Annotated in this window: 95 protein-coding genes and 18 pseudogenes (2 of these 113 cut by a window edge); 59 read left to right on the top strand and 54 right to left on the bottom strand. The window is 59.9% G+C overall.

Annotation, left to right across the window (positions count from 1 at the left end):
- From NKG95_RS13145 to NKG95_RS13060, 18 genes and pseudogenes are all read left to right on the top strand, one after another.
- Positions 1 to 1,035, top strand: partial view of an SLC13 family permease gene (locus NKG95_RS13145; RefSeq protein ID WP_353040993.1) — the 3' portion only. The gene continues 495 nt to the left of window position 1, outside the view; 1,035 of the gene's 1,530 nt are visible here — the last part of the coding sequence; its start codon lies beyond the left edge, outside the window; its stop codon occupies positions 1,033 to 1,035.
- A 43-nt stretch (positions 1,036 to 1,078) separates the two neighbouring features.
- Positions 1,079 to 2,323, top strand: coding sequence for a glycerate kinase family protein (locus tag NKG95_RS13140; protein ID WP_353040991.1), 1,245 nt, complete (start codon positions 1,079 to 1,081; stop codon positions 2,321 to 2,323).
- A 596-nt stretch (positions 2,324 to 2,919) separates the two neighbouring features.
- Entirely contained in the window at positions 2,920 to 3,486 is a 567-nt protein-coding gene (locus NKG95_RS13135; RefSeq protein ID WP_353040989.1) for a TetR/AcrR family transcriptional regulator, read from the top strand.
- Positions 3,487 to 3,513: 27 nt separating this feature from the next.
- Positions 3,514 to 4,451, top strand: a pseudogene (locus tag NKG95_RS13130) (quinone oxidoreductase family protein).
- Between the two features lie 142 nt (positions 4,452 to 4,593).
- Positions 4,594 to 5,868, top strand: a pseudogene (locus NKG95_RS13125) (epoxide hydrolase family protein).
- Positions 5,869 to 5,898: 30 nt separating this feature from the next.
- A complete protein-coding gene (locus NKG95_RS13120; protein ID WP_353040988.1) occupies positions 5,899 to 6,315 on the top strand; it encodes an organic hydroperoxide resistance protein in 417 nt (138 codons plus the stop codon).
- 43 nt (positions 6,316 to 6,358) lie between these two features.
- Positions 6,359 to 7,390 carry an alpha/beta fold hydrolase gene (locus NKG95_RS13115; protein WP_353040986.1) on the top strand — a complete coding sequence of 344 codons (1,032 nt, stop codon included), beginning with the start codon at positions 6,359 to 6,361 and terminating at the stop codon, positions 7,388 to 7,390.
- A gap of 21 nt (positions 7,391 to 7,411) precedes the next feature.
- The gene (locus NKG95_RS13110) at positions 7,412 to 7,873 is read left to right on the top strand and encodes a cytochrome P460 family protein (RefSeq protein WP_502913947.1); all 462 of its coding nucleotides are present in this window, start codon (positions 7,412 to 7,414) and stop codon (positions 7,871 to 7,873) included.
- A gap of 55 nt (positions 7,874 to 7,928) precedes the next feature.
- A pseudogene (locus NKG95_RS13105) lies at positions 7,929 to 8,827 on the top strand (oxidoreductase).
- 28 nt (positions 8,828 to 8,855) lie between these two features.
- Positions 8,856 to 9,632, top strand: a complete 777-nt coding sequence (locus NKG95_RS13100) for an alpha/beta fold hydrolase (protein WP_353040982.1) — start codon at positions 8,856 to 8,858, stop codon at positions 9,630 to 9,632.
- Between the two features lie 458 nt (positions 9,633 to 10,090).
- The gene (locus NKG95_RS13095) at positions 10,091 to 10,657 is read left to right on the top strand and encodes a sensor histidine kinase (protein WP_353040980.1); all 567 of its coding nucleotides are present in this window, start codon (positions 10,091 to 10,093) and stop codon (positions 10,655 to 10,657) included.
- 98 nt (positions 10,658 to 10,755) lie between these two features.
- Positions 10,756 to 12,633 carry a PAS domain-containing sensor histidine kinase gene (locus NKG95_RS13090; RefSeq protein WP_353040979.1) on the top strand — a complete coding sequence of 626 codons (1,878 nt, stop codon included), beginning with the start codon at positions 10,756 to 10,758 and terminating at the stop codon, positions 12,631 to 12,633.
- Positions 12,634 to 12,647: 14 nt separating this feature from the next.
- Positions 12,648 to 13,287: pseudogene (locus NKG95_RS13085) on the top strand (response regulator transcription factor).
- A gap of 115 nt (positions 13,288 to 13,402) precedes the next feature.
- Complete coding sequence (locus NKG95_RS13080) at positions 13,403 to 13,786, top strand: response regulator transcription factor (protein WP_353040977.1); 384 nt, start codon at positions 13,403 to 13,405, stop codon at positions 13,784 to 13,786.
- A gap of 441 nt (positions 13,787 to 14,227) precedes the next feature.
- Complete coding sequence (locus tag NKG95_RS13075; RefSeq protein WP_353040975.1) at positions 14,228 to 15,049, top strand: alpha/beta fold hydrolase; 822 nt, start codon at positions 14,228 to 14,230, stop codon at positions 15,047 to 15,049.
- 82 nt (positions 15,050 to 15,131) lie between these two features.
- Positions 15,132 to 16,865: a ubiquinone-dependent pyruvate dehydrogenase gene (gene poxB / locus NKG95_RS13070; protein WP_353040973.1), complete on the top strand. Its 1,734-nt coding sequence runs from the start codon at positions 15,132 to 15,134 to the stop codon at positions 16,863 to 16,865.
- A 371-nt stretch (positions 16,866 to 17,236) separates the two neighbouring features.
- A pseudogene (locus tag NKG95_RS13065) lies at positions 17,237 to 17,734 on the top strand (Dps family protein).
- Between the two features lie 407 nt (positions 17,735 to 18,141).
- Positions 18,142 to 18,411, top strand: a complete 270-nt coding sequence (locus NKG95_RS13060; protein WP_353040972.1) for an NAD(P)/FAD-dependent oxidoreductase — start codon at positions 18,142 to 18,144, stop codon at positions 18,409 to 18,411.
- Between the two features lie 334 nt (positions 18,412 to 18,745).
- On the opposite strand, the gene NKG95_RS13055 is transcribed toward NKG95_RS13060, so the two are convergent.
- The 5 genes from NKG95_RS13055 to NKG95_RS13035 all read right to left on the bottom strand — a co-directional run bounded on the left by NKG95_RS13055 (position 18,746) and on the right by NKG95_RS13035 (position 25,640).
- Positions 18,746 to 19,510, bottom strand: coding sequence for an SDR family oxidoreductase (locus tag NKG95_RS13055; protein WP_353040970.1), 765 nt, complete (start codon positions 19,508 to 19,510; stop codon positions 18,746 to 18,748).
- Positions 19,511 to 19,529: 19 nt separating this feature from the next.
- Positions 19,530 to 20,438, bottom strand: coding sequence for an aminotransferase class IV (locus NKG95_RS13050; RefSeq protein WP_353040969.1), 909 nt, complete (start codon positions 20,436 to 20,438; stop codon positions 19,530 to 19,532).
- A gap of 71 nt (positions 20,439 to 20,509) precedes the next feature.
- Entirely contained in the window at positions 20,510 to 22,324 is a 1,815-nt protein-coding gene (locus NKG95_RS13045) for a hydantoinase B/oxoprolinase family protein (protein ID WP_353040967.1), read from the bottom strand.
- 14 nt (positions 22,325 to 22,338) lie between these two features.
- Positions 22,339 to 24,441 (bottom strand): hydantoinase/oxoprolinase family protein, encoded by a 2,103-nt coding sequence (locus NKG95_RS13040; protein WP_353040966.1) that lies wholly within the window; start codon positions 24,439 to 24,441, stop codon positions 22,339 to 22,341.
- An 83-nt stretch (positions 24,442 to 24,524) separates the two neighbouring features.
- On the bottom strand, positions 24,525 to 25,640 hold the full coding sequence (locus NKG95_RS13035; protein ID WP_353041040.1) for a LacI family DNA-binding transcriptional regulator: 1,116 nt from the start codon (positions 25,638 to 25,640) through the stop codon (positions 24,525 to 24,527).
- A 466-nt stretch (positions 25,641 to 26,106) separates the two neighbouring features.
- Between NKG95_RS13035 and NKG95_RS13030 the strand changes: the two genes are divergently transcribed.
- From NKG95_RS13030 to NKG95_RS13020, 3 genes are all read left to right on the top strand, one after another.
- Positions 26,107 to 27,036, top strand: coding sequence for a sugar ABC transporter substrate-binding protein (locus tag NKG95_RS13030; RefSeq protein ID WP_353040964.1), 930 nt, complete (start codon positions 26,107 to 26,109; stop codon positions 27,034 to 27,036).
- A 74-nt stretch (positions 27,037 to 27,110) separates the two neighbouring features.
- Positions 27,111 to 28,649: a sugar ABC transporter ATP-binding protein gene (locus NKG95_RS13025; RefSeq protein ID WP_353040962.1), complete on the top strand. Its 1,539-nt coding sequence runs from the start codon at positions 27,111 to 27,113 to the stop codon at positions 28,647 to 28,649.
- A 23-nt stretch (positions 28,650 to 28,672) separates the two neighbouring features.
- On the top strand, positions 28,673 to 29,698 hold the full coding sequence (locus NKG95_RS13020) for an ABC transporter permease (protein WP_353040961.1): 1,026 nt from the start codon (positions 28,673 to 28,675) through the stop codon (positions 29,696 to 29,698).
- 460 nt (positions 29,699 to 30,158) lie between these two features.
- Here NKG95_RS13020 and NKG95_RS13015 read toward each other — a convergent pair whose 3' ends face one another.
- Complete coding sequence (locus tag NKG95_RS13015; RefSeq protein ID WP_353040960.1) at positions 30,159 to 30,296, bottom strand: hypothetical protein; 138 nt, start codon at positions 30,294 to 30,296, stop codon at positions 30,159 to 30,161.
- A gap of 105 nt (positions 30,297 to 30,401) precedes the next feature.
- Between NKG95_RS13015 and NKG95_RS13010 the strand changes: the two genes are divergently transcribed.
- The gene (locus tag NKG95_RS13010; RefSeq protein ID WP_353004359.1) at positions 30,402 to 30,536 is read left to right on the top strand and encodes a hypothetical protein; all 135 of its coding nucleotides are present in this window, start codon (positions 30,402 to 30,404) and stop codon (positions 30,534 to 30,536) included.
- Between the two features lie 2 nt (positions 30,537 to 30,538).
- On the opposite strand, the gene NKG95_RS34285 is transcribed toward NKG95_RS13010, so the two are convergent.
- A complete protein-coding gene (locus tag NKG95_RS34285; protein WP_502913944.1) occupies positions 30,539 to 30,706 on the bottom strand; it encodes a hypothetical protein in 168 nt (55 codons plus the stop codon).
- Between the two features lie 67 nt (positions 30,707 to 30,773).
- On the opposite strand from NKG95_RS34285, the pseudogene NKG95_RS13000 reads away from it, so the two are divergent.
- Positions 30,774 to 31,659 (top strand): annotated as a pseudogene (locus NKG95_RS13000) (AraC family transcriptional regulator); the annotation flags it as partial.
- A 61-nt stretch (positions 31,660 to 31,720) separates the two neighbouring features.
- On the opposite strand, the gene NKG95_RS12995 reads toward NKG95_RS13000, so the two are convergent.
- Entirely contained in the window at positions 31,721 to 32,611 is an 891-nt protein-coding gene (locus tag NKG95_RS12995) for a LysR family transcriptional regulator (RefSeq protein ID WP_353040959.1), read from the bottom strand.
- Positions 32,612 to 32,717: 106 nt separating this feature from the next.
- Here NKG95_RS12995 and NKG95_RS12990 point away from each other — a divergent pair, with 106 nt between their 5' ends.
- The 9 genes and pseudogenes from NKG95_RS12990 (at position 32,718) to NKG95_RS12950 (ending at position 37,479) form a co-directional block, all read left to right on the top strand.
- Positions 32,718 to 33,587 carry an SDR family oxidoreductase gene (locus NKG95_RS12990; RefSeq protein WP_353040957.1) on the top strand — a complete coding sequence of 290 codons (870 nt, stop codon included), beginning with the start codon at positions 32,718 to 32,720 and terminating at the stop codon, positions 33,585 to 33,587.
- Positions 33,588 to 33,623: 36 nt separating this feature from the next.
- Complete coding sequence (locus tag NKG95_RS12985) at positions 33,624 to 34,097, top strand: SRPBCC family protein (protein WP_353040955.1); 474 nt, start codon at positions 33,624 to 33,626, stop codon at positions 34,095 to 34,097.
- A 69-nt stretch (positions 34,098 to 34,166) separates the two neighbouring features.
- Entirely contained in the window at positions 34,167 to 34,835 is a 669-nt protein-coding gene (locus NKG95_RS12980; RefSeq protein ID WP_353040953.1) for an NAD(P)-dependent oxidoreductase, read from the top strand.
- A gap of 345 nt (positions 34,836 to 35,180) precedes the next feature.
- On the top strand, positions 35,181 to 35,519 hold the full coding sequence (locus NKG95_RS12975) for a DUF982 domain-containing protein (RefSeq protein WP_353040951.1): 339 nt from the start codon (positions 35,181 to 35,183) through the stop codon (positions 35,517 to 35,519).
- A complete protein-coding gene (locus NKG95_RS12970; protein ID WP_353040949.1) occupies positions 35,516 to 35,722 on the top strand; it encodes a hypothetical protein in 207 nt (68 codons plus the stop codon). The genes NKG95_RS12975 and NKG95_RS12970 overlap by 4 nt, the downstream gene beginning before the upstream one ends.
- 146 nt (positions 35,723 to 35,868) lie before the next feature.
- Positions 35,869 to 36,096 carry a hypothetical protein gene (locus NKG95_RS12965; protein WP_353040948.1) on the top strand — a complete coding sequence of 76 codons (228 nt, stop codon included), beginning with the start codon at positions 35,869 to 35,871 and terminating at the stop codon, positions 36,094 to 36,096.
- Between the two features lie 170 nt (positions 36,097 to 36,266).
- On the top strand, positions 36,267 to 36,698 hold the full coding sequence (locus NKG95_RS12960) for a hypothetical protein (RefSeq protein ID WP_353040946.1): 432 nt from the start codon (positions 36,267 to 36,269) through the stop codon (positions 36,696 to 36,698).
- Positions 36,699 to 36,794: 96 nt separating this feature from the next.
- Positions 36,795 to 37,034: pseudogene (locus NKG95_RS12955) on the top strand (DUF982 domain-containing protein); the annotation flags it as partial.
- 148 nt (positions 37,035 to 37,182) lie between these two features.
- Complete coding sequence (locus NKG95_RS12950; protein WP_353040944.1) at positions 37,183 to 37,479, top strand: DUF982 domain-containing protein; 297 nt, start codon at positions 37,183 to 37,185, stop codon at positions 37,477 to 37,479.
- 306 nt (positions 37,480 to 37,785) lie between these two features.
- On the opposite strand, the gene NKG95_RS12945 is transcribed toward NKG95_RS12950, so the two are convergent.
- Complete coding sequence (locus NKG95_RS12945; protein WP_353040942.1) at positions 37,786 to 38,172, bottom strand: Lrp/AsnC ligand binding domain-containing protein; 387 nt, start codon at positions 38,170 to 38,172, stop codon at positions 37,786 to 37,788.
- Positions 38,173 to 38,908: 736 nt separating this feature from the next.
- Between NKG95_RS12945 and NKG95_RS12940 the strand changes: the two genes are divergently transcribed.
- Positions 38,909 to 39,208, top strand: a complete 300-nt coding sequence (locus tag NKG95_RS12940; RefSeq protein ID WP_353040940.1) for a DUF1236 domain-containing protein — start codon at positions 38,909 to 38,911, stop codon at positions 39,206 to 39,208.
- A gap of 103 nt (positions 39,209 to 39,311) precedes the next feature.
- On the opposite strand, the gene NKG95_RS12935 is transcribed toward NKG95_RS12940, so the two are convergent.
- The 4 genes and pseudogenes from NKG95_RS12935 to NKG95_RS12920 form a co-directional block, all read right to left on the bottom strand.
- Positions 39,312 to 39,476 carry a hypothetical protein gene (locus NKG95_RS12935; protein ID WP_353040938.1) on the bottom strand — a complete coding sequence of 55 codons (165 nt, stop codon included), beginning with the start codon at positions 39,474 to 39,476 and terminating at the stop codon, positions 39,312 to 39,314.
- 896 nt (positions 39,477 to 40,372) lie between these two features.
- On the bottom strand, positions 40,373 to 40,513 hold the full coding sequence (locus tag NKG95_RS12930) for a hypothetical protein (RefSeq protein WP_353040937.1): 141 nt from the start codon (positions 40,511 to 40,513) through the stop codon (positions 40,373 to 40,375).
- A gap of 146 nt (positions 40,514 to 40,659) precedes the next feature.
- Positions 40,660 to 40,782 (bottom strand): annotated as a pseudogene (locus NKG95_RS12925) (winged helix-turn-helix transcriptional regulator); the annotation flags it as partial.
- A 295-nt stretch (positions 40,783 to 41,077) separates the two neighbouring features.
- Positions 41,078 to 42,157 (bottom strand): serine hydrolase domain-containing protein, encoded by a 1,080-nt coding sequence (locus NKG95_RS12920; protein ID WP_353040935.1) that lies wholly within the window; start codon positions 42,155 to 42,157, stop codon positions 41,078 to 41,080.
- 176 nt (positions 42,158 to 42,333) lie between these two features.
- Between NKG95_RS12920 and NKG95_RS12915 the strand changes: the two genes are divergently transcribed.
- Positions 42,334 to 43,308, top strand: coding sequence for a UDP-glucuronic acid decarboxylase family protein (locus tag NKG95_RS12915; RefSeq protein WP_353040933.1), 975 nt, complete (start codon positions 42,334 to 42,336; stop codon positions 43,306 to 43,308).
- The gene (gene galE / locus NKG95_RS12910; protein ID WP_353040932.1) at positions 43,305 to 44,282 is read left to right on the top strand and encodes a UDP-glucose 4-epimerase GalE; all 978 of its coding nucleotides are present in this window, start codon (positions 43,305 to 43,307) and stop codon (positions 44,280 to 44,282) included. The genes NKG95_RS12915 and galE overlap by 4 nt, the downstream gene beginning before the upstream one ends.
- 113 nt (positions 44,283 to 44,395) lie before the next feature.
- Here galE and NKG95_RS12905 read toward each other — a convergent pair whose 3' ends face one another.
- From NKG95_RS12905 to NKG95_RS12845, 13 genes and pseudogenes are all read right to left on the bottom strand, one after another.
- Positions 44,396 to 46,216 carry an ABC transporter ATP-binding protein gene (locus NKG95_RS12905; RefSeq protein ID WP_353040930.1) on the bottom strand — a complete coding sequence of 607 codons (1,821 nt, stop codon included), beginning with the start codon at positions 46,214 to 46,216 and terminating at the stop codon, positions 44,396 to 44,398.
- A complete protein-coding gene (locus NKG95_RS12900) occupies positions 46,213 to 47,205 on the bottom strand; it encodes a glycosyltransferase family 2 protein (protein ID WP_353040928.1) in 993 nt (330 codons plus the stop codon). The genes NKG95_RS12905 and NKG95_RS12900 overlap by 4 nt, the downstream gene beginning before the upstream one ends.
- On the bottom strand, positions 47,202 to 50,219 hold the full coding sequence (locus NKG95_RS12895; protein WP_353040926.1) for a trifunctional glycosyltransferase/class I SAM-dependent methyltransferase/polysaccharide deacetylase: 3,018 nt from the start codon (positions 50,217 to 50,219) through the stop codon (positions 47,202 to 47,204). Before NKG95_RS12895 ends, NKG95_RS12900 begins: the two co-directional genes overlap by 4 nt.
- Positions 50,209 to 51,390: a glycosyltransferase family 2 protein gene (locus NKG95_RS12890; RefSeq protein WP_353041038.1), complete on the bottom strand. Its 1,182-nt coding sequence runs from the start codon at positions 51,388 to 51,390 to the stop codon at positions 50,209 to 50,211. Before NKG95_RS12890 ends, NKG95_RS12895 begins: the two co-directional genes overlap by 11 nt.
- A gap of 2 nt (positions 51,391 to 51,392) precedes the next feature.
- Positions 51,393 to 52,388, bottom strand: coding sequence for a glycosyltransferase family 2 protein (locus NKG95_RS12885; RefSeq protein ID WP_353040925.1), 996 nt, complete (start codon positions 52,386 to 52,388; stop codon positions 51,393 to 51,395).
- Positions 52,389 to 52,525: 137 nt separating this feature from the next.
- A complete protein-coding gene (locus NKG95_RS12880; RefSeq protein ID WP_353041036.1) occupies positions 52,526 to 53,374 on the bottom strand; it encodes an IS3 family transposase in 849 nt (282 codons plus the stop codon).
- Positions 53,323 to 53,673, bottom strand: a complete 351-nt coding sequence (locus NKG95_RS12875; RefSeq protein WP_353040923.1) for a transposase — start codon at positions 53,671 to 53,673, stop codon at positions 53,323 to 53,325. Before NKG95_RS12875 ends, NKG95_RS12880 begins: the two co-directional genes overlap by 52 nt.
- Positions 53,559 to 53,987: an IS66 family insertion sequence element accessory protein TnpB gene (gene tnpB / locus NKG95_RS12870; RefSeq protein WP_353040921.1), complete on the bottom strand. Its 429-nt coding sequence runs from the start codon at positions 53,985 to 53,987 to the stop codon at positions 53,559 to 53,561. Before tnpB ends, NKG95_RS12875 begins: the two co-directional genes overlap by 115 nt.
- Positions 53,968 to 54,420 carry an IS66-like element accessory protein TnpA gene (gene tnpA / locus NKG95_RS12865; RefSeq protein WP_353041034.1) on the bottom strand — a complete coding sequence of 151 codons (453 nt, stop codon included), beginning with the start codon at positions 54,418 to 54,420 and terminating at the stop codon, positions 53,968 to 53,970. The genes tnpB and tnpA overlap by 20 nt, the downstream gene beginning before the upstream one ends.
- Positions 54,421 to 54,804: 384 nt before the next feature.
- Positions 54,805 to 55,221 (bottom strand): annotated as a pseudogene (locus NKG95_RS12860) (glycogen debranching N-terminal domain-containing protein).
- 386 nt (positions 55,222 to 55,607) lie between these two features.
- A pseudogene (locus tag NKG95_RS12855) lies at positions 55,608 to 56,724 on the bottom strand (glycosyltransferase family 4 protein).
- Positions 56,725 to 57,365: 641 nt separating this feature from the next.
- Entirely contained in the window at positions 57,366 to 57,458 is a 93-nt protein-coding gene (locus NKG95_RS12850) for a hypothetical protein (RefSeq protein WP_353041032.1), read from the bottom strand.
- A 240-nt stretch (positions 57,459 to 57,698) separates the two neighbouring features.
- Positions 57,699 to 58,849 (bottom strand): annotated as a pseudogene (locus NKG95_RS12845) (sensor histidine kinase).
- A 333-nt stretch (positions 58,850 to 59,182) separates the two neighbouring features.
- Here NKG95_RS12845 and eglC point away from each other — a divergent pair.
- From eglC to NKG95_RS12830, 3 genes are all read left to right on the top strand, one after another.
- Positions 59,183 to 60,574, top strand: coding sequence for an endo-1,3-1,4-beta-glycanase EglC (gene eglC, locus NKG95_RS12840; protein ID WP_353040919.1), 1,392 nt, complete (start codon positions 59,183 to 59,185; stop codon positions 60,572 to 60,574).
- Positions 60,575 to 60,671: 97 nt separating this feature from the next.
- Positions 60,672 to 62,417: a type I secretion system permease/ATPase gene (locus NKG95_RS12835; protein WP_353040918.1), complete on the top strand. Its 1,746-nt coding sequence runs from the start codon at positions 60,672 to 60,674 to the stop codon at positions 62,415 to 62,417.
- A complete protein-coding gene (locus NKG95_RS12830) occupies positions 62,417 to 63,727 on the top strand; it encodes an HlyD family type I secretion periplasmic adaptor subunit (protein WP_353040916.1) in 1,311 nt (436 codons plus the stop codon). Before NKG95_RS12835 ends, NKG95_RS12830 begins: the two co-directional genes overlap by 1 nt.
- Positions 63,728 to 64,078: 351 nt before the next feature.
- On the opposite strand, the gene NKG95_RS12825 is transcribed toward NKG95_RS12830, so the two are convergent.
- Complete coding sequence (locus tag NKG95_RS12825; protein WP_084643038.1) at positions 64,079 to 64,288, bottom strand: hypothetical protein; 210 nt, start codon at positions 64,286 to 64,288, stop codon at positions 64,079 to 64,081.
- Between the two features lie 355 nt (positions 64,289 to 64,643).
- Between NKG95_RS12825 and NKG95_RS12820 the strand changes: the two genes are divergently transcribed.
- Positions 64,644 to 65,852 (top strand): SGNH/GDSL hydrolase family protein, encoded by a 1,209-nt coding sequence (locus NKG95_RS12820; protein WP_353040914.1) that lies wholly within the window; start codon positions 64,644 to 64,646, stop codon positions 65,850 to 65,852.
- A gap of 177 nt (positions 65,853 to 66,029) precedes the next feature.
- On the opposite strand, the gene NKG95_RS34280 is transcribed toward NKG95_RS12820, so the two are convergent.
- From NKG95_RS34280 to NKG95_RS12790, 5 genes and pseudogenes are all read right to left on the bottom strand, one after another.
- Positions 66,030 to 66,563 carry an ankyrin repeat domain-containing protein gene (locus tag NKG95_RS34280; protein WP_502913943.1) on the bottom strand — a complete coding sequence of 178 codons (534 nt, stop codon included), beginning with the start codon at positions 66,561 to 66,563 and terminating at the stop codon, positions 66,030 to 66,032.
- Between the two features lie 162 nt (positions 66,564 to 66,725).
- Positions 66,726 to 67,322, bottom strand: coding sequence for a DUF309 domain-containing protein (locus NKG95_RS12805; RefSeq protein WP_353040910.1), 597 nt, complete (start codon positions 67,320 to 67,322; stop codon positions 66,726 to 66,728).
- A gap of 248 nt (positions 67,323 to 67,570) precedes the next feature.
- Complete coding sequence (locus NKG95_RS12800) at positions 67,571 to 67,825, bottom strand: DUF982 domain-containing protein (RefSeq protein ID WP_353041030.1); 255 nt, start codon at positions 67,823 to 67,825, stop codon at positions 67,571 to 67,573.
- 435 nt (positions 67,826 to 68,260) lie between these two features.
- Positions 68,261 to 68,850: pseudogene (locus NKG95_RS12795) on the bottom strand (SDR family NAD(P)-dependent oxidoreductase).
- A 191-nt stretch (positions 68,851 to 69,041) separates the two neighbouring features.
- On the bottom strand, positions 69,042 to 70,187 hold the full coding sequence (locus NKG95_RS12790; protein WP_353040908.1) for a PQQ-dependent sugar dehydrogenase: 1,146 nt from the start codon (positions 70,185 to 70,187) through the stop codon (positions 69,042 to 69,044).
- Here NKG95_RS12790 and NKG95_RS12785 point away from each other — a divergent pair.
- A complete protein-coding gene (locus NKG95_RS12785; protein WP_353040906.1) occupies positions 70,186 to 70,545 on the top strand; it encodes an MFS transporter in 360 nt (119 codons plus the stop codon). The genes NKG95_RS12790 and NKG95_RS12785 overlap by 2 nt on opposite strands.
- Before the next feature lie 522 nt (positions 70,546 to 71,067).
- Here the strand turns inward: NKG95_RS12785 and NKG95_RS12780 are convergent.
- The 4 genes from NKG95_RS12780 to NKG95_RS12765 all read right to left on the bottom strand — a co-directional run bounded on the left by NKG95_RS12780 (position 71,068) and on the right by NKG95_RS12765 (position 75,848).
- The gene (locus NKG95_RS12780; protein ID WP_353040905.1) at positions 71,068 to 71,364 is read right to left on the bottom strand and encodes a hypothetical protein; all 297 of its coding nucleotides are present in this window, start codon (positions 71,362 to 71,364) and stop codon (positions 71,068 to 71,070) included.
- Positions 71,365 to 71,581: 217 nt separating this feature from the next.
- Positions 71,582 to 71,881, bottom strand: a complete 300-nt coding sequence (locus tag NKG95_RS12775; RefSeq protein WP_353040903.1) for a DUF1236 domain-containing protein — start codon at positions 71,879 to 71,881, stop codon at positions 71,582 to 71,584.
- A gap of 143 nt (positions 71,882 to 72,024) precedes the next feature.
- A complete protein-coding gene (locus NKG95_RS12770; RefSeq protein ID WP_353040901.1) occupies positions 72,025 to 72,672 on the bottom strand; it encodes a BA14K family protein in 648 nt (215 codons plus the stop codon).
- 1,283 nt (positions 72,673 to 73,955) lie between these two features.
- Positions 73,956 to 75,848: an ABC transporter ATP-binding protein gene (locus tag NKG95_RS12765; RefSeq protein ID WP_353040899.1), complete on the bottom strand. Its 1,893-nt coding sequence runs from the start codon at positions 75,846 to 75,848 to the stop codon at positions 73,956 to 73,958.
- 210 nt (positions 75,849 to 76,058) lie between these two features.
- Between NKG95_RS12765 and NKG95_RS12760 the strand changes: the two are divergent.
- The 3 genes and pseudogenes from NKG95_RS12760 to NKG95_RS12750 form a co-directional block, all read left to right on the top strand.
- Positions 76,059 to 76,156: pseudogene (locus tag NKG95_RS12760) on the top strand (helix-turn-helix domain-containing protein); the annotation flags it as partial.
- A 962-nt stretch (positions 76,157 to 77,118) separates the two neighbouring features.
- A complete protein-coding gene (locus NKG95_RS12755) occupies positions 77,119 to 77,247 on the top strand; it encodes a DUF4142 domain-containing protein (protein WP_352642849.1) in 129 nt (42 codons plus the stop codon).
- A gap of 235 nt (positions 77,248 to 77,482) precedes the next feature.
- A complete protein-coding gene (locus tag NKG95_RS12750; RefSeq protein ID WP_353040897.1) occupies positions 77,483 to 77,725 on the top strand; it encodes a polymerase in 243 nt (80 codons plus the stop codon).
- 104 nt (positions 77,726 to 77,829) lie between these two features.
- Here NKG95_RS12750 and NKG95_RS12745 read toward each other — a convergent pair whose 3' ends face one another.
- The 4 genes from NKG95_RS12745 to NKG95_RS12730 all read right to left on the bottom strand — a co-directional run bounded on the left by NKG95_RS12745 (position 77,830) and on the right by NKG95_RS12730 (position 81,078).
- Positions 77,830 to 78,615 carry a DUF1236 domain-containing protein gene (locus NKG95_RS12745; RefSeq protein ID WP_353040895.1) on the bottom strand — a complete coding sequence of 262 codons (786 nt, stop codon included), beginning with the start codon at positions 78,613 to 78,615 and terminating at the stop codon, positions 77,830 to 77,832.
- A 28-nt stretch (positions 78,616 to 78,643) separates the two neighbouring features.
- Entirely contained in the window at positions 78,644 to 78,802 is a 159-nt protein-coding gene (locus NKG95_RS12740; protein ID WP_353040893.1) for a UvrD-helicase domain-containing protein, read from the bottom strand.
- A 250-nt stretch (positions 78,803 to 79,052) separates the two neighbouring features.
- Positions 79,053 to 80,129 carry an FAD-binding oxidoreductase gene (locus NKG95_RS12735; protein WP_353040891.1) on the bottom strand — a complete coding sequence of 359 codons (1,077 nt, stop codon included), beginning with the start codon at positions 80,127 to 80,129 and terminating at the stop codon, positions 79,053 to 79,055.
- Between the two features lie 91 nt (positions 80,130 to 80,220).
- A complete protein-coding gene (locus NKG95_RS12730; RefSeq protein WP_023721722.1) occupies positions 80,221 to 81,078 on the bottom strand; it encodes a LysR family transcriptional regulator in 858 nt (285 codons plus the stop codon).
- A gap of 134 nt (positions 81,079 to 81,212) precedes the next feature.
- Here NKG95_RS12730 and NKG95_RS12725 point away from each other — a divergent pair, with 134 nt between their 5' ends.
- The 6 genes from NKG95_RS12725 to NKG95_RS12700 all read left to right on the top strand — a co-directional run bounded on the left by NKG95_RS12725 (position 81,213) and on the right by NKG95_RS12700 (position 88,029).
- The gene (locus NKG95_RS12725) at positions 81,213 to 82,295 is read left to right on the top strand and encodes an amidohydrolase family protein (protein ID WP_353040889.1); all 1,083 of its coding nucleotides are present in this window, start codon (positions 81,213 to 81,215) and stop codon (positions 82,293 to 82,295) included.
- A gap of 11 nt (positions 82,296 to 82,306) precedes the next feature.
- Positions 82,307 to 82,660, top strand: coding sequence for a Rieske (2Fe-2S) protein (locus tag NKG95_RS12720; RefSeq protein WP_352531696.1), 354 nt, complete (start codon positions 82,307 to 82,309; stop codon positions 82,658 to 82,660).
- A 112-nt stretch (positions 82,661 to 82,772) separates the two neighbouring features.
- A complete protein-coding gene (locus NKG95_RS12715; RefSeq protein WP_353040888.1) occupies positions 82,773 to 84,380 on the top strand; it encodes an ABC transporter substrate-binding protein in 1,608 nt (535 codons plus the stop codon).
- Positions 84,381 to 84,480: 100 nt separating this feature from the next.
- The gene (locus NKG95_RS12710; protein ID WP_031194803.1) at positions 84,481 to 85,527 is read left to right on the top strand and encodes an ABC transporter permease; all 1,047 of its coding nucleotides are present in this window, start codon (positions 84,481 to 84,483) and stop codon (positions 85,525 to 85,527) included.
- 14 nt (positions 85,528 to 85,541) lie between these two features.
- Complete coding sequence (locus NKG95_RS12705; protein WP_502896978.1) at positions 85,542 to 86,408, top strand: ABC transporter permease; 867 nt, start codon at positions 85,542 to 85,544, stop codon at positions 86,406 to 86,408.
- Positions 86,398 to 88,029, top strand: coding sequence for an ABC transporter ATP-binding protein (locus tag NKG95_RS12700; protein WP_353040886.1), 1,632 nt, complete (start codon positions 86,398 to 86,400; stop codon positions 88,027 to 88,029). Before NKG95_RS12705 ends, NKG95_RS12700 begins: the two co-directional genes overlap by 11 nt.
- Positions 88,030 to 88,371: 342 nt before the next feature.
- On the opposite strand, the gene NKG95_RS12695 is transcribed toward NKG95_RS12700, so the two are convergent.
- On the bottom strand, positions 88,372 to 89,244 hold the full coding sequence (locus tag NKG95_RS12695; protein WP_353040884.1) for a ferritin-like domain-containing protein: 873 nt from the start codon (positions 89,242 to 89,244) through the stop codon (positions 88,372 to 88,374).
- A gap of 521 nt (positions 89,245 to 89,765) precedes the next feature.
- Here NKG95_RS12695 and NKG95_RS12690 point away from each other — a divergent pair.
- The 5 genes and pseudogenes from NKG95_RS12690 to NKG95_RS12670 form a co-directional block, all read left to right on the top strand.
- Complete coding sequence (locus NKG95_RS12690) at positions 89,766 to 89,978, top strand: cold-shock protein (RefSeq protein ID WP_031194806.1); 213 nt, start codon at positions 89,766 to 89,768, stop codon at positions 89,976 to 89,978.
- A gap of 435 nt (positions 89,979 to 90,413) precedes the next feature.
- The gene (locus NKG95_RS12685; protein WP_031194808.1) at positions 90,414 to 90,680 is read left to right on the top strand and encodes a BrnA antitoxin family protein; all 267 of its coding nucleotides are present in this window, start codon (positions 90,414 to 90,416) and stop codon (positions 90,678 to 90,680) included.
- A 153-nt stretch (positions 90,681 to 90,833) separates the two neighbouring features.
- Positions 90,834 to 91,631, top strand: a pseudogene (locus NKG95_RS12680) (metallophosphoesterase family protein); the annotation flags it as partial.
- 232 nt (positions 91,632 to 91,863) lie between these two features.
- Positions 91,864 to 92,385 (top strand): annotated as a pseudogene (locus tag NKG95_RS12675) (ATP-binding protein); the annotation flags it as partial.
- Positions 92,386 to 94,370: 1,985 nt separating this feature from the next.
- Positions 94,371 to 94,505 (top strand): annotated as a pseudogene (locus tag NKG95_RS12670) (DUF1236 domain-containing protein); the annotation flags it as partial.
- Between the two features lie 206 nt (positions 94,506 to 94,711).
- Here NKG95_RS12670 and NKG95_RS12665 read toward each other — a convergent pair.
- Both NKG95_RS12665 and ligD read right to left on the bottom strand, forming a co-directional pair.
- Positions 94,712 to 94,996, bottom strand: coding sequence for a DUF982 domain-containing protein (locus NKG95_RS12665; protein ID WP_353040882.1), 285 nt, complete (start codon positions 94,994 to 94,996; stop codon positions 94,712 to 94,714).
- A 542-nt stretch (positions 94,997 to 95,538) separates the two neighbouring features.
- Complete coding sequence (gene ligD, locus NKG95_RS12660; protein WP_353040881.1) at positions 95,539 to 97,308, bottom strand: DNA ligase D; 1,770 nt, start codon at positions 97,306 to 97,308, stop codon at positions 95,539 to 95,541.
- A gap of 789 nt (positions 97,309 to 98,097) precedes the next feature.
- Here ligD and NKG95_RS12655 point away from each other — a divergent pair.
- Positions 98,098 to 98,409: pseudogene (locus NKG95_RS12655) on the top strand (DUF736 domain-containing protein).
- Between the two features lie 88 nt (positions 98,410 to 98,497).
- Here the strand turns inward: NKG95_RS12655 and NKG95_RS12650 are convergent.
- The 6 genes from NKG95_RS12650 to NKG95_RS12625 form a co-directional block, all read right to left on the bottom strand.
- Positions 98,498 to 99,031 carry a Ros/MucR family transcriptional regulator gene (locus NKG95_RS12650; protein WP_353041028.1) on the bottom strand — a complete coding sequence of 178 codons (534 nt, stop codon included), beginning with the start codon at positions 99,029 to 99,031 and terminating at the stop codon, positions 98,498 to 98,500.
- A gap of 257 nt (positions 99,032 to 99,288) precedes the next feature.
- Entirely contained in the window at positions 99,289 to 100,227 is a 939-nt protein-coding gene (locus NKG95_RS12645) for an ABC transporter permease (protein ID WP_353040880.1), read from the bottom strand.
- Positions 100,220 to 101,302 carry an ABC transporter permease gene (locus NKG95_RS12640; protein ID WP_353040879.1) on the bottom strand — a complete coding sequence of 361 codons (1,083 nt, stop codon included), beginning with the start codon at positions 101,300 to 101,302 and terminating at the stop codon, positions 100,220 to 100,222. The genes NKG95_RS12645 and NKG95_RS12640 overlap by 8 nt, the downstream gene beginning before the upstream one ends.
- Positions 101,299 to 102,816, bottom strand: coding sequence for an ABC transporter ATP-binding protein (locus NKG95_RS12635; RefSeq protein ID WP_353040877.1), 1,518 nt, complete (start codon positions 102,814 to 102,816; stop codon positions 101,299 to 101,301). Before NKG95_RS12635 ends, NKG95_RS12640 begins: the two co-directional genes overlap by 4 nt.
- Positions 102,817 to 102,838: 22 nt before the next feature.
- Complete coding sequence (locus NKG95_RS12630; protein WP_353040875.1) at positions 102,839 to 103,852, bottom strand: BMP family ABC transporter substrate-binding protein; 1,014 nt, start codon at positions 103,850 to 103,852, stop codon at positions 102,839 to 102,841.
- 30 nt (positions 103,853 to 103,882) lie between these two features.
- Entirely contained in the window at positions 103,883 to 105,652 is a 1,770-nt protein-coding gene (locus NKG95_RS12625) for an adenine deaminase (RefSeq protein ID WP_353040874.1), read from the bottom strand.
- Positions 105,653 to 105,811: 159 nt separating this feature from the next.
- On the opposite strand from NKG95_RS12625, the gene NKG95_RS12620 reads away from it, so the two are divergent.
- From NKG95_RS12620 to NKG95_RS12610, 3 genes are all read left to right on the top strand, one after another.
- Positions 105,812 to 106,786, top strand: coding sequence for a LysR family transcriptional regulator (locus NKG95_RS12620; RefSeq protein ID WP_352483377.1), 975 nt, complete (start codon positions 105,812 to 105,814; stop codon positions 106,784 to 106,786).
- 423 nt (positions 106,787 to 107,209) lie between these two features.
- Positions 107,210 to 107,410, top strand: coding sequence for a hypothetical protein (locus tag NKG95_RS12615; protein WP_352483378.1), 201 nt, complete (start codon positions 107,210 to 107,212; stop codon positions 107,408 to 107,410).
- 618 nt (positions 107,411 to 108,028) lie between these two features.
- Positions 108,029 to 108,274 carry a DUF982 domain-containing protein gene (locus NKG95_RS12610; RefSeq protein WP_353040872.1) on the top strand — a complete coding sequence of 82 codons (246 nt, stop codon included), beginning with the start codon at positions 108,029 to 108,031 and terminating at the stop codon, positions 108,272 to 108,274.
- Positions 108,275 to 108,435: 161 nt separating this feature from the next.
- On the opposite strand, the pseudogene NKG95_RS12605 reads toward NKG95_RS12610, so the two are convergent.
- The 3 genes and pseudogenes from NKG95_RS12605 to NKG95_RS12595 form a co-directional block, all read right to left on the bottom strand.
- A pseudogene (locus NKG95_RS12605) lies at positions 108,436 to 109,119 on the bottom strand (ABC transporter ATP-binding protein); the annotation flags it as partial.
- Positions 109,119 to 111,404 carry an ABC transporter permease gene (locus NKG95_RS12600; RefSeq protein ID WP_353040870.1) on the bottom strand — a complete coding sequence of 762 codons (2,286 nt, stop codon included), beginning with the start codon at positions 111,402 to 111,404 and terminating at the stop codon, positions 109,119 to 109,121. The pseudogene NKG95_RS12605 and the gene NKG95_RS12600, both read right to left, overlap by 1 nt.
- A 3-nt stretch (positions 111,405 to 111,407) precedes the next feature.
- A complete protein-coding gene (locus NKG95_RS12595; protein WP_353040868.1) occupies positions 111,408 to 112,436 on the bottom strand; it encodes an ABC transporter substrate-binding protein in 1,029 nt (342 codons plus the stop codon).
- 1,332 nt (positions 112,437 to 113,768) lie between these two features.
- Here NKG95_RS12595 and NKG95_RS12590 point away from each other — a divergent pair.
- Complete coding sequence (locus NKG95_RS12590; protein WP_023720359.1) at positions 113,769 to 113,957, top strand: DUF3008 family protein; 189 nt, start codon at positions 113,769 to 113,771, stop codon at positions 113,955 to 113,957.
- Between the two features lie 249 nt (positions 113,958 to 114,206).
- Here the strand turns inward: NKG95_RS12590 and NKG95_RS12585 are convergent, their stop codons facing one another.
- Both NKG95_RS12585 and NKG95_RS12580 read right to left on the bottom strand, forming a co-directional pair.
- Positions 114,207 to 114,413: a sugar phosphorylase gene (locus NKG95_RS12585; RefSeq protein ID WP_352851886.1), complete on the bottom strand. Its 207-nt coding sequence runs from the start codon at positions 114,411 to 114,413 to the stop codon at positions 114,207 to 114,209.
- An 861-nt stretch (positions 114,414 to 115,274) separates the two neighbouring features.
- On the bottom strand, positions 115,275 to 115,343 hold the 3' portion of the coding sequence (locus tag NKG95_RS12580) for a hypothetical protein (RefSeq protein ID WP_353040866.1). Its footprint extends 390 nt past the window's final position; 69 of the gene's 459 nt are visible here — the last part of the coding sequence; its start codon lies off the right edge, out of view; it ends in the stop codon at positions 115,275 to 115,277.

Raw genomic sequence — 115,343 nt, 5'->3', positions numbered from 1 at the left:
GCCACAGCTTTCATTATTCCGTCGACGTCGGGACGGGCAGCCTTGATGATCCCGGCCTATCAGGCGGTCGCCGGGCGCTGTGGAACCGCCCGGCTGCGAAAGGCATTCGCGCTGCTGTTTCCCACCGTCATTCTCCTCTCGGCCTTTGCGTCGCCCGTGGGCGCCGGGGCCCATCTCCTGGCGATCGAAATGGTCAACCGCCTCTCGGGTGTGAAGGTCAGCTACCTGGAATGGATTGCCTTCGGCCTGCCGTTTGCGGCCGTGAGCACCTTTGTTTCAGTTGAGTGTCTTCTCCGACTTTTCCTGTCGCCCGTGGAGCGGCGAACAGCGCTTCCGCTGCCGGCTATGGTGACCAATGCCGATATGGGGCTGGCCCGGCAGCCGATACTCTGGGTCGCCGCCGGCGTTGTCATCGCGTGGCTGACAGAGCCCGTTCATGGGCTAAATGCGACTGTCATCGCACTTAGCGGCGCTCTCGTAGCGTCGCTTCCGGGGCTCGGCTCGGTAACCTTTGACGACGCGATCAGGAGTGCCGAGTGGAAGCTGCTCCTGTTCCTTGCCGCGACCATCTGCCTGGCAGACGGCTTGGTGGCTTCGGGTCTTCATCAATGGTTGATCGAGACGACGGTGAACCCACTGCTTGTCACCGGCCTGGGGCCGGTGATCCTTCTCTCGTTGCTCGCCTTGCTAGGCCTTTTCAGTCATCTCATTATTCACAGTCGCACGGCGCGCGTATCGGTGCTGCTGCCTCCGGTTCTGATGATCGCGTCGACAGCGCGGCTCGATCCGCTCCTTGCAATGCTCGTGCTCGTCTCGGCGACCGGCTTTTGCCAGACGCTCATGATCTGCGCGAAACCGGTCGCACTTTTCGGAGGACTCGACGGCGATGGTTACGGCCCGAAGGACCTGGCCCTTCTGAGTTCCATCCTGCTGCCGGTGCAATTCATTCTCATCGTCGTGTTCGCGGTGGCCGCGTGGCCAACCATCGGAGCCCTGCTCACCACGCTCGATCCGCAACTTCCGGGAAGGCCTTAGAATGTCGAAAAAGAAAGCGTCGAAGAAAAGAAGACGGCTTCGAGTGTTGGTCGCACCCTCCGGCTTTAAAGAGAGCCTCGGCGTTCGTGATGTTATCGACGCATTGGCGCGGGGCGTCCGCAATGCGGTTCCGACAGCAAAAGTGCTTAGCCTTCCGATGGTGGATGGAGGCGAGGATTTTACGCGGACGCTTGTTGAGCTGTCCCATGGTGAGTTGCATTCCGTCACCGTCACGGGACCGATCGGGCAACCCGTAGAGGCGACCGTCGGCTTTCTCGGGCGAGGAAAGAAGCGGACCGCCGTTCTGGAAATCGCGGCGGCCGCCGGGCTGCGGCTCGTTCCCACGGACATGCGCGACCCGACCCGCACTACAAGCTATGGGGTGGGGGAGTTGATCCACGCGGCGCTCGATCTTGGCGCCGAAAGAATTCTCATCGGCTGCGGTGACTCAGGCGTCAACGATGCGGGAATGGGGATGGCCCAGGCGCTAGGCGTGCGTTTGCTCGACGGCGGTGGCCACCCGATTTCGGGCAGCGGCTCGGGGCTTTCATCACTGGCTCGCGTCGATCTTTCCGATTGCGACCGCCGCCTCTCGAAGGTTCGTATCGACGTCGCCGTGAACCCTTACAACATGCTGCTCGGCGAGAGAGGCGTAGCCCGAGTGTTCGGCCCGCAAAAGGGTGCAGCGCCTGATCAGGTAGCGTTGCTCGATCGGGGCATGGAAAATCTCGCTCATGTCGTCAGTCGCGACCTCGGCATCGACGTGGCGCCGCTTGTCGGCGGAGGAGCGTCCGGTGGACTTGGCGCCGGTCTTCACGCCTTCCTTGGAGCGCGGCTGCTACCACGCTTTGATCTTATCCGGCGGTATATCGATCTTGATCGCCGACTGGCGGACGCCGACATCGTCATGACGGCCGAGGGCGGCTTGGACGGACAGACTGGCTTTGGCAAGGTGCCGGCGGAGATTGCACGGCGCGCAAAGCGTTATAATCTCCCCGTCATTGCCTTGGCGGGCACGGTCGGAGCGGGCGCCGAGGCGACCCACGAGATTGGCATCGACGCGTTCTTCAGCATTCTGCGCCGGCCGTGTTCCCTCGAAGACGCGATCCGCGACGCCGACATGCTGCTGGCGAATGCCGCCGAACAGGCGATGCGGCTGATGTGGGCGGGCGCGCGTCTAAGTTCGGGTAATGGATCTCGTCTCCATCAAAGACGCCGGCCGCGAGGCTATCGTGCGGCCTCGCCACGAAATTTCCTGAAGCAAGCGAAGACTGCGGTCAACAAATGATCGAACGACCCCAGAGTGATCGTCTCGCTTCCCCGCTGCCAGTGCTTGGTGTCGAGCGGCGGATAAGTGGTTCGCGGGAGTGTCAGAATGGCCTGAAGCGCTGCGCTACATTCTGACCAACTTCTGTGGGGACCGCGTAGGCATCGTCCAAATTGATAGAACAGCTTATTTCGGTTTTCCTTCTTTCCTTCGACAAATCGAATGGGAAATGGCTCTTGGTGAGGCAAGACGTCTCGCTTGGCAGTTAATCGTGAGAATGCGGTCGATTCGGTTGGGTTTGGCAGTTAATTGCGAGAATGGGGTAGCTCGGATTCTCAATTTAACTGCAATCGCATCAGCGTGAAGGTCATGAATCCTTTGAATTTCACAAACCGTCTTCGATAAATTCGATCCCGTTACGTTGCCGACGCTGCTTCTCACATTAAATGCCAATGGCCCGGTATGATTATCGAATTAAGTGCACGTTCTCAAATTAAGTGCACAGCTAACCAACTGAAATCATTGACAAGGGATTCTCACGATTAACTGCAAAGCGACACCCGCCATCGAGCATCGGAATTCTTGACAGAGCAGTCCAGAATGCCTAGTTACGTTCCATGGCAAGGCACAAGGAATTCGACAGGAACATGGCGATTGATGCCGCGGTAGTCATGTTTCGCGAGCACGGTTACGAGGGTACGTCCACCGGCATGCTGGTTGAGGGGATGGGTATCGGCCGTCAAAGTCTCTACGACACGTTTGGTGACAAGTGGCAACTTTACCAAGCGGCGCTGCAGCGCTATTCGGCGGCCGAGACGTTGGAACATGCGGCTGCTCTGAAGCGCGGACCGCGCGCCATCGATGGAATTCGTGCAATGCTTTCTCGCGTCGTGGAAAAGGCGAAGGAGCCGTGTCTCGGCGTCGCGGCGATCTGTGAGTTTGGTCGAAGCAAACCCGAGCTCGCGAAAATTCAGGACGCCTCCGCGCGCGGGCTGCGAGCCAATATTTCGAAGGCGATCCGGGAGGGGCAGGCGGAAGGGAGCGTTTCCGACGACGGCGACCCCGGTGAGCTCGCTGATTTCCTGGTCGCGTGCATCGCGGGAATCCGAGTCGCCGCGCGCGGCGGCGCCGATCGAAAAGCGCTGAACAGCCTCGCGCGACATGCGCTACGCGCCTTGCGCTGACCATCATCGTCTTTTTTGGAAACCGAAATGAAAGCCGTGGTGATGAACGGGGTCGGCGACACCGGCGTGATGAAGTTTGTCGATCGCCCTCAGCCTGCAGTGACGCCAGGAAGTGTCCTCGTCGAGGTCGCGGTCGCCGGAGTCAATTTCATGGACATAGGTGTGCGCCAGGGCATGGCGTGGACTGAAACGCCTAATCCGAAAGTTCTTGGCGTAGAAGGCGCCGGCCGCGTGCTTGAAGTCGGGGGAGGGGAACGCGATTTCCACGTTGGCGATCGTGTCGCCTGGGTCGATGCGCCGGGAAGCTACGCGGAGCGCGTTTCGATCCCGGCAGACTCGCTGGTGAAGCTACCCGATGCAGTCGACGATCGAACTGCTGCTTCCGTCATGATGCAGGGGCTGACCGCCAGCCACTTCGCCACCGATTTCTACCCGGTGCAGCCCGGAGATATCGCGCTTGTCCATGCTGCCGCGGGCGGACTCGGCCTGCTGCTGACGCAGGTCATCAAGCTCAGGGGTGGCAGCGTGATCGGGCGCGTCTCATCTGTGGATAAGGTGGCGGTCGCAAGGCAAGACGGCGCCGAGCATATCATAGTCGATACCGAAGGAAAATTTGCCGAAGAGGTGCTGCGCCTGACGGGCGGCGAAGGCGTGGATGTCGTCTATGACGGTTCCGGTCCCACGACATTCGAGGGTTCGCTCGACGCGCCACGCCGCTCCGGCGGTCCCGGAGCGCTCGACATCATGCAATTGCCGAAGAGCATCAAGATTGGTTATGCGGTTTTTTCCGACCATATCCATACACCGGAGCTGCTGCGATTGCATTCAGCGCAGCTTTCGACTGGATCATGGAGGGTAGGCTCAGCGTCCGGATCGGCAGCGAATATAAGTTCGCGGATGCGGCAAAGGCCCATGCCGACATGGAGAGCCGCCGGACGACGGGCAAGCTGCTGCTGACCCCATGACACACGACCCGGTCGATCCGCAGGTTGGGCCACGCCGTGGTGACCCACAAGTGCTACCGATCCATATCTGTGTATAGCAGCCACTCGGCCGGGTCGTGTCTACCTTGAGAGCGAAGAGCCTTCTGACACGAGAGAACGATCTATGTCCACGATGTCGCCTACGCTTACGAGACGCCACTTGCTCGCCATCTCGGCAGCTGCTGGAGCCATTGGAATGTTGCCGTCGAGCATGGCCGCTGCGGCTGCAAGCACAGCTGTCAGGCACTTCCGCATTGACGTTCCGGAAGCGGCGATCACCGATCTTCGTCAACGTCTGGCGGCGATGCGCTGGCCGGATAGCGAGACCGTCGGTGACCAGTCGCAGGGCGTCCAAGTTGCGCGGCTTCGCGAGTTGGTCGAATACTGGAGGGCCGACTACGACTGGCGGCCGATCGAGGCTCACCTCAACAGGCTGCCGATGTTCGTCACCGAGATCGACGGCCTCGACATTCACTTCATCCATATTCGTTCGCCCCATGCCGACGCGTTGCCCATGATCATGACGCATGGCTGGCCCGGCTCGATTCTGGAGTTCCTCAAGGTCCTGGGTCCCCTTACCGACCCGACAGCGTTTGGTGGTACCGCTGAAGACGCCTTCCACCTGGTCGTGCCGTCGATCCCCGGCTTTGGCTTCTCCGCAAAGCCGACTGGGACCGGGTGGGGCTCCGACCGCGTCGGCAGAGCGTGGGGGCTTCTGATGCAGCGGCTGGGCTATGATCGCTATGTCTCGCAGGGCGGCGATTGCGGCTCGGTGGTTTCGCATCGAATGGCACTTCAGAACGTAGCCGGGCTTATCGGAATCCATGTCAACATGCCGGGCACCGTCCCGAGCGAGATCGCTTCGATCCTTGCGGCCGGCGGGCCGGCGCCGAAAGACCTCCCCGACGATGAAAGGAAGGCGTTCGAGGCTCTCGATAAATTTTATAGGGACAGTTCCGGTTATGCGGCGATGATGGTCACGCGACCTCAGACCATTGGCTACTCGCTTGTCGATTCGCCGGTTGGGCTTGCAGCGTGGATCTACGAAAAGTTCGCCCAATGGACTTACAGCGACGGACGGCCGGAGCGCGTGCTGACCAGAAAAGAGATGCTCGACGACATCTCGCTCTACTGGCTGACTGCATCTGGCGCGTCCGCCGCGCGAATTTATTGGGAAGATCATTCCAACAACTTCAATGCGGTCGACATTCCGTCGCTGCCCGTCGCGGTGACCGTGTTCCCCGGTGAAATCTACTGCGCGCCGCGCAGCTGAGCCGAACGCTGCTACCGCAATCTCATTTACTTCAACAAAGCGGAGAATGGCGGCCATTTCGCCGCCTGGGAACAGCCGGAAATCTTCACACGCGAAGTACGAGCAGCCTTCAGATCGCTGCGTTGATTAAACGCTTCTCATGGAGGGGATGCAACGATGACCACACAAACCAGACGGCTCTACACCGGCAAGGTCCATACTATCGGCGGCCGCGATGGTTCCTCCCGCAGCTCCGACGGGAAACTTGACGTCAGGCTTTCGGCGCCTGGCGGCTTCGGTGAAGGCACTAATCCGGAACAGCTTTTTGCGGCTGGCTGGTCGGCTTGTTTTGAAGGCGCCATGGCGATCGCAGCACGCAAGATGCAGGTGACTCTGCCCGCTGAAACGGCAATCGACGCGGAGGTCGATCTCAACTCCGGCGAAGACGGCTTCTTCCTCAGTGCGCGTCTAAGTGTGAGCCTTCCCGGCCTGGACCCTAGCGTGGCGCGCGCGATCGTCGACGCCGCACACCAGACCTGTCCCTACTCGAAAGCAACACGCGGCAACATCGAGGTAGCGATTGACCTCGCGTAGCGCACCCTCTCGTCAAATTCCTTTATCCGAACTGGAGCCACCAATGCAGACTGGAACCATCCCCGAATTCATCGACCTTGATCGCCGTCGACTCCTGGCAGTCGGAGCCGCAGCCATGGCGATGGCGCAGCTGGCGACGGTGCGACCGGCAAGCTCGCAAGGCGCATCGTCCAAAACGTCGTTCGCAGCCCTGAAGCAGGTAGATGCCGGCCTGCTCAGTGTCGGCTACGCGGAACAAGGTCCCACGGATGGCCCCGCAGTCATTCTGCTACACGGCTGGCCTTACGACATACACAGCTACGTCGAGGTCGCGTCTCTGCTTGCGGACGCCGGCTACCGTGTCCTTGTTCCGCATCTCCGCGGATACGGGACGACCCGCTTCGTTTCGGACGCAACATTCCGCAATGGCCAGCAGGCTGCGCTCGGCGTCGATCTCATCGACTTCATGGACGCGCTCGGTATCGAAAAGGCGATCCTCGGCGGCTACGACTGGGGCGCGCGCACCGCAAATGTCGTTGCGGCTCTCTGGCCGGAGCGCTGCAAGGCCATGGTTTCGGTCAGCGGCTACCTGATCGGCAGCCAGGCAGCCAACAAGGCGCCGCTTCCGCCGCAGGCTGAACTGCAATGGTGGTACCAGTTCTACTTCGCCACGGATCGGGGCCGCGCGGGATATGCGAAAAACACCGACGATTTCGCCAAGCTGATCTGGCGGCTCGCCTCGCCGCGCTGGAATTTCGACGACGCGACCTTCGCCAGGAGCGCCGCGGCCTTTCGTAATCCTGATCATGTCGACATTGTCATTCACAATTACCGCTGGCGGCTCGGCCTTGCCGACGGCGAGCGTCGTTATGACGAGATGGAGGAAAAGCTCGCCAAGGGACCTATGATCGGCGTTCCAACCATCACGCTCGAGGGCGATGCTAATGGCGCCCCGCATCCCGATCCGGCGGTGTATGCGAAGAAGTTCTCCGGCAAGTACGAACACCGGCTTGTATCGGGCGGCATAGGCCACGACCTGCCGCAGGAAGCGCCGGAGGCATTCGCCAAAGCCATTGTCGACGTCGACAGCTTCTAAGCGCGGAGAAGAAGCATGATGATGATGAAACGATACGTGGCGATTGCAGCCGTCGCCGCCTTGTCTGCGGCAATTGCGATCACATGCGTGGCGATCGACCGAGCCGGCGCTCAGGAAACGTCGCAGGCGTCGCCGATCTACGGCGTGACCTTGCCGGACGGATACCGACACTGGGAACTCATCGCGCCGGCGCTGGAAGGCAGGAAACGCACGCTGCCCTTCCCCGATGGCAGCGTTCTCGTGAAGCTTGCCTGGAAGCGCGCCCAGTCAGCCGAGTTCGAATCCGCCTCCGTGCCGGGCGCACCAACGACTGTGCAGGTGATGGTCAAGGATTCGAAAAAGTACGCTTCGAGCGGCGGTTGGGGTTTTGGCCGGTTCATAGACGGTAAGCCCACGGATCTGGCGCAGCACGAAACCTGTTTCGCGTGCCATGAGGCTCGCGTTCAGAACCACGACTACGTCTTCACGCGGTACGCACCGTGACGAAATTCTCGGGCGGTCACACTAAGCACAACAGCCGAAACGAAAGGAAGATGCCATGTCCCAGAGATGGCTCATAACCGGAGCTTCGCGAGGCATCGGCCGAGCCCTGGCGAATATTGTCCTCGCTGCAGGACATCGCCTCGTTGCGACCGCCCGCGATCCTGGGCACCTGGCGGACCTTGCGGATCGCTACGGCGAAGCAGTCAGGATTGCTCCGCTCGATGTGACCGATCCGATCGCCGCGCAGGCAGCCGTCCAGTTGGCGGTCGACGCATTCGGCGGGCTCGACGTCGTCGTCAACAATGCCGGCTACGGCAACGTCAATACGGTCGAAGACACAGAGCTGGAGGATTTCCGCAGGCAGATCGAGACAAACCTGTTCGGCACCATCATCGTGACCAAGGCCGCCATCCCGATCATGCGCGAGCAGCGCAGCGGCCATATCATCCAGTTTTCATCCGTCGGCGGCCGCGTCGGAGCTCCGGCTCGTGCGCCTTATTCGGCGGCGAAATGGGCCATCGAGGGATTCTCCGAATCCCTGGCGCGCGAGATGAGCCTCGTCGGTGTGAAGGTTACCGTCATTGAACCCGGTGGGTTGCGTACGGATTTCGCGGGTTCGTCGAGCAAGCTGGAACAAGGGCGTTCCGAGTACGATCTAGTGGTTGGCGAAACGGCCCGTATGCAGCGCAGCTATCACGGACGGCAGCCCGGCGACCGCAACGGGCGGCGCAAGCGATTTTGGCGGTTGCTTCCATGGATGAACCTCCGCTCCGCCTGCCTCTCGGAAGCGATGCCTTGAAGATACTGGTCCAGACAGACCTTCGGCGGCTGGAAGAGCTCGAACGTTGGCGTGAGCTGAGTGCTTGCACCGACTTCCCTCGCGACGGAACGGACGACCGGCCGGCCTCGCAGTCTGCGTCGTCCCCGTTCCTTGCACTGAACTCCACCCACTAATTCCACCCAACAACGAAAGGACCACAAAATGAAACCCTTGCTCGCAGGCTTAGCCATCCTTGCCGCCACTTTGGGCAGCGCGCAGGCGCAATCCGGAAAGCCCACTGTCGTCCTGGTGCACGGCGCGTTTGCAGATGCGTCGAGCTGGAACGGTGTCGTCGCTATCCTCGAGAAAGACGGCTATCCAGTCGTGGCCGCCGCCAATCCACTACGAGGGGTCAAGGATGACGGCGGCTACATCGCCGCCCTCGTTTCCAGCATAGAGTCGCCTGTCGTCCTCGTCGGCCATTCTTACGGGGGCTCGGTGATTAGCGAAGCCGCCGCGGGGAAGGAAAACGTGAAGGCGTTGGTCTACGTTGCCGCGTTCGCGCCAGAGGTCGGCGAAACAGCCGCGGAATTGGCCGGCAAGTTTCCGGGCAGTTCGCTTGGCCCGACGCTCGCCAAGCCAGTCGCATTGTCCGCAGGCAGCTCGGATCTCTATATTCAGCAGGACAAGTTCCACGACCAGTTTGCTGCCGACGTTCCGGCCGGCGAAGCGAGGCTGATGGCCGCGACGCAGCGTCCAATCACCGAAGCCGCTCTCAACGAACGGCAGGCGAACGCGGCCTGGAAGGCCATACCCAGCTGGTTCATCTATGGTGACGCCGACAAGAACATTCCGCCACGGGTCTCCGAGTTCATGTCTGAGCGCGCCCATTCGCGCAAAGCCGTCACCGTCAAGGGCGCGTCCCATGTCGTGATGGTGTCGCACCCTACGGCTGTGGCGGCATTGATCGAGCAAGCCGCGGGCGAGACTGCGCCGTAAAGCTGGGCATCACGCAGCGAACTACCCCTTTTCGGTAGCATCGCGGCGATCTCGGTCGTCGCCTGTGTTCCGAGATAGGTCGGCGTCTGCAAGGTTGCGGTCTTGCGGGTATGAAGCGAAGGCTAGGGCATGACGGTGTCTCCTCGTTGGCAAGCTGCCATCCTTTGGGGTGGCCTGCTCAACGACCATAGGGGTCGGACACTGCCGCTGAAATTGCCCGCAGGAATTGCGGATTCATACCTGAGTGCGATACGCCACCGCTCGCCCTAACCCCAACGTATGATTTCCGCAGCGTTGGTCTCGACATAACGTGCATCGCCAACGCGAAGCAGCCTAGAGGACGACATGTCGGGGATCGATACAAACGATGCAGCCATGCCGGATGACGCCGCGCAGCTTTGGTGGCCAGGATATTGGCCGTTGCCGGTCACGATTTGAAGCAACCAGTGAGCGTGGCCATGCTGTCGATAGAGCGCGCAGTCGATGAGGGGGTCCCGGCTGCCGCCGCTTACCGGGTGAGTATCGCCTTAGATGCGTTGAAGCGCCTCGTAGGCGAGCTGACCGACATCGCGCGACTGTCGCAGATGAACGCCTCTCTCACACCAAAACGCCGTTTCTACGCAGAGGTATGTGGTATTGACCTCCAGGTTGGCACGTCGGAACTCTTCGTGCAAACCGATCCAGATATGCTGCACTCGATAATTCGAAACCTTGTCTGGAACGCGCTGAAGTACTGCGGTCCGGGAGGGTACGGCCGCGTGAGCTGTAGGCCCGATCGCAACAGGGTCCGCATCGAGGTCGAGGACGACGGCTGCGGCATACCGGCCGCACGGCTCGACGGTATCTTCAATGTCTTTGAACGGGACGAGCAGGCCGGCCGATCCGACGGGCTCGGCCTCGGACTGACGATCGTGCGCCAACCCGCGAACCTGCCGCGACACCCGATCTGCGTCCGGTCGGTCGAGAACGAGGGCTCGGTCTTTTCCGTCGAGTTGCCGCTTCACGTTTCCGAAATGGCCTGCTAGGCGGCAGTGATACCACTTTGGGGGACGTTCGGCATGCAGCGCATTCGTGACGGGATAGTCGTTCCGGCCGAACGTCGCAGACTCAATCGAGATATCGCATGAGCAACCGCGCCTATCGCCTCGCCGCCCTCCTATTGGCGCTCGGCATCTTCCTGTTCGACGTGCTGTCGCCGCTCGAGGGGGCAATCGCGGTCCTTTATGTGCTTGTCGTCCTCATTGCGGCCCGAACCTTGCGGCGGGCCGACTTCCTGGTCGCCGCTGCCGGCACGATCGTGCTGACGCTGCTGGCCTACGCCATTTCTCACGGCATAGAGGACTTCGGTTCGCCCGCCTTGCGCGCGACTGTCAGCCTGGCGGCGATCGCCATCGCAACTGCGCTGGCACTCCAGAGCCAAGCCGCCACGGCAACTCTAGCTGCACAGGCCCGACTGCTGAACCTTTCGCACGACATGATCTTTGTTCGCGATATCCGCGGCGTCATCAACTTTTGGAACGACGCTGCTGCGGAGGTCTATGGCTGGTCCACAGCAGAGGCCGTCGGTCGGGTGGCGGACGAGTTGCTCGGCACAAAGTATCCGGCGGATCGGGCGGCTGTCGAAGCTGCGCTGCTCAAAAACGGACGATGGGAAGGGGTGTTGGAGCAGAGGACGCGAACCGCCGCGCGACTTGTGCTGGACAGCCGTTGGGCGATGCAGCGGGATCGCTTCGGGAACAACGTCGGGGTCCTGGAAACGCACACCGACATAACGGAGCGGCAGGCAGCCCATGCCGCGCTGGTAAGGAGCGAACGGCGCTACCGGCGCATGTTCGATTCAAGCCGAATCGGGGTTATCGAAGAAGACTGGAGCGCGGTTAGGGCCGAGCTTGCGAACGTCGCAAAGGCAGGGACCTCGATTTCCGAGCATCTAGTCGCCAACCCGGACTTTTGCGCGCGTGCGAGAGGGCTCATCAGGATCTTGGATGTCAACGCAGCGCTCCTGTCCATGGTTTCAGCACATGATCGCACGCAACTCCTGACTACGCTGGATGACCTCCTCGGCGGAGCCGACACGACGTTTGGCGGCGCGCTCGTTGCGTTTGCTCGCGGCGACGCCTTCTACGAGGGAGAGACGGAGATGGTCTCAAGCGACGGGAAGTCCATCCCGGTGCTGTTCACCATCACGTTTCCTTCTTTGGCCGACGACGGCGACAAGGCTCTGGTTTATGTAGTGGACATCACGGAGCGCAAGCGCGCCCAGGACGCAATCCAGCAGGCACAGGCGGAACTCGCCCACGCCGCACGCGTGGCCACCCTCGGTGAATTGACGGCGTCGATTGCGCACGAGGTCAGTCAGCCGCTCATGGCTGTGGTCACGAACGGCGAGGCAGGGATGCGTTGGCTCCGACGCGAACCGCCCGACTTTAACGAGGTGGAGATAGCGCTGGGGCGTGTTGTCGCCGAAGGGCGAAGGGCAAGCGATATCGTGAAGCGCATCAGGGTTTTCTTGAAGAAGGCGTCGTCACATCGCGACGAACTGGCCTTGCCGGCATTGGTTGAAGACGCCGCGGCGCTCGTCCAGCGTGAGCTTGCGAAGGCCAATGTACAGCTCAAGATCGAACTCCAGCCTCACCTTCCGAACATACGCGGTGACCGCGTCCAGTTGCAGCAAGTCCTGGTCAACCTCATGATCAATGCGGCGCACGCCATGGCCGGGCAGCGCGGCGCGCGCATGCAGTTCATAACGGCGGCCAAAACCGAGGTGAACGACATCGAGATCATCGTGCGGGATACCGGGCCGGGAATACCACATGAGTATCTCCAACGGCTGTTCGAGTCGTTTTTCACGACCAAGCAGGATGGCATGGGAATGGGCCTTGCAATATGCAAGACAACGGTCGAAGCGCATGGCGGGCGAATGACAGTTGAAAGTCTGCCGGGGCACGGGGCGACATTCCGCGTGACGTTTCCGTCCGGCGGCGCAAGCGCGGCCGCATGAGCAGGGCGACTTCCATGAAAGCTGTTTCGTCTCCCACAGAGCCATCTCCCTTTGTTGTTGTAGTAGATGACGACCCGAGCGTACGCGACGCGCTTGACAGCCTGTTCCGCTCGATTGGGATGTCGACCTATCTGTTCGGCAGCCCGAACGAGATGATTCAAGCCGACCTTCCCCAATCGCCGGGCCTGTCTGGTCCTGGATGTGCGCCTGCCGGGCGTCAGCGGCCTGGACTTCCAGTCGCAGATGGCGAGACAGGGCATCGAACTGCCTGTGGTCTTCATGACCGGCCACGGCGATATTCCGATGACGGTTCGCGCCATGAAGGCCGGCGCCGTCGATTTTCTGTCAAAGCCGTTCCGCGACCAGGATATGCTGGACGCGATAACCAGCGCGATCGAGCGGGACCGGCTCAGGAGGGTCGAGCGCGCGGAGAGCGAGAGCCTGCGGGCGGAATATGAAACGCTGACGCCACGGGAGCGTGAGGTGATGGGTCATGTCGTCGCCGGCCTGATGAACAAGCAGGTGGCAGGCGTGATCGGCCTTTCGGAGATCACCGTGAAGATCCATCGCGGCAATGTTATGCGCAAGATGGGCGTCCGCACGCTTGCGGACCTTGTTCGCAAGGCTGAGGCGCTGGGTATTTCCCGCCGCTGACCGGTGGAGTGCAAACCTCCGTATGATTTTCTTTCGGTCAGATGTCCTTCATGTAGGTCGCTGCGCGGTGGAGACACGTTGCCGTGTGTAACCGATAAACAGGGCCTGCCTGATTATGTCGAAGATTCCCACGATCGCGATCGTCGATGATGACGATGGCGTTCGAACCTCGCTTGCCAGCTTGCTTAGATCACTTGGATTCGAGGTGCGCAGCTACTCCTCGGCGCTTGAGTTTCTCGACGACAAAATAGGCGAAGATCTGAGCTGCATGATAGCCGACATCCAGATGCCCGGTATGTCGGGTGACGAACTTCAGGAAGTGTTGATGGCTAGAGGTCGGATATTTCCAATGATCTTCATGACGGCTTATCCAAACGAGGCAACGCGGATCAGGGTGATGTCAGCGGGCGCTCACGCCTTTCTGGACAAACCGGTCGACGCCGATGCTATCGCGGACTGCGTGGAGTTCGTTCTCCGCGACCAATCAAAACATAGTTAGAGAAATGTTCGCCCCGTTCCGGCTATCGCATGCGGACGCATCGCAAGTATATGCGGCGCAAACCGGACGCTCGACGTCAAAGTCGCATAGAGATGCAGTGCGGAACTCATCAGCCGACAGCGGACGTGCGGCTCGCTCCTGATCCTTCGCAACCTGCCGACGAGGAAACATCTGGCCAGTGCAGGGCGTAGTCCGTCGTAGCTCCAAAGATGGCGTGGGGCAAAAAGATGTCCTTGATTATCGGCGACTGCGGAATTTGCTCCGTCATTCAGCATGGGCAGCCTTGTGATGTCTCCCCAGAGAGGCGGACCACACATCATACCTGCGTATGACGCCGGGAACCTCATGTAGAATGGTTGGCGGGCGTCAAACGTTCGATGCTTTGTCCGTCATCCAGCTGCCAGCCGGCTGGTTCCCCATCAGCCTCCGCGGAGAAAGCAAATGAGCACGTTCCGGGTCAAAGACGGCACCAAGATTGCGTACAAGGATTGGGGTAAAGGCCAGCCAATCCTGTTCTCCCACGGTTGGCCCCTGGCCGGCGACGCCTGGGCGCCTCAGATGCTGTTCTTCGCATCACAGGGCTATCGGGTGATCGCGCATGACCGCCGCGGTCACGGGCAGTCGGACCAGCCATGGGAGGGCAACACCATGGACCAGTATGCCGATGATCTGGCAGAGCTAGTCGAAGCGCTGGGTCTTCGTGACATGATCTTGGTTGGCCATTCGACCGGCGGCGGCGAGATCGCCCACTATGTCGGCCGCCATGGCACCGGCAGGGTGGCCAAGATGGTGCTAGTCGGCGCCGTGCCTCCGTTGATGCTCAAAACCGACGCCAATCCTCAAGGTACGCCGCTCGAGGTGTTCGATGGTATCCGCAAGAGCACCGCCGGGGACCGTTCGCGGTTCTTCAAGGAGCTGTCGATGCCGTTCTACGGCTTCAACAAGGAAGGCGCCGAGGTCAATGAGGGCCTTCGGGACACATTCTGGTTGCTCGGCATGATGGGCGGCATCAAGGCCGAGTATGATTGCATCCGTGAGTTCTCGGAGGTCGACTACACCGACGATCTCAAGAAGATCGACACGCCGACGCTGGTGATCCACGGTGATGCCGACCAGATCGTACCGATAGCGGCTGCCGGACTGAAGACCGCCAAGATCGTCAAAGGCGCTGAACTCAAGGTTTATGCCGGCGCGCCGCATGGACTTGCCGAAACACAGGCCGACAGGTTCAATGACGACGTGCTGGCCTTCATCCGTGCGTAGGTGAAAAGGTGTTTCCCCGGGGCTTGTCGCTGTCCGCCTGCGCTAAGCCCCGACGAACTGAAAGAACAGAAAGGTTACGCCGATGGACAAGACAGTCGCAGCACTTATGGTCGACACGCTGAGTCAGGCGGGTGTGAAACGCATCTATGGGGTGGTGGGCGACAGCCTCAACGGGCTGACCGAGGCCTTGAGACAGCATGAGGGGGTGGACTGGGTCCATGTCCGTCACGAAGAAGTCGCGGCCTTCGCGGCATCCGGCGAGTCGCAGATCACCGGCCGGTTGGCGGTGTGCGCCGGATCGTGCGGCCCGGGCAATCTGCATTTGATAAACGGCTTGTTCGACGCTCATCGCAGCCGAACCCCGGTTCTGGCGATTGCGGCGCAGATTCCAACCGCCGAGATCGGCGGCGGCTATTTCCAGGAAACCCACCCGCAGAACCTGTTTGCCGAATGCAGCCACTATTGCGAGCTCGTATCGGACCCGAACCAGCTTCCCTTCGTGCTGGAGAATGCCATCCGCGCGGCCGTCGGTCTGCGTGGCGTGGCGGTGGTCGTGATCCCCGGCGACGTGGCGCTGCGTCCCGCGCCTGCGCGCGCCATTTCCTCGAGACAAAGCCTGTTGCCCGCCGCCCCCGTCGTCTATCCGGCCGCGGCACAGATTGATGCTCTCGCGCAACTGCTCTCCGGCGCGTCCAAGGTCACGCTTTTCTGCGGGCGGGGCTGCGCGGGTGCCCATGGGCAACTAATGGCGTTGGCCGAGGTGCTCAAGGCGCCGATCGTGCATGCCTTGGGCGGCAAAGACCAAGTCGAATACGACAACCCCTATGATGTCGGGATGACCGGCTTCATCGGTTATTCGTCGGGCTACGCGGCAATGCACGCTTGCGATGTGCTGCTCATGCTCGGCACCGACTTTCCATACAAGCAATTCCTGCCGACCGACTGCAAGATCGTCCAGGTCGACATCCGCCCCGAGAATCTGGGTCGGCGGGCCCGCCTTGAGCTTGGGCTCGTCGGCGATGTCGGGCTTACGATCGAGGCCTTGTTGCCGAAGTTGGAAGATAAGCCGGACAGAGCGCATCTGGATACGGCGCTGGCCAATTACCAGAGGTCGCGCAGAGGGTTGGATGATCTGGCCACGGGCGCTCCAGGCCGTTTGCCCATTCACCCGCAATATCTCAACAAGGTCGTCAGCGACGTGGCTGATGAGGACGCGGTCTTCACCTTCGACGTGGGCACGCCGACCATCTGGGCGGCGCGCTATCTCAGGATGAACGGCAAGCGGCGCATGATCGGCTCACTGGTTCATGGCTCAATGGCCAACGCCATGCCGCAGGCGATCGGCATCCAGGCGTCTCAACCGGGCCGGCAGGTCATCTCGTTGTCCGGGGATGGCGGCTTCACCATGCTGATGGGCGATCTCATCACGCTCAGGCAGGAGAGCCTGCCGGTGAAGGTCGTCATCCTCAACAACGGCGTGCTCGGTTTCGTCGCCCTGGAGATGAAGGCGGGCGGGTTCCTCGATACCGGCGTGGCGCTCGACAATCCCGACTTTGCGGCCATGGCGCGCGCGATGGGCATTCACGCCATTCGCGTGGAGGATCCGGGCGATCTGCCCGGCGCCGTCGCCGACATACTCGCCCACGATGGTCCTGCCGTCCTCGACGTGGTCTCGGCTACGCAGGAATTGTCGATGCCTCCGACGATCGAGTTGGCCCAAGTCAAGGGGTTCGGCCTCTGGATGCTGCGCGCGGTGATGAGCGGCCGCGGAGACGAGGTCGTCGATCTGGCCAGGACGAATCTGCTGTCACGGTGATTGGAACGACGTCCACGACATTGGCAATTCAACAAAGGCGGGCGGACAACGCTGTCACCAGCGGGTCCGGTTCCGCCGGCTGACCAATGCCTCCCGCACTGGAGATCGACCATGCTGCAACATTGCGGACATGAAAAGACGATCCGGACCGTTACCCCGGGAGCCTGGGGTGCCAGGAATGCCTGGAGATCGTCCAGGAGTGGGTCCACCTGCGGCTTTGCCGGAATGCGGCGATTTCGGAATGGCCGAATCCGACCTTCCGATTTTCCCGTTCACCGAGATCGATCCGTTGCTGGTGCCGCGCACCATCCCGCTCGATCCCGTGCTCTGAGTGCAAACTGCTCTAACACCCAGCCAGAAGGAACTTTGCCATGACCATGCGCACCGCACCCCTCCGCACGCCGACCGATCTGGGCGAAAACGCCCGCAAGGATATTTCCGCAGCCCTCACCACCGCGCTCGCCGACACATTCGCCCTCTACCTAAAAACCTAGAATTTCCACTGGCACATGTCCGGGCCGCACTTCCGCGACTATCACTTGCTGCTGGACGAGCAGGGCGACCAGATTTTCGCCATGACCGACGCCATCGCCGAGCGGGCCCGCAAGGTGGGCGGGACGACACTTCGCTCCATCGGCCACATCGCCCGTCTCCAGCGCATGGCCGATAACGACGCGGATTTCGTCACGCCGGAAGACATGATCGCGGAACTGGCCAGCGACAACCAGCAACTGGTCGCCTACCTGCGTTCGACGCACGGCGTTGCCGAAGAATATAACGACGTGGCCACCACCAGCCTGATCGAGGTGTGGATCAACGAGACCGAACGCCGTGCATGGTTCTTGTTCGAAATAAGCCGGACCCCCTAGTCCCACCTCAGGTACGGCCAGGGTCCAACATGACTAAGTCGTGGCGGTTGCTAAGCCATGAGCCCGCCGCGCCGCCATCTGATGCGATCCCGGCTCACGGGCCGCTGCCGACCGACGCTGCGATCGACACACCTAGCCCGGATGTGACTTTGGGCGGCGATGAAGGTCAGCAAATGGTGCAACTGGTCGTTGGCCGAATCTCTGAAGCGGCTCGTTTCGGCCCAATCCGCCGGATGCATGTCTTTTCGCGATGTCGCCGCAGACTCTACGATGAGGTCTTTTCAGGCCTAGGCGCGGGCAAGGCGCTACGCTAGCTTACCGCTGACTTCGATCGGCTTCTCTGCTATTTGCCGGTCATGCCTGCAGAAGCGTATCGGATCGGAGCGTAGGGAGAAAATTGCACGTCGATGCGCAATATCGCGCCTTGGCGTAGAAAAAGCGGTGGCTCCCGGGGCAAGCCTTCTTCCGAATGGCTCGGCTTCCGGCCCTCACTGCCCGATTCGCGGCCGGTCATCGGCCGCTCGCGCGGCAGCGCAAGAGTGATTCATGCCTTCGGCCACGGCCATCTCGGCCTGACGCTGGCGCCGATCACGGCGTGCCTGATCGCCGACCTCATTGCCGGACGTGGCGATCTCGCGCGCATAGCTCCCTTTGCGGTGGACAGGTTCGGCGCCTGAAGTCCACGCGGTCTGCGAAAAGGCAACGTCGCTCGGGTTTGAAGGTGGGAGAGTGAATTTTCTGCCTTGGCAATGGCATGATAGGCAAGGGGATTGGTTGATCGCCAGTCGTCGTCGCTGGAGCCTGGAAAAGTGCTTGCTGTCGCTGCGACACGCCCGCTTTGAACGTCGCGGCTGTAGGTCGCCAGAGCAGCCTCATGTGATAACAATGACCCTCACGAAGGATAGCACACTGAGTTCCGTCGAGAGTGTTTCCTGCATGAGAATCCGCGTCCACATGGATGATGGAGAAGCGAAGGAAAAAACATGCTCGCGCTGGGGCAGCGCCAGGCGTTCACACCGTCACTGTGATGCCGCCGTCCACGTAGAGCGTGTGGCCGTTGACGAATGAAGAGGCGTCGCTGGCAAGAAACACTGCAGCCCCGATGAGTTCTTCAACATTGCCCCATCGACCGGCCGGCGTGCGCCGTTCCAGCCACGTGGAGAACTCGCGGTCCCGAACGAGTGCCTCGTTGAGCGGCGTCTTGAAATAGCCTGGCGCGATGGCATTGACCTGCAAACCATGCTTTGCCCAATCCGCACACATGCCTCGGGTCAGGTTTCTAACCGCCCCTTTTGTCGCCGTGTAGGGCGCGATGCCCGGACGAGCCAATTCGCTCTGGACTGAGCCGATGTTGATGATCTTCCCGCGGCCGCGGCTAATCATGCCTTTGGCGACGGCTTTGCTCACATAGAAAATGCTGGAGAGATTGGTTCGAACAAGATCGTCCCATTTCTCTTCCGGGAAATCCTCCAATGCTGATCGATGCTGGATGCCGGCATTGTTGATGAGAATGTCGATCGAACCAATCGAGGTCTCAATCCGCTCGACCCCCTGTCGCGCAGACCGGGCATCCGTGACGTCGAAGGCCGCCACCTCCACCGACAGACCATCCTTGAGCAGATCTGTGGCGGCGTCCTTCAACGGCTGTTCACGGCGACCGTTCAGGACAATCAGGGCACCAAACTCCGCCAGGCCACGGGCAATCGCCAGGCCAATGCCCTGGCTCGAGCCCGTAATCACGGCAATCTTACCGTCGAGGTCGAAAAGCGATCGCATCTGCGTTTTCGCCCTGCGATCACGAAGCGTAGGACACCGGCGTCGCGTGCCAGCCGTCCTTCCGCTTCTCCCAAAAGGCTGTTCTCAGCCGCGCGGAAATCGGACCAGGTCGGTCGTTCCCCATGATCCTTTTTCCAAGACGGCTTACCGGCATAATGCCGCCAGCCGTAGTCGAGAAGAAGATTTCGTCGGCGGCTTCGAATTCGTCGCGGGAGATATCCCGGACCTCACAGCGAATTCCAAACTCGTCGCAGAGTTCCAGGACTGTTCTTCGAGTGATACCTTCGAGCGCACCGCGTTTCGGCGTGATGACCTTGCCGTCGATGACGGCGAAGACATTGAAGCCTGGTCCTTCCGTCACGTTTCCATCGCGACCCAGCAAAATGCAGGTTTCGGCACCTTGATCGTGCGCCTCGAAATTCCCGCGCGTCAGGTCGCCCCAGTGGAAATTCTTGATTGTCGGGTCGAGTGACTCCGGCGCAATCCGTTGGGGGGACGCGATCATGGCGTGCACGCCGCGTTCCTGCTGCTCGGGGGTGAACACCCACACCCAAGGCATGACATGGCAAATCAAATAACTGCGGCCGTTTATGGGGTGAAGCGGCACGCCGCGCGGTGGACGGGAGCGGACACAGTCCATCGCCACATAGGCCTCGCGCAACCCGGTGCGCCGCACCAGTTCGGCGAGAATATTCTTGATCTCTTCGTCGCTTTCCTTCGGGTTCATCCGCAACTTCGTCATCGAGGTGCGAAAGCGTTTGACATGATCGTCAAGCCGGAAGAATGCGCCGTAGTAGACGCCCACCACATCGTAGGTAACATCGGACCGGCGGTAGCCCCATTCGGTGATACCGAGCTTGGCATCCTTGAGAGGCATGAATTCACCATCAATGTAGGCCGCGCCAACGGACCAATCGACGTCTGTCATCGTAGTTCTCCTTGATCTGAAAATCGTGCCCGCTGTCGGGCAGCCTGACAAAACGCGGGGTATCGGCCGGGCTATATGGCCACCGCCAGTTCGCTCCGGCCGGCGCGCAGGACGCGTGTTTGGACGATGTCCAATTCAAGATTGTCGTCTTCGGGAGACCCCTTGAAGGCTACTCCGTAGATGTCTCGTGCGCGCTGCCCGCTGATCCACCCTTCGGCAAGATCGTGCAGCACGCGCGCGGGATCGCGTTCCCGCGGAGAACCATATCCACCGCCGCCTGCGGAGTGAGAGACCATGTGCTCACCCGGCTGCAGAGTGACCCCGTAGCAAGGGGGAAGATCGACGACCGAACCATCTGCCTTGCGCATTGCCGCTCTGGACAGACCGCCGGGGCCACCTCCGCGGGCGCCTACGGCAGGCGTGATGGTACCATCAGCGGTATAGAGGACCGTCAAGGAGTTCCCGCCCCACGGGCCGTACTCACTGTAGACCGACGGCGCGCCGCGAAACGTGCCCGCTCCCTCGCTGTCGTCGAGAATATGGCGATCGTAGACGATGATTGGATGGTGGAGCTCATCGACTTCGACACTGTCGATATGGCACATGCCCGCGTTGCCGGCATGGATCATGGTCAAAAAGCCGTCGGTGACCGGCGTGCCGGCGCCACCGCTAATGCCGATATGGACTTGATTGATGAAGGGCTCATCATTGTTGTAGGGATCGCGCCCAGAGATGACACCCATTCCTGGCGGTTGGATTGGACCGGTCGCGGCTTGCCCAAAGCCAGCCGAAAGCTCGGCTATTGCGCGCTGCACCGGATTGGTGACGTGGTCGGCGAGATTGGTCGTCGCCACCGAGCACGAGGCCGGGTGCCTCGGAATGCCGACGCAGCAGTTTTCGCGAACCCGAATCTCAATGCGTCGAAAGCTGCCCGCATTGGCGGTGACATGATGATCGAGGATGCCGTTGAAAATCCCGATCATCGCCGCGCTCTTGGCGGTTGCCTCCGTAAGATTGAGACCACAGGGCTGGCAATCGGGATTGTCGCGCAGATCAACGATGATCCTGGCCTGGGCCGTGTCGACCTCAACGTCCACCTTGATGGGAATGCCGTCCGGGATGCCGGGGAAGGGGTCGTGAGCGGACTCCAGAACGACACGTCCCGAAGACAATCTCCTGATTGCCTCGATCATTTTTTGTTCGGAATAGTCGAACCAGCGGACGGCGTAGCCTTCAAGCATATGCCAGCCGATCTCGCGGCCGAGGTTGAGCAGTTCGCGCTCGCCGATGCGGACAGATCCCAGGCTCGCGAGAAAATCACCCCACCATTGGTCCGGAACCCGGATACGGGCCTGGCACATGCGCACGATGTCGTGGTTGGTCTCGTAGTCTTCCTGAATCTTCGTCGCCGAAAAGATCAGGGCACCCTCTTCGTACAGATCCTTCACATCGGCGAGATAGCTGGAGGGACGGGAATTGCCGCAGTCCGCCTGATGTGCCTTAGCCAGCACGAAGAAGCGCAGGATGCCCTCATCGTCGATGACCGGGACGATCATGCAGTGGTCAGCCGCGTGGGAGTTTCCCTCATAGGGGCTATTGTGGAGGAAGCAGTCGCCACGCTTGAGCCCCGGATGGTGCTTGAGGACCGCCTGGCACATCAAGTCAGGGCCGATGAGCGTGTGGTTCGGCAGACTTTCCGCGGCCGCCAGCAGCTTGCAGTCAGCAGTCAGAACAACACATGAAAAATCATGGGCCGTGTTGAGGATACCGGAGCGAGCGGTTCGGAAAAGAGTGTTCTGCATCTTGCGGGCGATGGTCTCCATACGGCTGGAAATCATCGCCATCTGAACGCCGTCCGGCGCCTTCTTCAAAATTTGCTCAGACATATGTAAGCGCCTCCTTAGAATGTCACACGCAGGCCACCACTGGCCGTGCGTTCTGCGACTGTGCCCGGATCGACCACGACGGTCGTGAACGACGATTCGATGATGGCGGGGCCGGCAACTGGTTCGCCCGGCTGCATAGCCTCGTAGCGATGAACCGAGACGTCGCTCCAGCCGAGTTCAGAGAAGTAGACCGGTCGCCTTGCGCGACCGCCGGCAAAATCGCCTTCAGGAGGGAGCGTGCCGGTGGCCCGATCGGTCAGTCTGCATCTGACCTTGGCGCGCCACGTCACGAATTCCACATTGGAATTGCGGTCGCTGATCTCGAAAATACGCTGGTGGGTGTCATGGAAGGCATCCGTGACCTGCTTCAAATCGCCTTCGCTCGTCACCTGATCAAGCGGGAGAGGAACGTCGATTTCCCAGATCTGATGCGGATACCGCGCCTCTACGGAATACTCGATGTGGCAGTCGAGAGCTCCGGCGCCGGGCCCTTCCGCGAACTCAAGGCATCGCTTCCTCAGCTCTGCCAGAACCTCGTTGATCTTGTCGCCCGCAAATCTGTCGCTGGTTGTAAACTGCAGTTGCGCATAGTCCGACGAAAGCTCCGACATTAGGGCCCCGGCCGCGCTCATCACGGCACCTGCTTCGGGGATCAGCACGCCAGCGCATTGAAGGCGCCTGGCAACTGCGACTGCATTAAGTCCGGCGGCGCCGCCGCCGCCGATCATCACGGCCGAGGTGGGATCAATGCCCTGGTTGACCGTGATCTCCTCGATCGCTCCGACCATCTTTTCGGTTGAAAGCCTCAACACAGCGGCAGCGGCTTCCTCAACTTTGATGCCGAGCGGTTCGGCGACTTTCAGACGCAATTGCCGGGTCGCGCCCTCCCGGTCGAGGACCATGGCGCCGCCCAAGAAGAAGTCCGGATCGATATAGCCCAGGATCAAGGCGCAGTCCGTGACAGTGGGCTCGATTCCTCCGCGGCCGTAAGCGACCGGCCCCGGCGACGAGCCCGCGCTCTGCGGACCGACCTGCAGAATTCCGCCATTGTCGACCCATGCGATCGAGCCGCCTCCGGCGCCGATGCTCTTGATATCGACAGATGGAAAGCCGGTCATATGGCCGCGCGTGCGCTGGCCAATCCATGTTTCGCGGCTCCAGGGGATGCGCCCGTCACGCACCAGGCTGACATCAAAGGTGGTTCCACCCGTGTCCGCGACAATCGCGATGGCGTTGCCAAAATCGCGCTCTGCGTAGTAGCGGCCGGCGACGGGCGCCATCGCCGGTCCCGAATTGATCGAGTGGATCGGAGCCCGTGCAACTGCCGACGCATCCATGATGCCGCCACTTGAAGTAACCATCAGTGTGCGGCCGTTGAAACCGGCGTCCTGCAGCCTATTGGTCAAGCCATCAAGATACTTAAACATCAGCGGTTTCAGCGAGGCGTCGATGACGGTCGCGGACGCTCGACGGTATTCGCGCAGCGTTGGATTGAGCTGGTGCGAGAGCGTGTATGGAACATTCGGCAGATGCTCGTTCAGAAGTTCTCCGATACGCCGCTCGTGAGCCGAGTTGACGACGGACCACAGAAGGCAAACGCCAACGGCTTCTATTTTTAGCGACTGCAGTTTTTTGATTGTCGCGATGAAGTCGGTTTCGTCCAGTTCCTCGACGATATTGCCGCGAGCATCGACGCGCTCATCCACTTCGAAAGTATACCGCCGAGGCACATAGGGTTCAGGGTAGGCGACCCTGAAGTTGAACGGCTCAATGCGCCCGCCCTCGCGCATGACCAGGATGTCACGATGACCTTTGGTCGTGATGAAGGCTGTTTTCGCCGTCTTGCCGGTGATGATCGCATTGATGGCCCGGGTAGTGCCGTGCACGAACATGGCGCCGCGGCTCAGGAAATCTCCGAGTTCTAGTCGATAGTGCCTGGCTGCGAGACCCAAGGCATCGAGCACGCCGCGCACCGGGTCATCAGGCGTCGTCGACGCTTTGAACAGCCTGATCTCGTTGCCATCTTGAACGACAAGGTCGGTGAAAGTACCACCGGTGTCGCACGCCATCCTGATATGATTTGCGCTTGGTTTGATCTGGGTGGCGTGGGTATTCATAAGGCAAGCCTCTTTCGTGCCAGCGCGGATGTATCCGGCCGGATATTCTCGGGTTGTCGGAAGAAGGGCGCTGTTTGGCGCTACTATTCTAGGTGTCGTTTCCGGACATGCGTGGCAGCATCTTCCTGTGGCTTCGCACATGTGTCTCGAATGACGAGTTCGGGCAGAAAAATCGTGTCGGAGCCGGCGTTGGCCGGCGCCGTATTCGGTTTGAGAACACGCTCGACGGCAGCGCTGGCCATCGTCTCGATAGGCTGACGTATGGTCGTCAGTGCAGGAAATGACAGCTGGCTGATCCAGGCATCGTCCACGCCAATAATCGACATGTCCTTTGGAACGGCAATGCCGGCGGAACGGAAAGTCGCCAGCAGGCCCAACGCGATCATGTCGTTGAACGCGATAATGGCCGTGGGCCTGGGCGACAGCGCCGCCACATCGGAAGCGGCATCACGACCGACCTCGACCATCTGGGCGTCTGCGATATCAAGTGCGCTCTGGTGACGCTCGAGCACGACAGCCTGACTGTCGTCGAGTTCGCGGTCCTTCATTGCTTTCTTGAAACCGGACAGCCGCATCACCCGGCTGTGGGTGATGAGGGGATCGGTGACATAGGCAATCCGCCGATGACCGAGAGCAAACAGATGCTCCACAGCCATCCCGATTGCAGCCTCGTGATCAAGATTGACCGTATCGAGCCGAGCAAGCTTCAAATCGAGTCTGTTGGCGTCCACGGCAACGATCGAAAGATCGCTCCACGCCGAGTAGTAACCCCGCCTGGTGTTCAGGGGTGCAATCGTGATGAGGTCGGCAACGCCTACGGCGGCCAGATTGTCCAGAAACTCCTTCTCGAGCTTCGGATCGCGCATGGTGTTGCACAGATGAACCCGGTAACCCGCCTTCACCGCAGCCTGTTCTATCGAGAACACCATCTGCCCGTTGAAGGGATTGACGATGCTGGGCACGACAAGGGCGATTACCCGCGCCTTGCCAGTCTTTAGTTGGCGCGCTGCCTGGTTCGGTCGGAAATCGAGCTCGGCAATTGCCGTCGCAATGCGCGTCCGGGTCTCCGTTCCGAGCCGGTGGAATCGATTGTTCATGTAATTCGAGACGCTGCTCACGGATACGCTCGCCGCTTTCGCGACGTCCTGAATGGTGGCGCGGTCCGCAGCATCTGTGGGCGATCCACTCTTCGGCGGCATGTCGTTCAAATCTCCCAAGGTCCCAGAGACCCTCATTCTACAACTCCCGCAGGAGAACAAAACCTTGATGGTCGCGAGTCCGGCTCCGCCGCTGTGCGGCCAATCAATCAGGTAAAACGGTACACTAAAATTCCTCCCTGTCAATCGATCGCCGATCTGACGATGTTCACCGATCATGCGACTGGTATTGCAAATTTCGCGTGACAGCTCGACTCCGACGAGAGACAAACGCGTCAAAGGGAGTTGACAGGTGAAAAAAATCAGGTGTATCGTTTTACCAACTGTAGCAAGCCAAAGAGCTTCGCAGCAGGCTTAAAGGCGCTGAACACGTCTCGCATGGGGGCAACGCCACGCCTGAAACTTCCACGATCGTTTTCTTGCGATGCTGCCGCTAGTCCGACGGGTACCGGGCGAAGTCGGCAAAGACAAAGCTTTCCATCATCAAAAAAACCGACGGAGACGGAACATGAAAAAGATTTTGCTGGCCGCCGCATGTCTAACGCTGCTCGGCGTCCCTGCTCAGGCTGAAACAATCGGCTTCAGCATGCAGCGGTTCGACGACAATTTTCTCGCGATTCTTCGCAGTGGTCTGGAGGCGCACGCCAAGGACCTTGGGAACGTGACGTTGCTGATCGAGGATGCGCAGGGCGACATCGCCCGGCAGCAAAGCCAGATCGAAAACTTCATTGCCGCCAAGGTCGACGGCATGATCGTGATCCCGGTAGAGGCCGATGCCGGCGTCGCGATGTCCAAGACCGCCGACAAAGCCGGAATCCCTCTGGTCTTCGCCAACAATCAGCCTTCCAACGTCGATCAGCTGCCGGAGAAGCAGGCTTTCGTCGGCTCCGACCAGATCCAGGCAGGCAGCCTGGAGGCGCGAGAGGTCTGTCGCCTGCTGGGTGGCAAGGGCAAAGCCGTCATTCTGATGGGAGAGCTTGGAACCCTGGTTGCGCGTGGCCGCACCGAGGCAGTGCACGAGGTGTTCAAGTCCGATGGATGCAAGGGCATCGAGATCGTCGAAGAGCAGACGGCGACCTGGTCGCGCACGCAGGCGCTCGACCTGACCACAAACTGGCTGTCGGCAGGCCTGAACTTCAACGCTGTTATTGCAAACAACGACGAGATGGCGCTGGGTGCGCTTCAGGCCATCAAGGCAAGTGGTGGATCAACCGGCGACTACGTCGTTGCCGGCATCGACGCGACGCAGGACGCCTTGACAGCCATGAAGTCGGGCGATCTCAAGGTGACCGTTTTCCAGGACGCGATCAGCCAGGGAGAAGGCGCGCTCGACACGGTGCTGAAGCTGGCCCGAGGCGCGAAGAGCGACAAGAAGGTCTTCACCACGCTCGAACTCGTCACCATGGACAACATGGACAAGTACCTGAAAAGGAACTGACCGCCAGCATCGCGCGCCGGTCATTTGACCGGTGCGCGGACTGTTCCGTTCGATCTGGATTTGGGACGACTTCGATGCAGACCACAGTCGCCGCCACGCGTACCCCGCCTGGTATTGAGGACAAGCGTCAGTCTTGCCTGCTGAGCGCGAGCGGGATCAGCAAGTCGTTTCCGGGCGTGGTAGCACTCGACGATGTGAGCTTTCAACTCAGGCGGGGTACCGTCCATGCACTGATGGGCGAGAACGGCGCGGGCAAATCCACGCTGATGAAAATCCTGGCGGGGATATATCAACCCGATGCAGGAGAAATCTTCCTCGACGGCGTTTCCGCCCAGTTCAAGACCCCGCTCGACGCGCTGACACAGGGTGTCGGGATGATCCATCAGGAGCTAAACCTGATGCCCTCGATGACGGTCGCGGAGAACATCTGGATCGGCCGAGAGCCGCGCAATCGATTTGGGATCATCGATCACCGGCGCATGAATCGCTTGTCGGTTGATCTTCTCGCGGAGCTGAAGATCAGCCTGAACCCGGAGGCGGAAGTTCGTCATCTTTCGATTGCCAGCAGGCAGATGGTGGAAATCGCAAAAGCGGTTTCCTATCGCTCGCGCGTCCTGATCATGGACGAGCCCACGTCAGCGCTGACAGAGCGCGAGTCTGCTCACCTCTTCGAGATAATAGGCGACCTGAGGAAGCAGGGCATCGGCATCGTCTACATCTCGCACAAGATGCACGAGATCTTCGAGATATCGGACGAGATCTCCGTTTTTCGTGACGGCAAATATATCGGCACTCATGCGGCAGCGGCCACTAGTCGGGATGAGATCATCCACATGATGGTTGGCAGAGACATCTCAACACTGTTCCCGAAAAAGAATGTTCCGACCGATGATGTTTTACTTTCGGTTCGTGACCTCACTTTGCGCGGCGTCTTCTCGGGGGTCTCTTTTGATCTGCGGGCGGGGGAGATACTGGGCCTCGCCGGCTTGATCGGGTCGGGGCGGTCCAACGTCGCCGAAACCATCTTCGGGGTGACGCCCGCCACCAGCGGCGAGATACGGATAAACGGGCAACGCGTCGATTTGAAATCGCCACGCGATGCGATCTCCAACCGAATGGCCTTCCTGACAGAAGACAGAAAACAAAGCGGCTGTTTTCTCGTCCTCGACGTCCTCGAGAATATGCAGATTGCCGCTCTTCAAAGCCAATTCGTCAAAGCTGGCTTCGTCCAAGGCAAGGTGATTGCCGCGGCATGCAGTGAGATGAGCAAGACGTTGCGCGTCAAGAGCTCCGGAATCCACACCATGGTCGAAAACCTATCGGGCGGCAATCAGCAGAAGGTGCTGATCGGACGCTGGCTTTTGACCAGACCGGGCATCCTCATCCTGGACGAGCCGACACGCGGCATTGACGTTGCTGCCAAAGCCGAGATTCACGCCCTTGTCTCATCACTCGCCAGCGCGGGCGCGGGCGTCATTCTGATCTCCTCGGAGATGCCGGAGATCCTTGGAATGAGCGATCGGATCATGGTGATGCATGAAGGAAAGATCACCGGCGTTCTGGACCGAGATGAGGCGACGCAGGTCAAAATAATGGAACTCGCTTCGAAGTAAGTGAGGAATAGAGGAACTGCACGATGGGAAAAGACACAACAGCCGCCGCCATTCCTGAGTACCGCGGCAGCTTTGGCGATTGGCGAAAACCTCAGGAACTCAATATCTTCCTGGTCCTGGTGGGGATCGTTCTCCTCTGCGAGGTGTGCGGCTGGCTTTTGATCGGGCAGAGTTTCGTCTGGAATCCGCAGCGCCTGACGATCACCATCCTCCAGGTGTCCGTGGTCGGCATTATCGCAATCGGCGTGACACAGGTCATCATCACCGGCGGCATCGACCTTTCTTCGGGGTCCGTGGTAGCGGCAAGCGCGATGATGGCGGCTGGGTTTGCCCAATCCGCGGAATGGTCGAAGGCGCTTTATCCTTCATTGACCGATCTGCCGGCGATCGTGCCAATCGCCATCGGTGTCCTGATCGGCTTGCTTGCAGGTATGACCAACGGCGTTTTTGTTGCCTATGCCCGAATCCCGCCGTTCATCGCAACGCTCGGAATGATGGTTTCGGCAAGGGGCATTTCGAAATGGTATACAAAAGGCCAGCCCATTTCCGGGCTGACTGATCAATTCACCGCCATCGGCTCGGCCGCATGGCCGGTGTTTGTCTTCATAGTCGTTGCAATGATTTTCCATGTTGCGCTTCGCTACACCCGGTACGGCAAGTACACTTATGCCATCGGCGCGAACGTCCAGGCAGCGCGGGTCTCCGGCATAGATGTCGAAAGGCATCTGGTTAAGGTCTACGCGATCGCCGGAATGCTCGCCGGCCTCGCCGGCATCGTCACAGCGGCGCGCGCGCAGACGGCTCAATCCGGCATGGGATACATGTATGAGCTCGATGCGATTGCCGCAGCCGTGATCGGCGGAACGTCGCTTGCCGGCGGGGTGGGCCGGATAGGGGGCACCGTAATCGGCGTGGTGATCCTGGGCGTGATGTCGTCAGGCTTTACGTTTCTACGGGTCGACGCCTACTACCAGGAAATCGTCAAGGGCCTGATCATCGTCACGGCCGTGACCATTGATGTCTACCGCAATCGGCAGAAGCGCTCCTAGATCGAGCCCGCGCTGGAACGGCATCTATTCCAAAAAGGTACAATAAAAAGCCGTTCAGATAAAACTCACCAAGGCAGGGAAGTTCCGCAAGCACAAACAGACTTCAGGTCAATTCTGAAAAATTCCGTCGATGGAGATCGAAAATGCAGATCAAAGCGCTACACAGCTTGACATTTCAGCATTTTGACATCGGCCTACCAGTCGAATGCATATCTCAAAGGTGGCGATATTTGGCCAGGGTTCACGACGTTGCTCGTCGCCTTGTTGACAAACATGGGGCGAGCCGTGCGTCGGATCTTGCAAAACGAGCCGCCGCCAGAGCGTCGGGGAGGCGCGGGGCGATCCTACGGGCCGTTGCCGAGTCAGTGAACGATCTGATGCGGTTGGACATTTTCTATCATTGATTGGACGCTTCGAGCCTACGGCAAAAACCGCCCACAGTCGCTCCACCACGCAACGATCAACTCAGCTGATCGGGGTGCAGTTCGATGGCCAGCCAAACCGCATCGGTGTCGGCGAAATAGCGATGCCACGGATATTTCCACTGGTTCGTTCCGCTGACCCGGCAAAACGCCTCATGGGTAAAGCCCGGCACCATGAGGAAATCTTGACAAAGTGTTGCCTGGTCGTTCTCCGGAATTTCTGCATGCGGCCGGTTCCGAATATCTGCGTGTGGACCTCGAGGAAAGGATGGTTGTCGTGAATGAAGCAGTCGGTTTCAGCCCCACCGGAGGGTCAGTTTGAGCACGAAGCGCTGCAATTGCCGTTCCACGGCGGCCGCGCCGGCATTGTTGACCAGAGCATCGATCGGCCCCGCCGCTTCGACCGCCCCTCGTGATGCTATCCGCGCTGGTCACGTCCAGCGCCCGGACGCACCAGGATGACTTCGATCCTGATCACCCCGTGATGAGCTTCCGGCAAGCGGCGAGGATAGTCGAGCGAGCGAGCGGCGGCGACGACCTTGTCGACAGTGGCAGGCGTGACGGCGCTGCCGGCTGCCCTCGGCACCAAGCTCGCCTGCCCGGACCGAAAGGTATATTTGGTCGTCCAAGATTTTTTAGCATGAGTCCGAACCATGACCGATCCAGTCGCCGAAGTGGTTTCCCTGCTCAAGCCAAGCCCGTCTATCTCAAAGCTGGTGACAGGCGGCGGTCAGTGGCTCGTCGAGCCACAGAACTTGGAAGCCCTTTTTATTGCGCCGTGGTCGAGGGCCATTGCCGGATGACGATTCCCGATCGTGAGCCGATGTTGCTGATGGCGGGCGACTTCGTGCTGGTTCCGGAAATCTTCTCGTTCACGATGAGCAGCCTGGAACCGCCTCCTCGCGGAGCCCTTGCCCAACGTCTTGAGACCAGCCCGGGTGTCTTCCGACTCGGAGACCCAGAAGCGACCGCCGAAATCAAGGCGATGGTTGGCCATTGTGCCTTTGGCTCGGAGGACAAGACTCTTCTCTTCTCGTCTCGTTGCTACCAGAGGTTATCCACGTCCAGGGCGAAGAGCGGCTGATGATGCTGGTCGGGATGATAAACGACGAAACGAGAGCCGACCGGACCGCCCGTGAGATGGTGCTTCACCGGTTGTTGGAGGTGCTGTTGATCGAAGCTTTGCGTTCAACGGCAAGCGCCGCAGCCCCGCCCGGTCTCCTGCGCGGTATGGCCGATCCGCTGCTGGCACCGACCTTGCGTCGGATTCACGCGGATACAGGTCGCAGCATGACGGCGGAAACACTCGCGCGGGATGCCGCCATGTCCCGTTCGACCTTCTTCGATCGTTTCCGGAGGGAGGTTGGCGTGGCCCGGATGGAATACGCGACCGGCTGGCGCATGGCGCTGGCGAAGGAATTCCTTCGCAAGGATGTTGCCACGGCGGAGATTGCGCAACGCGTCGGCTATGGCTCGGCAAGCGCCTTCAGCGTCGCGTTAACTCGGCATGTGGGAATGCCGCCCGGCGCCTATTCGCGGGTAAACACCGCTTGGGTAACGCCGGCCCGATTGCAAAATGTGGAGCAGGCTGCTTTGGCCCTCACTTGCCGATGTAGGCCGCCAGTTCATCGGGCGTTCCGTTGGGAAAAGCCTGCTTCAGAAAATCCAGGAAGGCAGATACACGCGCGCTCAACAGACGCCGCGACGGGTAAAGCGCCCACAGCGCGATCTCGGAACCCTCGATATCACCCCAGTGCAGCAAAGTGCCGTCGGCCAGGTCGTGACTCACCAGCGAAATCGGCATACGAGCAGCGCCTACGCCGGTTCGCACGGCATCCCGAACCATGATGAGGGACGACAGTGCGAGAATGGGGTCGATCCCGATCGTCGCGGATCCTTCTGAAGTCACGACGTTCCAGGTCTGCCGATCGCTGGCCCCACGCACGACACCTGGCACCGAGAGATCTGCCGCCGGCCGGGGCAGATCGGGGCTTGCCACGACGACCAGGCGATCATGCAGAAAGGCTCGGCCGACAAGACTTTCGTCTGGGTCCGGATTGACCCGGATGACCAGATCATAACCTTCCTCGATCATGTCCACGGCTCGGTCCTCTGTCGTGACTTCCAACCGCACGTCGGGATATTTCAATGCAAAGCCCGCCGCGATCCTGCCCATGGCTGTCTGCGAAAACAGCAGCGGCGCGCTGATCCGTAACCTGCCGCGCGGCTTGTCCCCGCCCGCCGCGATCGTGGCCGCCGTTTCGTCGAGCTCCGTCAGCAGAGAGGCTGTCCGCTCATGAAGGGCGCGTCCTTCCTCAGTGAGTTTGAGGTTGCGCGCGCCGCGTTCAAAGAGCCGAAGTTGAAGGGCAGCCTCCAGTTCTGTAACCCGTCGGGACAAGGTCGCTTTGGGGCGGCCGGACGCCCGCGACGCTTTGCCGAAGCCACCGTGACGCGCGACAAGGTTGAAATCGGCAAGGGCGACGAGATCCATAATCGTTCCACCTGTGAGACGAACTGTCCAAATTAACAGCCTATTGGTTTAAGAATGAACCAGCCATATTCCGGGTGTCAAGCAATACCAACCCGGAGAAAATCCCATGACCATTCTCGTTACCGGCGCCACCGGCAATATCGGCGGCCAAGTCATCCAGCACCTCGTCGACCGCGGCGCTGATGTCCGCGCTCTCGTCCGCGACCCCTCCAAGGCCAATTTCCCGGCAGGTGTTGCCGTCGTCAAAGGTGACTTCCTGGACGTCGACTCCCTACGTACCGCCTTCGACGGTGTCTCGACGCTCTTCCTGCTGAACGCTGTCGCACCAGACGAGTTCACCCAGGCTTTGATCGCCCTCAACGTCGCCCGCTCGGCTGGCGTCGAACGGATCGTCTACCTCTCAGTCATTCACCCGGACGTCTACGTGAACGTGCCGCATTTCGCCGGCAAGTTCGGCGTCGAGCGGATGATCGAGCAGATGGGCTTTCATGCTACCATCCTGCGTCCGGCCTACTTCATCCAGAACGATCTGACGATCAAGGACGTCATCGCAGGCTACGGCGTTTACCCGATGCCCGTCGGCGACAAGGGGCTTGCCATGATCGACGTTCGCGATATCGCCGAGGTTGCTGCCCTTGAGCTGCTGCGCCGCGAACAGGCCGCACAGCCGCTCCCGATCATTCGCATCAACCTGGTCGGTCCCGATACCCTTACCGGAGCGGATATCGCCGCGATCTGGTCGGACGTGCTCGCTCGCCAGATCAACTATGGCGGCGGCGATACGGCTGCCTTCGAGCAGAACCTCAAGCAGTTCATGCCGCCATGGATGGCCTACGACATGCGCATGATGGGCGAGCGATTTTTGACCGATGGCATGCTGCCCGAGGGCAGTGATGTCGAGCGCCTGACGACGCTTCTTGGACGTCCGCTCCGCTCCTACCGCGACTTTGCCTCGGAAACCGCTGCCTCTGCCTGAGGCAATCAGCCACAATTTCAAACAAGGACCATCAACATGATCTATTCGGCCGCAACCGTCCCGGTGAATCCGGAAGGCGAAACAAAGCTCACCCGGGAGCAAGTATGGAAGAGTTTGGAACTGAAGGCGCGCGACGCGCGCCTGTTCCTCCCGCCGGGTCTCTGCACCCGCTGCGATGTGGTGGAGGAAAGTGATACCCATTTCGTGCGCGAAGCCACCATCGCCGGCTCTGACATCACGGAGATCATCACCCTCGAGCCGCAGAGCAAGGTCACCTTCTTCCAGGCGACCGGCCCACGCGAAGGCGCCATTATCAATGAGCTTTTCGAGGACGAAGCCGGTGCACTGCAGCTGAAGTTCTACTGCTACCTCGGCCTGCGCGGCAAGGAGGCTGATGGCCCAGAGGAACAGGCCGAGCAGACGCAGTTCGACAGCGACAAGGGCTACAAGTCGGCCCTGCTGTCGACGCTGAAGCGGACCCGCGAACTGCTCGCAGAGGGCCGCCTCTGATTATCACCAGCATCCAACCCAACAGGGCGGCCTCCTGAGAGGCGCCAGGCTTTCAAGAGGACCAAAATCATGACCACACCCGTCTCTGAAACACGTTTCGCGGCCGTACCGAATATCCTGGTGCTCGGTGCCACCGGGCCGACCGGCCGCCATATCGTCAGCCAGGCCGTAAGCCGCGGCTACGATGTCACCCTCCTGGTGCGCTCGCCGGATAAGGCCGCAAACATGAAGGGTGTGAAGATCGTCGTTGGAGACGCCCGTGACGAGAAGGTGTTGCGCCAGGCCGTCAAGGGTCGCGATGCCGAGATTAGCGCGCTCGGCACACCCGCAAGCCCATTTCGCGAAGTCACCCTTCTTTCGACCGCGACCCGAGCGCTTGTCAGCGCCATGAAAGCGGAACACGTCTCGCGTCTCGTCGCCATCACCGGTATGGGCGCTGGCGACAGCGCAGGGCACGGCGGTTTCCTCTTCGACAAGCTGATCTTCCCTCTGCTCCTGCGCAAGGTTTACGCCGACAAGAATCGTCAGGAGGCAATCATCAAGGGCAGCGATCTGGATTGGACTATTGTCCGTCCTTCAGTTCTCAACAACAAGCCTGCACGCACCACGATCCAGATGCTCACGAACTTGAACCAGTTCCGCGGAGGCTCCATTTCGCGCGAAAACGTTGCGGCCTTCGTGCTGGATCAAGTCACCACGGATCGGTGGCTACATAAGTTGCCGTTGATCACGGGGTAGGGTGGCTTGAACGGCCTATCAAAGCGAAAACCGCCAGCGCGACGATTGCGGTCAAACGAGCCGCGAACGCATAGCTGCACTGCACAAAAATTCAGTGCAGCGTGATTCGTGCATACCCCGGCAAGGTCTTCCGTCTGCGGATGCCTGCGCCGGCAATGCGTTGGCGAGTCCAGTCTGAGCGATCAAGCCCGCGCTCTGGACGAGCTCCCATCCTCACAGAATGTTCGCCCACCGGGACAACGTGACGCAACGGAACGGATGCTTCACCCGTAAAGTCTTGGGGAGGTTGCGAAAGGAGACCAGCATATCACCTGCGAACGAGACGTCGGCACGTTCGAAGAGCCCGTGACCGTTTTGCTGTCCTCGGGCAAAGTCAGTGTTTCGAGCACCCGCGAAGCCGCCGAAATGCTGCTTTACCGCTGGCCCACGGCATCACAGCGTGAGCAAACATTGACAGAAGCATTCCAACATTCACGATGTGCAACACCGACGCTAGACCGACACGAATCCTCAGTTCAAAGAGCGAGGATTAATGCTGCGGTAAACGAAGGGCACGGGGCGTCTTCGCGCGAGCCAGTTATCCGATCTCCCGCTCAAAAATTCTACCAAATATTCCGACCTCCTGATGGAACCCATTCGTCGCGAGCGAGTTGCGACTCATTGGGACGGACTTCCCGTACATGACAACCAGCAACAAAGCAGACCATCAGTCTGTCTCCAAAGCGTTTCGGAAACTGATCCGTTCCGAAGGCTATCGTCATAACGTACAAACGTTCTTAAATCTGGAGGTCGAACCGGAACTGCCGCCAACGTTACAGTCATTACTTGCGGCTATTGACCAGGCCAAAGACGGGCCGACCGAAGAAGTCCCTTATCGGGCTGGCTGAGATCAAAGCGGAAGAGTACAGGGGCTCGCTCCGTACTTGTTTCTCTGGTTCCGCTAAGAAATTTCCATCAAACATTCTTCTTGATTTTTCCCGACAGAGGACCATGAATGTTCCGCGTGGGTTCTCGCTGGGGTGGGAGGCCTAGTATGAACGTTTGGACGAACTGCCGACCGAGCAAAGTGACTGCCCATAAGCTTGTTAAAGAGCTGATCTTACAAGCCGGTCGCGGCCAAATCATCTCCCTGAAAGAGACCATCGCAGCGGTGCGCCGGGCCGGGCCGCATCTGGTGGAAAGTGACTGCGCGCTGGTCGAGCTTATTGTCGAGATTGGCCCAGCCTTTGGCCTGTTCGTCGCGTTCGACCTTCGCGAATAGCCACATGGCAACCCATTGGTTCAACCCTCTATGAGATCGAGAGGGGTACGGGGAACTTCGCGCGAGCTGGTCATCCAATCCCCGCTCAGAGATTCTCACCAAATTATTCGCTTCCCCTTCGGAACCCTTTCACAACGAAAGTGTTTCAGACCGAATGTGGGAACGACCTTATGCCGGCACGACCAACAGCAGGGACAGCCTTTCAACGGCTGATCAGCTCAGAAGATAATCGTCAGATGCTCCGCAACAGGCTTGGTCTCGAAGTCGACGAGAAACTGCCGGCGTCGCTTGCTGCATTGTTGCAGGAGCTTGAGCGGCGAGAGCAGGTCGAGGTTGATTGGAGCGCCACCACTTTGGCAGCGCGGGCTTCTATGGCCTTCGACGAACCAGAAGGAAGCGCTTCAGTGACCCTCATGGCGATGCTGCGTAGGGGACGTGCCTTCCGAGGGATGATCAGTTCGGAAGACTACTGCCGGAAGCTACGCAGGCTCCTAAGGTTTGTAGGCGAACCAACTCTGACACCGACGCTTGCCACACTGGCGCGGGAGCTTTCAGAGCAGTCTGAGCTGCGGAAGCTGGAATCGGCCGACAAAATTCCATAGTTGCCCGACATTTCCCCACATGACAACCCACTGGTTCAACCCTCCGATCCCTGTCAAGACTGAGCGTCTCGGGATCATCCGCAATGTCAACAACGCCGAGGCAGCCGGCGAGGAACTGATGAACTGGACCAAGCGTGGCCCTTGTGGGACGTCGCGGTGCGTGTTTGCATGGCCGTGATTTTCGACGAGATGGAACCTGAGGAGGCTCGCAAGGCGTTCCTGGCTGCTGCAAAAGAGGAGGGGACGTTACTCCCCCCAATGACAATAGCTAACTTGGATGGCGGTAAAGGTTCTCTGACCAACACCGCCTTCGCGAAAGGAGCCCGCCGCCGGTGAGGGAGAGGCGACGGACCCCCCTTACAGCGGCTGCACATCCACGAAGAATCCTGCTGCCACCACAAAACCCGCGAGGGCCTACATCGTTCCTTAGCTGCGGCTAAAGCGGGGTTGGTCAGCCGGCGCTTGCCGCTCTAAGTTCCCCCTTATGGGTCCTCTCTGGTTCTCTCCACCGGTCTACGTGAAGACGAAACGTCCGGGCATTCGCAATGGGGTCAGCCACGTCGAGGGAGCCGCCGAGGAACTCATGGGGTGGGACACAAAGGGCCCGAAGTGGACGAAGGCGGTCCAGTCCTGCGTCGACGAGTTCGAGGGCACGGTGTCCCCCCAAGAGGTCCGTGAAGCCTTTGAGGCGGCTGCCAGGAGGCCAACGTGTATCTCTCCCCTGAGTAGCAGGTATCATGACGCCCATCTGGTTCGTCCCTCCGGTGTTCGTGAAGACTGAAACCCGGTGTCAGGCATGGCTGCAACAATGCGAAGGAAGCCGTTGAGCAGCCTGCCGGCCGTGTTGAGCTTTTCGCGATCATTGCCGACCCGCTTGATTAGCACCTCGGCCTGAGCCGTGCTTCCTGCCTCCGGCCCTTCCATTCCCGATTTTCGAGCACAGCTCACAGATGATAATCAAGAGCAGGAACGTGCCCTCAAATGCTGCCACAGCGTATCGGTTTTCTGCCATCGAAGCCTGACATTCCGGTTCCGGTCCCCTAGGACGTGTGGACACTTATCTGATCGATAGCACGACCCGCAGGCGTCAAAGCGGCAACAACGCGTCGGGCGTCACATCACCGATTGATGCGAAACTATGCGTTTCCCTGACACCAGGAAGCGGCAGAATGACCCGCTGCAGGAATTCCTGAAACGTCGCCATGTCAGCTATTCGTGCTTTGACCAGGTAGTCGAAACCACCAATCACCATATGGCATTCGATGATTTCGGGTGCCTTGGCAACAGCCTCCGCAAAGCGGTCGAAGACGTGTGGCGCGGTATGATCGAGCCTTACCTCGACAAAGACGAGGGTGCCGCGTCCAATGTTCGAGGGTTCGACCACAGCCCGGACGGCGCGGATAAAGCCTTCGCTGAAAAGGGGCTTGATGCGCGGCTGGTGGACGCAAAGTAGCGGCGCGGGTATCGTGCTCACATCCGCCGCACCGGGCACCGCCCAACCCAGGAGCCCACGCCCCGTACTCGGCGCGACGCTTGATTGACCCGCCGTGCTGTAGAGTGCGGCGGTTTTTTCAATCTCGATCGCGCAGCTCTTTGACAGCCTTGGTGAGGGTCAGGCGGTCATTGCCCTTCTTCTTGATCAGCTTGCTGACCTTGGCGAGATGCGATTTTCCAGCGCGAAACGTTCCACCTCGTAAAACGCATCGACCGACAGGCGGCCTCGCTCGACGTAGTCTCGGGTGCTCTTGTTCTCATTCATTTCCGTTTCCTACTCACTTGGCAGCTGCAAATGAGGATCCGCCCGCCACTCCTCGATTTGGCGGGCGGATCCTATCAGCGCAGGAAGGGACTTTAGCTGCGCAGATGCAATTTCTGGGGACTGTTTGGAGCGTCATTTCTGGCTAACGACCATCAACTCGCGACTATTCCAATCATCAAGAAGGTGATGGAGATGGCGAAAACCGGTGCAAGCAGCCAGCGAGCTTCGTGAACACTGTTCTCCATAGGCTCTCCTCCTTGAGGGACCGCAACGAGTACGAACAGACGCAGTTCCGGAGGGCTACACTGTGGGGGCCATTGCGCCCAGCGACTCAGACGAAGGTCCCTACGCATGGCCAGCCTTAAGGCTCAGTTTGGAACGTCTAGAGAAGCTGCAGGTTGGGCGAGCCTGGCGCAATGTTTCGTGCCCACGAGCCCACAAGGAGATAGCTATGAGAATCCATCTTTCCACAGCAGCGGCGGGATTTCTGCTGCTGGCTGGTGTCGGTGCCGCCGGCGCTCAGGACGTGGTCATTGACCCGCAGCAGGAAACCGTCATCAAGGAATATGTGAAAAAGCAGCCGCTCGCATCGGTGAAAGTCCCTGGAGTAGAGCTGAATGTCGGCTCGACGCTCCCCGACAGCGTCGAGCTTCATGAAGTGCCTAACGTCAAATACCGCTACGTCGTCGTCGACAACCGGACTGTTGTCGTTGACCCGGGCACACGTAAAATCGTGAAAGTCATCCAGTAACCTGAACGTCTGAGAAGACCGCCCGCCGTGCCGAAGGGTGCGGCGGGAAGCCAAGCATGAACTCTCCAGAATGCGAGGCGCTGCAATGTCCCTCTCTCCCAGTCTATCCTTCGTCCGTTTGACTTTCCAATGCCCGCATTGCAACTTCGCCGTCGTCAGGAACGGCAGCTGGTTTCAGGTCGTTTCCCATTACAAGTGCGAGGGATGCGGACGCGAGGTCCGGATTACCTATCCCGACAAGATTGGTATCTTCCAGCAGCACGCGCACTTGGCCATTCCCCCGCCTGGAGCGCGGTAGACTTGCAAGCCCGAAAGTGAGTTCGAATTGCTGGGCGCCGAGTGCGAGCCGGGAATGCCGGCGCTCGCCTGAGATCGGCACTCGGATGGCTACATCAGAGCAATGAAGACCACCGGCGTACGATCAGGAAGATCGCCATTACTATGGCTGGCAAGGCGCTCTGTTCGCCTGACGAGGGCAGAGACCTCCTCGTCGCTCGACGAAATGAGATCAACGACCGAGAAATTTGTTGGGTCAGGAGTTTGATTGTCATTTTGCGGGTCGGCTTGCGGGACCTCATCTAGGTCCTGTCTGCTCTGGATAAGGGTCACAGTTCTTTCCGCTGTTAAAGGTATCATATCGATCGAGGCATAAAGTGGGCACCCGGGGACCGCCGATGAAGGGACATTGCTCGGCGGCCTAATACAATCCTTTGGTAAGCTCTTGGTTGCCGGCCCTCAGCCTTAAGTCTTCGAGCAAAGACTTCATTCTTACCCCGCCTCGGACCATAGCCCCGTGGCGGAGCTAAGTACCTGCCGCTCCATCCGGCGGTACGCAAAGACGCACTGTTCAGCACGGTCGGGGCGCATGCCTGCAGGAGCGGCGGCCTGGTGAGGCTGGGATCCATTAAGCTCCGGGGAACTGAAGCGCTCGCGTCGCGCTGAAGATGGCCGGCACCCATCGGGAGCGGGGGAGGGCATGGGATAGGTGCCGGCCAGGCGCAATCAGGTCCGCCGCCGCAACAGCGTAGCTGAACCGTTCTCTGGTGTCATTTGCCTGATGGCAAACTCAGGGTCGCGGGCTATTTACCTTGCAGGTCGCTAGTCTGAACTCTAACGCGGCCGGCCTCGTCCAACTGCCCTGCATCGTACTTCTTAGATGCCATTTCACGGACGGCATCCAAGCCGCAAGTCTTCGATCGCTTCGGTCGATGTCACGACGAGGACGCGCTCTGTTCCGTCAAAGGCTTCAAGCACCAACTCGAACCGCTCAGTGGTTCCCTCTTCGCCACTAAAAACCAGACCCATATGCCTTCTCCCTCACAAGCTAGCGATTCAGCCATGTGCCATGTTGCGTCCATGTCGCTGGACCCGCCGAGTGTCGCAGGAAAGCCTTGGAAATCAACGGTAGGCGCTTGCAAGATCGCGCGACATGATCGTCAACGAAACCAGAGCTTGAGGCGTTGCGACAGAAGGGTCGGCGACATTTTGGGGAAGCCGCGGCGCAGATCGTTGAAACGGGTCGAGCCCGCCACTAATTCGCGAAGCAGAACCATGGTCCAGCGGGTGCACAGCACCTCCGCGGTGCATCCCGGGGGACCGCTCGTGGCGGATTCATCGCCGAAGGCCGGATGGCTGCCGACATTCCTCCGGACGTCGGCTACGTCACCGATCGGGCCAAAAGATGGCGCAGGCAGAGCTCGCGGCGGCCGTGCCTAGCGCGAAACACGTCGTATCAACACCGACAGCGGCCACGAGATCCACAAGGACCAGCCGCAGCTCGTCCTCGACCCGATCCGCGATGTCGTCGACGCCATGAGCACCGGAAGACAAGCCTGGAGCCGTAGCGGCCTCGCCTGTCCCGCCCCGGTGTCATAGCTTCGCTGGCGCTAACGGTGACACCGCATAGATCTGGTCCAGTATTTTCAGCATCAGAGCGTTGGCGGTCGGTTTGCCATCAAGCGAGAGCGTCAGGCTGGTCCAGACGATCAGCGTGACGTCGTTGTCCGGGTCATGGCCCATTTGGCGCTGGTAGTCGGCGTTGAAGACCTGGCCCCCGACCAGCGCGCGCATCCAGGTCGCGAGATCATCCGCCGTGGAGATGACGCCGCCTGCCGCAAAGTAAGCGGACGGGTTCTGCCACGTCTCATAATCGGGCTTGAGCGTTCCCGCCCTGGCCGCCGCCTGAAGATCGTCCGGATAGGGCGCATCGACCAGGGCGTAAGATGCGCCGCCGTAAATGTAGCCATGCGCGTAAGGCTCGGGGATGGTGTTGGACGTGCTGACGGGCAGCAACGTGTTTTTCATCCCTAGGGGCCCGAATAAGCGCTCCTGAAAGATTGTCGCCAACGGCTTGCCGTCGATCTTCTCGGCGACGAGGCCGAGCAGATAATAGTTGGTATTGTTGTATTCGAATTCAGCACCCGGCGCGAAGTGCGGCGGCCGTTTGAAAGCCATGGCGAGGACCTCCTCCGAGGTCCACGCCTTGTCCGGAGTGTTAACAAGGTTTTCCGCAAGTTCCGGTGCATTGGTGAAATTGTAAAGGCCGCTCCGCATCTTTATGAGCTGGCGAATGGTGATCTGGTCGCCGTTCGGAACACCATCAACGTACTTCGAGATTAGATCGTCGAAACTCAGCTTCCCTTCCTGGATCAATTGCACGATCACCGCGGCCGTCATCGTCTTGGTGTTCGATGCGGGCCGGAAATGGATATCGGCGCGCGGAGGGTTCGTGACGCCGAGTTCGGTCATTCTATACCCGAAGGCGAAATTGCCCTGCGGAGTCTTGAGGAGAACCATTGCGCCCGGCAGCAGGAGTTCCTTGGCCGTGCCTTCCACCATTGCCTGAAGCGCGACCGGGTCGATCGGCTTGAGCGCCGGCGCAGAAGCGCCCACGGCGCTGCCCGTTGCGCACACCGCGACAACCAAGGCGCCCAGTGTTCTCGCTATCATTGTTTCACTCCCTGGCCAGGATCCAGCCTTTTCCAGTGCTCCGGCACCGGCATTGGACGCTCGCATATCGAGAACAATTTCTTGTGAGTAACGCAAAGTGAAACCTAGCTTCTGGAAAATGGCCTTACGATTGGCTTTCTATCGGCTTGGGCTGAATTCTCCTCGAGGGTCGCGAAATGCCGCAGGTAAGACGAATCCTTGTCACGGGAGGCGCTGGTTTCCTTGGCTCCTTCTTGTGTGAGCGGCTGCTTGGGGAAGGTCACGAGGTCGCATGCCTCGACAATTTCTACACGGGAAGTCGAAGGAACGTGTTGCATCTGCTCGACAACAAATCCTTCGAGATCATTCGCCACGACGTGACGTTCCCACTCTACATAGAAGTTGATGAAATTTACAACCTCGCCTGTCCTGCAAGCCCTGTTCACTATCAGTTTGATCCGGTCCAGACGACTAAGACCAGCGTCCATGGAGCGATCAACATGCTGGGGCTCGCCAAGCGGGTTCGTGCAAAGATCCTTCAGGCATCCACGTCCGAAGTCTACGGCGATCCTGAAGTTCACCCGCAGAGCGAGGACTATTGGGGCACGGTAAACCCAATTGGCCCACGGTCCTGTTACGACGAGGGAAAGCGATGTGCCGAGACACTGTTTTTCGACTATTGGCGGCAGCATAGCCTGCGGATCAAGGTCGCGCGAATCTTCAACACATACGGTCCGAGGATGCGTCCTGACGACGGTCGTGTCGTGTCCAACTTCATCATGCAGGCACTGCAAAACGAACCGATAACTGTGTACGGCACCGGTCAGCAGACACGTTCATTTTGCTATGTCGACGATCTCATGGACGGTCTAGTCAGCCTGATGCAAACGGCTGATGATGTTACAGGTCCGATCAATCTCGGCAATCCGGTCGAATTTACGATGCTCGAACTGGCCAATCTTGTGATCCAACTTACCGGAAGCCGATCAAAGATCCGGTTCTTACCTTTGCCGGTCGACGACCCCAGGCAGCGGCAGCCGGATATCGGCCGCGCCTTGCGCGAGCTCAACTGGAAGCCAGAAACCGAATTGCGCGATGGTCTCGCTAAGACCATTGCCTATTTCGAAGAGCTAGTTTCATCGGGCCGTGTCCGGCCCGCTGCTGCCGAATGAGGACGGTCTTGGTCACCGGCGGAGCCGGCTATATAGGATCACACTGTTGCAAGGCGTTCGCCGCAACCGGCTGGTCAGTCATTGCGTATGACAATCTCTCGCGCGGTTGGCGCGACGCGGTCAAATGGGGACCGCTCGTCGAAGGCGACATTTCCGACGCCGCTGCCGTGGCGGCGGCCTTGCGCCAATATCGGCCAGATGTGGTGGCGCATTTCGCCGGCTATGCCTATGTCGGCGAGTCCGTTCAACATCCGGAACTCTACTACCGAAACAACAGTTTCGGAACGCTGGTTTTGCTCGACGAAATGCTGAAGGTGGGGGTCGACAAGCTGATCTTTTCGAGCACTTGCGCGTCCTACGGCGTTCCCCTTCGTTCTCCGATTGACGAAACGCATCCGCAGTCGCCCATCAATCCTTATGGATGGTCGAAATTCATTATAGAGCGCATGGTGGACAACCTCTCCGATGCCCATGGTTTCAACGCGGTCGTGCTGCGGTATTTCAACGCGGCCGGATGCGACCCCGACGGAGAGATCGGGGAACGGCATGAACCGGAAACGCACGTCATTCCGCTCGCTATCGAGGCGGCGATCAGGCCGGGCCGGATCTTCACCGTCAACGGTACCGATTTCGATACCCGCGATGGAACAGCCATACGGGACTATATTCACGTTACCGATCTCGCGCATGCCCATGTCTTGGCGGGCGAGAAGCTTCTCCGCGACAAGGGTGTCCACGTTTACAATCTCGGAACCGGAGCTGGAACGACCGTGAAGGAGTTGATTGAGGCGGTGAGCCGGGCTTCGGGAGTCCGCCTTGAGGCGGTTTACGGCCCGCGCAGAGCAGGTGATCCGCCAGCGCTTGTGGCCGCGGCTGAAAAGGCGAAGCGGGAACTCGGCTGGGTGCCTGAACAATCCGGAATCGACAACATCGTCGAAACGGCGCTTACCTGGTACCGCAGCCGATTGCGATAGATACGCCACTCTTCCAGATTGCCTCCCGGCATCGAAAGAGCGGCGACTGCGTCGCCTGAACGTAAAGGCCCACATCGCCGACCTGTCGGTCGCCAACTCAGAACTGAACGGAATCACCGCACCTCATTCTGAACATCGGAGGCGCGCACAATTTCATGCTGATGATGCTGGTATCGAGGAACAATGAGGGAGGCGGGTCCTTGGCATTTAACTCTGCCGTTTTCTATCCAGATGACATTTGCAGCGTCGCGCGCTGTTTCAATGCGGTGCGTGATCAGCAAAATTGTCCTCTTCCCGAGCCGCCGATCGATCGCGCGTCGCACCTGGTCTTCTAGCGCGGTATCGAGAGCGTTCATCGCCTCGTCCAGGATCAGGAAGTCAGGATCGCGCAACACAGCCCGTGCGAGGCCGATGCGCTGCCGCTGGCCGCCCGAAAATCGCAGCCCCTCTTGCCCAATCCAGGTGTCATAGCGGTCAGGAAGGTCCTCGATGAATGCCGCGACCCCGGCACTTCGGGCGGCGGCGATGATCTCTTCTTCGGTGGCGTCGGCTTTGGCCATTCGGATGTTATCTGTCACCGTGCCCTCGACGAGATCGACGTCCTGACCCGTGACGGCGATCTTGGACAACCAATCGTCCCGCTTGATGTCTTGCAGCGGGGTACCCGCAATTTTGAGGACACCGGAGCTCGGTTCGTATAGCCGCAAGAGGAGATTCACGATCGTAGTCTTGCCGGCACCGCTTGCGCCGATCAGCGCGGTCGTTACTCCAGGTGGAATCTCGAACGAGACGTCGGTGAGCACCAACGCGTTTGGATCATACCCGAAGCTCACGTGCTCGAAGATAATGCTCGCGTTCAAATTTCTGAGCGCGACAGTACCCTGCGGCGGATATTCCTTGTTCTCGGACTGGATCATCTCCAAAACCGAGTGCAGTTGCGGCTGCATCTGCGCCAGGAACAGCAGGTTGCTTTCGAATTCCTGCGTATGCGGCTGTAACCGGTACAGCAGCGCGACGGCGGCCAGCGTCACCTCGAAGCTGATCTGCCACCAGCCGGAGACCAGGACTATAGAACCCAGCATTCCCATATAGCCGATTTCGGTGGTCGGGCCGATCCATGACGAAAGGCGGATCAGAGACAAGGACGCGTTGCGCGCGGCCGCTGACGATTGCACGAAGCGGCGCTGATGAAGCGCCTCCTGTCCATAGGCTCGGATAGTGCGCAGCGCCTGGAGCGTCATGAGCATGTGCTCGCCGAGCGACTGATGGATCTTCTTCACCTGATGCCCCAGATCACGAGCCGGCCGAGAAAAGATGCGCAGGATCATCGAGATCGCGATTGAACCGAGAGCTGCGATTAGCAGGATCTTCCACGAGATCACGAGCAGGAAGACGGCGAACACGAAGATCGAGCAGCTATTTATGATTAGTCGGGTGACCGCCCCATAGGCTTGGGCGACCAACCACGATTCCGTCCCAAGCACTTCCATGAGCTGCGATTGCTCGTGCTGTTGGATGGATCCGAATGCGACTCTAAGATATTGTTCGTGGACGAGGTTGCGCGCGCGTTCGCTGATCCGTTCTCCGACGCTGGAGCTTATCAACGAGTATACCAGCGCCAAGGCTCCGCGTGCGAGAATGAGCAGGAGGATCGCGAAGGCGAGCCGGGTGGGGCTACCGAACCAAGCGACCGCCGCGCCCACCGCTCGGCCCTGAAAGCCACCTCCCGCCTCCGTTATCCGATTGGAAACCAAATAGAGGAACAACAGGATCAGAGTGATGCCGAGCGTCTCGGCCAGCGACGACAGAAAGCCCAGTGCGAGCAATGCAGGCGTCGCCCAGCGCGGTTTTCTGACGATGCGAAGCAGGTGCGAGAGATCGCGCAACGAAGCACGGACCGCACCGCGGCGTATGGCCTGTTTCGCTTCGCTCATTCAAGTTCCCCGATCGGGAAGCGCGCCGCCACATGCGAGCGAACCGGGCGGTGGCTGCCACGCACCAGCCTCCTCACAAGCCCCTTGGCCAAAAGCGCGCCGGTCCGCGGCAAATCGACGGCAATGACCCGCATGGCAATCGCCGGATGATGGCGAAGCAGCAGTGACAGGATCGGAAGGACATGGCGTGGTTGCCTCTGGTGCAACGTCCGTTCTAGGAGCCACGTCGAATAGAAATGCAGGCCCTCGCGCAACGTCGGTGCCGCACCGGGGTGGCGGCCGAGCATCTCGTCCACCACAAGTATCCAGGATCGCAGCATGCGAGTCATATCGCTCGACATATTTCGCGGCAAAGAGCGATACCCGATCAGCGGCTCCTCGACGACTTCGAAGTGGTACCTTTCGGCGACGCGACAATAAAAGAGGATATCTTCGCAACCCTGCGCGCCCGCCTCGCGCAACCGACTCTCGAACCCATCGGCGTCGATCAATGCCTGCCGGCGTACCAGGGCGGCGCTGCCGTTGCCGACGAAATTACCGTGGAAGAGGCGCTCAAGCACATCGCCCCGCCAGTTTGGCCGGTGCCGGTCATCAGTTACCGAACCCTCGGCATCGATCACCAAATACCAGCAGTAGACGAGCCCCACTTTCTCGTCCGTTCGATCAAACACAGCCAGCTGCCGCTCGATCTTGGTCGGCGCCCAGAGGTCGTCGGCATCGACGAATGCGATCAAGTCGGATCGCGCCGCTCGCCACCCCGTATTTCGGGCGGCGGCCACGCCGGCGTTTGCCTGCTCGATAAGGCGTACGCGCGGGTCGATCTTCATGTGACGCCGGGCGATGGCGACCGTCTGATCGCGCGAGCCGTCATCGACGACAATAATCTCGAGCTCGCCGTGCGACTGCGAGCGAACGCTGCGGAGCGTCTCGTCGATTGTATCTTGCGCATTGTGAGCGGGAATAACGACACTGACAAGTTCACCGTTCATTCGAGCACGGCCTCTAGAATTGCAACAAAGTCATCGAGCGAGCGATCCCCGCGAATCTCGATCCGCGGAAGGTCGATGGGATCGCAATCGAGGTCCGCCGGCCCGTATCTGCCGCCGAAGCCGATCCGATAGCCGCACTCCTTGGCCAGCCTGCCAAGCCGTCGGTCGGTGACCGAGAAGGGTGCCGCGAACGCCGTGGTTGGCCGACCGGTCCACCGTTCGATGAACATACGAGAGCGCAGGAGCTCGGCGGCCAAGTCAGAGCTCGACAGGCCATCGATCGCGCGATGCGTCGCCAGATGGCTTCCGAAGAACGCACCTTCGCCGGCGAGGCGTCGCACCGTCCCGGCGTCCATAAGCTGCGTCGGCGGGCCACTGTCGGCGTCCCATTGTGCACTTTCACCCACCAGGTCCGTCACCAGGAACACTTCTGCGGTCAGGTTGTTCGCGCGCAAGATCGGCCAGGCATGGTCGGCAAAGTTCTGGAAGCCGTCATCGAACGTGATGAGCGCTGGGCGGCCAACGAAAGGCTGACGGTTGGCGATGAACCATTCCAGCTGTTCGGACATAATCGCGTGAAAGCCATTGGCGCGCAACCATGCCATCTGGCTGCCGAACATAGCGGGTGCAACCCGATAGCGGGCGAGCGCGGCTGGACCTTCATCGGAAACGCTGTGATACATGAGGACAGGGATACGCTGCCGGCGCTCGCTACGCGCAACGTCGCGGCGCAAGGCCCGCGCCCCACCCCAGACGATATTTCGCGCGACCTCCGTCTCGATTGGCGCGTGGATTGGGATCTCGTCGATTCTCGCTTCCATCGACACATCATCCGGTGACAGGCGGCGGAAGCGGTCTATGCGATAGAGCTCGGTCTGGATCGACCGTTCGAGGATGAGGCCTTCGGTCAGTGCCAGCGTCTCCGAGATTAACTGTGCCCCGAATTTGTTGTCCCAATCAAAGCCCGTTCGTTCCATATTGTCACGAAGCACGAATGCGTGCGCGGTGACGAAGCTGCCACTAGGGGCCAGCGCCTCAACGAGTTTTTTGGCGACGCGTCGCAATTCGGCGAGATCGTCCAGGAAATAGAGCACTTCCGAGCAAACGATCAGATCCATGCCACCCGGCAGCGTGTCGGCGGAGAAATCCAGTACGCCGAACTCAACGTTCGGCTGATCGCCGCATCGCGCGCGCGCCCGCCCGATGGCTACGGCGGAGATGTCAGTTGCGGTCAAATGGCCCACCCGCGACGCCAGCTGACGCGTGAAGTGGCCCTCCGCGCAGCCCAGCTCAAGCGCCCGTCCGATGGGACCGGCAGGCAAAATTTCGAGCTGCCGCTCATATTTTTCCTGCTCATAGGGCGAGCCGTAGTTCCAGGGATCCTCGGTCGCGAAATGGCGATTCCAGAAAGACGTGCGATCGTTGTCGTGCCCATCCGCGGCCCGTGCACGGCGCGGCGCTGCTAGAGGCTCTGTAGCTTCGGCGCTCGACCCAACCAGCGCCTGCGCTTCCGCGGCCAATCCCGCGAGTTTGCCGAAGTGGCTGTCCCGATCAGACCGGCGTCCCGCCATGGACAGCAATGCCTTTGCCGCAAGCATATCTGCCTTGCCGGCTCCCGCGCCCGGTTGTGGTGCCGGTTCAGGTGATCGCCCTGCAAGTCGGGCGAAACATTTCCAGAAGCGGAACGCCGTGCGCTCATAGACGGGGAGTCCGCGGATAAGCTCCTGCGAGGGTACGAAATTCAGGATCAAATCAATCCAATGACGCCTCGTCACGTTTCCGAGTACACCGAACTGCACGAGCGCTTCGATCTGGCCATCCTTCACTAGGTAGGTATAAATTTGATCGATCCCTTTCGGAAGTTCGGTCGAGCGTGGATCCCGGACATCGACGCGTATCGCAAGCGTCCGTGCCAGCCTGCGCGGCGCGGCAAGGTCATCGAAGTCGAGGAGCAGTTGCTCGAGATGATATTGTACGCGGCGCCCGGCAACAGGGTCGCCCCAAACCTTGCCGAGTTCTACAATCAGCTCGGTGACGGGCCCGCCGAATCTGTCCCATCTCGCAGCCAATTGCTCCGGCACCGATGTACTTCCTACCAGCAGGCCGTCGAAGACCACCTTTGCGATTTCACGGGCCCATTCAAATCTGGCCGGGAGCGCGCGCAGTCTCTGCGGGTTGATCGACCCGCCGCTGCTGCCGCAATCCGATGCGGCGTTCCACAACGCGAACCACGCGAGTGCTTCGGAAGCGGTGCCGCCGTCCGCCTCGGTCGCTCCACTGGCGTGAGCCGATGCCGGGTGTTTGACCCTGGGATCAGGAGAAAAGCCGCGGGCGATCACGATTTCCGCGTCTGCCAGCATTTGCGTCGAATTGCGGGTGAGCGAGCCGGGGCTCGCCCGATAGAAAGCGAGCGGCTCGTCGACCATCACCCAGCGTTTGCCTAAACGCGCGACGCGCTGCCACAAATCCCAATCCTCGCAGGTGCGCAACGACACGTCGAAGCCGCCCAACTCGGCAATTGTCGCCCGGTCGACCAGCAACGCGTGAGTGCGGATGGCGCAGCGGCGCGCGAATGTCTCGAAAGGCTGGATCGCGACCTCGGGCGCAATGCTCGGTGGGGTAAGTGCACCATCGGGCATCACTCGGCGAGAGCCGCAATAGGCAGCTACCGAATCGGGCGTGGCTTCCAACACGGCCAGCATTTTTGCCAGAAAGCTGGCCTCCACCCAATCGTCCGCGTCAAGGAACATCAGCCAGCGGCCGCGCGCCTCCGAAATCCCCTTGTTTCGCGCCCCCGCCGCGCCATGCGCGTAAGAGCTCACAGTCCGAAATCGAGCGTCCTGCTCCACATAACTGGCGATGACCGCCGGGGTATCGTCCGTCGAACCATCATCGACGACGATCGCTTCCCAGTTAGCAACGTCCTGACCGAGGAGACAATCGAGAGCTTGAGCCAGCGTCGCCTCCGCGTTACGCGCGGGAACAACGATCGAAACAAACGGATCATCCGCCACGCCGTACTACCCGCCTTGTTCGAACGTAGAACAGGAGTCCGGAAACATAGCCGGCGATTTCCGACCAAAGGAAACGATCCTCAGGAACGCTGCGTCCGAGGAGTCTTCTACGAACTCGGCCGACATACCAAAGCGGCTTCCACTTCAAGGCTTGCTTCAAATTCGCCTTGATGCCAGTCCGTTCATGCTGGACGAGCAATGCGGCTGAGTGACCACGCATATAGAAGTAGATTTGCTTGGCCAGGCCCTCCATCGTCCGTCTGTGAAAGTGGAACGCGACGGAGGCAGGCTCGTAGCGGCAGTCATATCCATTGGCGAGCAGCCGATACCAATATTCCGAGTCACCCGAACATCCGGCCTGGCCGACGTCGAGGCGCTCGTCGAACAACCCGGCTCGGTCGAACACTTCGCGGCGGAACGCCATGCTGGCGCCGGCACCAATTTTCCAGGAAGGAAACACCTCGTGCTTTCTCGCGGCGAAGTCGTTCGCGCGGAAGATTTGTGGTGTATAGCCCTGCCCAAAGCTCCAGAACGTCTCGAAAAACCGCTGGGCTTCGGTGGCAATCTCGGCGGGCAGCACAAGACCCGTCACGGCGCCGATCGAGCGGTTGTCGAAGGCAGCAACCAATCGCTCAAGCCAATGCGGATGAAGCAGAACATCATCGTCAGTGTATGCAACGATAGCCGAGGACGCCCGCTGAGCTCCTCGGTTGCGCGCAATATCCAGGCCGGGTCGATCCTCGCGCAGGTAGATTGCACCCGCCGCCAGAACGACCTGGCGCGTTTCGTCGCCTTTCGATGCGTTGTCGACCACGATGATCTCTGCCGGTGGAAAACTTTGCTGGGGAAGCGAAGCCAGACAGCGCCGCAACTCGTTCGGCCTGTCGCGCGTGCAGATGACCACGCTGGCGCTCGGCAGGTCCAGAACCGGTAAGGTCGGTCTCAAGTCTCGAGCGGCCGCAACCGGGGTAGCGCGGCACTGGCCATCGCTTCCCCTGAGCAAATGTCCAACTGGCAGTCCGCCACGCCACATGACGATCATGCCGGAATCGCAATCTTCAGGAGCAACTTGGATGTCTAAATCCACATGGCGGACACCTGCGCAGCCGGCCGCGCCGAACATCTTCTGCAGGTCCGCTTCTGGCACATTTGCGTTTGTTCGGATTGACATCTTCACCAGCTCATTTCGCTAAAGAGCGGCCGAAACTCCCTTTGATCGTTTCGCATCCGTCTGACGAGCAGCTTGAGCCATCGAGGAACCAATCTCGCCCTGCAATACTCGTCCAGCATACCGGGCAGGCAGGAGATCGCAATGCCGGGTTCCGTTACAAAGAGCCTATTTAGCAGCTCGCCGGCCACGAGAAAGCGCCCCCCAATCAAAGCTCTCACGGCAAGCCATTGAACCATGTCGACCAGATGGGCGTCGAGATCACTCCCGAATTGCGGATATTTTTCCCGAAACTCGGCGAGAACAATCTCACACGAACGAAGCATCTGCATGACATCGCTCGACATGTTGGCGTTTGTCATCCGGTAACCCACGAGGTGCTGAGGCACGACGCGGAATTCGTAACTTTCCGCAATTCTGAGACACATTAGAAGATCCTCGCAGCCTTGTGCATTCCTGGCCCTCAGGGAAGGATCGAATTGTCCCGCCCGCTCAAATGCGGAGCGACGCATCAGCATCGAACTTCCGTTGCCGACAAAATTGCTTCTGCACATCCATTGGAGCACGCGACCATCCCTAGCGGGCTGGTTTTGCAATGAGAATACCCGGCCGTCCTCGTCGATATGCGCAAACCAACAGTATGCGAGACCTGCTGAAGGGCCGCCTTCCTGCAGAACGCGCAACTGCAGTGCGATCTTGGATGGAGCCCAAAGATCGTCCGCGTCGACAAACGCCAGAAACTCCGCATCGGTGGAAGCGGCACCGCTGTTGCGAGCTTGCGCGACACCCGCGTTCGCCTGGCTTTTTAGGCGTATACGCCGATCTTTTTTAGCATAGGACGCCACGAATGATGCGGACCGGTCCGTTGACCCATCGTCGACGACAATAATGTCCAGTGCTTGGTGGCTCTGCCGGCAGATGCTGGTCAGGGTCGCGCAAATGGTTCGCTCGGCATTGAACATGGGCACCACGACGCCTACCGTGGCTTTGTCCTTGATCATTCGGGCCTTCGTTTTCTGCGAGGAGTGGCAAAAACGGATCATGCAGGCATTTCAATCAGCACTGCTCTTCAACGATCTGGGCGATTTGGAGGCAAACCAGGTCGGTGCTTGGAGTGGGCCCCTCGGGCCGGACAGAGTCAGGCTGCTGATTTGACCGTTTGCCGGGTGTGTTGATCCTCGAATTGCATTGGACTGAGATAGCCAAGTGCTGAGTGAAGCCGTCGCCGGTTGTAGACCTCCTCAAAGAAATGCGGAAGGTGTTCGATGATATCGGCGAACGTCTCGAAGGCCATCGGATAGACGGCCTCGACTTTGAGCGTCTTCATGAAGCTTTCCGCCTTTGCGTTGTCGTAGGGATTGCCGCGCCGGCCCATGGAACCGACCAGGCCGTGGGCGGCAATGTGATCACGATACGCTGTCGCGGCATATTGTGATCCGCGATCGGAATGATGCACGCAGCCGGGTGGCGGTTTGCGTCCTTCGACTGCGGCGGTCAAAGCCGCCAGCGTCAGCCGCGCGTCGATCGAGCGGCTGATGGCGTATCCGACAACCCGCCGCGACCAGGCATCCAGGACGACGGCAACATAGGCAAAACCGCCGACGACGGTGACGTATGTGATATCGGCCACCCACAGTTGGTTGGGCCCGTCGGGGATGATGTCCTGGGCGAGGTTCGGGAAGATCGGCTGATTGTGATCGCTGTCCGTGGTCACCGTGAATCGGCGGCGCATTCTGGGCTGAAGGTCATGCTCGCGCATCAGGCGGCGGATCTTCTTGTGATTGACGATCATGCTCTTGTGCCGAAGAGCGGCACGGACACGGCGCCAGCCATAGTGCTCGAACTCGTCGCAGATGGCTGCGATCGCTTCGACGATCGCGGTGTCGTCGGACGTCTTCTCCAGGCGGTCGTAGTAGGTCGAACGCGCGATCCCCATCAGCCGGCATCCTTCGGCGACGGAGAGACCTCGGGACCGGTGATCGCGGATGTAGGCCTGTTTCTCTGCCGCGGTCCTGCATGCAGAGCCCCCTTTAGAAACTCCAGTTCCAGAGCCTGCTTGCCGACTAACCGTTCGAGCGCGGCAATGCGCGCCTCATAAGCCTGGAGAAGATCGGCCGCTGCCGAATCCTCATCGAGAGCGCCTGCCTGAAACTTCTCGAGCCATATCCGGATCAGATTGCGTGAGATGTCGTGGCGCTTCGAGAGAGCATGTAGGGTCTCGCCGCCGAAATACTCCTGCGAAACCTGTCGCTTGAATTCGACGCTGTGGGTTCGGTGCTTTGCCATGGGCCTTCATCCTGTGAAAGCCCGGCTGCCCGGTCAATTACCGAAATCGTAAGCGTGACCACCGCTGCCTCCCGGCGCGGCCACCGGAACTTGTCCTCGGTCAGCCGCTTCAGGACCAGCACAAAGCCCGACCGATCGAAGAACAGGAGCTTCATCCGGTCGCGACGGCGATTGCAGAACGCAAAAACCGCCGGAGCAAACGGATCGAGCGCCATCGTCTCTTGGACCAGAACCGCAAGGCTGTTGATGCCGGCCCGGAAGTCGATCGGCTCGCGGTGCAGGTAGACTTTCAGGTCAGCGCCCAGTCTGAACATGACCCAGTGCTCCGATGGTCGCCGTCAATGCATCCACATCACCGCATTCCAGCGTCAACTTCACGCCGTTCGGCAGCGACGCGCTCACCTTGGCTGGAGAGGAAAAAGGCGCAGTCCTTTTCGATGCCGACCTACGTGCCCCATCGCAAGTCCCCGACAAATCCACCGCAGCCATGCTGCTCTGTCGCAGCAAGGCCCGATCCGAAGTGCTTTCAATCTGAACCGGGATGAACGCAGGTGGCGGGGACGGCGGGAGGGACTGGGTCTCTGCCCGCTTCTTTATCCACTTCCGAAGAAGGTTCGCATTGACCCCATGTTCGAGCGCAAGCCTCGATACCGACACGCCAGGCTCAAGACAGGCCGAGACAAGACGGTCCTTCGATGCCGGGTCGTATCGGCGTCGCCCGTCCCGACCGACAAGCCTCACCCGCAGTTTCTGCTCATCTTTCTTCCATCACAAGGTGTCCACCTATTCTGGTGGACACCTCATGCATCAGAGCACTCAACAGCAAGGTGCGGGGAAATTCGCGCTTACAGAGCATCTCCAAGGCGGAATGACTCCGTCGCGGCCAAAGGCGGTTGAGAACCATGGGATGCCGGCATACGGGTATGCTCCGGTCTCGAGGTCGGTTCTCAGGAGCGCGATGTCGGCACGCGTGCCGGCCAGCTAGTCATTGAAGCCGCGGCCGGAACTGAAAACGGTGGCCTTGCCGGCGCTTTGAGCGCATGGCAAATCGCGCTCGCGCAGCGGCGGCACGAAACGGTCACTGGACGGAACCTCTTCGCCATGACCGACCCCCAGATGCAGGATCCTGCTTCACGGCTCTACGATGCGGAACTCGGCGTAATTAGAATGCACCTGATCCGGCTTCACGGTAAATGCAATGACCGACAGGCGGGCCACATTATCGGGTCCTTCGTACCGAAATGTGACGCTTGCCTCGGTGACCAGCGCGTCATGGGCACGACCGCGACCCCTACGCGTGGTGCCGCGCACCTCGAACATGTCTCGGAAATCGGCATCGAAGTCGAGCCGAACCGGCAACGCAATCTCGCGCGCGGAGTAGTTGGTGAAAGTAATGCGTTCGAACACGAGCTCTTCCCGGTCCGATCGATGTGTATGGCGCTCGCGGGAACTTCACTGCCGTTTGGCCCCACTGCGGCGAGATTGATTAGATCGGCTGTGAACAAGGATGTTGTCTTGCGACAAGGAAGCGCCAAGCAACGTGGGCATGCGACCAGCGATCAACAGACGGAAGCGCGACAGCACACGCGTGTCGTCGCGGAAAGCCCGTCGCCGGCGCCTCGTATGTCGCCGTAGCTGTCGGTGACGATGAAGCAGTCCTCGTGCTTGAGCGCAATTGCCGATGCGGTTCGCGCGGTGCTGATTCATCGAGTGCCGGCAGCACCAAGGCGGGATCAAGTTTGCGTTCTTCGACGCCAATAGTCATATCAGCCCTCCTGTCCAGAAGAGACTAAGCCGGTTGAGGCATAGGTTTATTCCGGCTGATGCCGGTACCGAGCCATCCTCATCAACAGCGTCTTTACTCCTCAAGCTCAATTTCTGTGATCATGCGATCGCCCTCGTTTCTTGTTGGCCACAATCGGCGAAGAGCTCTATTAATGAGCGTGCGACCGCAGAGGAGCCAGAGCCTGCGTTAGATCAATATTTTCCAGCGCTAGCTCTTCAGGAGCCAAATGCTTTCTCTTGCCGTCCATGAGCGACTGATAGATCGCCACATAGTCACGACACATGCGCTCGGCCGTGAACCGCTCTTCAAAAGTCCGCCGCACCAGGGCACGACCAAGGGCGCCTACCCGCCGCACCGCGTCCACAGCTTCGTCAAGACTGTCCACTATCAAACCGGACAGACCATCACCGACAACCTCTGGAACGGCGCCGCGGTTGAAGGCTATCACGGGAGTTCCACAGGCCATCGCCTCGATGGAAACGAGCCCGAAGGGTTCCGGCCAGTTTATGGGAAACAGGAGCGCTGTGGCATTGGCCAGAAATTCCGCTTTTTGGCTCTCATCAATTTCTCCAACGAACTCGACGTTCGGGCTGCGAAGCACCAGGGGTTCAACTCGCTCCGCCCAGAATGATCGATCCACCTTGTCGATTTTGGCCGCGATCTTCAGCGGCATTCCGGCGCGCGCGGCGATCTCGATTGCCGTTTCCGGCCCCTTTTCCGGTGAGATGCGACCGAGGAAAGCAAGATAGCCGGAGGCCTTCGGGCAGTACGGGAGAATATCGCGAGGCAGGCCGTGATACACGGTTCCGAGCCAGTTGACTGGCGGCATGGGTCGGCGTTGGTCATAAGGCATCGAGACCAGCGGAATGGTCGCCGAAACATCGCATAGAGCTGCGCCAGGTCCGGGAGATCAAGGCGACCGGGAAGGGTAGTAAGAGTTTGCTGGGCAAACTCCCGGATTATCGGGAAGTGGAGGACGTCGACGTGAAAATGCAACACGTCGAATTCACCGGCCCGTCTGCGCACGCGTTCCAACATCATGACATGGTAAGGAATATCGTTCTGGACGTTGGGATTGAGACGCAGTGCAGCGTCGCAACACGGCACCAGTTCGGCCGAGGTGCGTGAATCACCACTGGCGAACAAAGTCACATCATGACCTTGCCGAACCAGTTCTTCCGTCAGATATGAAACAATTCGTTCGGTCCCGCCATAGAACCTGGGGGTACGGATTCGGTACGGGGCGCAATCTGAGCTATCTTCATTTTTAGACTTATCGATGTGATATCTTGGAACCCGAAGTGACTCCTGCGAGCGAAACCGGCCGCCTATGGCCGTTCCTGGTCGGTATCAAGCTCCCTGGACGCCAACTCCCGAAAGGCCTCATCTGTTCCTTTAGGATCGGCGCATCTTTGCGCTCGAACAGAGGAGCTGGCTGAAAGCCTACCGCCGGCCTGCCTGCCCAAGCTGCCCTCTCTGCCACCCGACCGTGGTGCATGGCTTGCCCGAGTAAGGGTCGTGTTGACCATCGGACTTGGAGCACTCGCAGCAGCCATGGTCTGGATCGCGTCATCCTATTGCAGGGTTGATCCATTCCTGCCCTTTGGGGACAGGACATCGAAGGGGTAGGTTCTAGCTTTCCTCGGATAGACATGCCGACGAGGCTGTGGGGGCTGGACTTGGGAATCACCGCTTGGCGCTTTCGCTGTCCGCTTCGGCCCGCGCAAGGAACTGCTCGGTTGTTGAGGGAAGATGGGTTTTCAGCCAATCCGCCATCAAGACTTCCTCTCGCAGGTTCTCTTCGCAAGCCCGAAGAACCTCGGTTTGGCCGAGCGATCGAGCAGCGGCATCAGGATCGTGTAGGAGGCTATTTCCATGTGCTCGAACGTGTAGCTGGCGAGCGATCTTAACCAGCCTCCGCGGCCATCGCGGTCAGCTTGCCGCTAGCATCCTTCATCATGGATGAACCTTCGTCCATCTGATCGAGACAAGTCTTCAGCCGAGCAGCCTGCTGCTTGGTTTCGTCGAGGTGCTGTCGGATCCGGTCGCTCAGTTCTCAGTTCGGGATAATTCTCAATTCGGCTCAACTGCCCGGTTTCAGCCTGCTCTTCCATGGCATGAGCATCTCTAGTCTAGGCTAGTACTACAGTTATCGACCGACACGCTCGCTAGAGCTTCCCGATGATGGGAGTCATGCTTGGTCCTTTCTCGGCAGAGAGCGGGCCACAGCCGAAGGCGTTCATAAAGAACAGCCTCGTCGAACTCGCCGTCCGAGAAGAGTGCCATTGCGGTCATGCTCAGGCGCTCCGCTTGCTGCCGCCGACCGTTTGAAAAGGATGGTCACCTTCGTCCCTTTGTTGGGGCTGGACTCGACTGCGAACTGCGCCTTGGCGTTCTCGGTCAGCGAGCGCGCGATCAGCGCTCCGAGCTTGCGCGTGGCTTGGGCCACGTCTCGCCTTCCGGCAGGCCGATTCCGTCGTCCGCCACTATAACCCGGCAGCCGTCGCCATTGACGATGCTGTGCAGCGTTATCGCGCCGCCGTCGCGTCCCCGGAACGCATGCTTTAGTGAATTGGTCAGCAATTCGTTCACGACCAGTCCCGCCGGCATGGCGACGTTTATTGACACGGGATATGTATCCACCTTCATATCCAGGCGGATCCCCTCGACTGCATGCGAACTCATCACCGCGGACGCGATCTGGCTGAGATAGATGCCAAGATCGACCTCCTCTTTCGACTCGTCGGCCGTTAGCGTCTGGTAGAGGATCGCCAGAGCGTCGACGCGACCGGCGAGCCGCTCAAACCGTCTCCGGTCGGCCTCGGTCGCGTTGCGGCTTTCCAGCCGGATCAGCGCGGTGATCATCTGCAGGTTGTTCTTCACCCTGTGCTGCAGTTCGCGCAGCAGCGTGTCTTTCTCGCTGACACGCTCCTCCGCCGAGCGCTCATCTTCGGCCTCGCCATGGGCGGATACGTCGACCAGGGCCACCAGCCGGAAGCACACCTTGCCGTTGTCGTCCTCGATCACGTTGGAATAAACGTCGACGAGCGCCGGCTTGTCCTGGTTGCGCTCCAGCCTGAAGGTGCCGACCAAATCGGTTCCCTCGGCCACGGCCTCGGCAAGCGGCCTGTCCTTTTGCTGATGGAGACCTATGCCCAAAAGGGCCGCCCAGTTTTCTCGCGTGAGCCTGGCGGCCGTCAGGCCTGAGAGTTTCTCGAATTCCGGATTGGCGTAGACCACACGCTCCTCAGCGGCAAGGTCCGAAACGGCTATGGCGATCGGCATCTGGTCAAGGAATTTTTTGAACTGTTCGCTTTCCAGTGCGGTTGCAAGGTCAGGTGTATCAAGCAACTGCTCGACCGCTTCTGCCTTCTCTGAATCAGATGTCATTTGCGCGCCTGTTTTGTGCGTACGATATCAACAATGCAGCGCGCCCGCCATCGCCAAGGCTGCATTTCACGCACTGCCTCATGCACCGGACTACAAGCCTTGCGTCGTGCGCAACGGCCATGCGTTTAGCATTGCGCGGCCGAAGGAGAGCGGCAAGCGCCGGGTGCGACGCCTTGTGCCCTTGAAGGGGTGACGCGGCCCGGGCAAGTGGCTTCGCTGCATATTAAGCTTTTGGTAACTCTCTAAACGCGAAAGCTAAATGGTACTGGCTCCTTTTGCTCTGAATAGGTGTTAGGCCCGATATCGAGGGGAGAAAGAGGAGAAAGGACCAGAATGGCCAACGTAATGAACGCCAAGGGTGTTCCACTCCCCTACAGCGGATCCTCCATAAAGTGGTATTCGGCGACGAATTCCGGCCCGACACTGTATGGCAGCATCTACAACGACTCAATGTACGCCGACGGAAGCGTTACCGTCACGATGTACGGCGGCAAGGGCGACGACATCTATTATCTGTATTCCTCCAAAAACAAGGCGGTCGAGCTGCCCAACGAGGGTGTCGACACCATATCGACCTGGATGAGTTACAAGCTCCCAGCGAATTTCGAGAACCTGACGGTCACCGGCGACAAACACTATGCTTTCGGAAACGAGCTAAACAACATCATTACCGGCGGCTCCGGCCAACAGACGCTCGACGGCTTGCAGGGCGATGACGTTCTCAAGGGCGGATCCGGGGCGGACATTTTCGTCGTGACCCCCGGCAACGGCAGTGACCTGATCCTCGACTTTGGCGCCGATGATACCGCGCGCGTCGGGAGCTTCGGCTTCACCTCCTTCGAGGATGTGCACGCCAACATGGTCCAGTCGGGGGCGAACGTCAGACTTAACCTGTCCGATGACGAGTTTCTCGTTTTCGCCAATAAGACCATCGACCAGTTCAACCCAGGCCAGTTCGATCTGGCCCTGGACAGGTCGCATCTGGAACTCACCTTCTCGGACGAGTTCAACACGCTCGACATGTGGAATGGCTCGAGCGGCACCTGGGACTCGAACTTCTGGTGGGGTGCCGCGAACGGCAGCTCGCTCACGAGCAACAAGGAGCTTCAATGGTATATCGACACCAACTACGCCCCGACGCGTTCCGTCAACCCGTTCAGCGTTGAGGACGGTGTTCTCACGATTACCGCCGCCCGGGCTCCCGCGGCAATCCAGCCCTACATAAACGATTACAAATACACCTCAGGTTTGCTGACGACCTATGAGTCCTTCGCACAAACCTACGGCTATTTCGAAATTCGGGCTGACATGCCCGCAAAGCAAGGTGTATGGCCGGCCTTTTGGCTTCTCCCGGCTGACGGCTCCTGGCCACCGGAACTGGACGTCGTGGAAATGCTCGGTCAGGATCCAAACAAGCTCATTATGACAAGCCACTCCAACGAGACGGGAACTCATACGACAGTGTCCTCGACGGCCTATGCCGCGGATACCGAAGGGTTCCACAATTACGGAGTGCTGTGGACAGAAGACGAACTCGTCTGGTATTTCGATGACGTCGAAGTCGCTCGTGCCGCAACGCCTTCCGATATGCATGACCCCATGTATATGCTGGTCGATCTGGCGGTTGGCGGCCTCGCGGGAGCGCCCGCCGACGGGCTTGCGACACCTGCCGAAATGCAGATCGACTACATCCACGCGTACGCGCTGAACGATTGGCATATCTAGGCGCAACACCTGACGGTGGCTGCGGTATGGAGACACCGAGCCTGATTGCGGGCACGATCCTTGCGCCGGGGACCGAACTGGAACCGATGTGAAGGCGATGTCGCATTCCCATTCGTCCGAGCCGCCACGAACAACCCTCGCTGCGGTTTTGGCTTCTTTCCGCCGCGCGTTCGCTGGAATTGCCCTGATGAGCGGCGTCGTCAATGTTCTGGCGCTGACCGGCTCGTTCTTCATGTTGCAGGTCTATGATCGGGTCGTACCCGGCCGCAGTGTGCCGACGCTTGTCGGGCTTGCCGTATTTGCCGGCATGCTGTTCATTTTCCAAGGCGTTCTTGAGCTTATCCGGTCGCGGTTGCTTGTGCGCATCGGGATGGCTTTGGATGCGCGATTGAGCGGGCAAGTCTATACCGCTCTTATGCGTTTGCCCTTGCGCACCAAGCTCCCAGGCGACGGCCTTCAGTCGTTGCGGGATCTTGACCAGGTGCGTTCGTTTCTGTCGAGCACTGGTCCGACGGCGCTCTTCGACCTGCCCTGGATGCCGCTGTATCTGGCAATATGCTTCCTGTTCCATCTCTGGATCGGCATGACGGCGCTGGCAGGCGCCATCATTCTCTCTAGCCTGACTGTGCTTGCCGAAGTTCGCACCAGGGAGCCTGCGAAGAGGGCAAACAGCCAGGCGGCAGCGCGCAATACGCTTGCGGAGGCGACGCGTCGCAATGCAGAGGCTCTGCAGGCGATGGGCTTTGGCGCGCGCATGGCCGAGCGCTGGTCAAGCGTCAACGCCGACTTTCTCAACACGAACGCAAGAGCCAGCGACCTGGCTGGGACGCTCGGCACGATCTCGAAGATCCTGCGCATGATGCTGCAGTCGGGGATACTGGCGATCGGCGCCTATCTGGTCATTCATCAAGAAGCGACAGCCGGTATTATGATCGCCAGTTCGATTATGATGAGCCGGGCGCTCGCACCGGTCGAACTGGCTATCGCCCACTGGAAGGGTTTCGTCAGTGCTCGCCAGGCATGGACCCGGCTGAGCCAGCTTTTGGCCCTGCTTCCTGAAATTGCCTCGAGTGTCTCGCTGTCGGCACCTGTATCTGCTCTTGCGGTAGAAAGCATCTGTGTCACGCCACCCGGCGAGCGTCGTGTGGTTGTGCAGGATGTCGGGTTCGCGCTAGAAAGGGGTGCCGGCCTTGGCATTGTCGGACCGAGTGCGTCCGGAAAATCATCGCTTGTCCGAGCAATAGCCGGGATATGGCTTCCAGCCCGCGGGACCGTCAGGCTGGACGGAGCAACGCTCGACCAGTGGTCGCCGCAAGAGCTGGGCAACCATGTCGGCTATCTGCCGCAGGATGTGCAACTGTTCGATGGCACCATTGCCGAGAACATCGCACGCTTCGAACCTCAAGCCTCTTCGGACAAGATACTGGCGGCTGCGCGCGCGGCCGGCGTTCATGACCTTGTCGTCCATCTGCCGGAAGGCTACGAAACGCGGATCGGCGAGGCCGGGTCGGCGCTTTCGGCGGGCCAGCGACAGCGGGTCGCGCTCGCACGGGCCCTTTATGGCGATCCGTTCCTGGTTATCTTGGACGAGCCCAATTCCAACCTCGATTCCGAAGGGGAGGCCGCGCTGGCGGCGGCAATTGAGGGCGTGCGGGCGCGAGGCGGCATTGCTGTCGTGGTCGCCCATCGGCCGAGCGCGCTCGCAAGCCTGGATCAGGTACTCGTCATGGCAAACAGCCGTGTCCAGGCGTTTGGCCCCAAGAATGAGGTCTTGAGCAAGGTAACCCGTTCGGGGGGCGTTCCCCTGAAGGTCGTCTCCGGCCCTGAGGAGGCGACACACTGATGACGCAACACGCGGCATCGGCGATCGACCGGACCATTCGACGCTATCTGTTCGGCGGTCTCGCGGTCTGCATGCTCCTGGTTGGCGGGGCCGGAAGCCTGGCCGCGGTCACGGAGCTTTCTGGAGCCGTCATTGCTTCGGGAAGGCTGGTCGTCCATTCCAGCGTTAAAAAGGTGCAGCATCCAACGGGTGGCGTGGTCGGTCAGATCCTCGTGCGAGAAGGCGACGCCGTGAAGGCGGGCCAGGTTTTGATCCGTCTCGATGAAACCGTGACCCGGGCCGATTTAGCCATCGTCACCAAGGGCCTGGACGAATTCGAGGCCCGTCTGGCCCGCCTCGAAGCCGAGCGCGATGGCACTGACACCATCGCCTTCCCATCTTCCCTGACGTCGCGGCAGGACGATCCAGAGATCCGGCGTGCGATGGCTGGCGAGCAGTCCCTGTTCGAATTTCGTCGCCAGGCACGCGCTGGCCAGAAGGCTCAGTTGAGAGAGCGCATTGCTCAGCTCAGCGAAGAAGTTTCCGGCCTGACCGAGCAAAGGGCTGCTAAAAGCCAGGAAATCAAGTTGATTGGGCTTGAGCTCGACGGCATGCGCAAACTCTGGGAACGCAAGCTGGTTTCAATCGATCGCATAACGACGCTTGAGCGTGACGCAGTCCGGCTTGAAGGCGAACATGGGAAGCTGACTGCGTCCATAGCGCAATCGAAGGGTCATACATCCGAAATCCGCTTGCAGATCATTCAGATCGACCAGGATTTGCGCAGCGAGGTGGCAACCGAGCTCCGTGACGTCCAGGCAAAGCTCTCGGAGTTGGTCGAGCAAAAGGTCTCGGCCGAGGATCAACTCAAGCGGATCGATATACGCAGCCCGCAGACTGGCGTCGTCCATCAGCTCGGCGTGCACACGGTCGGTGGCGTCATATCTGCGGGAGAGCTCATCATGCAGATCGTCCCTGTCACAGACGACCTGACCGTCGAGGCACGTGTGGCTCCGCAGGACATCGATCAGCTGATGCCAAGGCAGAGCGCAACCTTGCGATTTTCGGCCTTCAACCAGCGGATCACGCCAGAGCTGAATGGTGTAGTCAGTGAGATCTCCCCCGATCTCAGCATCGATGAGCGAAGCGGCACGAGCTTCTATACTGTGCGTGTCAGCCTGCCACGTGCAGAGCTTACGAGGCTGAAGGGCCTGACCTTGTCGCCCGGTATGCCTGTCGAGGTGTTCTTCTCGACCGGCAGCCGCACAATGATGTCTTACCTCATAAAACCTCTGGCAGATCAAATCCAACGGGCATTCAGGGAGGAATGAGTTCGCGTGCTGGGCTCGGCCATAACCCAAACTCCGCTGCCTTCCTTCTGAAGGCGGCCGGCGCCTCTGGGGGCGTGGAATAAGAACGCTTGACGGCGCCGGCCTTGCAGGTTGGGGCCCAGCTTGGCGATTCAGGTAATTCCACGATCGCGGAGGACGCGTCTACGCGCCTCCGTCCGTTTTCGTCGATTTCGCGCATTGGCAGCTAGGCGTTAGTTTCCAGCCACTCGCGCAGCACGATCGTAATGAGACCCGATCCGCCGATTTCCATTTCGGCCGCTATGAACCGCAAGGCGCCGCCCCCCGCAGGGGCGCGCTTGACGATAGCAGGACGAAGTGACTGGCGTTGATTCAATAACCGCGCGGTTTGGCCTTCGGCTCTGGCGAGCTTTCCGACGGGTTTGCAGCCAATTTTGCAGATCGCCGATCTTTTACCCACAGCGACTTTCTTCTTGCCAGTAAATCGTGGCGATCGCCTTCAGCGGTCGCTCGGCTATGCGTCGCAGCAATGGCATAGTCGGCTCTGTTGGTTCGATAGTCCTCTTCTTTTTGCACAGTCATCGTTTGCTCCCAGTTCGTGGCCCCTCTTTTGCCCTACCGGGGAAATTAACTGCCGGTGCATTCCGCGAGTCAATCGATTAAATAATGCACTCTGCAGTCGCGCCTACATCTCATTGGCCGGAGCGCGTTCGTCGCATGGGAGGGCCGTCATCCTCGTTCGATGTAGCTGGATCACAACGGAAGTTCAATTTCCTTCCCAGCTTTGCCGGCCATAATGTGGCCGGCGGCGGCATTACCGAGCATGTCTCAAAAATAAGATTTCATCGGTGCTTTCTCCCGCAGCAGGGAGACAACGGCCTCGGCTTCACGCTGTCGTGATATATGGGCTGTGGCGGCCGCTTCCGCGATCGCAACTTTGTCGGCGGCGGCGCAAGAAGCGGAGGAGGGGGCCTGGATCACCACATGGGCGGCCACACCCGCTCCGCGCTGGTCGAATGATCTTCCCGCACCTTTCGGTGTGCCTGAGGTCCTGGAGAACCAGACGGTCCGTCAGGTCGCCCGCGTCAGCGTGGGCGGCAATTCCGTGCGTGTCGTCCTGTCGAATGCCTTCGGGACCAAGCCGCTGACAATAGGCGCCGGCAGCGTCGGAATCGCAGGCAAGGACGGCAGCGTTGACCAGGCGAAACCGCTCACCTGGGGCGGTAAGAGTTCGGTGGTGATTTCTGCGGGTGCGCCGATCCTCAGCGATCCGGTCGAGCTTCCGGCAAAAGCGCTTTCCGAGATCTCGGTCAGCATCTTCCTTCCGAAGAAGACCGTGCTCTCCTCTGTGCATTGGGACGGCGTGCAAACGGCCTACATTTCCGGCCGGGGTAACTTCACGAGCGACGCCACGTTCAAGGCCGACAGCACACTCAAATCGCGTCTGTTCCTGAGCGACATACTGGTCGACGCCGCGCAGGATTCAAAAGCGATCGTGTTTTTCGGCGATTCCATCACGGACGGCAATTGCTCGACGCCAGACGCCAACAATCGCTGGCCGGACCATATCGCCACGCGGCTGCACGAGGCGAATCGTAATGTCGCGGTGGTGAACGAGGGGTTTTCAGGCAATCGCGTGTTGACCGACGGCATGGGTGTCAACGCGCTCGCGCGTTTCGATTCCGACGTTCTCAGCCATCCTCAGGTATCAACCGTCGTCCTGATGATGGGTATCAACGATATCGGCTGGCCCGGCGAAAATGCAATCACGCCGGACGACAAGGAACCGACCGCCGAAGACATCATCACCGGATACAAGCAACTCATCGCCCGCGCGCATGCGCATGGCATGCGCATTGTCGCCGCGACGTTGACCCCCTTCGCCGACACGTTCAAAGGGCTTCCGACCGAAGGCTACTACACGCCCGAGAAGGAAAAGATCCGCGTCGCCGTGAACGAATGGATCCGCAGCGGCAGCGGTTTCGACGGCGTGATCGACTTCGACAAGGTAATGGAAGACCCGGCTAGGCCGGGATACCTGCGTGACGACTACGATTGCGGCGATAACCTCCATCCCAACGACGCCGGGTACAAGGTGATGGCGGGCGCGGTCGATCTCGACCTCTTGCTGGGCAAAGGCAAATAGGCCGATGTTCCGCTTGCCGCTGGACCGATGGCATCCCAGCGGCACAGGATTCCAATCACGGGCAGAGGGATCGGCTTGTCGCTTAGCGTACGCAAATAGGCAATCAGATTAACACGCTCGGTCTCGTCGGGAACGCCGGAAATTTCCATGAGGACACCGGGCGTGGTGAGGACGGGATCATAGAGAAAGGTGTTCAGATCCTCGTAAGTCCACGCGCCCTCCCAATCCCGCAAAGTCTTGGAATAATTGAATTCCGGCACCGATGCCTTGTCGCGGCCGACGACCTCCCACAAGTTCGGACCAGTCTTGCGGCCCTTGCCTGGTTCGTTGTTGTGACACCCGTCGCAATTTCCGCCGAAATAAATCCGGCCCTTCTCGACATCGGGCGCAGCCAACTTTGTGGCAATCGGTGCGCGCCGTGACGCAGTCGAGGCAGCCATGCTTGACGGCCACATGAAGGGGGGTCTGCTTCCCCGCGGTCGAGTTCGGATTTGCGCCATGCACCAACAGCAGCGTGATAAATTCAAGCCGGTTTCTAGCGGCCGCCGCCATCAGGGGCGGACCCCCAATCTTCGACCCGGCGTTGACGTCTGCGCCGCGCTCGATCAGCAATTCGGTCGCTTCGCTCCAGGCGGCCACTACTACCGAAGCCGGGCCGCCGGCATTCGGCGCGTTGAAGACACAGTCCGCAGCGATCCCAACCTCATCCATCTCTGCGGATCAGGCTGGACGCGCCGCCACCTGCCACAGACCGAGCCCGCACGCCAAGGGCTGCCAAAACTGACCTCGATCCAGTTTTGCCGCTTCATGAAATGTGCGTGTCGGCCCAGCGGAGTTGGTCAGAGTTGCGCAGCCCGGGCGACCCGCGGTTTTCTACGAATGACTGTTTCTCTTTTGTGATCTAGTCGGCATCCCGCGGGAACTTGACCCGAGAATGAATTCAAACACGGCTTGAGGCTGACCGGGCTCTGTCGCCTGCAAAACTGGCGGACTCATTGCTGCGGCTTCCACGTGTTCGGCGAGCACTGCGAGCGACATCCCGAGCGCGCGTTCGATGGCGCGATTTGGCGCGTTCATTAGTTGACGAAGGAGTCCGGCGGCGCGTTCGCCATGACGCGCCGCCGCCGCATGCTTGCCCTCTCGGATCTTCACGCCGGCGGCCGACAACAGGATCAATCCCTTGAAGAGCTTCCTAAGCGGAGCGCCTCGATCTGCAGCCTGCCAAAGACCTTCCCAAGCCTCATGGGCTTCCCAGTAATAGCCATGATTGAAGAGCTCGACACCCCAGAGAAACATGTCCGAGTAGATGGACGCCCCTCCGGCGACCGGCATTGCTTGGCTGTGGTAGCTGTGTCCTGCGGGATCGCGCACGGGGTGCGGCTGCCTGCCGGGAAGATACGCATAGGACGGAAAGCTTTTTTCCGGCACCCAGCGCGGGCGCAACATCGAACCAATGGCCATCAAAGACATATAGTGTCACTTGGAATTAATGAAGAGACGAGCATTCCTGAAGGAGGGTCGTGCCAAGTCCAATACTGCGGAGCCTACTTGCGGATTGTCTCCGGCAGTCGGCTCGGCTGATCCTGCCCATATTTCCAACAATCCGCGCAGCGATACGTGCGCCTGTAGCCGTCTATGACAGCGTCTTTTCGCAGCCCGCGTGCAGCATCACTAGTCCCTTCATCACGATTCAGCCCGGGCTGGTGCTTGGCAGTAGATTAGATTTCTTCGCCGAGCAGTATTCTAGCCTCTTTGGCAGCGGCTAGAAATGCCTGGCGCGCTATCCTTGGTGGCTTCTCGCCGCGGATGACGGCAAGGCACGTTTCGATTGCTGTGAGCCGCGACTTGCTCGCTGACTGGGGCCATTCCCTCAGCAACATTTCGGCCGCGTCAGATACCGAGACAACAACTCTGTCACGATCGATCCGGCCGGGCTGAACGACGACAGGTTTTTTGAAACGTTTAGTAGGCACGACACCCTCCAAACCGATGCGTATGATAGATTCGGCTGATCCTTGACGCTACCTCAAAATAAATGGCCCACGAGAATGGGGCTAGTCGGCGAGCGGCAGGGACCGAGGGAGGGTAGATGAACGAGATCGACGCCCGCCGCCGCGCACGATCTTGTCGCCCCAGGCTTGTCAACCCGTCCGGCAGCCATGCGATCCGCAAGAGAAGTTCGCGGCAGGTTAGCGGGCTACGCACGCTCTGCCACGAACCGCGGCGTCAGAAGTCCAGGCCGGATGCCCTGATCTGCCATATTCTCAGATGCTTTCTCATGTCCGTCTCCTTTCCCTTGCCGGAATATGGGTGGATCGAGCCAGCCGGATTAGACCGCCTGCTTCGCTTGTGTTTATGAGCCGCATGCATCAATCCGGCTCGTGCCTGAGTTCTTTGTCGACGCCAGGTCAGGTCGTCTGTCCGCCGTCGACGAGATATTTGCGCCAGTGGTGGAGGCAGCGAGGTCCGAGCAGAGCCTCAGGACCGTGCCGCGATTCCTCCGGGCGTCCCATGCGGCCGATCGGTTCCTGCGCGATGACCGATGCCCGCCCTTCCTCGGCGCCGCCAGAAATGCGATCCATCATTGGGGGTCGCACGCGGATGTTCTTGTCGGCGTAGTCGAGAGTAGCGCCTTTGCTGAGGCCGATCACGCCGAACTTCGCGGCGCGGTAAGCCGCCTGCTTAGGGAACCCCTTCACACTCGCCCAGGAGGCCGTGTTCACGATGATGCCGCCACCCTGGTCGAACATGACCGGGAGTCCGTGCTTCATCGAAAAGAACACGCGGCTCAGGTTGACGCCGATCTGGCGGTACCATTCATCCTTGCTGATCTCCCCGGCTGCTCGATGCCGGCGTTGTTGAAAGCGAAATCCAGCCGACCGAAGGTGTCGACTGTCTTGGAGATTACATTCCTGATCTCGGCTTCCTTCGAGACGTCGACCAGGACAGTGAGCGCCTTGCCGCCGGTCTGCTCGATGAGGTGAGCCGTTTCTGCCAAGTTCGCCTCGGTGAGACCGAGGGGGGCACGCTGGCGCCGGCGTTGGCGAAAGCCAGCGCAGTAGCCCGGCCAATGCCGGTGCCGGCCCCCGTCACGAAAGCAACCTTGCGGGTGTAGTCGAACTGGATCGCCATATCGATTTCCTTCCCTGTCTTATGTGGGCGAAACGCCCTTGTGAGGCTGCTGCTCCATCAGGAGCCCGGCGTCAGGCGCCGGAGGCTACCGGGATTAGCGTCCTCGATGATCCAGATTGCGCCGTCGGGAGCCACCGCAACATCGCGGATACGTGCACCCATGTTCCAACGCTCGGCCTCGTCCGGGCGCCCTTCGGCGTCGAATGCGATGCGAATAAGAGAGCGGACTGAGAGGCCGCCGATCAGCGCGGAACCCTGCCATTGCGGGAACATCGCGCCATTGTAGAAGGCGAGACCGGCGGGCGATATGACGGGATTCCAGTAGATTGCCGGAGCAGCGAACTCGGGACGCGTATTGTGGTCGGGAATCTCGGCGCCGCTATATTCATCGCCGTTGGAGACGACAGGCCAGCCATAGTTCTGGCCCTGCTCGATCAGGTTCAACTCGTCGCCGCCACGCGGACCCATCTCGTGCTGCCAGAGGCGGCGATCGGCTGCGAAGGCGAGACCGTAGGGATTGCGGTGGCCCGTTGTCCACGTCTGGGCCTGCACACCACCCTGAGCGACGAGTGGATTGTCCGACGGCGTTCTGCCGTCAAGATTTAGGCGCAGCACCTTGCCGCGGGCCTGTTCAGGATCTTGGGCAGTGTCAGGTCGCATCCTCTCTCCGACCGACAGGAACAAATGCGTTCCGGCCGGGTCGAAGGCGATGATGCCGCCCGGCTGGCCGCCTCCGCCTCCCGGCGTCTGCCGCCAGATCACTGTTGCACCGGTGAGCGCTGCCCCATTGTCCGAGACGGCGAGTATGGCGCGGGAAAGCGCCAACCGGCTGCCGCCAGTGTCGGGCTCGACATAGGTAAAATAAACGGCCGAGCTGGTTTCGAAATCCGGGGCAGGCGCAATGTCGAGCATGCCGTTCTGGCCGGAGGCGACGACCTCCGGCACGTTGTCGAGTTCGATCTTTTCGCCTTGCTGGGTGACGAGGAAGATCCGGCCAGGCTTTTCGGTCACGAGCATTCGCCCGTCGGGAAGAAATCCGATCGCCCAAGGCGTGTCGAATTCGGCGACGGCCTGGGTGGCGAAGGGCAGGGTGGGACTTGCAGCCCGATCACCAGCATTGATGCTTTGAGCCTGCGCGGCACTATTGAAGATGAGTGCCGTTGCCAGTGTAGCCGATACCAGAAGTGTCCTGCGTGATGTCATGATGCCTCCGATTGTGCGGGTCTGTATCTCGGTCGATCATCGGCTGGCGGTCCCGGTCGCGATTATCGTGTTCGTCTGCCAGCTCTTGAGCTCGCCGTCGATGAAGACCGAGAGCAAGGCCGGCCCGGCGGACGTATTCAAGCTGCTTAACCGCCCCGTCGTTGCTCCGGGAATGGCTGGCGTAAGCCTCTTTTCCATGGGGCAGTTTTCGCTGGTCACCTATCTTCGCCCCTACCTTGAAACCGCCACCCAAATCGATGTTTCGACGCTGTCGCTTGTTCTGCTCATGATGGGAGCCGCCGGCTTTGTCGGCACCCTTCTGATTGGCAATTTCCTCAAGAACGACCTCGAGACCTAGTGAGTTGCTTAACTCGGCACGATTGTCCTCCGCGCTGATCAGCCGCCGGAAAGCGGCCTCCGCTTTTGGTCGTTGCATAGTCGTCCCCAGACTCGCCCCTGAACACTTTCGTTGCGAAGGGTTACGAAAGGGATCACCGGCGAATTGCCTGATGTTGGTGCTATGGCGCGCTCGTGTTGATGCTGGAGCGGCTGAATTAAGGCTCGCTGCTGCTGTCCAAGTCTGGGTGCGACGCAGAATCCGGTTTCTCCCCTCAGAGCTGGGCGGACACCATAGCCTCGGTTGCGGTGTCGCGGCTCGCGATTCCGTGGTGCGCGCCTGGCACGTCACAACAGTGCTTCCAGCAGCATCGGGCTGCGCTTCGTGGAAATTTCGGACCCCAACGGGCAGCAACGGCCGTCAGCGGCGGGCAGCATCAGGCCATGCATTTAGGCCAGCAGGCCGCTGTCCAACGGCACGCGGTCCCCGATTGGGCAGGCGGTGCCTTCGGCTGGCCGCTTTCCAGTATTCCGATCCCGAGGCCTAAACACGTCCAGGCCGCCGCGCTCCACCGATGGCCTGCAATAGATTGATGCTGTTGGTATCCGGTTGACTGGACGCGGCAACAGCAAGGGCTGCGGCTTCGGCTATTTTGGCAACGTCGTCGCTGCTAATCGTGCCACGCTTTTCCAATAGATTTACAAGCTCGACAACCAGCAGAAAGGCATTCACGCCATATCGTTCGGCTTTGAGTTCGAACTCGCCCTGGCCCAGTGTCCCAGAGTCTCTCCCGGCCTTTCTGTCCAACTGTGGGCGCCTCGTTTTTGCGGCAACAATCATCGCGAAGGGTCCTAGCCGTTCACCATTCAGGTGAAAACCCGCCGCGCGGTGAGCACGGCGGGTTGATCAAGCGTTGCACCAAGCTGGGCTTGGGGGGCTAGGGGTAGATGCCTGATGCTCGCAGATCGAGAAATTGGTAACCGATCAAAAGGAGGGAGTCTACCCCCAGCAATGGACAAGGTTAAAGCGCCGGCCTTCTCCTCCCGTCCCGCCAAAGTCATTCGATCACTTTGACGATCTTACGTGTGCCGGGATCAACGACGACCGTCCGATTGTCGACCACCACGTAGCGGTATTTGGCGTTGGGCACTTCATGAAGCTCTACGGTGTCGGGCAGGGTTGAGCCGACATTGAGCTCCACGCCAGGAATTTTCACCGACGCGAGTGGTTGCTTTTTCACATATTCTTTGATGACCGTTTCCTGTTCAGGGTCGATCACGACGTCCTGAGCGGCGGCGGCGACGACGCCGGCCAGCAGCAGAAGTCCGGCAACAGCCGGGGAAAGACGCATTGTCATAGCTATCTCCTTGGTGGGTATTGTTGCGCTAGACGCGTTGTCGTCGCGCCAAGCCCGCCCAAACTGTGAGGCACCTTCAGACGTTCCCCGATTGAGGCTTTGGTCGGATCGAGGGCGACCTGCCGTCGGACCTAAGTCTGATCTCATTGGCATTGCCTACGCGGCCCGCCTCCAAAGGGCTGGTAGGTGTTATCCTCCGGCCGATAGGAGCGATAGTGCCTGTAGCAGTACTGAACGTGCTCCGCGCTGCTATTTTCGCCTGAAGCCGCCGCCTCGATATAACCAGGATCGGCGCCGCTTGCTGAAGCCTCGATGACTGCGGCCTTTTCCCGGGAAGCACTGGACAGGCGGCTCGCGACCTTGTGGTCGGAAAAGGGTGAGATGCATTCGCGGAGGTCGCCGCTGTACGACCTGTGGCTGTTGTCTTCGGATCTGTACGAGCGATACCGGTGGATGCACCAGTTCACATGGTCATTGCTTAAGGTCGTAGGCGGCGAAATCTGTGGGGCACTGTTCGATGCGATCGCAGTATCATCGACAACCGCCGCTGGTTCAATCGCTTGTTCCTGTTTCCTGGGCTCAGCAGCGGGTTGTCCTTCGACACGCTCGAAGTCGTACGGTGTGGTGTCGAGCTGTACCGCCTTCGTCGGCGATACCATCGCTGCATCTGCGGTGGGCCTTTGGACAGGGACCGGTTTCGCGGTGAAATAGGTGATGGCGAATGCCGCGCCGCCCACGAATATGCAAAGCGTGAGGGCGAAGCCGCTCAACGCGGCTACTAAATACTTCATGGTGTCGCTCCTGCTTCTTCGCCCTTCGGGGCAGAAATGCAAAATCGGGCATCAGAGTTCCAGCCGACTCATGTGAGAGATAAAGGCGCATAGTCACCGTCATAGCGGGTGCCAAGCACTGCCTGATTCGCGGTACGGAGCGGGACGGAGATGAGCAGCTACTAGCCCATGCCGGCTACCGCCATGAGCAGGTGGTCAACGTCGATTGCAGCGTCTGGGCGGCGCGAAGATCTTCGACTTTCGGGCGTGGACATTGTGCGGGCTCGGCGCGACCGGCAGGGCGAGGGCGTCCAGACCGAGCCTTCCCGGATCGAGACTTTCCTATCGCCGTGTTGGTCGGATGCGCAGCTTCATTCCAGTCTTGCGAGAGGCGAGGGTGGCTTGGTGCTTTCGAGATCATCCGCACCTCCTTCTCGGCCAATGCGGCATAGAGGTGCAACATGAATGTGTCGGCATCAGCACCGCGTCCCGCTACGATGAAAGGAACGCGCTGGACCATCAGCTCGGGGTTGAGGGCGGCTTCGCGACACGAAATGAGTCGCGACATGAAAGAGCGTCTGTGGAACGTGTCCAGCGGCACCCAGGCAAGCCGCCGGAGGGCGTCAAGAAGCGACCGGCAACCAATGGGAGCCTGGGAAGAAAAGTGAGCTTACTGCCTCGACCTGACCAGTTCGATCAGATTGGCCTCGTTCGGGCCTGTCTCTCGGAAGCAGCGACTGTTTTTATTGCGAGCGCTTCGCCAGCTTGGGAGGAGCGGTCAATCTTCTGGCGGCTGCAGAGCTGCTCGAACACCCGCCGGCAAATATCCAGATCGAAAGCGTATAGTCCGGCTTGTCTGAAAGGCATTTTGACCCCTCGGCTTGAAGCCGTGATTAGGGCAGTCATTCTTTAACGCACTTTCAACGCGACGCCCTCTTTTGGAATGCGTTGACTTGCTTTAAATTTCGACGAACAGCCCCCTGAAGCATCCGACGTCGCAGAAGGGTGATCTTGCATATGCACATACGCTGCGCAGCCTGACAGAAAGTCGAGACTAGGTCGGTCATTTCTTCAAGGTCACGCGTTGGAACGGGACGCCCGCGTTGCAGGAACCGGACAAGCACAGTGATCTTGGGTGGTGGCCGCTCCGCAATCTGCCGCAAGAAACGATTCCCTACGTTCGCCAGGCGCTCCCTTGCATTGATCAGCGGAATCCATATTCCGAGTTCGGCTGGACCAGATCTATGGGCTAGCGGAAGTCCGCAGCGGGGTCGTTCTTTCGCGCTCCTCCATGCGCACGCCGATTAGATGCTGGCCTGCGCCTTGTAGAGGTGGGCATAGGCTCCGTCGGCAACGATCAAGGCTTCATGGGTGCCCTGTTCGGCGATCCCCTGTTCGGTCAGCACCAGGATCCGGTCCGCATTGCGAACGGTCGAAAGCCGATGGGCGATGACGATCGTCGTCCGCCCTTCGGCAAGATCGAGCAATGCGGCCTGGACGGCCCGCTCACTTTCATTGTCAAGCGCGCTCGTAGCCTCGTCGAAGATCAGGATTGCTGGATCCTTGAGGAACGCCCGGGCGATGGTGAGGCGCTGCTTCTGGCCCCCGGACAGTTTCACACCGCGCTGTCCGACATCCGTGGCGTAGCCATTCGAGAGCGCCATGATGAAATCGTGAGCGTTGGCCGCCTTTGCCGCCGCGATGATTTCGACTTCCGACGCATCCGGCCGCCCATAGCGGAGGTTTTCCGCCACCGTACCGGCGAACAGATAGACGTCCTGCTGCACGACACCGATGCTCTGCCGCAGCGACTTCAAGCTGATGTCGCGGATGTCGGCACCGTCGATCAGGATCGCGCCTTCACTCACCTCGTAAAAGCGCGGGATCAGCGCGCATAAGGTGCTCTTGCCGACGCCCGAGGCGCCGACGAGGGCCACGAACTCGCCGGGAGCAATATCGAAGGACAGTTTTTTGAGAACATGTGGCCCGTCCTCTTCGTAGCGGAAGCCGACATCGCGAAACGCCAGGGCGCCGCACGGGCGGGCGATGTCGGAGGCACCCGACCGATCCACGATCTCCGGCTCCACCTCCAGGATCTCCATCGCCCGACTGAAGCCGGTGTAACCCTCCTGCCAGAGCCGCACGAAATTTGCCAGGCGTTTGACGGGATCGACGAGCACCGCGACGCACAGAAGGAAGGTCAGCATATCCGCAACGCCGAGCTCGGCATTGACGACCCGGACGGCGCCCATGACGATGACGGCGACCGTGATAAGCTGTGCGAAGGTCGTGTTCCCGACCGAGAAGAAGGCCTCGCTCCTGTAGCCTTCCCTGCGGCTCTGAAGAAAACGGGCATTCTCCTCGTCGAAGCGGCTGATCTCGAGTTCCTCATTGGCAAAGGACTGGACAACGCGGATACCGGCGAGCGAATCCTCGATGTGTTCATTGACCGCCGCGATCCGCTCCTTGCTGAGCCTTAGCGCCCGGTTCATGCGGCGGTTGAAATGCAACGCGTAGAGCACTGCAAAGGGCGTAACCCCGAGAATAAGGAAGGTGAGCGGCAGGTCGATATAGGCCAGGAGGAGGATTGCGCCCGCGAATTTGAAAACCGCGATCGCCATATCCTCAGGTGCGTGATGGAAGAGCTCGCCTAACGAAAAGGAGTCGTTGGTCATGCGGCTCATCAACTGGCCGACCCGCTGGCGATCGTAAAAGCTGAACGCGAGCTTTTGGCAGTGTTCGAACAGCTCCTTACGCAGCGCGCTCTCGATCTTCGCGCCCATGACGTGGCCCTGATAGTCGACGAACAGGCTGCCGAGCACTTCCACCGCCACCAGGGCTAGCATGGCCCCGCCCATCAAATAGATCTGATTGAGGGCTTCCGGTGCGTCGGGAAGCTGGACCAGATGCTTGGTGACGTAGCTGGCGCAGAGAGGCAGGAAGAGCGCTGTCACCGAAACCAGCAGCGCGCAGGCGAGATCGGCCGCCAGCAGCGTTAGATGCGGCCTGTAATAGGACAGGAACTTCCTGGCACGCGAATACGGCTTGCTGCGCGTAGGTCGCGTTCTGGGAATCGGCTTATCTGTTGAATCGATTTCAGCCGTTGGGCCGATATTCGCTGCACTCGGCAGCCAGGGTTTCCGGTCGCTACGGGACGTGCCTCTTTGCAAGGCGGCGCTTCGGAGTCGTGTTTGCATTACGCTTCATGTCCTGTTTGTGATCTCCTTTCTTGTTGGACATGGACGCTCTCATCGTACTCTCCCCGTTCGGACGCCTGCGGCGGGGCGAAATATGCATTGCGCTCCCTCGAAAATCAACCCTTTCCATAACCAAGGCGGTCCGGCATCGGCTGTCCGGCGACGCGGCCACACCGCGAAAGTCAGCTCACCCGCATGATCCAGGAGCGGCTAAAAGTGACAAAACAGGGGGCGCTCAATCTGTCGGCGAGCTCGACCTGCGCGAGATGACGGGCAGGGGAAGGTTTCGGGCATGGGGGACTGTGTAGTCCGCAGATATTGGCTACTACCATCGCCGACGGGCCTCCACTGAGGGAAGCCGAGCTTCCCCCAGCCTTTCGCCAGGGACAGATTCTTTGCCAATCGCGCATTTGAAGCCTATACTTTCGCATCGGCCGCCAACGCTTTCGGATGCAGCCGACCGTAAGAGGGTACGTGCTGTTGCCCGTCAGGGAGCGAGCCATGCCCCAATCCGTTCTTCGCAACCACGGCGCCGCCGACGCGTAAGGCGCGGCGTGGGAGCTCATCCGTCCTACGCGATAAATGGTCCTTGGGAAGGTTGTCGCGCGCGCAAGGCTAGAATACGTCAAAGAGCCGCAAAGAAACCAGCAAGATTGCGCCAAGCGCATAGCATCCAAGCAGCCAAACAATGAGGATGAAGATACCCGCGTCTTGTCTCAGCTTCAAAATAGCGCTTCGGAGGGACCTACTCATTCGCTCATCCATTTACCCGCACACGTAACCCCGCCAAGATATTTTCGTTCCATCATTGCCGAAGTGTCGAACTCGAACAGTTCGGTTTGCGCCCAGAGATCGAGGGATTGATGGCCACCGCGGCTCCCGATAGCGGCTACGCGGTTCGCGGCCTGATGGCGCAGGAATCTTGAGCGCGAGGTATTTTGCTGCGGGCCGGAGCCCTTGGGCCACCCGCGAGGATCGCGGCATACCGCTGCATCAGGAATTCTCGCCTCTGCCAATCTATAGACATTCTGCTACGGGAAATGTCTCCGCATGCCAATGTGCTGGGATTCAGTTGGTCGAGAAATTCCGGCAGATCGGCGCCCTTTTGAGCCGCAAACCCCAACAGAAATTCTCTTCCGGAAGCGGTCAGGCCAAAGCCACGCAGATAGCCGAGCAGGTCGCCTGATCTCTTTGGGATCAGAATAAGTGCGCTCCGTTGATCGGCTCTCCAAGCAATATCCCCTCGTCGTCGTGTGAAGCGAAGGAAGCGGTGGCGCTGTTTTCCGCTTACGCAAATTCCGGCGACGATCCGGCGATGAAGGAGTTTGCCAAAAAGACGCTGCCGGTGCTGCAAATGCACGAACGTCATGTCAAGGATCTCGCTGCCGCGCATCAATGAGGGCGACGACCGCCAGCGGTTTCGCCAACGGATACGCCCGGCATGAAGGGAGCGGCTGTCGTCGGGTCCCGGGAACAAAGTAGCGAGAGTGCCGTTATTCACCTGGCTTATTCCCGGGAGGATCCAATGGGAGGCGGCATTCGCGAGGCGCCAAGGGCAGTAGAGCTGGGTTTCGGCACCGTCCCAATTGCCGCTGTCACAAGCTGAATCGCTTTCCGGCCAGGACAGGTTACCAATGCGCTACGGCGAGATATTTGCAAACGCAACGGCACTCTTGTTGGTGGCGCTGATGGTTGGCGGCATCTTCATCTTGTTTGGAGAACCGCTGTGGCCGCGGCACTACGCGCGAATGGTGCTGGTCACGGATATCGATGCCATGACCACCGCGTCAGTCCGAACAAGCTGCGCGCCCACTCCGTGCCTGCCCGACACGGTCGATCAGACCATGCTCACTCCTCGCCCCGAGGGCGGACCTTGATTGGTGATTTGCAGACGCTGGAGCCGGGTACGGAAAAGCCCGCCGCCCGAGCTGCGTGGCGGGCTTTGGTACAATCAACTCAGTTGTAGACCGTCTGGCCACAACTAGCTCAGGATAACCACGATCGTGTAGGTATTCGGGTCGACGATGATGATCCGGCCGTCAGCGAGCACGAAATACTCGTAATTTTCATAAGCCGGAACGATCTTGACGATGCGCGCCGGCAGACGATGCAGCCGGACCTTCGTTCGCGGAACCTCGACGCCGACGGAGATGTCGAAATCGACATTGGAAACGGGTTGGACGTTCGTTTCCTTGATGACCTGGGTGATCTGAGTCTTCTGTTCAACGGTCACATTGCTGATGGAAGCGGTCGAACCCTGGTCTTGCGTCTGCGTCGAGGCATTGCCCTGAGTCTGCTCGGTGGTGGTTCCGGTCTTGCCCTGAGCCTGCTCGTCGGTCTTCATTTTGGTGGTGCCAGCGGCCTGCTGGTCAGTCGTGGCGCCAGCCTTGCCCTGAGCTTGCTCGTCAGTATTCATTTTGGTGGTGCCAGTGGCCTGCTGGTCAGTCGTGGCGCCGGCCTTGCCTTGGGCTTGCTCGTCAGTATTCATCTTGGTGTTGCCCGTGGCCTGCTGGTCGGTCGTAGCGCCGGCCTTGCCTTGGGCTTGCTCGTCGGTCTTCAGCTTCGGTTTGCCCTGCGCCTGTTGATCAGTCGCAGCGCCGGCCTTGCCCTGAGCCTGCTCGTCCATCTTGGCGCCATTCTGGCAATTGGCAGCGCCGGCTGCGCAATTGGCGCCGGACTGGTCGTCGGTCGACTGCTGCGTCTGGGCAAGCGCCGCTCCGCAGCTGACGCTGATTGCTAGCAAGCTGGTGATCAGAACGCCTTTCATGAGAGATCTCCTTGGAAAATGCGTCCCTTCACCGCGTAAAACTGCGGCTCAGCGATAGATCGCGCTTGGCACCGATCTCGTCCGCAAAGGAATCGATCAGCTCCGGACGCGCCCCCGCGAACCCAAAAATGGATTGCGCCGGATCACCGACCAGAAAGAACGTGGACCGTAAGTTCACGTAAGTCACCGGGTTCGCCAACGCATCCGAGTAGCTGCGAAGAATCCGGCTGGGCTGACCACCACTTGCCCTTTGTCTTGGTTGCAAAGACAGCCAATTGGGCACCCGCCCCCTAGTGATTGTGCACGAGACGATCTCGCTGGTGAAAGTGGTAGGCGGAAAAACAGGTTCCGAAACGCTAACGACTTGCGGTCGCATTAGTATGGCTTGGTCGTGGAACGCAAAGGCTGACCCGATTTCGTCCCGCGATGCGGTACAGTTAGAGGTCAAGCAGAACGTCGCCTTGCGGGCGGCTGCAGCACGCCAGGATGTAGCCTGCCGATTTATCGTCCGATGACAGCCCGCCCAAGTCATCCATGACGACTTCGCCGGACAGCTTGGCGATCCGGCACGTACCGCAAATTCCCTGCTGGCAAGCGGTGGGGACGTAAACGCCACATTGGCGCGCCGCTTCCAGCAGGGTCTCTCCGGGCGCGCAGTGATGCGCAATGCCGGAGCGGGCGAAGCGGACCGAAGACGACACCTTTGAAGCCGTTACCGAAGGCGAACTGTTGCCGCCTCCGAAACTCTCTTCATGATACTGTGAAGGGGCGAGGCCGATTGCCTCCAGGCACCGGCGTGCCGCCTTCATGTATGACTCCGGCCCACAGGCAAAAACCGTGCGGCTGTGGAGATCGGGAACCAAGGTCAGGAGCATCTCACGATTAATTCGCCCTGTTGGACCCGTCCAGGCCGGGTCTTCCTGACTGCAAATGCTAGTCACTTGAACATTGGGAAAGCGAGCGGCAAGTGCGTCCAGTTCGAGCCGAAAGATGATGTCGTCCGGCGTTCTAGCACTGTGAATGAAGCGGATATCCTGGTCGGCTGCGCGGTCGGTAAGTGTGCGCAGCATTGACATGACGGGAGTTATCCCGCTGCCACCTGAAAGGAAGAGGGACTTTGCATGCGGCAGATCGTCGAGATTGAACGAGCCGAGCGGCCCTTCGATCTCGATCCCATCACCCGGCTTCAAATTGTCATGGAGCCAATTCGAAACGAGCCCGCCCGGCGTCCGTTTCACGGTAATCTGAAGGTCGAGCGGTCGCGTCGGTGGTGACGAAACCGAGTAGGAGCGCGTCACCGCGGCACCGTCGATCCTAAGGTGCACCAGAACATACTGGCCAGCGCTGAAGCAGAACATTCGATCTGAAGCGGGTGTGAGAACGAATGTTTTCACATCGCGCGTTTCGTCGATCACGCGCCGGCAGAGCACAAGCTGCGGTGTAGTCTGTGCCCACTGCCGGTGACGCTTTGTTGGGACGAAGCCGGAGGCTGCAAAGGCCGCGTGTGCATTCATCATTCAACTCAGGTTTGAAGTCGAGCCAAGATGCCATTTCAAACCCCGCTGAACAGCCGCGCAATCCTGGCTTTATGATTGGTAATTTCGATTAAACTTCCAGTGACATTACAGCGACCTGGAGAGCTCGGATGCCTTTGCGAATGATGGGTTCGTGTTTGCGGCGCGCGAGTATGGCGGTGTGGACTGGCTGGTACAGCGTCGGCGCTCCCTCGACCAGGAACGATGGGAGTTCAGCAGTGAACCTGCGCGCATCGTCGCTGCGCATATAGCAGGTGCCACCCGTGCGTCGTAGCATGATCTCCGCCAGAGTTTCCGATCCCGTCGAAAGCCGGCAGATCGCCAACTCGGCCAGCAACTCTGCGTGCGTCTTTTCCAGCACGGCCGTGTAGCCCGGGCGAATGTAGGTTTCGGGGTCGACGTCGGACAGCGTTCTGGCAGCCGTCGAAACCATCACATATTCCTCAACCATCAGATGTTCGTAGGCGATCTCAGGCAGGTAGCGAGGCGCATAAAGCACGGCGATATCCAGATTTCCCATGCTAAGATCGCTGACCATCTGGTTTGAATAATCCGACTCGACATGGATCGAGGACTTTGGAAGGGCCTGGCATAGTGTCTCGACCCATCCGGGCAGGACCGAGCGGGTCATGCCCACCTGTGCGGCGATGCGCAAGGTGCCCTCGAAACGGTTGAACGCCCGCACGTCGTGGCGAGCTTGCGACCAGGTCGACAGCAGGGATCTGGCGTACGCTTCGAACCGCCGTCCCGCGGCTGTCGGCTCAGCGCCGGCGCGCCCGCGCTGAAAGAGCTCGGACCCGATCGCGCTCTCGAGGTTCTTGATGCGGGTGCTGATCGTCGACTGGGTCAACCCCAAGCGATCGGCGGTACGATTGAAATTTCGCGACTCGATGATGTCGAGAAAGGTTTCGATGTGATCTAGCTGCACGGGACCTCCCGATCGAAAAAGTCGATCATATTGCGCAGGATCATAAGCTTGATCAAACAATACTCAAGGCGGAAGCTGCCCTCGGTGAAATCGGCCGGCAGATCGATCAGGCTGAAGCTACGGAGCTGAGCAACGTGTTCATAGTCGACTGCGATTGTCACAATTACTGGTCAAGCGCGACCGTATTGGAGCCCTACCTTTCCGGCCTATGGAAGGACATGTTCGTTGAAGGCGAGAAGACAGGCCCCGTTGGCGCCTTCCCGCATGGCCATCGTCCCTGGTTTCATCCGCAGGACTTCTCCCGCAAGGACGTCCGTCCGAAAACGGAAGCCGACAACTATCTCATCATGAAAGAGAAGCACCTCGACAAGTACAAGGTCGATGTGGCGATCCTGACCGGCGACGAGCCGATCGAGGCTTCCACCCTCGCCAATCCCTATTATGCCAGCGCCCTCGTCAGCGCCTACAATGACTACCAGATCGACCAATGGCTGCCGAAGGACGATCGCTTCATGGGCTCGATCATCATCGCGCCACAGGATCCGAAGCTCGCGGCCGGCGAGATACGCCGCTTGGGCAATCATCCGCGCATGGTTCAGGTTCTTGCCTCGCAAGGCTCCGTCAAGCCGTATGGCGACCCGTTTTACCATCCGATCTATGAAGCATGCGCCGAAGTGGGGCTGCCCTTTGCCATTCATCTGGGCGGCCATGGCGGCGTGAATTCGACCGCGATTGCTCCTGCCCCGACGACGTTCTTCTGGGAGACGCACGCCATCCTGCACATGTCGGCGATTTCACATGTCGCAAGCATGATTGCGCATGGCGTCTTCGAAAAATGGCCGGACCTCTACTTCGTCGTCATCGAATGCGGCGTCGCCTGGGTGCCGTCGGTATTGTGGCGCCTGGATGCGGATTACAAAGCGCTGCGCAAAGAGACGCCATGGCTGAAGATGCTGCCCTCGGAATATTGCCGGCGCAACATCCGCTTTTCCACGCAGCCGCTGGAGCAGCCCGCAAACATTCAGCATCTCTGGTCCACTCTCGAAGCGATGGACGGCGAAAATACGCTGATGTTTGCCTCCGATTATCCGCATTGGGATTACGACGACGCCAACACGCTGCCAATCCCTCCCGCCTGGAAGAGCAAGATCATGGGGCTGAATGCGCTGGAGGTTTACAAACGCATCCCCCGCGCGCAAGCGGCGAATGCCGCCTGAGGAAGCAGACGATGCCCGAGAAGACATATATTTGCCGTGTCGACGAGATCGAAACCGGATCTGCCTTCATCGCCAAGATCCGCAGCCTTTCGGTTGGCGTTTTCCGCATCGGAGATTCATTCCACGCGCTGCTGAACGTTTGTCCGCACCGCGGCGCTCCGCTTTGCGAGGGGCCGCAATGCGGAACAACTGCACCGGTCGAACAGGCGCAATTCATCTACCATCGCGAAAACGAGATTGTGCGCTGCGCCTGGCATGGCTGGGAATTCGACATCAAATCAGGCGCGGCTTTGGTCGATCCGTCCGTTCGCGCGCGCACATTTCCAGTCACCGTCGAGGCGGGGAGCATCTATGTGACGGCCTGATTGAGGTATGGATTCGAGGAGCTAGAAGAAAAGGTGATCGCGGCTAATGAGCAGATTTTTTCACAGGTGATTGACGAACAATAACGCGGAAAATCCGCAATGGGAGAGTCAAATGTCAGAATCTGAATACAAGCTTGGTATCGCTCAAAGCCTGATTGGTCACGGCAAGATTTCCCGCCGTGACTTCATTCATCTTGGGCTGGCCGCTGGGCTGACGGTCACCGCTGCGGACAAGCTCTTTGTCAGCACGGCCCGGGCCGAACCGCTGCAGGGCGGCTTCGCCAAGCTCGGCATGGCACATGGCGCAACGACCGATTCGATCGATCCGGCCGGCTACCCGGACACATTCACACAAACGGCATTCTCCGGCTCGATGTCCAACAGCCTCACCGAGGTCGACGCGAAAGGTAACGTCCAACCGGATCTTGCCGAGAGCTTTGAATCATCCGACGGCGCCAAAACCTGGGTCTTCAAGCTGCGCAAGGGCGCAACCTTCCACAATGGCAAGAATGTGACGGCGGACGATGTCGTGACTTCGCTGCGCTATCATATGGGCGACGAAACCAAATCGGCGGCGAAGCCGCTGCTTGAGCCCGTGGCCAGCATCAAGGCGGATGGCCCGGAGACGGTTGTCTTCACGCTGAAGAGCGGCAACGCCGATTTCCCCTACATCATGAGTGACTACCATCTGGTCATCATGCCGGCCAAGGACGGCAAGGCGGATTGGGGATCGGGCGTTCGCACCGGTGCTTTCGTGCTCGAGAATTTCCAGCCCGGCGTCTCGGCCAAACTCAAGCGCAATCCGAACTATTTCAAGAACGGCAAGCCCTATCTCGACGAGGTGGAGTTCATCGCCATCACCGATCTCGCCGCTCGCATGGCCGCGTTATCGACAGGGGAGGTGGACTATATTGGCCGCGCCGACCTCAAGACCCTCGGCATGTTGAAACGCAATCCCAAGGTGGAGATCGTCGAGGTCACCGGCTATGGCCACTATACCTTGCCGATGAATGTCACGGTTGCGCCGTTCGACAATCCAGACGTCCGAATGGCTTTGAAATGGGCGATTAACCGTCAGGAGATCGTCGACAAGATCTTTCTCGGCCACGCCACGGTGGCCAACGACAACCCGATCGCCCCGGCGATCAAATTCGCCACGAATCCGCAGCCGCAGCACAGTTTCGATCCGGAAAAATCCAAGCATTACCTGAAAAAGGCCGGAATGGAAAAGCTGAAGGTGGACCTCTCGGTCGCCGATGCCGCCTTTGCCGGCGCTGTGGACGCGGCTGCCCTCATCCGCGAGACGGCAGCCCAGTGCGGCATCGACGTAAACGTCGTGCGTGAGGCCGAGGACGCCTATTGGGACAATGTCTGGCTCAAGAAACCTTGGTGCGCTTCCTATTGGAGCGGTCGCGCGACGGCCGACTGGATGTTCACGCAAGCCTTCGCCGCAGACTCCAGCTGGAACGAGTCGTTCTGGAAAAATCCCCGCTTCAACGAGTTGCTTGTCCAGGCGCGCGCCGAGACGGACGAGGCCAAGCGGGCGGCAATGTATGCCGAGATGCAGCAACTGACCCATGATGATGGCGGCAGCATCGTGCTGGTCTTCAATAATTTCGTCAGCGCCAAATCCAGTAAGCTCGCACATGGCGAGGTGGCGCCGAACTGGGAGAATGATGGATTGAAGATGGCCGAACGCTGGTGGATCGCCACTGCGTGAGAGTGCGGGCCGGACCCGCGATGGCTATTAGGCTCCGGCTTGCAACCGCGTGCCCTGACTGGTGTGGCAGGGCGGCGGCAGCAACGAGAAACGCGTACCCATGAACCCCGTCGCAAGAACGGTTCTGCAGCGCCTTGGCCTCGGCCTGGTCACGCTGTTCATCGTGTCCATCATCATCTTCTCTGCGATTGCAATGCTGCCGGGCGACTTCGCCAAGGCGATGCTCGGGCAATCGGCGACACCCGAAACGGTCGTCGCCTTCCAGCGAGAAATCGGCATCGACCGTCCGCCTGTCGAGCGCTACTTCGTCTGGGTCGGGCAGATGCTCCACGGTGATTTCGGCTCTTCATTCGCGAGCCGCACCGGATACCGGCGCACCGTCGCCGAGATTATCGCCCCGCGCCTCTACAATACGATGTTCCTTGCATCGATGACCGCGCTGATAGCAGTTCCGCTGGCCCTGGGATTGGGCATCCTCGCTGCGCTCTACCGCAATGGCTGGTTCGACCGGCTGGTGAACGCAGTGACGCTGACGACCATTTCGTTCCCCGAGTTTTTCGTCGCCTATATGCTTGCCTACCTCGTCATCTCGCGCGACACGTTCATCGGATCCGAGTTCGCACAATCCCTGCCGCACTGGCTCGCGGTCTCGCTGAACTGGATACTCAATGCAGTTCCTAAGTTCCCGACATTGTCGAATGTGAACGATCAGACGCCGTTTTGGGAACATGTCTGGAGAGTAGCCTTGCCGGCGATCACTCTTACGCTCGTCATCGTGGCGCACATGATGCGAATGACACGAGCGGCGATCATCAACATGCTGGCAAGCCCATATATCGACATGGCGCGTCTCAAGGGAATGTCGCCCATGGCCATCGTACTCAGGCATGCCTTGCCCAACGCATGGGCTCCGATCGTCACGGTGGTGGCGTTCAATCTTGCTTATCTCGTCGTCGGAGTGGTCGTGGTCGAAGTGGTATTCGTCTATCCCGGCATCGGTCAGCTGATGGTTGACGCGGTCAAATCAAGGGATGTTCCGGTTGTCCAGGCCTGCGCCCTGATTTTCGCCGCGACCTACATCCTGCTCAATCTGACCGCCGATATTATTTCCATCGCCACCAATCCAAGACTCTTGCATCCACGATGACCAGCTACGAACCCATGGCTCAGGTTCACAGGCTGAGGCGCTCGCGCGCCACCCGTGCGAAAACGGCGCTGAAGAAGGCACCCTTCAGTGCATGGTTCGGCATCCTCGTGATCCTCGGTTATGTCATCGTTGCGGTGTTCGCGCATTGGATAGCCCCATACGGCGAAACGCAGGTCTTCAGCGAAGCCTTTGCACCGTGGAGCCAGCAGTTCAAATTGGGAACCGACCAGCTCGGCCGGGACATGCTCACGCGCCTGATTTACGGTGCGCGCAACACCATCGGTATCGCCGTCGCGACCACATTGCTGTCCTTCGCGGTCGGCGTCTCGCTCGGCCTTCTTGCCGCATTGTATAGGGGATGGCTCGACCAGATACTGTCGCGTGCGGTGGACGTGTTGATGTCGATCCCAAGCCTGATCTTCGCCCTGGTGCTGCTCTCGATCTTCGGCTCGTCGATCACCAGCCTGATAATCATCATTGCGCTGCTCGATTCCACCCGCGTCTTTCGGCTCGCACGCGCCGTCGGGCTTAACGTGGCAGTGATGGAATATGTCGAGGTGGCGCGATTGCGCGGCGAAGGCCCGAAATGGATCATCGCCAAGGAAATCCTTCCCAATGTCATGCCGCCGCTGGTCGCGGAGTTCGGTTTGCGATTTTGCTTCGTATTCCTCACGATCGCGGCACTGTCCTTCCTGGGCGTCGGTATTCAGCCGCCGACCGCTGATTGGGGGTCGATGGTGCGCGAGAATGCGACCCTGATCACCTACGGTGATGTCACGCCGCTGCTGCCGGCCGGCGCGATTGCCCTCCTTACAGTCTCCGTGAATTTCGTCGTCGACTGGTTCCTGCACGCAACCAGCGGGTTGCGCGATGAAAGGTAGCGGTCCGGGCTCGCGCGAAAAAGGCAAGGATCTGCTGCAGATCCGCAACCTACATGTCGAGGGTTTCTCGGACGAGCGGTGGCATCCCATCGTCCGCGGGGTCGATCTGGCGCTGAAGCGGGGGGAGGTTCTTGGCCTGATCGGCGAGTCAGGCGCCGGCAAATCCACCATTGGCCTCGCCGCGATGGGTTACGCCAAGCCGGGCTGCCGTATTACACAGGGCTCGATCCTGTTCGACGGAATCAATCTTCTGGCACTCAGCGAAACAGGGCGGCGTCGCCTCAGAGGCTCCCGCATTGCCTATGTCGCGCAAAGCGCAGCGGCCTCTTTCAATCCGGCCCACCGACTTCTTGACCAGACTGTCGAAACAGTCGTGGCCCATGGGATTGCCAGCCGCGAGAAAGCGAACCGGAGTGCCGTCGATCTCTATCGCCGTCTTCAGCTTCCAGATCCGGAGACGATCGGCTTTCGCTATCCTCATCAGGTTTCCGGCGGACAGTTGCAACGGGCAATGACCGCGATGGCGATGGCTTGCCGTCCGGACCTCATCGTCTTTGACGAGCCAACGACGGCGCTCGATGTGACGACGCAGGTCGAAGTTCTCGCCTCCATTCGCAACATCGTGGAGGAATTCAACACCGCTGCAATCTATGTGACGCATGATCTGGCGGTGGTGGCGCAAATGGCGGACCGGATCATGGTTTTGCGCCATGGACTTACCGTGGAGGAGGCAGAAACGCGCCAGATGCTCGCCTCGCCCAGCCAGGAATATACCAAGACGCTCTGGGCCGTGCGCAAGCTCGCCAAGCCCGAAGTTCCGGCCGATGACTATCTGCTTACGATAGACAACGTCACGGCGGCCTACGGCCGGGCGGTTAAGGTGCTCCAGGATGTCTCCATCAAAGTTCCACGTGGAAGAACGGTGGCTGTGGTCGGCGAATCCGGTTCCGGGAAATCGACGCTCGCTCGCGTTGTTACCGGCCTGCTGCCGCCGCTTTCGGGATCGATTTCCTTTGCTGGCCAGGCCCTTTCCAAGACCCTGAAGGCGCGCCCAAAAGAGATCTTGCGCCGCATACAGATGATTTATCAAATGCCCGACAACGCCCTAAATCCGCGCCAGACGGTCGAAGAAGTCATAGCTCGTCCGCTTGAATTCTACCTCGGCCTCAAGGGTGCACAGCGGGATAGGCGGATCGGCGAACTCATGCACATGGTCGAGATGAGCGAAACTTACCTGGATCGTCTGCCGGCCGAACTGTCGGGGGGTCAGAAGCAGCGCGTTTGCATCGCCCGAGCGTTGGCTGCCGATCCGGAACTCATCATCTGCGACGAAATCACGTCCGCGCTCGACCAGATTGTGCAGGAGGAAATCCTGAAGCTCTTAATGCGGCTTCAGCGCGAGCTCGGCATGAGCTACATTTTCATCACCCATGACATTGCCACCGTGCGAGCGATCGCCGACGAGATTGTGGTCATGCACCAGGGGAAAGTCGTTGAGCAGGGATTAAAGAGCGAAGTTCTCACGCCGCCGCATGCCCCCTATACCGAACGGCTTTTGTCCTCCGTGCCGGAAATGGATCCGGATTGGCTCACAAGGCTGCTCGCCAGCCGGAGGATGTGATCGTCGGGCAGAGCGTCGCGTGTCTTCCATATCGCCACCATTTTACAGCTTGGCGGTCGGCCGTACGGAACAATGCGGGAAAATTGGCGGTTCTCGCCGCACCAACTGCAGAGCCTGCTTCTCGGCAAAGCGGTCGGTTCGTTCCGTCCATCGTAACTAACCGAGCGCACTTTCCTGACGTTCTTGTGAACGCCGCAATGATCGCGGTTCGGAATTCAATCAATCTTGGGTGGGGACTCCTGCAGCGGATTTGAATCGTGATCGTCGCGCAGCCGTACCAGCAGTGCCGACCGCAGGTCCGCTGCGTCTCTTCCGGCGATCCGATCGCCTGTCGCGAGCGGGTCAGGTGCTCTTCAGCGTCCCGTTCATCCCTTCCGGATAGAAGCCACCCTTGCTGACGCCGTCCTTGTCGGTGAGATAGACGATCCGCAGCACTTCTTTCGGCGTCCTGGTGAACGCGATCGCGTCCGGCGTTGAAGGAACGATGTTGGCTTTCCCGTCCACCTGGATCCCCTGGTCCTTATCGTCCGATCCGTCGATTTTGTCTCGGGCATCGGAGACGGCGTTGGCGGCCTTCCAGGCTTTCTCTCCCTTCCGGTATAGAGTGGAGCGCGCCATTCCCATGTGGTAGGCCTCGACCGCCAATATGCCCGCCGCGGCGGCGAGGAAGTCCTTGTTCTTCAGAAGCGTCGCAGCACCGGCATAGGCGGTGACGCCGACATCCTCGAACAGCATGCCGCCGAGAACAAAGTTCGTTTCGTTGCCAAAGGGGTCGAAGTCCGGCCCGAGGCCCGCTGCCTCCACAACCGCTTTGAACCCAGCATCGAAATCGATGGCCGGCCTGTCGACTGCGTTCTTTGCAAGCGTCTTGCGGTAGAACCGGACATGCGCGAGTTCGTTTTCAGCAACCTCCTGCATGAATTCGCCGATGGCGGGTGTCTCGAAGGACACTTTCTTTCCGCCGACCACATCGCCGGGTTTCGAACCGGCATCGGCGGCGTCGATGCCTTTTCCGGTGGTGCCGCGAAGGTAGTATTCGGCCTCCATGTATTCCAGGTTGAGCGCAAAGCGGAAAATGTCCTCGTCCTGCACTTCCTCCTTGGCGTAGGCGCAAGAAACCGGCGCCAGGCCCGTCGTGGCGGCGAGGCTGGCTCCCAGCCCAAACTGCAATGCGCGGCGACGGGAAAGGTGGAGTGAAGGGATGGCACGTATCATGGCTTCCTCCCAAAAGCCCGCCGGCGTCACCTGTTGGCACCTTATCGCGGGCAACGCGCCCAACTCCGCCATAGGCGAAATGTTCCTGTAAAGGTCGGACTTTGCAGGGGTCGTGCTCCCGGATCAATGGCTTTTTGGGCAGCGTAACGTCGGAGTTGGCATCGACTATTTGTGACCAAGCCTCGAGTCTAGACATTGAGGTGACACATTATGAGCCGGATAGGCTACGCCCGCGTCAGCACGGTCGACCAAGAACTCGAAACGCAAGTCGGCAAGCTAAGGGCCGGAGGGAAACGAGCGGGCCGTGATAACCCAGGACAGCAAGGATGGCTGGAGGGGCTTCACGCCGGAAAGGAAAATTCCTGTCGACTTGTGAGACGAGTGGGCCATCCGAGAGAAGTTGGTATTCTGGTCGATCCATCCGGCCTTGCGATTTCTCGCTTTTGCTGCGTCTATCTATGAACCGGTCTGGCCTCTTCGTCGGATCAAACACGCTGGGAAGTCACAAGGAGTATATGCACATGGCAACTGGAACCGTGAAGTGGTTCAACAGCACTAAAGGGTTTGGGTTTATCCAACCCGACGATGGCGGTCAGGACGTTTTTGTTCACATCTCCGCCGTCGAGCGCGCTGGTTTGTCGAACCTCGTTGAGGGCCAAAAGATCAACTACGACATCGAGCAGGATCGACGTACCGGCAAGTCTTCTGCTGGCAATCTCCGCAAAGCAGGTTGATTTCTCTGGCGCGCCGTGGCGAAAGCCGCAGGAGCGCGGCAAGTCGCGCATGTACTGACCGCCGTGTAAAAAAAGCGCGCGAAGCTTGGTGTGATGGAGAGACCTGGGCAGCAGATTGCTGTGACGCTTCAGAAACGATCGTGTGAACCAGGTTGTCAGGTAACGGAAGGCGGGAAGTCCCCCGCGTTTTTCGCGTTTGCGTCCTCCAGCGTAGGATGGTTGGCGACGTGGTGTTGCCCCGTGGAGCACTTTGGCTTGTTGTATCCTACAGCAATGTCATTGAAGATAGCCTGAGTTGGCCCCACATGGACATCGCGTCGGATTTTTCCTCCCCCTTTGGAGGTTTAAGCTGCCTTCATACTTGGCCAGGCTCAATTACGATGCGCATTCGCACTGAGCCGCTCGACAAGCATTATGACCAGTCAGGATCATCAAATGGCAAATCCTCCACGCCGACCCACAAATCCGATGTCAGCCGCTGAAGCCGCCTTCAAGCCGATCAAAAAGCCGGCGGCGCCGGTTCGCGAACCGTCGGCTGCTCCAAATGTCAGAGAGCTTGTTTCGATCAGGATCGATAGGGCGGTGCTGGACCACTTCCAGGAAGATGGACCGGGCTGGCAGGATCGGATCAACGACACCTTGCGGCGCGCTATCTCCAAAGAACCGACGAATGCCGATGACAAACGATCAGACGACTACTGATCGGCACGGCGCTGATAGCGGCGACGCAGATGGAGTTGAACGGAAGCATAAGCGTAAGCGATTGCGCACCATTTGGACAACCGACAACGCGCATCCTGGAATTTTTTCACCGAGCCGCGGCCGAACCCCTCTATGCTCCGGGCGGAGACCCGAATGGCATTTCGATTCGTACACACGGCCGACATTCACCTCGACTCGCCGCTACGTTCGCTGGCGCTGCGAAACCCTGATCTTGCCGAACTTGTGGGGGACGCCAGTCGCCAGGCATTTGTCTCGATAATAGACCTCTGCCTTGCGGAACGTGCCGATGCGCTCGTCATTGCCGGCGATCTTTATGATGGCGACCAGACGTCGATGAAAACCGCCCGTTTCCTGGCGTCGCAAATGACACGCCTCCACCAGGCCGGCATCAGGGTTTTCAAGATCCGCGGAAACCACGACGCCTTATCGCGCATATCGAAACAGCTCGTTTTTCCTGACACGGTCACGATCTTCGGCGGCCGCCCCCAGTCGGTGCTGCAAACGGCCGGCGGGCTTGACGTCGCATTCCATGGATTGAGCTTCGCGAACCCAAAGGCCCCGGAAAGCCTGCTGCCCAAATATCCGGCGGCCCGGGAAGGGGCGGTCAATGTGGGCATCATGCACACCAGCCTCGCTGGATCGCCCGGTCACGATGTCTATGCCCCTTGCAGCATCGCTGACCTGCACGGCCATAGTTTTGACTATTGGGCGCTTGGGCACATCCACGTGCGCCAAGTCCATCCTGGAGCAAGCACCGTTGTGATGACGGGAATGCCGCAGGGCAGGGACATCAACGAGGCCGGAGAGAAATCCGCCACTCTGGTCACGATACGAGATGACCGGTCCGTCGAGATCGAGGAAAAACTGACCAGTATCGCGCAGTTCGAGCGGGCGAGCGTCGATCTGACCGGGACGGTCGAATGGTCTGAGGGCCGTTGCCGAGCTTGAGGAGCAGCTGTCGGTAGAGCTCGCGGTGGAAGGGTTCGACCAGGCGCGTTCGATGCTGGATTCTGTCGAGATCGATAGTCTCCTGGTCGAGAAGGCTGAAAGTGAGCAACGGCTTCGGGATCTCGATGAAGCGATACAACAGCAGCTTATTCGCCAGACCCGGGCGACCGACAAGCTGGACGCGATTGGCGGCGACAGCGCGGTTGCGCGGATAGATGCCGAGCGCCGCACCGTCTTGCTGGAAATCGAAGAAAAGGCAGTCCGCTACATCGAGCTGAAACTGGGCATCATGGCTGCCGGGAACGCTCTGCGCGTGTACCGCGAACGCCATCGCTCCGCGATGATGAAGCGGGCATCTGACGCATTCGCACTCATCACGCGCGGTCAGTATTCGGGGCTTGCGACCCAACCTGTGAAGGGCGGGGAAGTCCTCATCGCATTGCAGCGCGACGGGCAGTCCAAGGTCGCCGACGCACTATCAAAGGGTGCGCGTTTTCAGCTCTACCTGGCGCTGCGGCTTGCCGGATACTACGAGTTCGCCCAGTTTCGACCCTCGGTGCCATTCATTGCCGACGACATCATGGAGACCTTCGACCATTTCCGGTCCGAGGAGGTTTTCAGGTTGTTTGGTGAGATGGCAAGCGCTGGCCAGGTGATTTATCTGACGCATCACCAGCACCTTTGCGAGATCGCGAAGGCTGTTGTTCCCGGCGTTACAATTCACGAGCTCGGATAGTCGCCTGCCATCGCGTGGGATGAGTTGAGCCCCAGCTGCAAACTGAAAGTAAACGGCGGGGCCGTCAGAAGGACGCGAACTGATCGGCGAGGCCGCCTCGGCGTCGGGAACGCGTTCCCATCTTCCGCGGACGCAGGTGCCGTTTCCACGGTCAATCGATGAACGCTCGAGGCCTTCATTTTTCCCCAGTCGCAATCCAGAACGCTGCGACACCCGGCTTCGCACGACATCAGGGGAACGATATCGGCCCCAATGTATTAGAGATCTATGGACACTATGGAACCCCAGGGCCATGGGAGAGCGGCCGATATTTTGACATCGGAAGTTGCCAATACCAGGCAGCGCATCCACCGGACCGAGCTCGCGCTTCAACGCACTGAAGAAATGCTAGCCGAGAATCTCGCGCTGTGCAGCAGGCTGCGAACTGCGGTCGAGGCCGCAGACCGCTTGGTGAAGAACGATCCCCGCAGCTTTGAAATACATGGGGCGGGTTGAACTGGGCCGGCGTTTCGTTCGTCGCGACCTCCAGGCCACCGGCGCCACCACTCTCGCTCCAGAACTGTGCCCGCCACATCGACGTCTGAGCTGCACGCTCGCGAACAGCCGGAACCAACGGCGACAATAAGCGGTTTACAAATCGAAGGGACCGCAATGGATTCGGAATAATGGAACTTTTGGATATGGAACTGGCGAGAGCCCGACAGCGGCTTAACCGGGCGGAACGCTCCCTCGAACGTGCAAATGACATGCTGGATGAAGGCTGCGGTGTCGGCATCAATCTCGCGTTGTGCAGCAGGATCCGGGCTGCGCAACGACGCGTGGCCGAGGCGAGATCGCGGTTGGCGAAGATCGTTCCTGGCAACACGGACACAGCCGCACGGTTTGAGCCTTTTGGCCGCTAGCCGCACACCGATCTAGCGGCAGAGCGAGGTCGGACTCATGGGGCGTTCGCTCGAGCTCCTCAGTATTTTGACGAGTTCTCTAAGGCCATCAATGAACTCACCACCGGCGAAAAACGGCTGGCTCATCCGCCGGGCTGGAGAAACACCAGCGTTCGGCAAAGTACGCGAGCGCCAATGGCTCAGCCTCCACTTGTCCAGTACGAGGCAAGCAGGGATCCTCGCTGCCGTGGTCTGATCGTCGAGCGGCACCATGAGATCATTGGGCTCCAGAAGCAAAACGGCGCCTGGCAAGGTGATGTCATGGAACAAGCTGAGGTGCGAATATGAGCCCCGAGGCGTGTTCGTAACGTTATCTTTCTCCCCGCTATGGAGTAGCGGCTGGGGAATTTTTGGGACGAAGAATGCTACGCTTCGCTCTCACGATCTCGAGCAGATCGGTGTCGTTCGAGCCTGTCTCTCGAAAGGCGGCAACTATTTGCATTGCGAGCATTTGGCCAGCTTGGGAGGAGCGGGCGATCTTCTCCCCACTGCAGAGTTGGTCGAAAACGCGTTGGCAAAGGTCCAGATCGGATGGGTATAGACCGGCTCGTTTGAAAGGCATTTTGAACCCCCAAGCTTCAGAAGACCGTCGCTGTAGTAGCCGATGCATCAAAAGTAGTGCCCGTCAGGATGCACGAGTCAAGGGTGCGTAAAAAGCGAACATGAGGCCGGATATGGAATCCCAACTCTTGGTTGGAGTGCGGCGGGTTTTTCAATGGCGATGTCGCAGCTTTTTCACTGCCTTGGTGAGGTCTGGCGGTCGTTGCCGATCTTTTTAATCAGCTTGCTGAGTTGACTTGGCGAAATGCAATTTTCCCGCGCGAAACGTTCCACCTCATAAACGCATCGATCGATGGGCGGCCTCGGTCGACGTAGGCTTGGTTGCCCTTGTTCTCGTTCATTTCCGTTTTCCTACTCACTCAGCAGCTGCAAATGAGAATCCGCCCGCCACTCCTCGATTTGGCGGGCGGATCCCATCAGCGCAGGAAGGGACTCTAGCTGCGCAGATACAATTTCTGGGGACTGTTTGAGCGTCATTTCTCGAATGTCGGCTCGAAGCTTCCCGACACCGTCGAGCTTCACGAAATCCCCAACGTGAAATATCGCTACGTCGTCGTTGACAACCGGACTGTTGTCGTTGACCCGGGCACACGTAAGATCGTGAAAGTCATCCCGTAACCTGACGACTGAGAGAACAGCCCGCCGTTTCGAAAGGTACGGCGGGAAGGTAGCGACCGGAGAAGCGCAAGGGGGGAATCGAAGCCAGTCTATCCTCTCTGTCGGTCTGACTTTCCAACACCCGCATTGCAACTTCGCCGTCGTCAAGAACGGCGGCTGGTTTCGCGAAGCCTGCCAGCGGTCCAGATGCCGAGATCGGTGTGAGCTCACACCACGTCTCTAACAACCGCATCTAATTTCGTGAGGCCTACGCTCGAAGGCCTTTGCGTAAAAAGTCCCTGTTCGATTGCGGCCGCCTTGAAGGCATCGATCGCAGCTTGTTGGTTGCAATGACCGGCCAAGCATTCCCTGATCATTCGGACGGCTTCGAGCCGCCGCGGCTTGGCCACGTATGGCCATGGTTGTTCAAGCGCTTTCGCAGCATCAGCGATCGTCCTGACCACCGTCGCGTTGCTATTGAGATAGATTGTAATCGGAACGAACGCCGGCACTCTTGCCTCTCCCCACAATTCGACGCGGCTAAACGCAAAACCATGGCGATGGTTGCATGAACGTACATCATCGCGTATTCAAGCCCCGCTACCCGATGCAATTGAGACTGAACAGGCTCTTCTCGGGGCAATCCTAAACTCAAATGACGCCCGTTGGCGGGTCGCTCGGCCTTGGCAAAATCAATAAGGCTGGGGCGCAAGGCAGGAACGCCTGCAACAGCTGTGGCGGACAAGCCAAAACGAGCTGCTCGCGCCGCAGCGGTGACAAGAATTCCATCGGCAGTCAAGTCACCAGAGAAGAAGGCGCGCAACGCGCTCGTGAAAGCATAGTGTGCTGCATTCGACAGAGATGTGAGGCCGCTTGGGTTGGGTAGTTTGTGGGGCCGAATGAACTGGTGGAGGCCAGGGAAGCCACCCTGCCGCATCGGAAACTCTGAGGATGCAGCGAGGCGCAATGCTCCACATATATGCAGCGGAGGAATCTCAGACGGGCCTTCCGTCGCGTGTGGGCCGCGAGCGCGCGAGTTGGCGGCTCTCGAACGCTACGCTGCCCTTTTCTTGACCGCCGTGAAGGGATGGCAGATCGTGAAGGCATCCGGCTTAATGCCACGCGCAACCTGGCTCCAGGTCACAGGATGCGCGATCGGGAAGCCGGGCCGCGCTCGCGGCGAGAAGGCGCCAGCGGCCGTGTTGCCACGCCCGTTGCGCAGATAGTCGACAAAGATTCGGCCTATTCGGGCTGCCGGATCGGCTGACAGCAAATACCGGTCGGGTTCAGCGTCGACAAGACACTGACCAAGGGACTTTGCGAGCTGCCGGGCGCGCTCGTGGGTGATCTTCGTTTGAAGCGGGGCCATCAGGTGGATCCCCTTGCCGCCTGTGACCTTCGGCCAACTCTTCAGACCTGCCGCCTCAATGATGTCGCGCAGCGCCAAAGCGGCATCGATCACTTCATACCATTTGACGCCTTCGCCGGGATCGAGGTCCAGAACGACGCGATCGGCATGCTCGATGTCGTCCACCGTAGCGTTCCAGGGATGAACCTCCACGGCGTCCATTTCGACCAGTCCGAGCAAACCGGAAAGATCATCCACCCACACGCGCACCCCTTCACCACCCTCGCGCTTCTGGACCCGCAATTGGTGCACTGCTGCGGGAATGTCCGGCAGCGGTCCCTTGTGATAGAAGATGGCCCCGAAGGCATGGCGAACCAGCTTCAGCGGCCGCCGGCCAAGATGAACCAACGCCTGATCGGCAACCCGTTCCCAGTAGCCGGCGAGCTCTTCTTTGGAGGGTGAGACCGCATCGGGCAGCAGCTGCAGGATGTTCTCGCGCGGGACGCCATGGTTCCGGTCCAGCCGTCGCTTCGACCGTGCGGGCGGTTTTGCCGGGATAGGCACGAGGTCTTCGCGCAATCCCTTGAACACCGCCTCGCGCAAGATGCCGCGATCAGTCACGCCAGTGAATTGCACCTCCGCCAGAACGTCTGGTCTGACCCAGGTCGCTTTGGGCTTGTCGACAGGCAGTGACAGCGGCGACTTGTCGGTGATCAGGGGGTTGAGCCGCTCGCGAAGACGTTGAGATGCTTCAAGCGTATAGCCGGTCTGGACCTTGCCTGCATAAAGCAGCCGGTCGTCCTGTCGCCTGCCAATGTAGAGCGATGCGATACGGCGCGGACGGGCGCCGAGCTTCTCGACGAAAGCCACAATTGGGAAAGTGTCGCTCTTGATACATTTGACTTTCACCCAACTCGTCTGGACGCCGGAGCCATAGGGCGCATCCGCTCGCTTGGACACGATCCCCTCCAGGCCCATCCTGCAGGCGTGAGCGAACATGTCGCTGCCGCTTACCTTGAGGTGCTCGGCATAGGTCAATCTCGGCGCTGTATCGCTCAGCAGCTTCTCCAGCGCGGCCTTGCGCTCAATCAGCGGCTGCTGGCGAAGGTCGCGCCCGTTAAGGTGCAGAAGATCGAATGCATAGAAGATAAGCCTGGGCGAGTTCGGGTTGCCCAACTCCCGCTCCAAGGCTTGATAGTCCGGCAGACCCGTGTCGCCGAGGACAACGGCTTCGCCATCGATGATCGCAGACTTTATCGGCAGGTTCGCCGCGGCCTGGACAATGCTCTTGTAGCGATGCGACCAGTCATAGCCGCGACGCGTGAAGGCTCGTGCTCTTCCCCCCTCGACGATGAGTTGGGTCCGGTAGCCATCGTACTTTATTTCGTGAAGCCATTCGCCGTCTTCGGGAGCTTTGGCCACCAGGGTGGGTGATTGAAACTCAATGAAGGAAAGCCGGTCCTTTGCGCTACTCATGAATCTGCGACTCCAGAAATCGACTCAAGCCGCAGGACTAGCGTCGGTTCCGGCTATTTTAGGAAAGTTGCAGAAAAGCTGGCTCGGTCGTCAGATCCTGGATGGACCACACTGTCCTTTGGTGAAAATTCAGTTCATGATCTTCGCGTCGACTCCGAAGATGCGATGGCCAACGATGTGTGGCGGACCAGCTGCATCGGTCGCAACCTCCAATCTGTCATGCACTCGGGTCCCAAGGCCGAGGATAGCAAGCTGATCGCAGCAGAAGCCGAGGGGCGCTGTCCGGGGCGATGACCCCTGGCTCGGACATCACCAACGAGGGCTGAGGCAACAACAATGCTTTGGGCACCGATGCGCTCATGGGCGAATTTCCAGTTCCTTCTCGTGGTCGCAATCGGCGTGAAGGGCGTCACCGCGTTGGCGTCGAGGTTTGAGGCTGTAGTTGCGGTTGTGCGCCAATTATCTAATCTCGATGCATGAGAAAGCATGCGGCGATCGCAGGTCGCCATGTAGTGTCCTAGCTTCTGTCTGTTTCAAGCCGCTCCCAACCGCGGCCTCGAATGGATGGACCGAGGACCGGCGACGCTGAACCTTCGCCTCGATCGTTTTAACGTCCGTCGCCGGCTTTTTCCGCCGCCTTTGGCTTTCCTTCGCGAAAAAAAGGCCGTGGCCGGCTGCCTTCCATTGCGTTCCAGCCCTAGCCCTAGCGGTAGGACCGATCGTCTCCGGTCTCACGACCACCATCGAGCCGCGATAGGCGCGGCCCGACAAACAGAAGGAACCACCACAATGGCTACGATCGGCATTTTCTCCCGCACCGCAAACGGCTTCTCCGGCTCGGTCAAGACCCTCAACCTCAACGTCAAGACGGTGACGTTCGCCCCGGTCGAAGGCGACAATGAGAAAAGGTCCGGACTTCCGCATCTTCGCCACCGCTCCCGAGTTCGGGGTGGCATGGAAGAAGACTTCGCGCGAAGGCCGCGACTACCACTCGGTCAAGCTCGACAATCCAGGCTTTCCCGCTCCGATCTATGCGAGCCTGGTCAAGACCATACCGCGAGGGAGTTCTCGCTCATCTGGTGCCGCGGCGCCGCTGAGTGATCCGACCCAACCCGGAGCCCCGTCGCAAAAGGCGGGGCTTCGATGTCAGGTACGCCACTGCATAGACGCTCTTATCAGGTGCAGCACTCTATGCTTTGACGGGTGCCTTGGGCGCCTTCTTCAGCGGCGCCTTGATTGCGGTTGCGACTGTCGTCGCTGGTGCCGCGCGAGCAGCTCGTTTTGGTTTTTCTGCCGCAGTCGTTGAAGGCGTTGCCGCCTTGCGCCCCAGGCCCATTGATTTCGCCAGGGCCGAGCGGGTGGCCGCGTAGTTCGGCGCCACCATCGGATAATCCGAGGGCAGGTTCCATTTCTGGCGGTATTGGTCAGGGCTCAGATTGTAATGCGTTCCGATATGCCGCTTCAAGGATTTGAATTTCTTCCCGTCCTCCAGGCAGATGATGAAATCCGGCGAGACTGATTTCTTGATCGACACCGCCGGTTCCAGCTTGGCCGTGGCCGGAGCCACAGCTGTGCCGATCCCTTGCAAAGCGACATAGGTATCGCCGATCAGCTTCGACAACTCGCCGACCGGCAGGGGATTGTTCGAAACAAAGGCGGAAACGATGTCGGCGGTAATTGATACCAGATCAGCCTGGTCGCGTTGGTCTGGAGAAACGTTCATCGAGTTTTCCTCTTGTCTAATGGGCGCGTGGACGGATGAGCTGTTTATTGCGGAATCACGCAAACAATTCGTTATTTCCGTCAACAAACCTCATTCCTTGCAAATATCAAGCCGGCACGCTTCGCATTCTGAGCACCAGACAAGATTGGGAGGCGCTCGATTTCGACTGCCTGCTCGATGAAGCAATGCAACGGCAGCTTATTCGGCTGACGCGAGCGGCCGACAAGCTGGACGCAATCGGCGGTGACAGCGCTGTCCTATTCCCGTGTGTACGGCACGCCCAGCATGGCCGGGGCACTGGCTCGCGAGCGACGGATCATCAGCGCCACGATCGCCGCAACATAGGGCATCATCAACATATATTGGTAAGGAATGGCGATGCCGATGCCTTGGATTTGCAATTGCAGCGCGTCGAGGAAGGAAAACACCAGCGCCGCTACCAAAATCGGGTAGGGCCGCCACAGACCGGCGATAACGATGATGATCGCCAGCCAGCCGCGTCCGTTGGTCATGTCCGGCACGAAACGCGCCGCTTGGCCGACAGACAGGAACGCGCCGGCGAAGCCTGCCATCACGCCACCGAAGACCACTGCAGCATACTGGACCGAGGCCACCTTCACCCCCTTAACATCAAGGGCCTTAGGATTGTCGCCAGCGCAACGTACGATCAGCCCATAGCGCGTCCGGAACAGGAAGAGCCATACCGCCGGCACCATTAGGAAGGCGATGTAGGTCAGCACCCGCTGGTCGAACAGGATTGGGCCGAGCACCGGGATCTCGCTCAGGCCCGGTATCGGCACGTCGGCGAAGAAGGGGATGGTCGGCGTATTGTCGTGGCCGGCGAACGCGGAACGCAGCCAATAGGTGGAAAGGCCGGCGCCGAGCAGGTTGACGGCAAGCCCCGTGACGATCTGCTCCACTTTCAACGTGATCACCAGCACGGCGAACACGAGCGCCATCAGCGCGCCGGTGAACCCGGCTGCAAGGACACCCAGCCAGAGCGAGCCGCTTTCGTATGCGGCGAGATAGCCGGTGAACGCGCCCATAAGCATCATGCCTTCGAGACCCATATTGTATACGCCGCTGCGCTCGGCGACGAGCTCGCCAATTGCGGCGAGCAGGAGCGGGGTGGCGATGCGGATGGTCGCCGCCGCCACGCTGATCAGGATTGACGCTTGGAAGAGAGCGTCAAGCACGGCCGACCCTCCGCAGGCGGAAATTGCACGCCGCCCAGCCGGCTAGGTAGAACAAAAGGAGGATCGCCTGGATGGCATAGATCAGCGCTGAGGGTACGCCGGTCTTGATCTGCATGAGCGTGGCGCCGTTGAGCAGCGCGCCGAACAGCACCGCGGCGACGACGACGCCAAGCGGATGCAACTGGCCGAGGATGGCGACGATGATGCCGCTATAGCCGTAGCCTGCTATGACGCCCGCCTTCAGGCGGTAGTGCACGCCATAGACTTCCGTGATGCCTGCCAGCCCGGCAAGCGCGCCGGAAACCATAAGCACCACGAGGATCAGCCGTCGTGTATTGGTACCCTGTACGTCGAGCGCGCGCATGTTGGACCCGGCAGCCTTGATCTCGTAGCCGAGCGGTGTGCGCGTCAACAGCATGTGGACCAGGGCAGCCGCTGCGATCGCCAGCAGGAAGCCGGCATGCAGTCGCGAACCGGAAAACAGTTGGGGAAGCACCGAGCCGGGATCGACCTTCGGCGTCTGCTCGAAGAAGGCGCCGGCCTCGCTCCACGGGCCGCGCAGCAGCAGCAGCGAAATGACATAGACGATGATGTAGTTGAGCATAACGGTCGAAATCACCTCATCGACCGAAAAGCGGGTCTTCAGCACGCCCGCGAGGCCGGCATAGAGTGCTCCGCCGACAATGCCGCCGACTATGACCACAGGAATTTGGATGAAAGGTGAAAAGTCAATGAGGTTGTGCTGCAACCAGTAGGCAAACATGGCGCCGGCAAAGACCTGGCCTTCGGCGCCGATGTTCCAGATGCGCGCGCGGAAGGCGACGCAAGCGGCAAGTCCGGTAAAGATCAGAGGCGTGGCCTTGACCAGCGTTTCGCCGGCGGCGCGCGACGACCCAAAGCCGCCCTTCAGGAGAGCCTCGAAAGCCGCCCGTGGACTGGCGCCCGCGGCGGCAAAAAGCAGGCTGCACACCAGAACCGCCGCTGCTCCTGCCGCGGCAAGCGCAACGACGCGCGCGGTCGGCCGCGTCTCCAGTCGACGCTCGAGGCGCCATTCCACGAGGTTGAAAGCGATCATGCCGCAGCCTCGCTCTCGTGGCCCGCCATCAAGCTGCCGATTTCGTCATAGGTGGTTTTTTCCGTATCGAGCACCGCAAGGATGCGGCCGCGAAACATCACGCATATGCGACGACTTAGCGCGAAAAGATCGTCCAGTTCCTCGCTCGCGAGCAGGATGGCGCAGGCTTCGTCGCGTTTGCGCTGGAGTTCGCGATGGACGAACTCGATGGCGCCGACGTCGAGTCCGCGTGTCGGCTGGTTGCACAGCAAAAGCCGGTTCGCCTTGGCGAACTCGCGGGCGAGGATGACCTTCTGCGCGTTGCCGCCCGACAACTTACGGGAGGGTGCCGACGGGCCGGTTGCGGCAATGGAATAGGCGCCGATCGCCGCGCGCGCGTTGGCATCGAGCGCCGTGGCGTCGATGAACGGTCCGTTGCGCCAGCGCGCCTGCCATTGCTGGCCGAGGACGAGGTTCTCGCCGATGTCGAGGTCGGCAACGAGGCCGTCGCGGAAACGGTCGCTCGGCACGTAGCCGACGCCTTTGGCCGCTACCGTCGCCGGGGAGTTCGCTTGCAGCGCTTCGCCATCGAGGGAGATCGTGCCGCGATCGGGCGAGATGAGGCCTGCGAGGCACTCGAACAGCTCGTCCTGGCCGTTGCCGGAAACGCCGGCGATGCCGAAGATCTCGCCGCCGGCGATGTCGAAAGACGCATTGTCCAGCACCGCCCTTTGCTCGCGCAGGTATGTGAGCCCGCGCACCGAAAGCACCGTCTCGCCGGGCGCTTTCGCATCTCGCGCGCGCGCCGGTGCCGCAACCGGGCGGCCCACCATCATGGTGGTGAGCTGGTCGCGGCTGACGTCCGAGGTTGAAACTGTTCCGACCAGTCTCCCCTTGCGCAGCACGCTGACCTGGTCGGACTGCATCACTTCCGCCATTTTGTGGCTGATCAGCACGACCGACAGGCTTTCGGTGGTGAGCCGCCGGACCGTCGCAAACAGCCGGCGCGATTCTTCAGGCGTGAGCACTGCCGTCGGTTCGTCCAGGATGAGCAGCCTGGCGCCGGTGTAGAGTGCCTTGACGATCTCCACCCATTGCTGCTCGCCGACGGAAAGATCGGCGACAGGCCGGTGCGGATCGAGCGAGATGCCGTAGGTGGAACAGATCGCCTCGATCCTTGAGAGAGCGTCGGCCCGGCCGAGCCGCCAGCCGGAGCCGGTGCCGACCGCCACATTCTCCAGCACAGTGAAGCCGGGAACAAGAACGAAATGCTGGTGCACCATGCCGATGCCGGCGCGGATGGCTTCGCCCGGCGAGCGCAGGTGGACGGTCTTGCCGTCCACCCGAATTTCGCCGGCGTCGGGCTGATAGAGCCCGTAAAGGCAGGACGACAGCGTCGACTTGCCGGCGCCATTCTCGCCCAGCAGGCAATGCAATTCGCCGGGCATCACGTCGAGCGAGACGTCGTCGTTGGCGAGAAGCGTAGCGAAACGCTTCGTCAGGTGCCGGACCGATAGGCGCGGTATCTGGCTCATCTCGGATCGGCGATCTCCCGCTTCAGTCCGATTTCGGCTCGTCCAATTTGAGCTCGATCTTCTTCTCGCCGCTCTGGATAGCTTTGGCCGTTTCAGCAGTAAGCGACTTGACGTCGTCGGGCATCTTGGCTTCCCATGCCGGATTGAGGGCAAGGTCGCCCGAGCCTTCTTGCCAAGTGAACCACTTCGCTTCCTTCGGCGCGTCGAACTTGGCGCCGGTGGTCTTTGCCTTCCACCACTCGTCGATGATCCAGTTGATGTGCGGATCCCATTTTACGATGGTCGAGGCGATGATCGACTTCGGTGCGACCTTCGACATGTCGACATAATTGCCGAAGCAGCCGATGCCGCGCTGCTCGCACACCTCGAAGGCGCCCGACATCTGGTAGATCATGTCCGCACCGGCGGCGATCTGCGCCGAGGTGGCCTCGTTCGATTTGGCCGGATCGAACCAGGACTGGATGAAGCTAATCTTCTGCTTCACCTTAGGGTTGACTTCCTTGGCACCGGCGAAGAAGGCGTTGATCTGGTCGTTGGTGTCTTCGGCCGGGAAGGTGGAGACAGCGCTGACGACATTTGACTTCGTAAGCTTGCCGGCCAGCTGCCCCATCACATAGGCAGGCTCGTGCGCATGGATGAATATCCAATAAGCGTTGCCACCGAGGCCGCGATTGCCCGAACCGCTCATGACGAACATCGTGTCGGGGAACTCGTCTTTCAGCTTTTCGATCGCATCGACATAGGCGGTATCGCCGAACAATATGTCGTACTCGCCCGTCTCCGCATAGGTGCGGAACACCTGCTCGGCATTGTCGTAGACGTTCTCGGTGTAGTTGATCTCGACGTCGAGGCCGTGCGGCTTGGCAGCGATGATCCGGTCCATGGAACTCACGAAGGAGGACTCCCACGGTGCTTCCTTGCCCGCGGAAAGAATGCCGGCGATCCTGAGCTTTGTCGGCTCCTCGGCCTGCGCGCGGCCGCCCGCCAACAATGTCGCGGCGACGAACGAAACCGCTACGAGAAATGTCTTCAGCATGGGTTTCTCCCTTTGTGTCGTGTTCCCGGCTTATGAGGCTTGTTTCAACGGATTGACTACTTTCAGGTTGACGCAGTCGATCAAGCCGAGATCGGTTATAGCGAAATCGGGAATCGCGGTGATCTGCAGTACGAACATGTACATGAAGGGCCATGGCAGCGTACAGCCAAGCGCGCGTGCCGCATCGTCGAGTTCCAGTTCCTTCTTCGCCATCTCTGAAGGCTCGAGGTCCGAGACGATGCCGCCGATCGGCAGCGGCAGGAACGACACGATGCGACCGCCGTCCGTCACCACCTGGCCGCCATTGTTCTCGACGATGTGGTTGATCGCCAATGCCATGTCGTCGGGGTTGGTACCGAGACAGACAATATTGTTGTCGTCGGGCGCCGCCGAGGTGGCGAGCGCGCCGGAGCGCAGCCCGAAGCCGGAGGCGAAGGCGACCGGCCGGTTGGAGGTGCGGCCATAGCGCTCGACGACGGTGAGATACTGCACGTCCTGCGACGGATCGGCCTCGACATAGCCGTCGCGCACCGGCAGCACGACATCGCGCTGCCTGCGTACGAAAATCTGTTCGGGCGTGACAGCGATCGTCAGCACTGGCGCCTTGTCGCCCGCGTTGGGCGCGCGCACCAAAAGGTCCTCGCGTGAAACGGGCGCAAGTTTGAACGTGTCGGTGACAAGAGCGCTGCGCGCCGGCGGCGCGAGATCGTCCATGAGCCTGCCATCGCGCGCGGCAAGCCTTCCCTTGGCGATGACGGTCGCAACGCGGAAATCTCCGATATCCTTGACCAGCAGGATGTCGGCGGCGAGCCCGGGCGAGATCGAGCCGACCTTCTGGCCGATGCGCAGCGCTTCGGCGCCGTTGATGGTCGCCATCTGGATGGCGGTGAGTGGCGGAACTCCCATCGCGACCGCCATGCGGATCATGTTGTCGAGATGGCCGCGGCCAAGGATGTCCGATGCGACCACGTCGTCGGTGCAGAAGCTGATGCGGTTTGTGGCACCTATCCCCATCTCGGTGACGATGCGCAGGTTCTCCTGGAGAAAATGCGAGATGGAGGACTCGCGAATGACGACATGCATGCCCTTGCGCAGCTTTTCCAGCATCTCGTCCGCGGTGTAGCTCTCGTGGTCGGAACGCACGCCGGCCTGCAGGTAACTGTTCAATCGATTGCCGCGACACATCGGCGAGCAGCCGAGGATCGGCAGGCGGCTCTTTTCGGCGATCTCCACCGCCTGCAGGACGTGCTCGTCCATCGTGTCGACGAATTCGCGCACCGTCTCCCATATGCCAATGCATTCCGGCCAGGAATGAGTGGCGCGATGATCGTCCGGTCCGAAATAGTAGCCGACATTGGAGCGCGGCAGCGTATAGGGCGTCTTGCACGGCGCACCCCAGAAGATCTTGAGGGGAGTTCCTTTCGCTTCATCAAGGAATTCGCGCGCGCCTTCGAGGCCGGACACCACGAGAATCTGGTCCAAGCCAGACACGATCGAAGTAGTGCCGAGCGGCACCACCGCCTTGGCGAAGCTGGTGACCGACATTTTGGAGCATTCAACGTGGAGGTGGCCGTCGATCAGGCCGGGGCAGAGGAAATGGCCGGTCGCATCGATCATCTCGGTCTCGGGCCCGCGATACTCCGAGACATGTCCGACAGCGACGATACGGTCCTTGTAGACGGCGACGTCGGCGGGATAGATCTCGCCCGACGCGACATTGACCAGGGTGCCGCCGGTGACGATGAGCGTTGCCTTGTACTCCGCGCGACCGGCGCGGATGAATTCGCGTAGATCGGACAACTTCATCTCCCGTTCATGCAATCTCGCGCGGCCGGGACCTAGCCTCGTCCTGCGCCAAAGCCCAGCTTGCGCGCTGTGATCCTGTCGTATTAGGGTTGTCCATGCAAACCTCAGCTTCTAGTCATTTCTGGACATAACGTTCAAATTGTTGGACGACCGATGGATTTTGAAGCAATTGACTATTTCATTAAGGTGGCTGAGGCGCAGTCGCTCTCGCACGCCGCGAAACTGTATGGGCTGCCCAAGTCTAGCCTGAGCCATAAGGTGCGCGCGTTGGAGGATTCGCTTGGTGTCGCGCTGTTTGTGCGCGACGGGCGGGAACTGCATCTGAGCGATGCCGGGGTCGAGTTCCTCGACCATGCCCAGCGTATCAAGGAAACCTGCGAAGGAGCGAAGGCGGCGATTGCCGAGGCGGGTCACGATATCGCCGGCACGCTGACGATAGGCTCGACCGGCGAGTTCGGCACCTCCTTCACCTCGGAGCTGCTGTTCGCCTTCCGCCAGCAGTTTCCGCAGGTACATGTCGACGTGATCTTCCTTTCGCTCGGCTATTTCCTTGCGCCGGAGAAGCACCAGCCCTTCGACGGCATATTCCATTGGGGCGAGCCCGCGAACTCCGACTACATTGCGCGCAAGCTCGGCGAAGCGTCGTTCTGCCTCTATGCCAGCCCGCGCTACATTGAAAACTTCGGGGAACCGGCGATGCCCGCGGACCTGGCCGGTCACGGCGCCGTCGCCTTCCGCCAGCCAAGGGGCGTGCAATCCTGGCATCTCGAGCGCGGCGGGGAAACGGTCGACTTCATACCCACGGCCCAGTGCATGGCGAACGACTACTGGATGCTGAAATACTTCGCCGTCGCCGGCGAGGGTATCGTTTATCTGCCAGCCTTCTTTACCGAGATCGAGTGCATGAACGGCGACCTGGTGCCAGTACTGCCGGAGTGGCACTCGCCCCTGGTCCCGATAAACCTGCTTTATATGCGACGCCGTTATGTGTCGCGCAAGTTCGCCGCCTTTCTGGATTTCTGCCTGGACTATTATCGGCAGCGCGCCGCTTACAGTTCACCCAGGTATTGCGTCGAGGTCGTGCGGCCCTTTGGGGGCCAACGCCCCGGAGGAGAAAGTAACAGATGATCAAGGCGTGGGTCCGAAATGCGCGCCGCAGTTGGTTGATGTCGCCATGGGCGCACCGCCCGCTGGTATGGTGATCCGGAACGTGCGCTGGGCGAATGTTCATTCGGGTGAGATCATCCTCGCAAAAACCACGACCAGCCGGTTGGGAAGGCGCGAAATCGCCGCCGCCTAGCGGAGGCAGGGAAGGGCGTATTGTCTTGCTCCAAAAATGCCCTCGCGGGAATTTGCTCCGGTCACCGCAATGACAAAGATCAGCCAATTGACTTTTGCTCGCGGGGCCGCATCAAGACGCAATATTTTTGCGCGAAATATTCCGGACTGACGGCAAAGCAACGATGACCAACCGTACGTTTCTTATATCCAATTGACGCCAACCAAGAATAAATTAATATCCGGCTGGGGCGTGTCTTTGGGGAGGGTTGGATGAGCAATGTGCAAAGGGTAACTCCAGTTCTAGAACAAGCAATCGCTGCACTTCTAAACAGGGCCGAGTATGACGACACCGTTTCGATCAAAGCGGCACTGAAGGAAATTAGGCGGACTGCGCCTTATTTGGCCGCATCCGACGAAGAGCTAACCGAAGCGATTATCGAAGTATCTGCTGTCATGGGCCTGTCTCAATGAGCGGCATTGCGTATCCTGGCGATTTGGCTTTGTTGAAGCAGGTCTTGATCGTGTCTGCGCCGAGGCAGGTATCTCCGTTAGTAGCATGCAGGCGGAGCGCCTGAGCGTGAGCGCAATGGCACTCTTCTAGGGTAGGACGGCGAGTTCGACGAGGCGCCTTCTTTATGAACGCCTTCGGCTTGTTGCCCGCTCCCTGCCGAGATGGGATTGAACGTGACCTCCGATCGCCAGGGAATTCTAGCGGGCATTTCGCTCGATACGAAATCCTCGCGTCAATACAGAAGGGGCTGTTCCCCCGTTGCACTGCAGCGCGAGATCGGGCCGACTTTTTTGTTGCTGATGTGCCAAATGAACTTTGCGCGGGGCGCGAACGGACTTTTGCCCTCTAATCCAGCTCCATGGCACCCATTGGCTGCTGCCTAGGAAGGAGAGATGCTACGCCGCTCCTGGTTAAAGGTCGAGCGTGCCGGCTGTTCGTTTTCAACCTCCGCATCATGGCGCGTACGCCCTCACAGGAACAATATCGCCAGGCGAATGAGCATCCGCTGCCGCAGCCCTTCCGGCTGAGCACTTTCCGCTAGTTCCAGACCAACCCGGTAGCGCGTTATATTCCGACTCATGGCACTCCATTGGTTCAACCCTCCAGTATTTGTGAAGACCGACCGACCCGGGGTCACCTACGGCGTCAATCACGTCGAGGGTGCTGCCGACGAACTCATGAAGTGGCCTAAGAGGGGACCTAAGTGGAAGCTGGCGCTGCAGTCCTGCATAGATGGGTTTGAGGGCAGGGTGTCGCCTCAGGAGGTCCGCATGGCCTTCGAGGCCGCTGCCAGGGAGGAGGGCATGCTCCGCTCCTCTGGATAGGCTTGATATGCTCGCTGATCTCAACTTCCCACCATGTCGCGTGTCCCTAAATGGGAGCACTATCGCCCAGGGAAAATGAACATAGCAGGCCGTTCAAACGTTCAGGTAGCGACTCGCTCCTGCGCTGAAAGAGCAATCGAGAACTCCCCTATTCGTTTCGGTCGATACGTACCGTCCTGTGCGATCACGGCTTTGTTCATGACGATGATACGGTCCGAAACCGCCAGCGCCTCTTCCTGGTCATGCGTGACATAGACCACCGTCAGCCCGAGCTTGGTCTGGATTTCCCTGATCTCCTCGCGCACGTGTCGACGTAGCTTGGCGTCGAGATTTGAGAGCGGCTCGTCGAACAGCAGCACTTGCGGTTCGAGCACCAGCGCCCGCGCCACCGCCACGCGCTGCTGCTGGCCGCCAGACAATTCGCTGGGCAGGCGCGCCTCGAAACCGGTCAGGCCGACCATTTCCAGCCCGGCACGGGCACGCGACGCAGCCTCCTTCTTGTCATGGCCGGAGAAGCGCAAGCCGTAGGAGACGTTCTCCATCACCGTCATATGCGGGAACAGCGCATAGGATTGGAAAACCATGGACACGTCGCGGTCGGTAGCGGGCAGGCGCGTGACGTCTTTGCCGCCGATCAGAATGCGGCCGCTGGAAGGCATTTCGAGTCCGGCGATCATGCGCAACGTCGTCGTCTTGCCGCAGCCGGAGGGCCCGAGAAGCGTCACCAGCTTGCCGGCTTCGATCGCAAGCGAGATGTCGTCGACCGCCGCCGTGCTGGCGCCCGGATATGTCTTGGTGACATGGTCGAAGGTCACCGAGGCGGCGTTGCCGCGAATTTCGGCCATCACCCAGCTCCTGCTATCGTCGTCGGGCCGCCTGCCGTTCCGGGCAGGCTGACATTGGTGCGCACGCTCCAGCCGTCGCCCGGCTGGATGCCGCGCCGGCCGATATTGCGGCTGCCGACAACCAGCTGCATCAGGCCGATCACCATCAACATGACGACGATAAGCACCGTCGAATAGGCGATGGCGATGCCGTATTCATTGTTCTCGACACGTCCCACGATGTAGCTGGTCGAAAGATCGTAGCGCGCGCTGACCAGGAAAATGACGGCGCTGATCGCGGTCATGGCGCGCACGAAGGAATAGACGAGCGCCGCCAGCATTGCCGATCTCAGCAAAGGCAGGATGACGCGTCTGAAGGTCTGCCACGAGTTGGCGCCAAGCGTCAGCGAGGATTCATCCAGGCTGCGGTCGATCTGCGACATCGAGGCGACGCCGGCGCGCACGCCCACCGGCATGTTGCGGAAGATGAACGACAATACGAGGATGATGCCGGTCCCGGTCAGTTCGATCGGCGGCACGTTGAAGGCAATGATGTAGCTGACGCCGATTACGGTTCCCGGAATCGCGAACGAGAGCATGGTCGCGAATTCGAAGGCATTCTTGCCGCGGAAATTCTGGCGGACCAGAAGGTAGGCGGTCAGAAGCCCTATTCCGGCCGTCAGCGGCGCCGATATCAGCGCGATCTCCATGGTCGTCCAGAAGGAGCTCCATGCCGAGCCCGACCAGTGGATGCCGAACTCATTCCAGCCGACGGAAAACGCCTTCCTGTAGTGCTCCAATGTGAGGCTCTGGTCGACCCCCCAGAGCTTGACGAAGCTGCCGTAGAAGATCACCGCGTAGACCAGCACCGTGAAGGCCGTCCACAGTCCGGCGATGACATAGAGCGCGTATGTCAGCCCGCCCGGCAGGCGCGGATGGACGCCGGCGTCGCCCTTGCCGGTGACGGTGGTGTAAGGGCGCCTGCCGATCCAGAAGCGCTGGGCATAAAATGCGCCGAGCGTGAAGGCCAGCAGCACCAGCGCCAGGATCGCGGCAAGTGCCGCATCGTTCTGCGCGCCGACGATGGCGAAGAAGATTTCCGTCGACAGCACGTCGTAATTGCCGCTCAGCACCAGCGGATTGCCGAAATCGGCCATGCTCTCGATGAAGCCGAGCAGAAAGGCGTTGGCCAGGCCCGGCCGCATCAGCGGCAGGGATACGGTCCAAAAGGTCTGCCAGCGGCTGGCTCGGAGCGTCTGCGAGGCCTCTTCCATGGACGGGCTGACGCCTTCGACGACGCCGATCAGCACCAGGAAAGCAATCGGCGTGAAGGCGAGGACCTGGGCGATGAGCAGGCCGGGAAGTCCATATACCCACCGTGTCGGCTGAATGCCGAAGACGCCGGCGACGCTCTGCGTCACCGCGCCCGACAGTCCGAACAACAGGATGATGGCGAGACCGATGACAAAAGCCGGCGTGATGATCGGCAACACGGTCAGCGCGCGCAGCAGCTTGCTAAAGCGGAAACCGGTACGGGTCACGACCAGCGCGAACACCAGCCCCAGAAACATGGTCAGCAGGCCGACGAGCACGGCCAGCAGCAGCGAATTCCAGGCCACGCCGCAGCGGCTGCCGTCGGCAAGACAAGCCAGGCTCCACAGCCGCGAACTGAACAGTTTGGCCAGGAACGCGACAGGCGAGTAGCCGCCATCGTCGGTCTGCATGGCATTGGCCAGCATCATCAGGATCGGCATGAAGATGAAAATGGCAACCATGGCGACGACAAAGCCGATCGAGCCGACGACGAAGACGTCACCAGAGATGGCGCCGCGCGCGGCAACACCCAGGGTGAAAAGGCACAGAAAGGCACCGCTGACCAGCAAGGCGCCGTAGCCCATGCCGAATTGGCGGTCACCAAGTTCGCCGAACAGGCTGGTGAGCCAGCCGAACTGCCAGCCGCGCAGCCCGATGGCGAAGCCCTGGAACAACAGCCAGCCAAATCCGGCGGCGCCGACAATGATCAGCAGTCGGCTGAAAAACGGATCGGATTTGGTGCGCCCCCACAGAAGCAGCGGCACCGCCAGCAGCAAGCCGAGCGGCGCCAGCCACAGTTTCTCGCCCTTGAGGGCCAGAATCAGGGCCGGCGCGAACTCGCTGTCGGACGGGTAACCGTCGAACAGCCAGGAAAAGCCGAAGAACCCGTCCTCGATGCCGTACCAAGGCAGCACGGCAAACCCCAGCCATCCGACCGCCATCCAAAGGAGGGCGACCGGTTCAATGGGCCAGCGGGTTTCGCGGAAGCGCATCTGCTATTGCGGCAGCGATGCGACCTCCTCGTCCCATTTTTTCAGCAGCCGCTTGCGCTCTTCACTCGAGCCATACTTCTTGAAGTCATAGTCGATCAGCTTGATGGTGGAGAGGTCGGGCGCCTTGTCGGAGGTTTTTGCCGCCTTGTTCGACGGAACCTGGAACGACCCCGCCTTTTGCGCCATGGACTGGACGTCGGCCTCGAGCGCCCAGTCATAGAATTTTTTCGCAGCCTCCAGGTTCCGCGCCCCCTTGATGATCGATTCCGAGCCGATCTCGTAGCCGGTTCCCTCGCAGGGAGTGACCGGAACGATCGGGAAACCTGCGACGACCTGCGACACGGCGTCGTGGATGAAGACGATGCCGATGGTGGTCTCGCCGAGACCGGCGGCCTTGATCGGCGCCGAGCCCGACTTGGTGTACTGGTTAACGTTCTTGTGCAGGGCTTTCATGTATTCGAAACCCTTGTCCTCGCCAAACAGCTGAACGATGGTCGCCAGCATATTGTATGCGGTCCCCGAGGAATTGGGGTTGGCGACCTGGATGTGCCCCTTGTATTCGGGCTTGATCAGATCGGCCCAGCATTTCGGTTCGGGAAGATTGCTCTTGGCCAGCAGATCCTTGTTGTAGCCGAAGCCCAACGCACCCGAATAGATGCCGACCGTGCGGTAGCCGGACGTTTCCGCCTGCTTGATCGCCCAGGGCTGCAACTGGTCGAGCAGCGGCGATTTGTATTCCACTGTCAGGCCCTCCTCGGCCGCCTGCAGATGCGGATCGCCGGTGCCGCCCCACCAGATGTCTCCCTTTGGATTGGCGGCCTCGGCGCGCAGTTGCGCATAGATTTCGCCAGCGCTCTTGCGGGTCATATTGACGGTGATGCCGGTCTTTTCCTCGAACGCCCGCGCCGTCTGCTGGCACCAGACCTCGTCAACGCCGCAATACATGGTCAGGCTTTCGGCGGACGCCGATGACGACGCGGCCCACATACCGGCGACGAGGATGCCGGCGCCGAGAATTGCCCTTTTTAGCATGTTGAAATTCCTCCCTAAGTTATTTGCCGAGTTATGAAACCCAGATACGCGGAAAATTCAAGTTGGAAGGGTGCGGTGGCGTTGTCGGGATTAAAATGAGACCTTGTGATCGCGCCCGGGTGTTCGGGATGGTGCAATGTTTCCCTCCAACGTTTGGCGATAGGCTGCGCTCGGTTCTGCGTGCAGAACTTGACTGCTTTTGGAGCAAGACGCTGGCGGCCTACAAAGCGGCGGTCGAGCAACCACCAGAGGAGTCATCATGAGCACACGTGCAGCAGACACGTCCGTCAAACGGCCCATCGTGGTCGAGGCGCCGATCGCGCGCGCTCTACACAACATGCTCGGTTGAGATCGCCGAGACGGTGCTCGAGCCCAAGACCGGTGGCTACCTCTATGACCGCGGCACAGACGGCAGCGTGTGCCGCTGGGCACGCGTGCTGGCCTACGATCCACCCAACCGACTGCTCCTCAGCTGGAACAACAGCCGCAATGGCAGATCGAAAGCGACCGCGAAAGACCAGCGAATGGGAAGCGCGGTTCACTGCCGAGACAGAGCACCGGATCCGCATCGAGATCGAGCGCCGAAAGCTGGCGCGCCATAGCAAAAGCTGGGAAAGCGTTCGCGACGGCGTTGCCGGCGACCAAGGTTGGCCGCTGTACTTGCCGCGGTTTGCTGATCTGGTGGCGCGTCAAGCCTAAGGTGCGCATGTCAATCGCGGGGAACAGGGAACCTGAACGGAGGTGCGGTGAGTGCCAGGCCCACATCTCTCGAAGCTCGCAGCTGCGTTGAGGCGATCGGTGGGTGACTGGCGGTCGCCGCCGGGTTAGCAAGTCTCAATTTGCGTCCGGGGCTGCCGACTCGCTTTGCATCGTCACATTCGTGCGAGGGGCGCTGCCTGGCACGCAATCAGACCACAGCGCTGGAATGTTTTTGGGGGAGACGACACCGAAGCGGAGCTAATCCGAACGCACGGATTCATTCCCGATGACGCGCCCTGGCCAGCCTGCCGAGCTCGCGGCCACCTCTTCTGGCCTCGGACGGCGCCAGCTATACGACCGGCGCCCTCTACGACGTCACTGGCGGAAGGCCGATGCTTTAATGAATTTGTCCCGGGGGAGAACGGAAGGTCGCTTGTCGGGATCGCGCTCTGGTCGCTCGCGCAGCCGTTGCGACGATAGCTTCGCCTACGTTGCTTTCCTGACTTGAAGGGTCATTCGGCCGCTCGGGCGATCAACGCGACAAGCCAAGTTCTTTGCGGCCGTTGCCCAGCAACGGGACGCGGAGCAGGCCGACCGCGTTTCACAACGAGGCGGTGATATTGGAGGTATGAAATGCCAGCCAAATCCAAGGCCCAGCAGATGGCGGCAGGCGCCGCCCTTGCGGCCAAACGCGGTGAAAAGAAGAAGAGCGAGTTGAAGGGTGCGTCCAAGTCGATGGTCAGGTCGATGAGCGAGAAGGAACTTCACAAAATGGCGTCGACCAAGCGCAAGGGCAAAGCCGAACATGCGTCCAAATCGTGAGTAGATGGCCGGATGGGCGGCACGGCAAGCGTCCTCATCGTCTTCCACCTCCGTTCCGATCAGATCAGATGCCTCCTGCTCGTTCGGCGTAGCGCCGCAGAAGCATCACAAAGCCCATGTTCCGCGAACGGATCCGGAAAATCTGCTTCCATGCCGAAACTCCTTCCTTTTCGAGACTGGTCGTGAGCTAATAGAACCCACCAAGACCGCCGATCTCGTATGACCCGACGGGCAGCGGCAATCTCCGTGTTACCAACGTATCACGACGACCTTCTCGGCCCCGTTGCCGAGTTCGACAGCTTCGGTGCCCTCTGGCTTGCGGCCTTGGATCTTGGCATCGTCGATGGATTCAACGACGGCAACGTTGACCCCGAAGGCCTCATCGATTTCGGCGACACAGACCAAGGTATCCGGTGGCAGGTCCTTCACTCGGTCCAACAACTCGCGAAGCTTCATGGCGGACCTCCTTGGCGACATCTGGATAACAGGAGCGTTATCCTTTTCGGCCGTGCATTCGGAACCCTCTCGGTTGAGAAAGGTTCCCCGGTCGCACTGCGCACGTCCCTTGTTTGCAACGCTGCCAGCGCAATTTCCTATTGATCATTTATCCACCCGCCGCCGAGCAGATTCTGGGGCAAGCCAGGTCTGTCGACCTAGCCGAACGCCGCAGGACATATGAGGCAGGCGGCTGGACCGGCTTTGATCCGGACGCTGTCGACTATGTCTCCGACGAGATCGAGCGTGATAACGCTCCTAGAGGCAATCGGCCCTGATTAGCTGACCTATCCCGGGCGGCGGGCACTGCCCGGCAGGGTTTCGGGATCGGGCTGCAAAAACAGAGTGACTTTGGCCGGTTCTGTCGCAAATCATGAATGTGGTCACAAGGAGAGGCTTCTGCGCTATCGTTCAGGCGGCAAGGATCTCGAACTGCTCGGCGATTGAAGGGACGTGGATTGTAGGCGAACCTCGCCTGCTGTTTGCGTTTTCGACAGAACCATGTTGAAATATCTTTTGATACATCTCTAAGTTCCATAAGATAGATTACGCGACATTTACCGGTTAAAATTAATATTTCTCAATTATACAAGGTATGCATGGTCCGTGTCTAAAGTCTTCGACAGTCACATGTGGGGAATTATATCAAGCGCCGTGACAGTCACTCCTACTCCAAGTCTCTATACGACAGATCGATATTACTTACCATCACCTAACCGCCCGACAAAACTGGACGGAAGACTCTGAACGCTTCTAAAACGCCGGTATCGGCGCCCCCGGTCAGACCATATCGGCCTTCGCTCGCCTGCACTCTCGGCGCACTCACTTGTGCGGCATGCAATAGACTCCCTCGGATTCCATCAGCACCGCGCCGCCCTTCAACTCGCTCAG

This window comes from Mesorhizobium sp. M1423, from assembly GCF_040317575.1.
Lineage (GTDB): Bacteria > Pseudomonadota > Alphaproteobacteria > Rhizobiales > Rhizobiaceae > Mesorhizobium.
The sequence above is the reverse complement of the archived record's forward strand: the minus strand, read 5'-3'. Positions and strand labels throughout refer to the sequence as shown.

Bases quoted from the DNA above. Each gene is read 5' to 3' on its own strand.
- NKG95_RS12710 (WP_031194803.1), top strand. From the start codon at position 84,481: ATGAACCCCGTCGCAAGAACGGTTCTGCAGCGCCTTGGCCTCGGCCTG.
- NKG95_RS13030 (WP_353040964.1), top strand. From the start codon at position 26,107: ATGAAAAAGATTTTGCTGGCCGCCGCATGTCTAACGCTGCTCGGCGTC.
- NKG95_RS34280 (WP_502913943.1), bottom strand. From the start codon at position 66,563: ATGGATGAGGTTGGGATCGCTGCGGACTGTGTCTTCAACGCGCCGAAT.
- tnpB (WP_353040921.1), bottom strand. From the start codon at position 53,987: ATGTTCAGACTGGGCGCTGACCTGAAAGTCTACCTGCACCGCGAGCCG.
- ligD (WP_353040881.1), bottom strand. From the start codon at position 97,308: ATGAGTAGCGCAAAGGACCGGCTTTCCTTCATTGAGTTTCAATCACCC.
- NKG95_RS13020 (WP_353040961.1), top strand. From the start codon at position 28,673: ATGGGAAAAGACACAACAGCCGCCGCCATTCCTGAGTACCGCGGCAGC.
- NKG95_RS12805 (WP_353040910.1), bottom strand. From the start codon at position 67,322: ATGTCTTTGATGGCCATTGGTTCGATGTTGCGCCCGCGCTGGGTGCCG.
- NKG95_RS12620 (WP_352483377.1), top strand. From the start codon at position 105,812: ATGGATTTTGAAGCAATTGACTATTTCATTAAGGTGGCTGAGGCGCAG.
- NKG95_RS13075 (WP_353040975.1), top strand. From the start codon at position 14,228: ATGAGCACGTTCCGGGTCAAAGACGGCACCAAGATTGCGTACAAGGAT.
- NKG95_RS12615 (WP_352483378.1), top strand. From the start codon at position 107,210: ATGAGCAATGTGCAAAGGGTAACTCCAGTTCTAGAACAAGCAATCGCT.
- NKG95_RS12690 (WP_031194806.1), top strand. From the start codon at position 89,766: ATGGCAACTGGAACCGTGAAGTGGTTCAACAGCACTAAAGGGTTTGGG.
- NKG95_RS12830 (WP_353040916.1), top strand. From the start codon at position 62,417: ATGACGCAACACGCGGCATCGGCGATCGACCGGACCATTCGACGCTAT.
- NKG95_RS12965 (WP_353040948.1), top strand. From the start codon at position 35,869: ATGAACGTTTGGACGAACTGCCGACCGAGCAAAGTGACTGCCCATAAG.
- NKG95_RS13015 (WP_353040960.1), bottom strand. From the start codon at position 30,296: ATGGTGCCGGGCTTTACCCATGAGGCGTTTTGCCGGGTCAGCGGAACG.
- NKG95_RS12600 (WP_353040870.1), bottom strand. From the start codon at position 111,404: ATGCGCTTCCGCGAAACCCGCTGGCCCATTGAACCGGTCGCCCTCCTT.
- NKG95_RS12785 (WP_353040906.1), top strand. From the start codon at position 70,186: ATGATGCCTCCGATTGTGCGGGTCTGTATCTCGGTCGATCATCGGCTG.
- NKG95_RS12775 (WP_353040903.1), bottom strand. From the start codon at position 71,881: ATGACAATGCGTCTTTCCCCGGCTGTTGCCGGACTTCTGCTGCTGGCC.
- NKG95_RS13040 (WP_353040966.1), bottom strand. From the start codon at position 24,441: ATGAATACCCACGCCACCCAGATCAAACCAAGCGCAAATCATATCAGG.
- NKG95_RS12640 (WP_353040879.1), bottom strand. From the start codon at position 101,302: ATGATCGCTTTCAACCTCGTGGAATGGCGCCTCGAGCGTCGACTGGAG.
- NKG95_RS12950 (WP_353040944.1), top strand. From the start codon at position 37,183: ATGGGTCCTCTCTGGTTCTCTCCACCGGTCTACGTGAAGACGAAACGT.
- NKG95_RS12930 (WP_353040937.1), bottom strand. From the start codon at position 40,513: ATGGGTCTGGTTTTTAGTGGCGAAGAGGGAACCACTGAGCGGTTCGAG.
- NKG95_RS13100 (WP_353040982.1), top strand. From the start codon at position 8,856: ATGAAACCCTTGCTCGCAGGCTTAGCCATCCTTGCCGCCACTTTGGGC.
- NKG95_RS12700 (WP_353040886.1), top strand. From the start codon at position 86,398: ATGAAAGGTAGCGGTCCGGGCTCGCGCGAAAAAGGCAAGGATCTGCTG.
- NKG95_RS12590 (WP_023720359.1), top strand. From the start codon at position 113,769: ATGCCAGCCAAATCCAAGGCCCAGCAGATGGCGGCAGGCGCCGCCCTT.
- NKG95_RS12885 (WP_353040925.1), bottom strand. From the start codon at position 52,388: ATGATCAAGGACAAAGCCACGGTAGGCGTCGTGGTGCCCATGTTCAAT.
- NKG95_RS13025 (WP_353040962.1), top strand. From the start codon at position 27,111: ATGCAGACCACAGTCGCCGCCACGCGTACCCCGCCTGGTATTGAGGAC.
- NKG95_RS12835 (WP_353040918.1), top strand. From the start codon at position 60,672: ATGTCGCATTCCCATTCGTCCGAGCCGCCACGAACAACCCTCGCTGCG.
- NKG95_RS12905 (WP_353040930.1), bottom strand. From the start codon at position 46,216: ATGAGCGAAGCGAAACAGGCCATACGCCGCGGTGCGGTCCGTGCTTCG.
- NKG95_RS13045 (WP_353040967.1), bottom strand. From the start codon at position 22,324: ATGTCTGAGCAAATTTTGAAGAAGGCGCCGGACGGCGTTCAGATGGCG.
- NKG95_RS12715 (WP_353040888.1), top strand. From the start codon at position 82,773: ATGTCAGAATCTGAATACAAGCTTGGTATCGCTCAAAGCCTGATTGGT.
- NKG95_RS12695 (WP_353040884.1), bottom strand. From the start codon at position 89,244: ATGATACGTGCCATCCCTTCACTCCACCTTTCCCGTCGCCGCGCATTG.
- NKG95_RS13010 (WP_353004359.1), top strand. From the start codon at position 30,402: ATGAAGCAGTCGGTTTCAGCCCCACCGGAGGGTCAGTTTGAGCACGAA.
- NKG95_RS12630 (WP_353040875.1), bottom strand. From the start codon at position 103,852: ATGCTGAAGACATTTCTCGTAGCGGTTTCGTTCGTCGCCGCGACATTG.
- eglC (WP_353040919.1), top strand. From the start codon at position 59,183: ATGGCCAACGTAATGAACGCCAAGGGTGTTCCACTCCCCTACAGCGGA.
- NKG95_RS12940 (WP_353040940.1), top strand. From the start codon at position 38,909: ATGAGAATCCATCTTTCCACAGCAGCGGCGGGATTTCTGCTGCTGGCT.
- NKG95_RS12995 (WP_353040959.1), bottom strand. From the start codon at position 32,611: ATGGATCTCGTCGCCCTTGCCGATTTCAACCTTGTCGCGCGTCACGGT.
- NKG95_RS12745 (WP_353040895.1), bottom strand. From the start codon at position 78,615: ATGAAAGGCGTTCTGATCACCAGCTTGCTAGCAATCAGCGTCAGCTGC.
- NKG95_RS12920 (WP_353040935.1), bottom strand. From the start codon at position 42,157: ATGATAGCGAGAACACTGGGCGCCTTGGTTGTCGCGGTGTGCGCAACG.
- NKG95_RS12610 (WP_353040872.1), top strand. From the start codon at position 108,029: ATGGCACTCCATTGGTTCAACCCTCCAGTATTTGTGAAGACCGACCGA.
- NKG95_RS13115 (WP_353040986.1), top strand. From the start codon at position 6,359: ATGCAGACTGGAACCATCCCCGAATTCATCGACCTTGATCGCCGTCGA.
- NKG95_RS12985 (WP_353040955.1), top strand. From the start codon at position 33,624: ATGATCTATTCGGCCGCAACCGTCCCGGTGAATCCGGAAGGCGAAACA.
- NKG95_RS13135 (WP_353040989.1), top strand. From the start codon at position 2,920: ATGGCAAGGCACAAGGAATTCGACAGGAACATGGCGATTGATGCCGCG.
- NKG95_RS12770 (WP_353040901.1), bottom strand. From the start codon at position 72,672: ATGAAGTATTTAGTAGCCGCGTTGAGCGGCTTCGCCCTCACGCTTTGC.
- galE (WP_353040932.1), top strand. From the start codon at position 43,305: ATGAGGACGGTCTTGGTCACCGGCGGAGCCGGCTATATAGGATCACAC.
- NKG95_RS12635 (WP_353040877.1), bottom strand. From the start codon at position 102,816: ATGAGCCAGATACCGCGCCTATCGGTCCGGCACCTGACGAAGCGTTTC.
- NKG95_RS12875 (WP_353040923.1), bottom strand. From the start codon at position 53,673: ATGGCAAAGCACCGAACCCACAGCGTCGAATTCAAGCGACAGGTTTCG.
- NKG95_RS12765 (WP_353040899.1), bottom strand. From the start codon at position 75,848: ATGCAAACACGACTCCGAAGCGCCGCCTTGCAAAGAGGCACGTCCCGT.
- NKG95_RS12780 (WP_353040905.1), bottom strand. From the start codon at position 71,364: ATGATTGTTGCCGCAAAAACGAGGCGCCCACAGTTGGACAGAAAGGCC.
- NKG95_RS13090 (WP_353040979.1), top strand. From the start codon at position 10,756: ATGAGCAACCGCGCCTATCGCCTCGCCGCCCTCCTATTGGCGCTCGGC.
- NKG95_RS13110 (WP_502913947.1), top strand. From the start codon at position 7,412: ATGATGAAACGATACGTGGCGATTGCAGCCGTCGCCGCCTTGTCTGCG.
- NKG95_RS12720 (WP_352531696.1), top strand. From the start codon at position 82,307: ATGCCCGAGAAGACATATATTTGCCGTGTCGACGAGATCGAAACCGGA.
- NKG95_RS13050 (WP_353040969.1), bottom strand. From the start codon at position 20,438: ATGACAGACGTCGATTGGTCCGTTGGCGCGGCCTACATTGATGGTGAA.
- NKG95_RS12735 (WP_353040891.1), bottom strand. From the start codon at position 80,129: ATGAATGCACACGCGGCCTTTGCAGCCTCCGGCTTCGTCCCAACAAAG.
- NKG95_RS12825 (WP_084643038.1), bottom strand. From the start codon at position 64,288: ATGACTGTGCAAAAAGAAGAGGACTATCGAACCAACAGAGCCGACTAT.
- NKG95_RS13055 (WP_353040970.1), bottom strand. From the start codon at position 19,510: ATGCGATCGCTTTTCGACCTCGACGGTAAGATTGCCGTGATTACGGGC.
- NKG95_RS12705 (WP_502896978.1), top strand. From the start codon at position 85,542: ATGGCTCAGGTTCACAGGCTGAGGCGCTCGCGCGCCACCCGTGCGAAA.
- NKG95_RS12915 (WP_353040933.1), top strand. From the start codon at position 42,334: ATGCCGCAGGTAAGACGAATCCTTGTCACGGGAGGCGCTGGTTTCCTT.
- NKG95_RS13080 (WP_353040977.1), top strand. From the start codon at position 13,403: ATGTCGAAGATTCCCACGATCGCGATCGTCGATGATGACGATGGCGTT.
- poxB (WP_353040973.1), top strand. From the start codon at position 15,132: ATGGACAAGACAGTCGCAGCACTTATGGTCGACACGCTGAGTCAGGCG.
- NKG95_RS12750 (WP_353040897.1), top strand. From the start codon at position 77,483: ATGCGCTACGGCGAGATATTTGCAAACGCAACGGCACTCTTGTTGGTG.
- NKG95_RS12595 (WP_353040868.1), bottom strand. From the start codon at position 112,436: ATGCTAAAAAGGGCAATTCTCGGCGCCGGCATCCTCGTCGCCGGTATG.
- NKG95_RS12980 (WP_353040953.1), top strand. From the start codon at position 34,167: ATGACCACACCCGTCTCTGAAACACGTTTCGCGGCCGTACCGAATATC.
- NKG95_RS13095 (WP_353040980.1), top strand. From the start codon at position 10,091: ATGCTGTCGATAGAGCGCGCAGTCGATGAGGGGGTCCCGGCTGCCGCC.
- NKG95_RS12685 (WP_031194808.1), top strand. From the start codon at position 90,414: ATGGCAAATCCTCCACGCCGACCCACAAATCCGATGTCAGCCGCTGAA.
- NKG95_RS12900 (WP_353040928.1), bottom strand. From the start codon at position 47,205: ATGAACGGTGAACTTGTCAGTGTCGTTATTCCCGCTCACAATGCGCAA.
- NKG95_RS12960 (WP_353040946.1), top strand. From the start codon at position 36,267: ATGCCGGCACGACCAACAGCAGGGACAGCCTTTCAACGGCTGATCAGC.
- NKG95_RS13060 (WP_353040972.1), top strand. From the start codon at position 18,142: ATGCGCAATATCGCGCCTTGGCGTAGAAAAAGCGGTGGCTCCCGGGGC.
- NKG95_RS12890 (WP_353041038.1), bottom strand. From the start codon at position 51,390: ATGTCAATCCGAACAAACGCAAATGTGCCAGAAGCGGACCTGCAGAAG.
- NKG95_RS12990 (WP_353040957.1), top strand. From the start codon at position 32,718: ATGACCATTCTCGTTACCGGCGCCACCGGCAATATCGGCGGCCAAGTC.
- NKG95_RS13120 (WP_353040988.1), top strand. From the start codon at position 5,899: ATGACCACACAAACCAGACGGCTCTACACCGGCAAGGTCCATACTATC.
- NKG95_RS13035 (WP_353041040.1), bottom strand. From the start codon at position 25,640: ATGCCGCCGAAGAGTGGATCGCCCACAGATGCTGCGGACCGCGCCACC.
- NKG95_RS12970 (WP_353040949.1), top strand. From the start codon at position 35,516: ATGACAACCAGCAACAAAGCAGACCATCAGTCTGTCTCCAAAGCGTTT.
- NKG95_RS12790 (WP_353040908.1), bottom strand. From the start codon at position 70,187: ATGACATCACGCAGGACACTTCTGGTATCGGCTACACTGGCAACGGCA.
- NKG95_RS12650 (WP_353041028.1), bottom strand. From the start codon at position 99,031: ATGAACGTTTCTCCAGACCAACGCGACCAGGCTGATCTGGTATCAATT.
- NKG95_RS12585 (WP_352851886.1), bottom strand. From the start codon at position 114,413: ATGAAGCTTCGCGAGTTGTTGGACCGAGTGAAGGACCTGCCACCGGAT.